The organism is Pseudomonas sp. 910_23 (assembly GCF_052850795.1).
In genome coordinates, this window is sequence record NZ_VXCZ01000010.1 from 1 (window position 1) to 114,270 (window position 114,270).

Sequence of the window (114,270 nt, forward strand, 5' to 3'; positions counted from 1 at the left end):
GCTTCGATGAACTGAAGCAACTTGCTGCCTAAAACTACGCAACTCATTGTTTACCAAGGAGTTTTTCGCTTCGACTGCGCCGGAAGTGGGGCGAATTATAGGCTTCCAGAATCTGCCGTCAACTCTTAATTCTGCTTTTCTATCAATTAGTTAGAATTGATTAAAAAACCACCACCACTTATAGGAACGCCATGAGTGCCCTCTATATAGAAGGAATCATTCAGACGATGCCCGCCTCCTTCAACGCAGCCACATTAGCTGCCCCTAACCCCAAAATCCCCTGCAGCACCTGAAGCGTGTGCTCCCCCAGGAGAGGTGGTGCATTTCGATATTCCACTGGCGTCTTGGACAAGCGTATCGGGCTGGCAACCTGAGGCACCATCCCCGCCAGCGCATGGGGAAGCTCCATCGCCAGGCCGCGCGCCTGGACCTGAGGATCGGAGAAAACTTGCGCCAGATCATTGATCGGTCCACACGGCACGCCCACTCGCTCCAATTGCGACACCCACTCAGCCGTTGTCTTGAAGACAGTCGCCTGGCGGATCAACGGAATCAGCGCAGCACGGTTGGCCACTCGCGCCTGGTTAGTGGCGAAACGCGGGTCATCCCCCCATTGCGGCTGCCCAGCAACTTCAGCGAACTTGCGGAACTGGCCATCATTACCCACCGTCAGGATGAAATCACCATCAGCCGTAGGAAAGTCCTGATACGGCACGATGTTCGGATGCGCATTGCCCAGGCGTTTTGGCGAGACTCCGGTGGTCAGGTAATTCATCGCCTGATTAGCCAGACAAGCCACCTGCACATCCAGCAGCGCCATATCGATATGTTGCCCACCGCCATCATGATCGCGGTGAGCCAACGCTGCCAGGATCGCGACGGTCGAATAGAGTCCCGTGAGAATATCGGTCAATGCCACACCGACTTTCACCGGCCCTTCGCCCTCATCACCTTCAGGCCGGCCGGTCAGGCTCATCAACCCACCCAGCCCTTGAATCATGAAGTCGTAGCCGGCACGCGCGGCATAAGGCCCCGTCTGCCCAAAGCCCGTGATCGAGCAGTAGATCAACTCAGGATTTATCTCCTTGAGCGACTCGTAATCCAGCCCATAAGCCGCCAGACCACCCACTTTGAAGTTCTCGATCAGGATGTCTGACTTGGCCGCCAGATCACGCACCAGTTTCTGCCCTTCAGGCTTAGTGAAGTCGATGGTCACCGATTCTTTATTTCGGTTGGCGGACAGATAGTACGCCGCCTCACTGGTATTTTCGCCGTATGCGTCCTTGAGGAAGGGCGGCCCCCAGGCGCGCGTGTCATCACCGCTGCCTGGCCTTTCGACCTTGATCACCTCGGCCCCAAGGTCCGCAAGAATCTGCCCGGACCAAGGGCCCGCCAGTACACGCGATAAATCCAGTACCCGCAGGTGGGAAAGCGCGCCCATGTCCGTGCTCCTATTAATAGAACGCCTGAAGACCGGTCTGTGCGCGCCCAAGAATCAAGGCATGCACGTCGTGGGTTCCCTCATAGGTATTGACCACTTCGAGGTTGACCAGGTGGCGCGCCACCCCGAACTCGTCGGAGATGCCGTTGCCGCCCAACATATCGCGGGCCATGCGGGCGATGTCCAGGGACTTGCCACACGAGTTACGCTTCATGATCGATGTAATCTCGACCGCTGCGGTCCCCTCGTCTTTCATCCGCCCCAGACGCAGGCAACCTTGCAGAGCCAAGGTGATCTCGGTCTGCATATCGGCCAGCTTCTTCTGGATCAACTGCGTTGCAGCCAATGGCCGACCAAACTGCTGACGATCCAGGGTGTACTGGCGCGCGGTATGCCAGCAGAACTCAGCAGCCCCCAACGCCCCCCAGGAGATACCGTAGCGCGCCGAATTCAGGCAAGTAAAAGGCCCCTTCAAGCCACGCACATCCGGAAAAATGTTCTCGTCCGGCACAAACACGTTATCCATGACAATTTCGCCGGTAATGGACGCTCGCAAGCCGACCTTGCCGTGAATCGCCGGGGCGCTAAGGCCCTTCCAACCTTTTTCCAGGACGAAACCACGGATATCGCCTGCATCATCTTTGCCCCACACCACAAACACGTCGGCTATCGGGCTGTTGGTGATCCACATCTTCGCGCCGGTCAGGCTGTAGCCGCCATCTACCTTTCGCGCACGGGTAATCATCGCGCCCGGATCAGAACCATGGTTGGGTTCGGTGAGCCCGAAACAGCCAATCCATTCGCCGGACGCCAATTTCGGCAGGTATTTTTGTTTTTGCGCCTCGGTGCCGAACTCATTGATCGGCACCATGACCAGTGACGACTGAACACTCATCATCGAACGATAGCCGGAGTCGACACGCTCCACCTCACGCGCAATCAGCCCGTAGCTGACGTAGTTCAAGCCGCTGCCACCGTACTGCTCGGGAATCATCGCCCCCAGCAAACCGGTTTCTCCCATCTCACGGAAGATAGCGGGATCAGTCTTTTCATGACGGAAGGCTTCGAGCACGCGAGGGGCCAGCTTGTCCTGAGCAAACTGCTCGGCACTGTCACGCACCATGCGCTCCTCTTCAGTGAGCTGTTGATCCAGCAGCAGTGGATCGATCCAGTTGAAGCTTGCCTTGCCAGCCATGAATAAGTCCTCGCGGATAAAAACGGAAGTCGTGATTCAGACTAGGCCGGCCACGCGCAGAGGGCAAACGAGGTTTCTGCATAGGGTTGTGCTAATTTCTCACTCCGTAATACTCGAAAAGCCCATAAATGCGCCTTATCTGTGAGGGCAACGTACATGCGCAGGAAAATCCCCAGCACCACCGCGCTTATCAGCTTCGAAGCGGCAGCCCGTCACGAAAGCTTCACCAAGGCGGCACATGAGCTTTCCATCACCCAAGGCGCTATCTGTCGACAGATCGCCAGCCTTGAGGAGTTTTTAAGTGTCGAACTGTTTCGCCGCTCGCGTCGCGGGGTGAAGCTGACAGAGGCAGGGCTCTCTTACAGCCGCAGAGTTGCTACACAGCTGGACGCCGTAGAGCGCGACACCCTCTCGGTCATGGGTCAGCAGGGCACCAACGCCATCGAGTTGGCGGTGGTACCGACCTTCGGCACGCAATGGCTGATTCCACGCCTCAAGGACTTTCAGGACCGGCACCCGGAAGTGACCGTGAATCTGACCAATCGGACACGCCCGTTCCTGTTCGCCGACACCGCGTTCGACGCCGCGATCTACTTCGGCGATGCCGATTGGTCCGGCACAGAGTCACACCGGCTGATGGGAGAAAACCCTGTCCCGGTGTGCAGTCCACACTTACTTGCAGGCCGCGCGCACTTAACTCCTCAAGAGATCGCCGAATTGCCACTGCTACAGCAGACAACACGCCCCTATGCCTGGCGTCAGTGGTTCAACGCGCAACAGCTGAGTCTGCCTCGCGACATGACAGGCCCTCGATACGAGCTATTCTCGATGTTGTCCCAAGCGGCTATGCATGACATGGGCATCGCACTGATACCTCCCTTCCTCATCCAGCGCGAGCTGAAGGAGCAGCGACTGGTGATTGCGAGCACCGAAACGCTAAGCAGCGAAAAGGCGTACTACCTCATGATTCCCGATAAAAAAGTCGAATCGGCCTCGCTACACGCATTCAAGGACTGGCTGATTGAACAATCAAAGCGCTACAACCCCGGCATTTAAAGGATAAAGCTGCCTTGTTGACCCTGTAGTCAGGTTAATTTGAATCCTACAGATATACGTATATGTCGCATTTAGACAGTCTGTACCGGTTGAGCAAAAACAAGGCTCAAAGCCATGATCTACAGGGCTTGTAGCGACTAATACCAGCCTATAAGCGACCATTCACATCGGCGATTGGAAAACATCGAGTAAATGCCCTTGAGCCTTTAAAGACTTGTATTTAAAGAGGTTATTCAAGGCGGTTGCGACAATCAGTCACAGGGTGACTTGTAGTTAATTTTTCGTCACCCGTCATAATCTCTTGAAGGCCGTAAAGTTCGCCTGCAAAATGCCGCGCCCCGCTGTCATTTCAGCGGGATCGTGCTGATCGGTCGCCCCAGTTGCGCCACTCGCGGTGCACTGGCCTTTTTACAAAAAGATCAAAAGCAAAAAGATCATGCAGGAGATTTGACGTGCACATTGGTGTTCCTCTCGAAACCCAGACCGGTGAAACGCGGGTGGCTGCCACCCCGGAAACCATCAAGAAGCTGATCGGCCAGGGCCATAAGGTCACTGTACAAAGCGGTGCAGGCATCAACGCCAGCATCGTCGACAGTGCTTATGAAACGGCAGGCGCAACCATTGGCAGTGCCAGCGATGCGTTCGGCGCCGAGCTGATCCTCAAGGTGGTTGCCCCCAGCGACAGCGAACTGGCGCTGATCAAAAGCGGCACCGTATTGGTGGGCATGCTCAATCCGTTCAGCAACGAAACCATCGCCAAGCTTGCCGAATGCGGCATCACCGCCTTCGCCCTCGAAGCCGCGCCGCGCACTTCACGGGCCCAAAGCCTCGATGTGCTGTCTTCGCAAGCCAATATCGCCGGTTACAAGGCTGTGTTGCTGGCCGCTCATCACTACCCGCGCTTCATGCCGATGCTGATGACCGCCGCCGGCACTGTGAAAGCTGCGCGCGTGTTGATCCTCGGCGCCGGTGTCGCGGGCCTGCAAGCTATCGCCACGGCAAAACGCCTGGGCGCGGTCATCGAAGCGTCCGACGTCCGTCCGGCGGTAAAAGAGCAAATCGAATCCCTGGGCGCCAAGTTCGTCGACGTGCCCTACGAAACCGATGAAGAGCGTGAATGCGCCGTCGGTGTCGGCGGCTACGCGCGCCCGATGCCCACCAGCTGGATGCAGCGCCAGGCCCTGGCCGTGCACGAACGCGCGAAGCAGGCCGACATCGTCATCACCACCGCACTGATCCCAGGCCGCAAGGCGCCTACCCTGCTTAGCGCCGATACCGTCGCGCAGATGAAACCCGGCTCGGTGGTCATCGACCTCGCCGCAGCTCAGGGCGGCAACTGCCCGTTGACCGTCGCTGACCAAGTCGTGGTGGAAAACGGTGTGATCATCTGCGGCCCGACCAACCTGGCAGGCGCTGTCGCCGCAGATGCCTCGGCCTTGTACGCGCGCAACCTGCTGGACTTCCTGAAGCTGGTCTTCACCAAGGAAGGGCAGTTTGAAATCAACCTCGAAGACGACATCGTCGCCGCGTGCCTAATGTGCCGCGACGGCCAAGTCATCCGCAAAAACGCCTAAGCAGGGATTCAGACGATGGAAGAGCTTATCTCCCCCGGTATCTACAACCTGATCATCTTTGTGCTGGCGATTTATGTCGGTTACCACGTGGTCTGGAACGTTACCCCCGCGCTGCATACGCCATTAATGGCAGTGACAAACGCGATTTCCGCGATCGTGATTGTGGGCGCCATGCTGGCCGCCGCCCTCACCGTGACGCCGTTGGGCAAGACGATGGGCACCCTGGCGGTAGCTTTAGCTGCGGTTAACGTGTTCGGCGGTTTCCTGGTTACGCGTAGGATGCTTGAGATGTTCAAGAAGAAAGCGCCCAAAGCTGTGAAAGAAGAGGTGCAGAAGTAATGAGCATGAATCTGGTGACGACGCTCTACCTGATCGCGTCGATCTGCTTCATCCAGGCCCTCAAAGGGCTGTCGCACCCCACCACCTCCCGACGCGGCAACCTGTTCGGCATGCTCGGCATGGCACTGGCGGTGCTGACCACCGTAGGCCTGATCTATAAGCTCGGCGCGGAGCTGGCCACCGCCGGTATCGGCTACGTCATCGTCGGCCTGCTGGTCGGCGGCACGGCCGGCTCGATCATGGCCAAACGCGTAGAGATGACCAAGATGCCGGAGCTGGTGGCGTTCATGCATAGCATGATCGGCCTGGCAGCGGTGTTTATCGCGATTGCAGCGGTCGTCGAGCCGCAATCCCTGGGTATCGTCAAACACTTGGGCGATTCGATCCCGGCCGGTAACCGCCTGGAGCTGTTCCTCGGTGCCGCCATCGGTGCTATCACCTTCTCCGGCTCGGTGATCGCATTCGGCAAGCTGTCGGGTAAGTACAAGTTCCGCCTGTTCCAAGGCGCACCGGTACAGTTTGGTGGGCAACACAAGCTGAACCTTGTGCTCGGCTTGGCAACCCTGGGCCTGGGCCTGGCGTTCATGTTCACCGGCAACCTCACTGCGTTCGCGCTGATGCTGGCCCTGGCCTTCGTGCTGGGCGTGCTGATCATCATCCCGATCGGCGGCGCCGACATGCCGGTAGTGGTATCGATGCTCAACAGTTATTCCGGCTGGGCAGCGGCGGGCATTGGTTTCTCGCTGAACAACTCGATGCTGATCATCGCCGGCTCCCTGGTCGGCTCCAGCGGCGCGATCCTGTCTTACATCATGTGCAAGGCGATGAACCGCTCCTTCTTTAATGTACTGCTGGGCGGTTTCGGCAATACGCCAGACGCCGGTGCAGCAGCTGGCTCGAAAGAAGCTCGGCCGGTGAAGTCCGGCTCGGCCGACGACGCTACCTTCCTGCTGACCAACGCCGACACGGTCATCATCGTGCCGGGCTATGGCTTGGCCGTCGCACGGGCACAACACGCGCTTAAAGAGCTGACCGAGAAGCTCACCCATCGCGGCGTCACCGTGAAGTACGCGATCCACCCGGTGGCGGGCCGTATGCCTGGGCATATGAACGTGCTGCTGGCCGAGGCCGAAGTGCCTTACGACCAGGTGTTCGAGATGGAAGACATCAACTCTGAGTTCGGCCAGGCTGACGTGGTGCTGGTGTTGGGCGCCAACGATGTGGTCAACCCGGCGGCCAAGAACGATCCGAACTCACCGATTGCCGGTATGCCGATCCTCGAGGCGTTCAAGGCCAAGACCATCATCGTCAACAAGCGCTCGATGGCCAGCGGCTATGCAGGCCTGGATAACGAGTTGTTCTACCTGGACAAGACCATGATGGTCTTCGGTGATGCCAAGAAGGTCATCGAAGATATGGTCAAAGCCGTCGAATAACACTGCGCCAGCGCAATACCCGAAACCCTGGCCTCACGTAGGCTGGGGTTTTTTATGAGCGGATGAAACCCGACCAAAGGCTCTAAATCGCCACCTGGCATTCGACCATGGTAGCGGGCCGAAACTTTTTGAAATCACTACACTGCCCACCTTGCTTCCGTAGCCTGAGATAACAATTCATGTACCGTGATCGTATCCGCTTGCCTTCGTTGTTGAACAAGGTCATGAGCGCGGCAGACGCCGCTGCACTGATCGAGGACGGCATGACCGTCGGCATGAGCGGCTTCACCCGCGCCGGTGAAGCCAAGGCCGTCCCCCACGCCCTGGCCGAACGCGCCAAGACTTCGCCCCTCAAAATCACCCTGATGACCGGCGCCAGCCTGGGCAACGACCTGGACAAGCAACTGACTGAAGCTGGCGTACTGTCGCGACGCATGCCGTTTCAAGTCGACAGCACGCTACGCAAAGCGATCAATGCTGGCGAGGTGATGTTTATTGACCAGCACCTATCGGAAACCGTCGAGCAACTGCGCAACAACCAGCTCAAGTTGCCGGACATTGCGGTAATCGAAGCGGTCGCCATCACTGAACAAGGGCACATCGTGCCCACCACGTCCGTAGGCAACTCAGCCAGCTTCGCAATTTTTGCCAAGCACGTGATCGTCGAGATCAACCTCGCGCACAATCCGAACCTGGAAGGGCTGCATGACATCTATATCCCGACCTACCGGCCGACGCGCACGCCTATCCCGCTGGTGAAGGTCGACGACCGCATTGGCAGCACTGCGATTCCGATCCCGCCAGAGAAAATCGTCGCTATCGTGGTCACTAACCAGGCCGACTCTGCCTCAACCGTGACGCCGCCCGACGATGACACTCAAGGCATCGCCAACCACCTGATCAACTTCCTCAAGCAGGAAGTTGACGCCGGACGCATGACCAACAAACTCGGCCCGCTGCAAGCCGGGATCGGCAACATTGCCAACGCGGTGATGTGTGGCTTGATCGATTCGCCCTTCGAAGATCTGACGATGTACTCGGAAGTGCTGCAGGATTCGACCTTCGACCTGATCGACGCCGGTAAGCTGAGCTTCGCCTCCGGCAGCTCGATTACCTTGTCGGAGCGCCGCAATGCCGACGTTTTCGGCAACCTGGAGCACTACAAGGACAAGCTGGTACTGCGCCCACAGGAAATCTCCAACCATCCTGAAGTGGTGCGCCGCCTGGGCATCATCGGTATCAACACCGCGCTGGAGTTCGATATCTACGGCAACGTCAACTCCACCCACGTCTGCGGCACGCGGATGATGAATGGCATTGGCGGCTCCGGGGACTTCGCGCGCAACGCGCACCTGGCAATCTTTGTCACCAAATCGATTGCCAAGGGGGGCGCGATTTCCAGCGTGGTGCCGATGGTCAGCCATGTGGACCACACCGAACATGACGTGGACATCCTCGTCACCGAAGTGGGCTTGGCCGATCTGCGCGGCCTGGCACCGCGGGAGCGTGCGCGGGTGATCATCGACAACTGTGTGCATCCGGCCTACCGCGACGCGCTCAATACTTACTTCGAAGCCGCCTGCGCCATCGGTGGGCACACGCCGCATATCCTGCGCCAGGCACTGAGTTGGCACATCAACCTGGAAGAAACCGGGCATATGCTCAAGGCTTGATGAATACAGATCCGAGCTGATGCAACTACAGTTTCATCAGCTCGGCAGCCTAGCCAGTGTCCATGCAAAAAACTGTACTACTGTACCGCTCATTTCCTACTTAAATATCCCACAACTCATCTTGAAAACACCCATTTCGCACCTTTTAGGTGCGCACAGGTACAGTTGCCCCATTTCCGTACCGTACAGCCGTATTAAACAGTTAACTGGCCCCTCACAATACAGGTGAACTGTATCTAGAGAGTCTTGCGCCGGAGGAGGATCATTGGCATCAGTTAAACCACTACCTAATCCCGCCACAAGCGGAAGGATGTCATCATGGAACGTACACTCAGTTCCGAACTGTTCTTCGAAGAGAAAGCTGTAAACACCAACGCTTCCCTGCCTTTGCGCGTTCTCGCCAACCTGATGTTGTGGCAGCGCCGCATCTCCAGCCGCCACCAATTGGCTCGCCTGGATTCGCGTCTGCTGGCTGACGCCGGTATCAGCGAAGCTCAACGCTACGAAGAGCTGAGCAAGCCGTTCTGGCGCTAAGCAGCGCCCGCTGGCCCTGACCCACCGGGTCCACCGCCAGCACTCTGATTTGTTAAAGCAAAGCCCGCCCCGGGTAACCGGAGGCGGGCTTTGTTGTTTCTGCGAAAGGGCATTGAATCAGTAGGATTTCTATCTACAGGTACAGTTTTAATAAACTCATTATTAACCAGTACAGTTAAATTACAGGCTTCCTGTTGCACCGGTCCAAGCCTAATATCCACTCACCACGTGGCGAACCCTGTAGAGCGAGCGTCTGATGCTCAACAGTCCCAGTCCGTCTCACTGTGGCCGCGTCGCGCCACCTTATTTCGTCTACAGGAGTTACCCCATGTCCCGCCTTCGCCTGCTGTGCACCGCCGCTGTGCTGACCCTGGCCGCCAACGCTAACGCGAGCAGCTTCATCATGACCACCGACTCGATCGTTGGCGCCCTGAAAGCCACTTCCGACGCCACCTCCGATGCGACCTCCTCCCTGCGCGACAATAAGGTCGTACAGGCCGCCCGTGATGACGCAGCCAGCTTCGTCGCCAGCGAAGGCGCTATCCGTGGCGTGAAACTGGAAAGCGCCCTGGCCCACATCCGCCAGCAAGCGCCGCAACTGGCCATCGCTACCGATGCACAGCTGGCACAGGCAATCCTGGCGATCTGATCTGCGGCAACAGACGGGAGCGCCTGCCGCTCCCGAATGCCTCGGCGCTGGCCCTCGCCTGGTCATTGCGCTAGCCTTGGCGCTCGTTTTCAGTTGTCGAGTCCCATGGCTTTTTCATACCGCCTGTTGATTGTTCCCGTACTGTTTTGCGCCTGCTGGTCACCCTTGGCTTTGGCCATGGATGTGTCCACCCAGAGCACCGTTGTCAGCGTGTATGCCACCGGCAAGGTGACCTCTGCGCCGTTCGACAACAAGTTGGTGATGGCCGCTCAGGATGATGCTGCCGCTTTCATTGCCACTGACGGCCAATGGCGGGGCGCACGCCTGGAGTCCGCGCTGGATTATCTGCGCCACAGTCGGCCAAAACTTCATGCGAGCGACCTTGAACTGGCGCAAGCAATTCTCGTCCAATAGTTATCTTTGTATTTCGGAGTCACTCGATGCGTAGCCCGTTGATCGTCGCCGCCCTCGGCCTGCTGTTTTTGGTCGATGTCGCCCAGGCGCAAACCTTGAAGGCCACCAGCAACATCATCGTGCGTGCGTCGGCGCGCACCATTGATTTCACCTCAGACACCACCACGTCCATCCGCGACTCCAAAATCGTGCGCGAAGCCCACGACGACGCCGCCAGCTTCGTAGCCACGAATGGAGAGATCCGTGGTGCCCAGCTTGAAGCTGCGTTCGATACCCTTCGCACCCGCGTGCCAGAAGCCCGTGATGCCAGCGACCAGACCCTCGCCGAAGCTATCCTCGCTCTGTGAGGCGCATCAAAACCTGGCTCCTGGCCGGGGTTGTGCTGTTGTGTGCAAGTACAGCCCAGGCCAGCCTGCAACTGCGGCTCAAAACCGATGGTTTGAGCCCGGCCGAACAGCAGGCCAGCCAGGCATTGCTCGATGAAGCGCTGCGCGCCTTGCCGCCACGTTTTGTCGAGCAATTGGATCGGAGGATTGATGTCGGCTGGACCGACAATATGCCTGAAAATGCCTATGGCCAGGCGTCCCTGGTGTCCGAGCTGGACCTTAATCAAAACCTGCTCGCCAGCCTGACCGACGGCAGCGCCGCCACCCTCAAAACCAATCGCCCCCACGGCACAGTGCGCAAGGAATTGCTCGCCACGGTGCTGCATGAACTGACCCACATCTATGACCGCGCACGCCTGTGGCCCAAAGACGAGCGCGCACTGATCCAGCGTTGCAGTCGCCAGAACAACATTACCGGCTTGATCGGCCTGCCCGATCAATGCCGTGGCCAGAACGACCGGCGCTTCACCCTCAGTGATGATCCCCGCCTGCTGGACCTCGCCGGCTGGCCACAATATGTCGGCCGCCGCGGCGAGCGTGAACAGCATAACAATCAGGTGGTGCGCAGCCCGGACATCTACGAAACCACCAGCCCGTTGGAGTTCGTGGCGGTCAACATGGAGTACTTCCTCCTCGACCCCAGCTACGCCTGCCGACGCCCCGCGCTGTTCCGCTATTACAAGGAACATTTCGGCTGGGCGCCGCCCGAACAGCAACCCTGTGCCAAGACATACCCGTTCCTGAACGCCGGCAATGACTTCGCCAAGACGCCACTGGGGCAAATAGACCCGGAGCGGGTGTATGAAATCGACTACCTGCTCGCCGAAGCCAACCAGAATCTGGTGAGCCGCTGGGGCCATAGCATGCTGCGGCTGGTGATCTGCGCGCCAGGTCGCCCGCGTGGCCCTGACTGTCGGCTGGATCTGGACCGCCACCTGGTGCTGTCCTACCGCGCCTTCGTCGGTGACGTACAGCTGTCGAGCTGGGATGGCCTGGTGGGCAAGTACCCGTCGCGATTGTTCGTATTGCCGCTGGCCCAGGTCATCGATGAATACACCAAGACCGAATTACGAGGCCTGGCGTCGGTACCGCTGAAGCTCAACCGCCAGGAAATCAACGACACCGTCGAGCATGCGGCTGAAATGCACTGGAGCTATGACGGCAACTATTTCTTTATCTCCAACAACTGTGCGGTTGAAAGCCTGAAACTGTTACGCAGTGGCAGTGCCAACCCGCAACTGACCGGCCTGGACAACATCACCCCCAACGGTTTGCTGCAAGTGCTCAGCGCACGTGGCCTGGCCGATACCAGCGTATTGAATGACAAGCGTGAGGCGTTGCGCCTGGGGTACCACTTCGACTCATTCCGCGAACGCTACCAGGCGATGTTCGATGTACTGCGCAAGCGCCTGCCGATCAAGCAGACCCAGGTCGAAGACTGGCTGGCCCTGGATGCGCAAGCGCGCCGCCAGTGGTTCAGCCAGGCCGACCTGCGTACCAGCGCTGCGTTGTTGTTGCTTGAACAAGCCAGCTATCGCAAGCAACTGATGCTCGCTCAGGACGAAGTCAAACAGCGCTATCTCAATGCCCGCGAGCTGAAAAATGGCGGCATGGAGAAAGCCAACAACACGCTGCAACAGATCCTCGCCAACAGTGGCTTTCTCAGTCGCCCGGCCGAGTTGCTCGACAGTGGCGGCTATGGCCTACCGCAACCTTCGGAAGCCAAGCGCCTGGAGTCGGAGAGCGCCGAACGTCAGAAGCAGTTGCAATCATTGACCGGCGAGCTGGATAAAGAGGTGAGGGCGCTGCTCGATCCGGCCCGCGCTGCCGAGATTGCGGCCTGTGAGGCCAACCTCAAGCAGTTGGGTGAGCATCTGCGTGCGCTGCATAAAGCGGCCGGCGGCCTCGAACTGCCCTAAAAACATAGCGGTACACAATCAAATTGTGGGAGGGGGCTTGCTCCCGATAGCGGTGTATCAGTCACTGGAAATATTGACTGAACTCCAGCTATCGGGAGCAAGCCCCCTCCCACATTTTTATCTGCATGAGCCTTAAAACCGTGTGTCACCAGTTTCTCCAGCGAAAGCTGGCTGAAAGCTTACCCGTCTAGGATCGCCCCAACTGCCGGCAACAGACCGGCTGTAAACAACAACAATGGTGATTCCCGATGTCCGCTCGTACCCGCCTGTTCGCACCCACTCCATCCGTACGCCTCGTGCCTTTCGTTCTGCGCTGACCCTCACCCGGTTCGCCATTCCCTAGCCGCGCTACGCCTGGAGTATTCCTATGCTGACTTTCCTTGGCTTTGCCATGGTCATCACGTTCATGTTCCTGATCATGACCAAGCGCCTGTCTGCGCTGATCGCCTTGATCATCGTGCCCATCCTGTTTGCACTGTTCGGCGGTTTCGCGCCGAAGATCGGCCCAATGATGCTCGAAGGCATCACCAAGCTCGCGCCAACTGGCGTGATGCTGATGTTCGCCATCCTCTACTTTGCCTTGATGATCGACTCCGGCCTGTTCGACCCGGCCGTGCGCAAGATCCTCAAGATGGTCAAGGGCGACCCGCTGAAAGTCTCGGTCGGCACTGCCGTGCTGGCTTTGGTGGTATCCCTGGACGGTGATGGCGCCACCACCTACATGATCTGCGTCGCCGCCATGCTGCCGCTGTACCAGCGCATAGGCATGAGCCCGCGGATCATGGCCGGTCTGATCATTCTCGCCGGCGGTGTAATGAACATGACACCCTGGGGTGGCCCGACGGCTCGTGCGGCCAGTGCGTTGCATGTTGATCCGTCCGACATCTTCGTACCGATGATTCCGGCCATGGCCGCTGGCGTCGTGGCGATCCTGGTAATTGCCTACATGTACGGCAAGCGTGAGCGCGCACGCCTGGGTGAACTGCACCTGCAGGGCGACGAGATCGACCACAGCGAAATCAGCGTGTCGCAATTCCCCGACGCCCGCCGCCCGAAACTGATCTGGTTCAACGGCGCCCTCACCCTGGCCCTGATGTGCACCCTGATTGCCGGCCTGTTGCCGCTGCCGGTGCTGTTTATGGTGGCGTTCAGTATCGCGATGATCGTCAACTACCCGTGCCTGCAACAGCAGAAAGACCGCGTCGCGGCCCACGCCGGCAGCGTCTTGGCGGTCGTCGGATTGATCTTCGCCGCCGGGATCTTCACAGGCATCCTGTCGGGCACCGGCATGGTCGACGCCATGTCAAAAAGCCTGCTGGCGGTCATCCCGGAAGCCATGGGCCCGTACCTGGCAGTGATCACTGCGCTGGTGAGCATGCCGTTCACCTTCTTCATGTCCAACGATGCGTTCTATTACGGCGTACTGCCAGTATTGGCCGAAGCGGCCAGTCACTACGGCATCACCGCGGTAGAAATGGCCCGTGCGTCGATCGTCGGGCAACCCGTGCACCTGCTCAGCCCGCTGGTACCTTCGACTTACTTGCTGGTGGCGCTGGCGGGTATTGAGTTCGGCGACCACCAACGCTTCACCTTGAAGTGGGCAGTGCTGGTATGCCTGTGCATAATGTTCGCCGCATTGCTGATGGGGATTTTTCCGCTGTTCAGCACTCTATAATCGTACTGACTCACCGCGCGGCGCTACAGCTTGCGCGGTTTAACACTTGCTCAAAGGAATACACATGGAATGGCTGACCAATCCGGAAATCTGGATTGCCTTCTTCACCCTGACGGCTCTCGAGATCGTCCTGGGCATCGATAACATCATCATGATTTCGATCCTGGTCAGCCGCATGCCCAAGCATATGCAGGCGCGCACCCGGATCTTCGGCCTGGCACTGGCCATGGTCACGCGCATCCTGTTGCTGCTGTCGATCACCTGGGTCATGCAACTGACCGCCGACCTGTTCGTGGTGTTTGGCCAGGGCATTTCCGGCCGTGACCTGATCCTGTTCTTCGGTGGCCTGTTCCTGCTGTGGAAAAGCTCCCAGGAGATGTACCACGCCCTGGAAGGGGAAGACGAAACCAACGACGAGCCCAAAGGCGCCGGTGGCAAGTTCATCTACACCATCATCCAGATCGCCATCATCGACATCGTGTTCTCCCTGGACTCGGTGATCACCGCCGTCGGCATGGTTTCCCATGTGCCGGTGATGGTAGCTGCAATCGTCGTGGCCGTACTGGTGATGATGCTGGCTGCCGGCACCATCAGCGAGTTCATCGACAAGCACCCGTCGCTGAAAATGCTGGCGCTGTCGTTCCTGCTGGTGGTGGGTACCGTGCTGATCGCCGAATCCTTCGACGTGCATGTGCCAAAAGGCTATGTCTACTTCGCCATGGCGTTCTCGCTGGCAGTGGAAGCGGTGAACATCAAGATGCGTACCGCCATCGCGAAAAAGAAGAAGCAGCAGGATCCAGTGAAACTGCGTAAAGACATTCCGGGTCAATAAACCTGACCCGCTGCTGAAATGGGGCGCTTGCGCCCCATTTTTTCGTCTGCCAAAAAGCTGATTTCATGACAGTTTTGTTTCAATCCCCACTTTAGCTATGCGATGCTGGCGCAGAGCCCATTCGCCAACTACAGCTTAAGTACAAGACGTAGAACGGCACGCGGTAACTTTCCTTCGCTCCTCCTGGAGCGCACCCACACGGGGGGCCGAGCATGCTGACCTTGCTCAATCTGCTTTCCGCCGTGACCCTGCTTATCTGGGGCACGCACATCGTCCGTACCGGCATCCTGCGGGTCTACGGCTCCAACTTGCGCCAAGTCATCGGGCAGAACATGTCCAAGCGCTGGCTGGCCTTTATCGCCGGGATCCTGGTGACCGCCATGGTGCAAAGCAGCAACGCCACGGCGATGCTGGTCACTTCCTTTGTCGGCCAGGGGTTGATGAGCCTTACACCGGCCTTGGCCACCATGCTTGGCGCCGACGTCGGTACCGCGCTGATGGCGCGGGTGCTGACCTTCGACTTGTCCTGGCTGTCGCCGCTGCTGATCTTCCTTGGGGTGATTTTCTTCCTGTCGCGCAAACAGACGCGGGCAGGGCAGTTGGGCCGGGTGGGGATCGGCCTTGGGCTGATCATCCTCGCGCTGCAATTGATCGTCGAGGCCGCCGGGCCCATCACCCATGCCCAGGGCGTCAAGGTGATCTTCGCCTCGCTGACCGGCGATATCTTGCTCGACGCCCTGGTCGGCGCGCTGTTCGCAATGATTTCCTACTCCAGCCTCGCCGCCGTGCTGCTTACGGCCACCCTGGCCGGCGCCGGCGTGATCGGTTTGCACGTGGCCATCGGCCTGGTGATCGGCGCGAATATCGGCAGCGGTGTGCTGGCATTTCTAAGCACCAGCATGCAAAACACCGCCGGCCGCCAAGTGGCCCTGGGCAGCCTGTTGTACAAACTGATCGGCCTGTTGCTGATCATTCCTGTGCTTGACCCGCTCGTGGGCTGGATGGACGGCCTGGACTACAGCGCCCAAGGCATGGTCATCACCTTTCACCTGCTCTATAACGTCACGCGCTGCTTGATTCTGCTGCCCACCATTGGCCCTATGGCGCGGCTGTGCGCCTGGCTGTTGCCCGAGCGCGAAGAAACCAATGGCAAGGCCAAACCACGCCACCTCGACCTGGCCGCGCTCACCACGCCGAGCCTGGCCTTAGCCAACGCCGCGCGAGAAACCCTGCGTCTGGGTGACCTGATCGACAATATGCTCACCTCCATGCAGGAGGTGCTGCGCGGTAATCAAACCGCAATCACCCAGCAAATGCGCAGCCTCAGCGATGATGTCGAGGCGCTCTACAGCGCGATCAAACTCTATCTGGCGCAAATGCCCCGTGAAGACCTGAGCGAACAAGACAACCGCCGCTGGGCGGAGATCATCGAGTTGTCGATCAACTTGAAATTGGCAGGTGACTTGATCGAACGCATGTTGCGCAAGGTCCAGCAGCAGAAAACCTCGCAGCGGCGGCAATTTTCCGAAGTGGGCCTGGAAGAACTCAGCGGTCTGCACAGCCAGTTGATCGCCAACCTGCGCCTGGGTCTGTCGGTGTTCCTCAGCGGCGACCCGGAAAGCGCGCGCCAGTTGCTGCGCGAAAAACGCCGCTTCCGCGCCCAGGAACGTCGCCTGGCTCACGCCCACGTCAGCCGCCTGCAGCGCAAGATCGTACAGAGCCTGGAAACCAGCTCCCTGCACCTGGAGCTGATCGCCGACATGAAACGCTTGAACTCGTTGTTTTGCAGCAGCGCTTATGTAGTCTTGGAAACGTCCGACACGGGCGCACTCTCCACCGAAGATATTGCCGACATCACCCATTCGCCCTGAACGTACGACGGCCAGTGAAGTCAGTTAACAATGGACCTCACTCGCCAGGAAGCTTGTTATGCGTCGCCTGTTACTCGCCTGCCTGCTTCTAGGATCGGCACACACCTTTGCCTTCGACCGTCAGCAAGTCGAGGGCTACACCTTGCCCAACGGCCTGCAGCTGCTGCTCAAACCGGGCACCGAACGCGGGCACGTGGCCATCCGCCTGGTGGTCGGCGTGGGCCTGGATGATTTCGGTTGCGAAGACAAAGAGCTTCCCCACCTGTTCGAACACCTGCTGTTCAGCGGCATCGACGGCGGTGGCGAAGGCGACCTCGAAGACCGCATGCAAGCGTTGGGCGGCGAATGGAACGCCTACACCAGCAACGCCGACACCACATTCGTCATCGAGGCCCCCGCGCACAACCAGCGCAAGGTGCTGGACCTGCTGCTGGCAATCCTGACCCGCACGCAGTTGACCGATGCCAATATCAACGCCGTCAAGCAGGTGGTCGAGCGCGAAGACGGCGGCCATTATTCGCACCTGCAACGTTTGCTGGATCGCCAGGACCTGGGCCACAGCGCCAGCAACCAATTAGCCGTCGAGTTGGGGCTCAAATGCGCCGAACGCGCGCAGGTCGGCCACCTGACCCGCAATCAGTTGGAGAAACTGCGCAAAGCCTGGTACGCGCCCAACAACATGACCCTGATCGTCGTCGGCGATCTGGACAAGCTGCTGCCAGCCTACCTGGAACGCACCTACGGCCAGCTCGACCCGGTAGACCCGAGCGAGCATCGCCCGCTGCCGCAGATCCAGCACACCGCCGCCCGCCACCGCGACCTGGTCCACGGCTGGGTCGGCGATGGCGCCAAACTGCACTGGCTGTTCCCCGAGCCGGTGCTGGATGACCAACATGACGAAACCTACGACCTGCTCAAGGACTATCTCGATTGGGCGCTGTATCGACAACTGCGTCTGAAGCACGGTTTGTCCTACGGTCCGTGGAGCGAACGCGAAGTGCTGGGCGGCGTAGGCTTCCTGAGCCTGAACGCCGACCTCGAACGGGAAAATCTCCCTGAAGCCGAGCAAGTCTTGCAAGACCTCAAGGCACAACTGCTCAAGGACGGCCTCGACCCGAAGGTTTTCACTCGCCTGCAGCAGGCTGCCATTGCCCGCCAAGCCTGGGCGGTACAGGGCAACAGTGCGTTGGCCGATTATTACTGGAGTGCCGCCGGCGACTACGCTGACGGCCGCTTCAGCGACCCGGTCAAGCGCATCAAGGCAGTGAGCCTTTCGCAAACCAACCAGGCGATGCGCGAGGTCTTCAAGCAACCGGGCTACTGGCGCATCGAAAAGCCGTTGTTGAGCTATGACGCCCTGACCTGGATAGGTGCGGGCGTTCTTGGGCTCATCGCCATAGTGTTGATTGGCGTTCGGCGTTATCGCCAACGGATCATGGAATGAAGCACCGAGCCCAGCGCTAAGACGTTATTCTGTCTGGGATTTTTTCCTACAAAGACTGCGAACCGCCGAATGCCAAACCTGACCCATCTAATCCAGCGCATCCTCGAACTGATCAAGCGCTACCCAGGGGTAATTGCACTCGGCGGTTTTATCTCGGGTGTGGGCAGCTTCATCCTGGTGGACCGCCAGCAAGGCATGGCCAGCTGGATCGCCGTCATCATGCTGGTCAGTTGGTTGTGGCTGATGCTGGAAAACAGCTTCACCCAACTGTTTGCCAAGCTCTTCAAGCGCGAGATCCCGGAACCGCTGCTGCGCTATGCCACGCAGATGATCCACCAGGAAAGCCTGTTCTTTGTGCTGCCGTTCTTTTTCGTCACCACCGCCTGGAACAGCGGCCAATCGCTGTTCACCGGCCTGCTCGGCGCGGCGGCACTGGTGTCGATCATCGACCCGCTGTACTACAAGTGGCTGGCGCCCAAGCGCTCGCTGTTCCTGGCCCTGCACACCCTGACCTTGTTTGCCGCATTGCTCACCGCGCTGCCGATTATCATGCACCTGACCACTGCCCAGAGTTACAAGCTGGCGCTGGGCGTGGCCATGGCGCTGTCGATCCCGAGCCTGGCGGTCAGCCTGCCGCTGCGCAGCCTCAAAGGCTGGGCGATGCTGCTGGGGGTCACGGCGGCGATCGGATGCGCCGGCTGGTTCCTGCGCAGTTGGGTGCCGCCGGCCACCCTGTGGATGACCGAAGTCGCCATCAGCACCCAACTGCAGGACCGCACCCCGGGCGATGACCTCAAGGAGGTCACCGCCGACCAGTTGCGCAGCGGTGGCCTCTACGCCTACACCGCGATCAACGCCCCACGCGGGCTGGATGAGCGGATCTACCATGTGTGGAAATTCAACGGCAAGGAAGTCGACCGCATTGCTCTGGACATCCACGGAGGGCGCAAAGAGGGCTATCGCGCCTGGACGCACAAGCAGAATTTCCCGGGCGACGCAGCCGGGCGCTGGCAAGTGCAGGTCCTCACCGAGGACGGCCAAGTGATCGGCGTCTTGCGCTTCAAGGTGATCGACACAGCACAAGCGGACAACCCAAAGTAGGTCAGATCGTGCTATTACGTAGCCATTGTGGATAGCCAAACAAGCTCGGAGCTTATGACCACTCGCACGACCGCCGGCGCAGCCCATCTTGATACGTCCAGCACCCCGCCTTCGCTGCGGATTACCGGCGACTGGACGCTTGCCCACTACGCCAACCTGAAAAAGCTGTCGGACACACTCGACGGCCAATACGACACCGGCGCCCGCATCGATCTTAACGGCCTCGGTGCGCTGGATACCGCCGGCGCGTCACTGCTGGTCGAGCTGCTGGGCCCCGACCGCATCCAGCACTGCGCCGAGCAGACCGATTGCAGCCTGTCGGCCGCCGACCGGGCGCTGCTCAAGACGGTCTACCGCTCCCTCAATGATTTTTGCGTCCCGCTCAAAGAGCCGGAAGAAAGCGCTGGCATCCAGGTGCTGGCCCGTATCGGCCGCGCGGTGGACACCGTCTGGCAAGACGCCAAGAAACTCCTGGGTTTTATTGGCCTGATCCTTGAGACCTTCGTCCGCGGGATGTTTCGACCCAAGCGCTGGCGCCTTACGCCGATGGTCGCCCATATCGAACAGACCGGTCTCGATGCCGCACCCATCGTGGCCCTCCTGACCTTTCTGGTGGGCGCGGTGGTGGCGTTTCTTGGCGCCACCGTGCTCAAGAGTTTTGGCGCAACGATTTTTACCGTGGACCTGGTGGCGTTCTCTTTCCTGCGCGAATTCGGCGTGCTGCTCACCGCGATCCTGATCGCTGGCCGTACCGCCAGTGCGTTCACCGCGCAAATCGGCTCAATGAAGGCCAACGAAGAAATCGACGCCATCCGCACCCTGGGCCTGGACCCGATGGAGCTGCTGGTATTGCCGCGGGTTCTGGCGCTGCTGGTGGCGCTGCCGATGCTGACTTTCCTGGCGATGCTCTCGGGGATTGTCGGCGGTGGCGTGGTGTGTGCCGTGGCCCTGGATATTTCACCGGCGATGTTCCTCTCGCTGTTGCAATCGGACATTGGCGTGCAGCACTTTCTGGTAGGCATGGTGAAGGCGCCGATCTTCGCTTTCCTGATTGCGGCCATTGGTTGCCTGGAAGGCTTCAAGGTCAGCGGCAGCGCTGAATCAGTCGGCGCGCACACCACCTCCAGTGTGGTGCAGTCGATTTTTGTGGTGATCGTGCTGGATGCGGTCGCCGCGATGTTCTTCATGGAGATGGGCTGGTGAGTCGTCTACACCGTACGCCCACTGAGGCGGTTATTGAGGTACGCGGCTTGTGCAACCGCTTTGGTAGCCAGAGCGTGCATGAAAACCTCGACCTGGATTTATACAAAGGCGAGATTCTGGCAGTGGTCGGCGGCTCCGGCAGCGGCAAGTCGGTGCTGCTGCGCAGCATCGTCGGCCTGCGTCGGCCCAGCGAAGGTGAGGTGCGGGTGTTCGGCAAGAATCTGCCCAGCCTGCCTGAGCACGAACGCTCGCTGGTGGAGCGGCGCTTTGGCGTGCTGTTCCAGAAGGGCGCGCTGTTTTCCTCGCTGACCGTTACCGAGAACGTTGCCCTGCCATTGATCGAACATGCCGGCCTCAGCCGCGCCGACGCCGAGCACTTGGCGGCAGTCAAGCTGGCCCTGGCCGGGCTACCCCTGTCGGCCGCCGACAAATACCCGGCTTCGTTGTCCGGCGGCATGATCAAGCGCGCGGCCCTGGCCCGTGCGCTGGCACTGGACCCGGACATCCTGTTTCTCGATGAACCCACCGCTGGCCTCGATCCGATTGGCGCAGCGCAGTTCGACCAACTGATCCTGACCCTGCGCGATGCGTTGGGCTTGAGCGTGTTCCTGGTCACCCACGACCTCGACACGCTGTACACCATCACCGACCGCGTGGCGGTGCTGGCGCAGAAGAAAGTGCTGGTGGCCGACGCCATCAATGTCGTCTCGGAAACGGACGACGCCTGGATTCACGAATATTTCCACGGCCCCCGGGGCCGCGCGGCATTGGATGCCGCTCAATCGCTCAACGAGGTATGACATGGAAACCCGAGCCCATCATGTGATGATCGGACTGTTCAGCGTAATTGTGGTGGTCGGCGCTATGCTCTTCGGCCTATGGCTGGCCAAATCCAGCGTCGACAGCGCCTTCCAGGATTACGAAGTGATCTTCAACGAAGCGGTCAGCGGCCTGTCCCAAGGCAGTGCGGTGCAGTACAGCGGGATCAAGGTAGGCGACGTCACCAGCCTGCGCCTGGACCCCAAAGACCCGCGTCGCGTCCTCGCCCGCATCCGCCTGGCCGGGCAGACGCCGATCAAGGAAGACACCCAGGCCAAGCTGGCGCTGACCGGCATCACCGGCACCTCGATCATCCAGCTCAGCGGCGGCACCCCGCAGAGCCCGGAACTCAAGGGCAAGAACGGCAACCTGCCGGAAATCATCGCGTCCCCATCGCCCATCGCGCGCCTGCTCAATAACAGCAACGACCTGATGACCAGCGTCAACCTGCTGCTGCACAACGCCAACCACATGTTCTCCCGGGAAAACGTCGAACGCTTGAGCAACACCCTGGATAACCTGCAACAAACCACCGGTGCCATCGCCGAGCAACGCGGCGACATCAAGGTGGTAATGCAGCAATTGATGCAGGTGAGCAAACAGGCGGGTGCCGCGCTGGAACAAACCACCGTGTTGATGCGCAGCGCCAATGGCCTGCTCAACGAGCAAGGCAAGCAAGCCTTCGGCAGCGCCGAGCAGGCGATGAAATCCCTGGAGCAAAGCACCGCCACCATCAACAGCTTGCTGACCAACAACCAGGACTCGGTGAACAGCGGTATGCAGGGCCTCAACGAACTGGCGCCAGCGGTGCGTGAGCTGCGTGAAACCCTCGGTTCGCTGCGCGCCATCTCCCGTCGCCTGGAAGCCAACCCCAGCGGTTACCTGCTGGGCAGTGAAAAGAACAAGGAGTTCACGCCATGAAGCGTGCTTACCTGATGATCGCCCCTGTGGCCCTGGCACTGCTCAGCGCCTGCTCGATTCTGCCCAAGCCTGACCCGTCAGACGTGTACCGCCTGGTGTCCACCCAACCAACCACCCAAGGCACGCCGGTGAGTTGGTCGCTGCGCGTAGCCAAACCCCAGACCAGCGAGTTTCTCGACAGTCCACGCATTGCCGTGGTGCCTGACGGCAACCTGATCAGCAGCTATGCGAACTCACGCTGGAGCGACCCGGCGCCGGTACTCTTACGCAACCGCCTGCTGGACGGCTTCCAACGCGATGGACGGGTAACGCTGCTGAGTACTGACGAGACCAACCTGCAAGCCGACTATGAGTTGGGCGGGCAGTTGCAAGCGTTTCAAAGTGAATACCGGGGTGACGCGGTGGAGGTGGTGATTCGCCTGGATGCGCGATTGGTGCGCGGCAGCGATCAGCGGATTATTGCCAACCGGCGGTTTGAGGTAAGGCAGCCGGTGGGTGATACCAAGGTGCCAGCGGTGGTGGCTGCTTTTGGCCAGGCCGGGGATCAGTTGAATAAGCAGGTGGTGGATTGGGTAGTGGCGCAGGGCAATACAGCACCTAGACGCTGAGGGCCTCATCGCAGGCAAGCCAGCTCCCACTTTTGATTGTATTCACAAATCAAAATGTGGGCTGGCTTGCCTGCAATGGCAATTTAAGCCTTAACCGAAAAACCAGTAGCACACCGCAATAGCCGCCACGACACCGGCAAACTCCGCCAGCAACGCACAGCCCACCGCATGTCGTGCGCGCTGGATGCCCACCGAACCAAAGTACACCGCCAACACATAGAAGGTGGTCTCAGTACTGCCCTGTATTGTCGCCGCCACCAAGGCCGGGAAGCTGTCCACACCCTGGGTCTGCATGGTCTCGATCAGCATCGCCCGTGCCGCACTGCCGGAGAAAGGCTTGACCATCGCAGTCGGTAGCGCATCGACAAACCGTGTATCCATGCCCGTCCAGGCCACCACATGGCGAATCCCTTCCAGGCCGAAGTCCAACGCGCCCGAGGCCCGCAACACGCCCACCGCACACAGCATCGCCACCAGGTAAGGCAACAGGTTCTTGGCCACGTCGAAGCCTTCCTTGGCCCCTTCGACGAAGGCCTCGTACACCTTGACCTTGCGCAACGCGCCGATCACCAGAAACAGCATGATCAGGCCAAACAACGTGAGGTTGCCCAGGATCGAGGATAAACCGGCCAGCGCCGTGGCCGAGAGTGTCGCCAGCAGCGCCATGAAGCCGCCCAGCACCAACGCGCCAGGAATCAGATAAGCCAGCACCACCGGGTCCCACAACCGCAGGCGTTGCATCACCGCCACCGACAGCAGGCCCACCAAGGTCGATGCGCTGGTGGCCAGCAGGATCGGCAGGAACACCAGCGTCGGATCGGCGGCGCCTTGCTGGGCGCGGTACATGAAGATGGTCACCGGCAACAGGGTCAGCGAGGACGCATTGAGCACCAGGAACAGGATCTGCGCGTTGCTCGCCGTGTTGGGGATGGGGTTGAGTTCCTGCAAGGCCTTCATGGCTTTCAGGCCGATGGGCGTGGCGGCGTTGTCCAGGCCCAAACCGTTGGCGGCGAAGTTGAGGGTGATCAGGCCGATGGCAGGGTGACCGGCAGGCACTTCCGGCATCAGCCTTCGAAACAACGGGCCGAGCGCCTTGGCCAGCCAATCGACGATCCCGGCTTTTTCAGCGATGCGCAAAAAGCCCAGCCACAAGGTCAGGGTGCCGAACAGCAGCACCATGACTTCCACCGACAATTTGGCCATGGCGAAAATGCTTTCGACCATCGCCGCAAAAATCCCGGCGTTACCGCCCACCAGCCATTGCGCCAGTGCTGACACCATTGCCACGACAAAGAAGCCAAGCCACAGGCCATTTAGCATCAGTTGAATCCCCCGAAAGATGGGGCGAATGATAACGGGGCTGACAGAAACGACAAACCCCGGAATTATCCGGGGTTCGTGTCAGCGCAATCGTGCTATCAGCCGCGAGAGGTCTCGCCGGCCGGCAACGCTTCCTTGCTGCGCCAGTGCGGCAGGGAGTTCCAGTAGCGCTCGCCCTTGGCGTCATCGTACATGCCTTCCCAACGGGAGATGACCAATACGGCCAAGGCATTGCCGATCACGTTCAGTGCGGTACGCGCCATGTCCATCACACGGTCGACACCGGCGATAAACGCCAAGCCTTCCAGCGGGATGCCCACGCTGCCCAGGGTAGCCAGCAACACTACAAAGGACACACCCGGCACGCCGGCGATACCTTTGGAGGTAACCATCAGGGTCAGAACCAGCATCAGTTGCTGGCCGATCGACAGGTCAATGCCATACAGCTGGGCAATGAAGATTGCCGCGATGCTCTGGTACAGGGTCGAACCGTCGAGGTTGAACGAATAACCGGTCGGCACCACGAAGCTGCAGATCGCCTTCGGCGCGCCGTAGGCTTCCATCTTCTCGATCACCCGGGGCAGCACAGTTTCGGAACTGGCGGTGGAGTAAGCCAGTACCAGCTCATCCTTGAAGATGCGCATCACTTTCAGGATCGAGAAGCCAAACAGACGGGCGATCAGGCCCAGTACCGCGAAGGCGAAGAACAGAATGGCGACGTAAACCAGGATCACCAGCTTGGCCAGCGGCAGCAGGGAGGCAAAGCCGAAGTTGGCGACGGTCACCGCGATCAGGGCAAACACGCCGATAGGGGCGTACTTCATGATCATGTGAGTGACTTTGAACATGCTCTCGGATACGCCCTGGAACATCGTCACCAGCGGCTCGCGCAGCTCAGGCTTGAGGCTCGACAAGCCCAGGCCGAACAGCACCGAGAAGAAGATGATCGGCAGCATTTCACCACGGGCAACCGCCGCGAAGATGTTCGATGGGATCAGGTTGAGGATGGTTTCGATGAACGCATGTTCATGCTGCACCTCGGCGGCGGTGGCCTGGTACTTGGAGATGTCGACGGTACCCAGGGTACTCATGTCGATGCCGGCGCCCGGGTGGAACAGGTTGGCCAGCAGCAGGCCAACCACGATGGCGATGGTAGTGACCACTTCGAAGTAAAGTATGGTTTTGACGCCGATGCGACCGAGCTTTTTCGCGTCGCCCACACCGGCAATGCCGACGATCAGCGAGGAAATCACAATCGGGATCACGATCATCTTGATCAGGCGGATAAAGATATCGCCTGCCGGCTGCAATACATTGCTGATCCACCAGGCCTTTTCAGCACTGAAATGGTTGAGCACTGCACCGATTGCGATCCCCAGTACCAAACCGATGAGGATCTGCCAGGCGAGGCTTAGCTTTGCCTTCTTCATGTCATTACCCTTACTTCAAGTGGACTTATGGCAAATGCGCCAGCTGCAACGCTCGAAAGCGAAAAAGTGTGTGCATCAGCCTCCATGGAAGGTCACCGCAGCGTGGCCGAAATGGCTTACTGGTAGGCGAAAAAAGGCGCAACTATTCCCATGCAAGGGAGCGACGTCTAATGCCGTAAACGCCTACCCTATGCCGAATCGGCATGGCTTTTTTTGAAAATAATTGTCCAAACGGTCAGTTCGAATACGCCATTCAGGCGGGTGAATATGCCGTGAGGCGGCCAAATCAGGCTCGCTCAGTGATACTGAACGACTTGCAACGTTTGGCAGAAATGCGTGAGAAATCCATCACCTAGCACCGGAAATGTCCTATGGCGCGTCTGAAAATTTCTCGATAGATGGTCGCGTCGACATACCCGGTAATGGTTGGCGAGAGGCAAAAAGCAAAATTGCGACTATGAGAGGCATAAAGCGAGAGCCATGAAGCGAGAGCCAAACACGGGCATGAGAGTCATAAGCCCGCCGCAAGTTCAGCAAGCTTGAGGACTTGTGAACTTGCGTCGCAGCTTTTCGCCTGACCCGGCCCTTTCGCAGGCACTCCCTGTGCCCGTAGGTCACGCCGATCTTGATCGATCAGAGCAACCCGGCCCCCTGGTCATGCACCACCCTTGGCGAGTGATGCAAACAGAAAGAAGCGCAGGGGCTTCTTTCTATGGACGCTGGCTCCGTCTCAGACGGAACCTAGTACCAATTCGGATCTTTCTTCAGTTGTTCCATCAGCAGCTTTTGCATACCTTCGTCCGGTTTACCGATAAAACGGTAATCGGCGTGCCGCGTCGGAGACTTGTCGGCCGGCAAACCGGCTGGGACTTCCACCAACATGGCATAGGCATCTTCTTTTTCGAAGCTGAAGGCCACGATCAAACGCTTGCTCCGGCAGGTATCCGCGGTTTCACACAGCGGCCCGACCAAGTACTTGTCGCCATCTTCCTCGACAGCGTTCATTTGCTCAGCGGTGCCGGACAGGTTCATCACCCATTCCGGCAGACGCTCTTCTTTCTTCACCACGCCTTGCCAGGTTTCACGGTATTGCGGATCCGAATTGAGCAATTCGTTCGCCCGGGATTGCCCGTCATTGGCGGCCATCGCCAGGCTGCTGCCGCCCAGTAGCAGGGCGGCAGCCAAGGCTTTAAACGGCAGAGTGGTCATATTCAACCTCGGCCTTTACGACCAAAGAAGAACGAAGCAATGAACATCACCAGGAAGACGACAAACAGGATCTTGGCGATGCCGGTGGCGGTGCCAGCGATACCACCGAAGCCCAGGACTGCAGCGACAATGGCGATGATCAGAAATGTGATTGCCCAACTCAACATGGTGATTCTCCTTATGCTTCTATAGGGGTAACAGCGGTAGTGCCGTGCAGTCGCTCAACACAAGCGACTTGTTCTTGCCTAGAACACCCAGCGCTCTTGAGCAGGCAGTTCATCCAGGGTGGAATCCTGATCGACCAAGCTCAATTGCGGGGCAGTTACATTAGCGCTGGCGCTGCCAATGGAACGGAAATGGGTCTGGGTCATCACCGGACGCTCAAATTGCGGGGCTGGCTGCTCACTCTGCTGCCAGTGCTGCATCTGCTGGCCGGCAATCAACGTGACCATCAAGGCCAGGCTGGCAAACAGGCCCTGCTGCATACGCAGCGGCGATACACGCAATTGGCTGAGGCTTTGGCGAGTCATGCTGCTGTTCTCCCGCATTCTGATTATTCGTTCATGACACTCTTGGGAGGGATATTGCAGACTGCGTGCCAGCTTTATTGCAAAATAAAACACAATAAAATCAATAGGTTATGTGACATGAAAGGATGTTGCACCCAGCATCCTGCACGATGCCTCTTTATATGCCGTGCGAAATGCACGATGGCCAGTGGTCGGGTCAGGGGATCGAAAGCGCACGCTCAGTTGCCGAAGTCGCGATAACGCACAAAAAGGCTATCAGCCGGCGCTTTGTAGGAAGGCGTGTAGATACCTACACGAAGATGCCTTTTATGAATCAGAATAAACCATGCAACTTGCCCGATTATTCCGGGACTAAACACCATCTTATTTAATAGTTAAGGAGCGCGGGACAGATGGATTCAGCCAAGGAGCTTCAAGGCCGCATTCTTTTAGTGGATGACGAATCCGCAATCCTCCGCACGTTCCGTTATTGCCTGGAAGACGAGGGCTACACCGTTGCCACCGCCAACAGCGCCGCCCAGGCCGATGCCCTGATGCAGCGCCAGGTGTTTGACCTGTGCTTTCTGGACTTGCGCCTGGGCGAGGACAACGGCCTGGATGTACTCGCGCAGATGCGTATCCAGGCTCCGTGGATGCGTGTGGTGATCGTCACGGCCCACTCCGCCGTGGATACCGCCGTGGACGCAATCCAGGCCGGTGCCGCCGACTACCTGGTCAAACCTTGCAGTCCGGACCAATTACGCCTGGCCACCGCCAAGCAACTGGAAGTACGCCAGCTCTCTGCGCGACTGGAGGCCCTGGAAGGCGCAGTGCGCGAGCCCAAGGATGGCCTCGACTCTCACAGCCCCTCGATGATGGTGGTACTGGAAACTGCGCGCCAGGTGGCCGGGACCGATGCAAACATCTTGATCCTTGGCGAGTCCGGCACCGGTAAAGGTGAGCTGGCCCGTGCCATTCACGGCTGGAGCAAACGCTCCAAGAAGTCTTGCGTGACCATCAACTGCCCGTCACTGACCGCCGAGCTGATGGAGAGCGAACTGTTCGGCCATAGTCGCGGCGCGTTCACCGGCGCGAGTGAAAGCACCTTGGGACGCGTTAACCAGGCTGACGGCGGCACGTTGTTTCTCGACGAGATCGGCGATTTTCCCCTCACGTTGCAACCAAAGCTGCTGCGCTTCATTCAGGATAAGGAATATGAGCGTGTGGGCGACCCAGTCACCCGCCGCGCCGACGTGCGCATCCTCGCCGCCACCAACCTGAACCTGGAAGACATGGTGCGCGACGGCCGCTTCCGGGAAGACTTGCTGTACCGCCTCAATGTCATCACCCTGCACCTGCCGCCGCTGCGCGAACGCAGTGAAGACATCCTTACCCTGGCTGACCGCTTCCTGGCACGCTTCGTCAAGGAATACGCCCGCCCCGCGCGCGGATTCAGTGATCAGGCCCGTGAAGCGCTGCTCAACTATCGCTGGCCCGGCAACATTCGCGAGCTGCGTAACGTAGTGGAACGCGCCAGCATCATCTGCCCTCAGGAGAAGGTAGAGATCAGCCATTTGGGGATGGCTGAGCAACCGACCAACAACGCGCCCCGTATCGGCGCAGCGTTGAGCCTGGACGAACTGGAAAAAGCCCACATCGGCGCCGTGCTCGCCACCAGTGACACGCTGGATCAAGCAGCCCGCACCCTCGGCATCGACGCGTCGACCCTGTACCGCAAACGCAAACAGTACAACCTGTGAGCAGGACCTTATGAAGCTCGCGATGAAACTGCGCACTCGGTTATTTCTGAGCATTTCAGCGCTGATCACCGTGGCCTTGCTGGGATTGATCCTGGGCCTGGTCAGCGTCATGCAAATGGCCAAGACCCAGGAATCGCTGATTCGCAGTAACTTCATCACCCTGGATCTGGGACTCAAATTGCGTCAGAGCCTGGGCGACCAGCTGATCATGATGCTGGAGAAACGACCCGACCCTGAGGCCCTGAGGGCCTCCAAGCAGCATTATTTCGACCTGCTGGACGAAGGCGTTGCCCATGAGCAGTCGATCGGTAAAAGCCATGGCTTTGGCCAGGCCCGCTCCGACTACCAGAACCTGCTCGAAGCGTTCGACCAATCCCAGCAGGAAACACCGCCGCCGGGCAGCAAGGAAAAAATCACTGAAACCTTCAACATACTGCGCAACGGACTGATTGCCGATCACAAGCAGGCACTGGAGAACATCAGCGCCAGCGAGCACAAGTCCCGTGAGCGCGCGTTATTGATTGCAGGGCTGCTCGGGTTGGTGGGCCTCGCAGTGTTGATCATTGGCTTTGTCACGGCCCATGGCATCGCGCGGCGTTTTGGCGGACCGATCGAGGCACTGGCCAAAGCCGCCGACAAGATCGGACAGGGCGATTTTGAAGTGACGCTGCCTATCTCCTCAGCAGCGGAAATGAATCAGCTGACCCGCCGTTTCGGCATCATGGCCGAAGCATTGCGCCAGCATCAGGCCACCAATGTCGATGAACTGCTGGCCGGCCAACAGCGCCTGCAAGCCGTGCTCGACAGTATTGATGACGGCCTGCTGATGATTGATCGGCAGGGCTGCCTGGAGCACCTCAACCCGGTTGCACAACGCCAACTGGGCTGGGACGAAGAGCGCCTAGGTCAGGGCCTGGGCGAAGCCTTGGGTCGTGCAGAGATGGATGAACAACTGCAACTGGTGCTGCGCGGCGGCAACCTGGAGCGGGCGCCGGATGATCTGGAAGTAGAGGTCGAGGGCGAACTGCGCCTGCTGACCTACAGCCTGACCCCTGTGAGCCATACACAGGGTCATATTCTGGGGGCTGTGATGGTGCTGCATGACGTTACCGAACAGCGCGCCTTCGAACGAGTGCGTAACGAGTTCGTGTTACGCGCCTCTCATGAGCTGCGCACGCCGGTGACCGGCATGCATATGGCCTTCGGCCTGTTTCGCGAGCGAGCGAAGTTCCCGGCAGACTCCCGTGAAGCGGACCTGCTGGATACGGTCAACGAAGAAATGCAACGCCTGATGCAGTTGATCAACGACTTGCTCAACTTCTCGCGCTACCAGAACGGCCTACAAAAACTCACCCTGGGGGCCTGCGATGTGACCGACCTGCTGGAACACGCACGGGCGCGATTTACCGAACCCGCCAATGCGCAGCACATTGAGTTGCTGGTGGAAGCCCAGCCGGAGTTGCCGCGACTGTATGCCGACCAGGTGCAACTGGAGCGCGTGCTCGACAATTTGCTCGGCAACGCGTTGCGCCACACCGCCGAAGGCGGGCAGATTCGCCTGCAGGCACGGCGTCATGGCGAACGGGTGATTATCAGTGTTGAAGACAACGGCGAAGGTATCGCCTATGGCCAGCAAGGGCGAATCTTCGAACCCTTTGTGCAGGTGGGTCGCAAGAAAGGCGGCGCGGGCCTGGGGCTGGCCCTGTGCAAGGAGATCGTGCAGTTGCACGGCGGCCGCATGGGCGTGTATTCACGACCGGGGCAGGGTACGCAGTTCTATATGGCATTACCGTTGTAGGAGCGAGCTTGCTCGCTCCAACATCTACACAATCAGCGCTGGTTCAAGGCCCGCAGGATCGCAGCACTTTCAGCATCCGGAGTGCCATCAAACAATGAAGGGCGGAAGCGCATCTGGAAGGCGGCGATCACGTGCCGCGTGGCCACATCCAGCTCCCCGGTCTGCGGCGTCTGATAGCCCAGGCGAGCGAGTTCTTCCTGGAACCAGGTGATGCTCGGCAGCTGAGCGCCGTACTGCACCTGGAATCGGGCCACGGCCTGTGCATCCGGCCAGACGGCCAAGCCTTCTGCGGCCAAGCGCTTCCAGGGGAACAGCGGCCCCGGGTCCAGCTTGCGCAGTGGGGCAATGTCGCTATGCCCGATGATGTTCTTGGGGTCGATACCGTTACGTTTGCTGATGTCCTTGAGCAGCACGATCAGCGACTGCACTTGCGCTTCGGAATACGGGTACCACACACGCCCTGTCGGCGTATCACGGAACCCAGGGTTGACGATCTCGATGCCGATGGAGCTGGAATTGAGCCAGGTGCGCCCCATCCACTCGCTTTCCCCCGCGTGCCAGGCACGCTGGCTTTCATCCACCAGCTTGTAGATGGTGCCTGAGGCGTCGTCGCCGATCAGGTAATGGCTGCTCACCTGGCCATGGGTCAGCAATGCCAGCGAGCGCTCAAGGTTGGTAGAGGTGTAATGCACGACAACAAACTGCACGCGGTTGTCGTGGTTCACCGAAGGGTGGCTGGTATTCAGCCGCGGGCCGCTGGCGCAACCGGCGAGCAGGAGAAACACAAAAGCAATAGACAAGGATTTCATGGCAGGAGCAGTACACTGAGAGACGATAATGCAACAGTGTAACGTAACGTAATTAGCCCGGCGGTCAAATTACAAAATAGAACATCTTTTATGCCACCTGCACTTGATTGCGTCCCGCTGCCTTGGCCCTGTAAAGCGCTTCATCGGCTCGCTTGAGGGCCAAGTCGCTGCGCTCGCCAGGTTGAAACTGCGCTACGCCCATGGACACCGTGATCGTCACCGGCTCGCCCTTGAAGTGGAACGGGCATGCCTCGATGGCCGCGCGCAATACTTGAGCGACAGCCAAGGCATCCGCCAAGGCTGAGTCGGGCATCAGCAGCACAAACTCCTCACCGCCGAAACGCGCGATGAAGTCGGTGGGCCGCAGGCGCTTGCTCAGCACGTTGGCGATGATCTTGAGCACCTTGTCGCCCGCCAGATGACCGTAGCCATCATTGATGCGCTTGAAATGATCCAGGTCGAGCATCGCCAGCGACAGGCTGTTGCCGCTTTGATGCCAGGCGTTGACCTCGTGATCAAGGCGTTCGCTCCACGCTGCCCGGTTGGGCAGGCCGGTCAGCGGATCGAGCAAGGCCTTCTGGCGCTGTACTTCCAGGTGCTCACGGTAGCCCTGGGCTTCCTGCTCCATGTTGGCCACCCGCTCAGCCAGCGTTTTGAGGCGCGCCGCCACTTCCTGCTCACGTTGGTCACGCTGCTGCTGATGCTCGTCCATGGTCCCGAGCAAGCCTTCGAGATGGCTTTCGAGTACCTGCTTGAGGCTGCTCAGATCGGCGGCTTCCTGCACGCTGCTTTGCAACCCGTCGACCTGTTCACGAATCTGCGTATCCAGCTCCCGCGCGGCCAGGCTGCTATCGGCGTGGCCCTCGCTGGCAACCTGCAGGTGGCCCTGAAATGCCTCAAGGCGCTCGTTAAGTTGCTTGAGATAAGCCTCGAACTCATGCTGGCCACTATCGGTGATCGCCAGCATCAGCACCGCCAGGTCATCCAGGATCGGGATCAGCTCGTACCAATTCAAGCCGTGGGCAAGCCGCTCGCGCATGGCTTCGGCCTGGGGCCGGTGACGTTCAGGCAGGGACAGGTCTTCCAACAGGCCCAGTAACGTATCTTCAATGTGCTTGGCCACCGAGCTGTAGGACGGCTCAGGCGAGTCGGGCAGGGCGTATATCCCATCGGGCTGCAGTTCGTCGGGCTCGGGAACTTCCAGCACAGGGGGGAGAGACAGGCTACCTATGCTGGTTTGATCCGGCGCGTCGACTTCAACCTGCGGCGCTTCAATAAAGGCGGCGAGCGCGCTTTCAGGGGCTGGCTCTTCTATCGGCGGCTCAGGGGCCTGCACAGGTGAAGCAATCGGGGCTGCAGAAGGCGGTGCCTCGAATGCGAAGGTGTCGCGAGCCGCTTCCACCGGGGCCGGCGCTACCAGTTCCGATGCGGGAGCGAGCGGCGTTTGTGGTTGCGGTGCAAAGGCACGCAAGGCCTGGGTCAACTCTTCGGACTGTACGGGCTCCTGTGGCTCGGGCGAAGGTGGCGGCGCAGCGGGCTTTGACGGCGCCACCTGCGCGGTGGGCAGTGGTGCAGCGTCAACCTGCGGCGCGTCACTCGATGCCTCCTTACTGCCAAACAGGCGCTGCAGCAGCCCAGGACCTGCGCGTGAGGCTTCGCTTTCAGGCTCCAGATTATTCAGCGCCTGCCCTTGCAGGCTGCTTAGCTCACTGAGCAACAGCGGTATCTCCCGCGCCTGGCCGACGCGGCTATCGAGCTGTTTGGCAAAGGCCTTCAGCGGGCGGGCCACCTCGCGGGGCAACGCAAGCTTTTGCAGCTGGGCAACCAGGGCCGTGAGTGCGGTGCTGATCTGGTCAACCCGGGTTTCGCGGCGCTGCTCGGAATCCAGCACAGCCTTTTCCAGGCGCGGCAACAGCGCTGCGAGGGCTGCGTCCATGTCGTCCGTACGCACCACATCACGCATTTCTTTCATGCACTGATCAACGGCGCGGTCAGTCCCTTCAGCCGCCAGCGTGCTGCGCACCAGGCCGCGGCGCAGCAGGTCGAGGCGGGCGGCCCAGCGGCGTTCGAGCTTGTCTTGTTGCTCGATGCTCTTGAGGTATTTCTCTTTCCAGCGCTGGGCGTCGTCGCTCATGCAAGAGGTCCGCGAGGACCTGGGCTCAACGCGGGTAATGCATCAGCGGTAAGCGAACCCGGCAGACGAATCTCTACCGCGACGGGCAGGTGATCGGAAATGGGCTGCGCCAGCACTCGCACACTTTCCAGTGTAAGGCTCGGGCTGAGCAGGATGTGGTCAAGGCAGCGCTGCGGGCGCCAGCTGGGAAATGTGGCTTCGACTTGCGGGGCCAGCAGGCCCAGGTCGCGCAGCGGGGAATTCTGCAACAGGTCGTTGGCATGGGTGTTCATGTCCCCCATCAACACCTGGTGCTTGTAGTTACCAATCAGGTCACGCACATAGGCAAGCTGCAGGTTGCGGGTACGTCCGCCGAGTGCCAGGTGCATCATCACCACCACCAAGGCTTCAGGACCTTCACCGAAACGCACGAGGATCGCACCGCGGCCTTTCGGACCCGGCAGCGGGTGATCCTCGATGGCGGTCGGCTTCAAGCGGCTGAGCACACCATTACTGTGCTGTGCCAGGCGCCCCAGGTTGCGGTTGAGCTGCTGATACCAGTACGGGAACGCGCCGAGCTGGGCAAGATGCTCCACCTGGTTGATGTAGCCCGAGCGCAGGCTACCGCCGTCAGCCTCCTGCAAGGCGACCAGGTCGAAGTCGCTGAGCAGGTCGCCGATCTTTTGCAGGTTACCGGTACGCCCCTTGTGCGGTAGAACGTGCTGCCAGCCACGGGTGAGGTAGTGCCGGTATTTCTCGGTACTGTTGCCCACCTGAATGTTGAAGCTGAGCAGGCGCAAGCGGCTGTCTGCCGGCAGGCCCGTGGCTTGCAGGTGGTGTTCGTTGACCTGCGGCTCGTGCAGGCCAACGACGCGTTCGGTACCCCAACGGCGCATGGCGGGCCCCTTACTTGGCTGCGCGTTCTTTAGCGATCAGTTGGTCGGCAACATTGAGGACCGCTTCAGGACCACCGGCAGTGCCCAGGTCGAAACGGTACTTGCCGTTGACGATCAGGGTTGGAACGCCTTGCACACCGTACTTCTGCGCGAGTTCCTTGGCCTGCTTGATCTGGCCCTGGATGGCGAAGGAGTTGAAAGTGGCCATGAACTTGTCCTTGTCCACGCCCTGGGTGGCGACGAAGTCAGCCATTTCGTCCGGCTTGGTCAGGCGCTTGCCCTGCTTCTGGATCGCTTCGAAAACAGCGTTGTGTACTTTGTGTTCCACACCCATGGCTTCGAGGGTCAGGAACAGTTGGCCGTGGGCATCCCATGGGCCACCAAACATGGCGGGAAGGCGACGGAAGTTAACGTCCTTGGGCAGCTTTTCAACCCATGGGTTGATGGTCGGCTCAAAAGCGTAGCAATGCGGGCAGCCATACCAGAACAGCTCCACCACTTCGATTTTGCCGGGTACCGACACCGGTACAGGGTTAGCCAATTCAACGTAGGTTTTACCGGCTTCAAGCGGCACATCGGCTGCTTGCGCGGTCATGCCGAAGAGGCTGGCAGTGACGAGAGCGGCGCTGAGGATCAGATTACGCATGCTTTACTCCTGGACAAATAAAGTCGCCTCACGCGACCTTTGTTGTGACAGGTCTACGCGGGCATGAGTTCGTTAGTGTAACGGCAGCGGCCACAAAAAAGGGCGGCCTGAGCCACCCTTTTATGCTTGCATCGCGGGATTAATCGAGTGTTAACGTTGCGTGCAACTTAATGCAGGCCCTGGATGTAACTGGAGACGGCTGCAATGTCTTCGTCACTCAGCTTGCGAGCGATGGTGCGCATGATTGCGGCGTCGCCATCATTCGCTCGTCCGGCCTCTTCCTTACGGAAATCGGTCAGCTGTTTGGCGATATAGGTAGCATGCTGGCCACTCAGGTGCGGGAAGCCAGCGGCGGCGATGCCAGCGCCATTTGGCGAGTGGCAACCGGTGCAGGCAGGCAAGCCTTTTTCCAGGTCACCGCCACGGAACAGCTTTTCTCCGCGAGCGACCAATTTAGGATCAGCAGCTCCCACACTGCCTTTCTGGCTGGCAAAATACGCCGCGAGGTCCGCCAGGTCCTGATCGTTGAGATTGGTCAGCATGCCGGTCATTTCCAGCACTGTGCGCTTGCCGTCCTTGATGTCGTGCATCTGCTTGCTCAGGTAACGTTCACCCTGGCCGGCCAGTTTGGGAAAGTTCGGCGCCGGGCTGTTGCCATCCGGCCCGTGGCAGGCACCACATACGGCGGCTTTCGCTTGACCGGCAGTGGCATCACCTTTGACGGGGCCCTCTGCAGCGACGGCAGCGCCTGTGATGCCCAAGGTCAACAGCAGACTCACGATCAGTTTGTTCATCAGCTAATCCAACTACGGCTAAGGGTTTAAGAGTTATCTACCGGGTTTACTCACCACCAACTCAATGACGGCCTGGTAATCCTCAGTACTGCAGTCCATGCACAAACCACGCGGCGGCATTGCCTTGAAACCCTGGGTCACGCGCTGCATCAGCATGACCACGCAAACTCGGTTGTACAGCGCTTGTGGATCCTGTGTAGCCTGAGCGCCGTAAAGCGGGTTCAGGACACCAAAAGCGGCAACCATTGAGGCCATACATCGACCTTTTCAGGGTTTGAGAGCGTTTTGCGTTCTAATGCGCAATAAAGGTCTTTCGCTCCCGTGAACTTCATCCTTCGCTGGGACAAAGCACACACAAAATCTGCGGCATTATATACTGGCGCTACTGAAACGGAAACGACACCGCTTGCCGCACCCTTTTTCGGCACCGCCCACATCGGAAATCTCATGCAACTCAAGAATCCCATCCTCGGCCTGTGCCAACAGTCCACGTTCATGCTCAGCGCCGCCAAAGTGGACCAATGCCCCGATGACGAGGGCTTTGAAGTCGCCTTTGCCGGCCGCTCCAACGCTGGCAAATCCAGCGCACTGAACACCCTGACCCACGCCAGCCTGGCGCGCACCTCGAAAACCCCGGGTCGCACGCAACTGCTCAATTTCTTCAAGCTAGACGATGATCGGCGTCTGGTCGACCTGCCGGGCTACGGTTATGCAAAAGTACCTATCCCGCTGAAGCTGCACTGGCAGCGTCACCTTGAGGCTTACCTGGGTGGCCGGGAGAGTTTGAAGGGTCTGATTCTGATGATGGACATCCGCCATCCGATGACTGACTTCGACCTGCTGATGCTCGACTGGGCCGTCGCCAGCGGCATGCCGATGCACATCCTGCTGACCAAGGCCGACAAGCTCACCTACGGCGCAGCCAAGAACACGCTGCTCAAAGTGCAGTCCGACATCCGTAAAGGCTGGGGCGATACGATCACTATCCAGCTGTTCTCGGCGCCGAAGCGCATGGGCCTGGAAGAGGCTTACACGGTGCTGGCCGGCTGGATGGAATTGGCGGACAAAGGCGCAGAAACTACCGAGTAACTTTTCTGCGGGCAAAAAAAACCCCGGACTTCGTATGGGGAGGGAAGTTCGGGGTCCAAGTTCCGGACCGCTAGGGCGGGGTCCAGATATCTGCCAACACTTAACACAACATAGGAGCATTGAAGGGCTTCACCACCCATTCAGTAACTCTGAGTGGCAGTTCACAGGTTAAGTTCCGGCAGCTCCAAAAAACTATTGGAAATAACTGACGGCGATTTGCGCTCTAAAGCACTGCGCCAGCACCCTCGGTGTTGGCGCAGCTCTGCAATCAGTGCGCTTCGTCCCAGTTATCGCCCACGCCCACATCCACCACCAACGGTACGTCCAGCTGGGCTGCACCACTCATATGTTCGCGAATCTTCTCGCTGACTTGTGGGACCAGGTCCTCACGAACCTCCAGCACCAATTCGTCGTGCACTTGCAGGATTACCTTGGCATCCAGGCCCGACTCGGTCAGCCAGTTATCCACCTGCACCATGGCTTTCTTGATGATGTCCGCCGCCGTGCCCTGCATGGGTGCGTTAATGGCTGTGCGCTCTGCCGCAGCGCGCTCCTGAGGCTTGTTGGAGTTGATATCCGGCAAGTACAGGCGCCGCCCGAAGAAGGTTTCCACATAGCCTTGGTCCGCTGCCTGGGCACGCGTGCGCTCCATGTATTCGCGAACACCTGGATAGCGGGCGAAGTACACATCGATGTAGGCCTTGGCGGTCTTGGTATCGACGCCGATGTCCTTGCCGAGCTTCTGGGCTCCCATGCCGTAGATCAGGCCGAAGTTGATTGCTTTGGCACTGCGGCGCTGGTTGGACGTGACCTCAGCCAGCTCAACCTTGAATACCTCGGCAGCCGTGGCGGTGTGCACGTCCAGATCGTTTCGGAAGGCGTTCATCAGCCCTTCGTCCTTGGACAGGTGCGCCATGATCCGCAGCTCGATCTGGGAATAGTCCGCCGCCAGCAGCTTGTAGCCCTTGGGCGCGACAAACGCCTGGCGAATCCGCCGCCCTTCGGCGGTGCGCACCGGGATGTTCTGCAGGTTCGGGTCGCTAGAGGACAAGCGCCCGGTTGCCGCTACCGCCTGATGGTAAGACGTATGAATGCGCCCGGTGCGAGGGTTGATCTGCTCCGGAAGGCGGTCGGTGTAGGTACTTTTGAGCTTGCTCATGCTGCGGTACTGCATCAGCACCTTGGGCAACGGAAAATCATCTTCGGCCAGTTTGGCCAGCACTTCTTCGGCGGTGGAAGCCTGCCCCTTGCCGGTCTTTTTCAACACCGGCATCCCCAGCTTCTCGTAGAGAATCGCCCCAAGCTGCTTGGGTGAGCCGAGGTTGAATTCTTCACCGGCGATCTCGAAGGCCTGGCGCTCCAGCTCGACCATCTTGTTACCCAGCTCGATGCTCTGGATGCCCAGCAGCTCCTTGTCCACCAATGCGCCCTGGCGCTCGATGCGTGCCAGTACCGGCACCAATGGCATCTCGATATCCGTCAGCACACTGGCCAGGCTCGGGATCGCGGCCAGCTTTGCGTGCAGCTCCTGATGCAGGCGCAAGGTCACATCGGCATCTTCGGCTGCGTAAGGGCCTGCCTGTTCAAGGGCAATCTGGTCGAACGTCAGCTGCTTGGCGCCTTTGCCGGCAATGTCCTGGAAGCTGACCGTGTCGTGGTCCAGGTACTTCTTCGCCAGGCTGTCCATGTCATGGCGGGTCGCCGTGGAGTTCAGCACGTAGGATTCGAGCATGGTGTCGAAGGCGATGCCGCGCACAGTGATGCCCTGTGCAGGGTCGCCACCGATGGCGCAGTTGGCGAGGATGTTCATATCGAACTTGGCGTGCTGGCCAACCTTGAGTTTGGTCGGGTCTTCCAGCAGCGGTTTCAAGGCCAGCAGCACGGTGTCCCGATCCAATTGATCCGGCGCGCCGATATAGGAATGGGTCAGCGGGATGTAGGCGGCTTCATGGGGCTGCACAGCAAACGAGACCCCAACCAATTGCGCCTGTTGAGCGTCAATGCCGGTGGTTTCGGTATCAAAGGCAAACAACGGCGCATCGTTGAGTTTTTTCAGCCACACGTCGAAGGTGGCCTGGTCCAGGACGGTGGTGTAAACCGCCTCTACCGGTACCGGTATAACGGCCTCGACCGGCGTTTCGGCGGCAGGTGCAACCTCGCTCGCCGACTTGAGCTCCACACGCTTGGCATCGCGCTGGATCTCGTCATACCAGCTCTTGAACTCAAGCAGCGTGTACAGCTCCAGCAGCTTTTCGCGATCCGGCTCGATCAGGTGCAGGTCATCCAGGCCCACGTCCAGTGGCACATCGATCTTGATCGTCGCCAACTGATAGGACAGGAATGCCATCTCCTTGTGCTCTTCAAGCTTGGCTGGCAGGGTTTTGGCCCCGCGGATAGGCAGCGTCGGCACAATATCCAGCTGCTCATAAAGCTCTTTGAGGCCGCCATTCACTCCCACCAACAAGCCCGAGGCGGTCTTCGGCCCAATACCCGGGACGCCTGGGATGTTGTCGGACGAATCGCCCATCAACGCCAGATAGTCGATGATCTGCTCGGGAGCGACGCCGAATTTCTCCTTTACGCCCTCAACGTCCATCGAGCTACCGGTCATGGTGTTGACCAAGGTAATGTGCCCGTCCACCAGCTGTGCCATGTCTTTATCACCGGTCGAAATCACCACCGGGCGGCTGGCGGCCGCGCTGCTGCGCGCCAGGGTGCCGATCACGTCGTCAGCCTCGACGCCTTCGACGCACAGCAACGGGAAGCCCAGGGCGATCACGCTTTGATGGAGCGGCTCGATTTGCAGGCGCATGTCATCGGGCATACTCGGGCGGTTGGCCTTGTACTCGGCGTACATCTCATCGCGAAAGGTCCCACCCTTGGCGTCGAACACCACCGCGAACGGGCTGTCCGGGTACTGCTTGCGCAGGCTTTTGAGCATGTTCAACACGCCCTTGACCGCACCGGTCGGCAGGCCTTTGGAGGTGGTCAGCGGTGGCAGCGCGTGGAAGGCGCGGTACAGATAAGAAGAACCGTCCACCAGGACGAGGGGCGCTTGGCTCATGAGCAGGATCAACCTTTTCGGCGGGTCAGGCGCTAGAATAGCCGGACCAATGAAAACAAAGGGACAAGGTTATCATGCGTACATTCAATCGCCTGCTGTTGACCGGTTTGATTGCACTCGCTCCGATGGCTGCCATGGCGGCAGACGATGCGCCTTCGGCAGACCCGGAAGTTACCATTCGCACGGAAGGCGACAAGACTATCCAGGAGTATCGCCAGAACGGCTTCCTGTACGCCATCAAGGTTACCCCGAAGGGCGCTCCACCTTATTTTCTGGTGCGCGCGGACGGAACCGATGCGAACTTCATCCGCTCTGACCAGCCGGATATGCTGATCCCGTCATGGAAGATCTTCGAATGGAAATGATTTCTTAATTTTAACCGGCGCTGCTAAGCCAGCGCCCGTAACGGCAGTTTTAACCATGTCTGTGTTCACCCCCCTGGCTCGGCCCGAGCTGGAAACCTTTCTCGCCCCTTATGGGCTCGGCCGCCTGCTTGATTTCCAGGGGATTGCCGCTGGCAGCGAAAACACCAATTTCTTTATCAGCCTGGAGCAGGGTGAGTTTGTCCTGACCCTGGTTGAGCGCGGCCCCGTGGCAGAAATGCCGTTCTTCATCGAACTGCTCGACGTGCTCCACGACGCCGACCTGCCGGTGCCGTACGCCTTGCGTACCACCGACGGTATCGCTTTGCGCGAACTCAAGGGCAAACCCGCCTTGCTGCAACCGCGCCTGGCCGGCAAGCACATCAAGGACGCCAACGCCCAACATTGCGCCCAGGTCGGCGACCTGCTCGGCCACCTGCACTTGGCGACTCAGGGCGAAAAAGTGCTGGAGCGCAAGACCGACCGCGGGCTGGACTGGATGCTCAGTGAGGGCGCGCAGCTGATTTCACACCTCAACGACGCACAGCAGCGCCTGCTGCAGGACACATTGAGCGAGATCGAAACCCACAAAGCTGACATCCTCGGCCTGCCACGGGCCAACGTTCACGCCGATCTGTTTCGCGACAATGCGATGTTCGAAGGCACACACCTTACGGGCTTGATCGACTTCTACAACGCCTGCTCGGGGCCGATGCTCTACGACGTGGCGATTGCCTTGAATGACTGGTGTTCGGATGCCGATGGCGCGATCGACGGGCAACGCGCCCGGGCGCTGCTGGGGGCTTATGCAGGGCTGCGGCCGTTTACTGCGAAGGAAGCCGAGCTATGGCCGACCATGCTGCGCGTGGCGTGCGTACGGTTCTGGTTGTCACGACTGATCGCCGCGGAGTCGTTTGCCGGCCAGGATGTTCTCATTCACGACCCCGCTGAGTTCGAGCACCGTCTGGCGCAACGCCAGCAGGTCAGTGTCCACCTGCCGTTCGCGCTCTAAAAGGCCTACTCGGTCAAAAAAATGTGGGAGCTGGCTTGCCTGCGATAGCGGTGTCGACTGACACGCCGCCATCGCGGGCAAGCCCGCTCCCACATTGGTTATGCGGCGATGGTTAAAGCGACTCCAGGCAGCCAGCCAAATCATTACCTAGCTTCTCCAGGACCTGCTCATAACCCTGAGCGGTAGCCGGGGTATAGCCACCCAACGCATCCAGCTCCGCCAACTTCACCGGCAACCCGGCAACCAGCGTCTCGGCCAATCGCGGCCGCAACGGCGGCTCGCTGAACACGCAGGTCTTGCCCACCTCCTGCAAGCGCGTGCGCATCGCCGCTACATGCTGGGCACCTGGCTGCACTTCGGCGGCCACGCTGAATACGCCGGTGTGCTTGAGGCCGTAAGCCTCTTCGAAGTAGTCAAACGCCTCATGGAATACGAAGTAAGGCTTGCCATCGACGCTCGCCAGTCGCTTTTTCAAGCGCGCATCCAACGCATCCAGGCGCTCACCAAAAGCTTTGGCGTTGCTCTGATAACGCTCGGCGTTTGCAGGATCAGCCGCACTGAGGTCCGCAGCCATGCGCGTGGCGATTACCCGCGCGTTCACCGTTGACAACCATAAATGCGCATCGACGCTGCCAGGTCGATGATCATGGTCATGCTCGTCGGCATCGTCGGCGTGGGAATGGCTATCTTCGCCGAAAATACGTAATTTCATCCCCGGCAGGTCCTGCACCGCCACGGTATTTGCCGTACGGCCTTTCAACACGCGCGGCAAAAAGGTTTCCATGTCCGGTCCGATCCAATACAACAGGTCCACCGACTGCACGCGCCGTACGTCGGATGGGCGCAATGCGAAGTTATGCGGCGACGCACCCGGCGGCAGCAATACCTCCGGAACCGCCACACCGTCCTGCACCGCCGCGGCAATCAGCTGCAACGGCTTGATGCTGGTCAGCACCTTCACATCGGCCTGAGCGGCACCCGCAACGAACAAACTGGTGACAAATACGACAAAAACGGGAAAAAGTCGGGACACGATGACCACTCAATGGCGTAGGAACGGGTAACATAATAACGTCTCTATCAAATATCTGTCGCCGCTCATGCCTAAAACACCGCTTGCCAGCCGTCCCCACGACCACTCTCACTGCGTGCACACCGCATTGTCAGAGGCCGATACCCTGTGCGCACAAAAAGGCTTGCGCCTGACCGCCTTGCGTCGCCGGGTGCTGGAGTTGGTGTGGCAGAGCCACAAACCGCTGGGCGCGTACGACATTCTTGGCGTACTCAGCGAACAGGACGGCCGCCGCGCTGCACCACCTACCGTGTACCGCGCACTGGATTTCCTGCTGGAAAATGGCCTGGTTCACCGTATCGCCTCGCTCAACGCGTTTGTCGGCTGCAACCACCCGGAGCACGCGCATCAGGGCCAGTTCCTGATCTGTCGCGAGTGCCACGCGGCCATCGAGCTTGAACAAAAAAGCATCAGTGACGCCATTATCCAAAGCTCTGCCGACGTCGGCTTCAAGGTCGAGGGGCAAACGGTTGAAGTGGTCGGCCTGTGCGCGGGCTGCCAGGGGGCTTGATGAGCAACGCGTTGATCCGTCTGGAGCAGGTCGGCGTCACGTTCGCCGGACAGAACGTGCTGGAAAACATCGCGCTGAGCGTGGAGCCGGGGCAAATCGTCACGTTGATCGGCCCCAATGGCGCAGGCAAGACCACCTTGGTGCGCGCCGTGCTTGGCCTGCTCAAGCCCGACAGCGGCAGTGTATGGCGCAAGCCCAAACTGCGCGTGGGCTATATGCCGCAAAAACTGCATGTGGACCCGACCCTGCCGCTGTCCGTATTGCGCTTCCTGCGCCTGGTGCCCGGTGTCGACCGCGCCCGTGCACAGGCCGCGCTCAAGGAAGTCGGCGCCGAGCAGGTGATCGACAGCCCGGTACAAAGCATCTCCGGCGGCGAAATGCAGCGCGTGCTGCTGGCCCGCGCCTTGTTGCGCGAGCCAGAGTTGCTGGTGCTCGATGAGCCCGTACAAGGCGTCGACGTCGCCGGCCAGGCCGAGTTGTACAGCCTGATCACCCGCCTGCGCGACCGCCATGGCTGCGGCGTGCTGATGGTCTCCCATGATCTGCACCTGGTGATGAGCACCACCGACCAGGTGGTCTGCCTCAACCGCCACGTATGCTGCTCCGGCCACCCGGAACAGGTCAGTGGCGACCCGGCGTTCGTGGAACTGTTCGGCAAAAACGCCCAGAGCCTGGCGATCTACCACCATCATCACGACCACGCCCATGACCTGCATGGTGCCGTTGTCGATACTCCCCACGTTCATGGAGATAGCTGCAAGCATGGCTGATTTTCTGCTCTACGCCCTGCTGGCAGGCTTGGCTCTGGCGCTGGTGGCGGGCCCGCTGGGCTCGTTTGTGGTCTGGCGGCGCATGGCCTATTTCGGTGACACCTTGTCCCATGCGGCGTTGCTGGGCGTGGCCATGGGCTTTCTGCTGGACGTGAGCCCGACCATCGCCGTGACCGTGGGCTGCCTGCTGCTGGCGGTACTGCTGGTGACCTTGCAACAACGCCAGCCGCTGGCCTCCGACACCCTGCTGGGCATCCTCGCGCCAAGCACCCTGTCCCTGGGCCTGGTGGTATTGAGCTTCATGCATGAAGTGCGTATCGACCTGATGGCCTACCTGTTCGGCGACCTGCTGGCGATCAGCCCGACTGACCTGGCCTGGATCCTCGGCGGCAGCGCTGGCGTACTGGTGTTGTTGGTGGCCCTGTGGCGCCCGATGCTGGCGATCACCGTGCATGAAGAACTCGCCCGGGTTGAAGGCTTGCCCGTCGCAGGGCTGCGCATGGCCCTGATGTTGCTCATCGCCGTGGTGATCGCTGTCGCGATGAAGATAGTCGGCGTATTGTTGATCACGTCGCTGCTGATCATTCCCGCCGCCGCCGCCCAGCGTCATGCCCGCTCACCGGAGCAGATGGCAATCGGCGCCAGCCTCTTGGGAATGTGCGCAGTGTGCGGGGGCCTGGCGCTGTCCTGGTTCAAGGACACGCCAGCCGGGCCGTCGATTGTGGTTACGGCGGCCGCCCTGTTTCTGCTGAGTTTTGTCCTGCCCCGTCGAGGGGTGTAGACTTGCTCGCTTTTTGCGCAAATAGAGAGTCGCAGGAATGAAGCCGTTCACCTCCCGTTATCTGCTCCTTGCCGCATTTTCCCTGCTGCTGGGTGCCTGTCAAAGCACGCCGCCCGCTGCCCCCGAGGCCCCGGACTCCCGCGCTGTGGCCATCGCGCAGCTGGAGCAAAACCTGGCCAGCAGCGAACTGGCAACCGCCGAAGACCAACTTGCGGCGTTGCAGGCCCAGTCCCCCAACGATCCCGCACTTGAGGCCTATCAGCGTCAACTGGCCGAAGCCTACCTGCAGCGCAGCCAGATCGTGCTGCAAAAAGGCGATGTCAACGCCGCCGCCACCGCCCTGAGCCGGGCCCGCGCGCTGATGCCAAAAGCCCCGGCACTGACCGGTGGCGTCAACAGCGCTATCAGCCATGCGCGCAAGGCCGAACTGGATCAGGCAGAAGCCGCGTTGAAAGCCGCCGAAGCCAAGCCTGCGGCCAAGGTCATCGACCCCGCAGCGCCGAGCACCACCGTGGCGCTGAACCTCGCGGATGTCGAAGACATGCGTCATCAGTTGGATGCCATCGCCACCGACGTGGTGAATTACCAGTGCGATGTCAGCATCCAGGTGCCACGCACCCAGGATTACCCGTGGCTGGCCACATTGCTGACCAAACGGGTGAAACGAATTGATTCGGGGTATGACCTGAAGATTCACCGACAGATCCTGAAACACATTCCGGCGCAGGTTGTGCTGATTCCGCGCAAGGCGGACTAAAAGCATCGCAGGCAAGCCAGCTCCCACATTTGAAGGGTGAACACATTCAAGTGTGGGAGCTGGCTTGCCTGCGATGACGATCTAACAAACAACCGATAATTTAAGCCGGAATCGCCTTGGATTTCGGCTCCCGCTCCCAAACCCGATGCTGTGCAATCGCAGCAAAGAACGCCTTGAACGCCTTGGCATCAGCGCCCACGATCAACCCCGCATCCGCTTCCAGCTTCAGCAAGTCCAGCAACGGTTTCACATCACTGGCCACCGCAATCGCCTTGAGGTGCTTGTACGCTTCCAGTACGTAATGCAACGCCACACCATCGCCGCTCAACGCCTTCACCGACTCCTTACCGCCCGGGATAAACACCGCGTCGAAGGCAATGGACGGCATGCCTTCCATCGAAGCGTCTACGGGTAGCGTCTTGCCATCGGCAGTGGTCACAGGCGCCGAAGTCGGGCCCAGCAACTTGGCATGGGCACCCTCTGCCTCCAGCGCTGCCTTGAGCGCATCAATTGCCGCACCATCAACGCCGTTAGCCGCCAGAATCGCCACCTTGCGCGTCTTGATATCGCCAGACAGCAAATTCACCTGGCTCAATGCCGGTGATTCCTTCAGCGATGTTTCACGTGCGGGCACCGTGCCCTTGGTCGGCGCTGGCAAGCCCAGGTTCTGCGCCACGCGTTTGGCCAGTTCCAGGTCAATGTTGGCCAGGATCTCGTTGACTTGACGCGCCCGGATAAACTCGCGCTCAACCTTGCCCAACTCGAAGCTGTAGGCCGCGATGATGTGCTCTTTCTCGTGGTGGCTCATGCTGTTGTAAAACAACGTGGCCTGGGAGAAATGGTCGCCGAACGACTCGCTGCGCTCGCGCACCTTATTGGCATCGACGCGCTCGTAGTAGGACTCGAAACCTCCATCGGCAGGACCGGCAGGCGTTTCTTTCGGCCAGCCACCATCAATCGAATTCGGCTCGTACGAGGCCCGCCCTTTATCGATCACGGTGCGATGTTGAGCGTCGCGCTGGCCGTTATGGAAAGGCACCACCGGGCGGTTGATCGGAATCTCATGGAAGTTGGGGCCGCCCAACCGACTGATCTGCGTATCAGTGTAGGAAAACAAGCGGCCTTGCAGCAGCGGGTCATTGGTAAAGTCGATGCCCGGCACGATATGGCCAGGGCAAAACGCGACCTGCTCGACTTCAGCGAAGAAGTTATCCGGGTTACGGTTGAGCACCATCTTGCCCAGCGGCGTGATCGGCACCAGCTCTTCAGGAATAATTTTGGTCGGGTCGAGCAAGTCGAAATCGAACTTGTGTTCGTCTTCTTCCGCCACGATCTGCACACCCAGTTCCCACTCGGGGTAATCGCCGCTCTCAATCGATTCCCACAGGTCACGGCGGTGATAGTCCGTGTCCTTACCGGCCAGCTTTTGCGCCTCGTCCCATACCAGGGAGCACGTGCCTACTTTTGGGCGCCAGTGAAATTTCACGAAGCTGGATTTACCTTCGGTATTGATCAAGCGGAAGGTGTGCACACCAAAACCCTGCATGGCGCGCAGGCTTTTTGGAATCGCCCGGTCAGACATGGCCCAGATCACCATGTGCGCCGACTCCGGCTGCAACGACACGAAATCCCAGAAGGTGTCGTGTGCCGAGCCGCCGGTAGGTATCTCGTTGTGCGGCTCAGGTTTTACCGCGTGTACAAAGTCAGGAAACTTGATCGCATCCTGAATGAAAAACACCGGCATGTTGTTGCCCACCAGGTCGAAGTTGCCTTCGTCGGTGAAGAACTTCACGGCAAAACCGCGCACATCGCGCACGGTGTCGCCGGAACCGCGCGGGCCCTGCACCGTGGAAAAACGCGCGAATACCGGCGTTTTATGCTCGGGCGTGCGCAGGAAACCGGCCTTGGTCAGTGCCGAATGGTCACCATAGCTCTGGAAATAACCATGGGCGCCGGTACCACGGGCATGCACGATGCGCTCAGGGATACGCTCATGGTCAAAGTGCGTGATCTTTTCACGCATGATGAAGTCTTCCAGCAGCGAAGGGCCACGGGCGCCGACTTTCAGGCTGTTCTGGTTGTCGGAAATCTTCACGCCCTGGTTGGTGCGCAGGGCCTGGCCGGTCGCATCGGAACGGAATTCTTCCAACGCCTGCAATTTGGCGTTGGTATTGCCTCGGTCCAGGGTATCAGTGCCCGCGACTTCACTCTTGGGCGGGGTGGCTGGCTTCTTGGTACTCATCAGTCAAAACTCCTTAGTCAAAGTGGCCAGAGCGTTCCCCGGCTCGTTTGAGCGAAACCCCAGGCACGGCACCCGGGAGATCGAATTGCTTAAGTAGTGACTGACAGGGTTTTGCGCCGTTCCTTTTTTATGACCTTTGGTCTCGTTATTGCCAAATCGCTGGATGGATACGAAATAAATGCTAAGAAACACTAGATGGACAGGCTAAAATGCGCGCCCGGCTAACCGCTGATCCCTTTTCAATGCGCCCCACAAGGTTCGCTACGTGATCGAGTTTCAAAACGTCCATAAAACCTACCGCGTCGCCGGTAAGGATATCCCCGCACTGCACCCCACCAGTCTGCGCGTCGCCAATGGCCAGGTGTTTGGCCTGATTGGCCACTCGGGTGCGGGTAAAAGCACACTGCTGCGCCTGATCAACCGCCTGGAAGAACCCAGCGGCGGGCAGATCACGGTCGACGATGAAGAAGTCACCGCCCTGGATGCCAACGGCCTACGCCGCTTCCGTCAGCAGGTCGGGATGATCTTCCAGCACTTCAACCTGCTGGCGTCCAAGACCGTGGCCGACAACGTCGCTCTGCCACTGACGCTTGCCGGTGAATTGTCGCGCAAGGAGATCGACCAGCGCGTGGCTGAGCTGCTTGCTCGCGTCGGCCTGTCGGACCACGCCAGGAAGTACCCGGCGCAGCTGTCCGGCGGTCAGAAACAGCGCGTCGGTATTGCCCGCGCCCTGGCGACCAAGCCAAAGATCCTGCTGTGCGACGAAGCCACCAGCGCCCTCGACCCACAGACCACCGCGTCAGTCCTGCAACTGTTGGCCGAGATCAACCGCGAACTGAACCTGACCATCGTGCTGATCACCCATGAAATGGATGTGATCCGCCGCGTGTGTGACCAAGTTGCAGTGATGGACGCTGGCGTGATCGTCGAGCAAGGTTCGGTCGCCGATGTGTTCCTGCACCCAAAGCATCCGACCACCAAGCGTTTCGTTCAGGAAGCCGAACAGGTTGACGAAGGCGAGCAGCACGACGACTTCGCCCACGTGCCGGGCCGCATCGTACGCCTGACGTTCCAGGGCGATGCGACCTACGCGCCATTGCTGGGTACCGTCGCTCGCGAAACAGGCGTGGACTACAGCATCCTGGCCGGTCGTATCGACCGCATCAAAGACATCCCTTACGGGCAACTGACCCTCGCCGTCACCGGCGGTGACATGGACGCCGCGTTTGCGCGCTTCACCGCCGCCGACGTTCACATGGAGGTCCTGCGCTGATGGACGTTTTCCTGAGTTTCTTTGCCAATATCGACTGGTCCGAAATCTGGCTCGCCACCGGCGACACCATGACCATGCTGTTCGGCTCGCTGTTCTTCACCGTGCTGTTGGGCCTGCCTCTGGGTGTGCTGCTGTTCCTGACCAGCCCGCGCCAACTGTTCGAACAAAAAGGCCTGTACGCGCTGCTGTCGCTGATCGTGAATATCCTGCGCTCGCTGCCGTTCATCATTCTGTTGATCGTGATGATTCCGTTCACCGTCCTGATCACCGGTACATCGCTGGGCGTTGCCGGCGCGATCCCGCCGCTGGTCGTAGGTGCTACGCCATTCTTTGCGCGGCTGGTAGAAACGGCCCTGCGCGAAGTCGACCGCGGCATCATCGAAGCCACCCAATCCATGGGTGCGAGCACCCGCCAGATCATCACCAACGCCTTGTTGCCCGAGGCGCGCCCCGGCATTTTTGCGGCGATTACGGTGACGGCGATTACACTGGTTTCCTACACGGCCATGGCCGGTGTAGTCGGAGCTGGTGGCCTGGGTGACCTGGCGATCCGTTTTGGTTACCAGCGCTTCCAGACCGATGTGATGGTAGTCACCGTGGTAATGCTGTTGATCCTGGTGCAAATTCTGCAAACCGTCGGCGATAGGCTGGTGGTGCATTTTTCTCGAAAATAACGGCCATTGCCGGCTCACAGCCGGCAGATGCCCGAACAAGGAGCTTGCTGGATGAAAAAACTACTGGTTGCCTTCGCTGCCGTTGCCGCGTTTTCCGCCCATGCCGAGACGATCAAGGTCGCTGCCTCGCCGGTGCCTCATGCGGAAATCCTCGAATTCGTGAAGCCTGCCCTTGCCAAAGAAGGCGTGGATTTGCAGGTCAAAGTTTTCACCGATTACGTGCAGCCAAACGTGCAAGTGGCTGAAAAACGCCTGGACGCCAACTTCTTCCAGCACCAGCCGTACCTGGATGAGTTCAACAAGGCCAAGGGCACTCACCTGGTGAGCGTTGGCGGCGTGCACCTGGAGCCGCTGGGCGCCTACTCCAGCAAGTACAAGAAACTGGCCGACCTGCCTGACGGCGCCAACGTGGTGATCCCTAACGACGCCACCAACGGCGGTCGTGCGCTGTTGCTGCTGGCCAAGAACGGTCTGATCACCCTGAAGGACCCGACCAACATCCTGTCGACCATCAAGGACATCACCGGCAACGATAAAAACCTGAAGTTCCGCGAACTGGAAGCCGCCACCCTGCCGCGCGTGCTGACCCAGGTCGACCTGGCGCTGATCAACACCAACTACGCCCTGGAAGCCAAGCTGGATCCATCCAAGGACGCCCTGGTCATCGAAGGCAGCGACTCGCCTTATGTGAACATCCTGGTGACCCGCGAAGACAACAAGGATTCGGACGCAGTGAAGAAGCTGGTTGCAGCCTTGCACACGCCTGAAGTGAAAAAATTCATCGAAGAGAAGTACAAAGGCGCGATCAAGCCGGCGTTCTGATGCCCCAATCTCCAACACACCGGAGATCAAAATGTGGGAGGGGGCTTGCCCCCTCCCACATTTGCTTTGTGTTGCCTGCTACTTGCGCTGTAGCAAGCCTGGCAACTGCGCTACCAGCTTCTGGTTGTTCAACGGCGCACGGATAAACCCACGCTGGGTACCATCCGGGCCGATCAGCGCCAGGTTGCCGCTGTGGTCCACGGTGTAGTTCGGCTTGCTGGTATCTGCCGGAATGAAGGGGATGCTCACGGCATTCGAAACCTTCTGCACATCCTCAACACTCGCGCCGGTCAGGCCCTGGAATTGCGGGTCGAAGTAACCCAGGTACTGCTTGAGCTGGGCCGGAGTATCGCGGCTCGGATCGACGCTGACCAAAATCACCTGCAACTTATCCACAGCCTCTTTGGGCAGCTCGCTCTTGATCTGGCGCAGCTGGGCGAGGGTGGTCGGGCAGATATCCGGGCAGAAGGTGTAGCCGAAGAACAACAGGCTCCACTTGCCTTTCAATTCATTGGCCAGCACCGGCTGGCCGTCCTGGTTGGTCATGCTCACTGCGGGCAACTGGCGGCTTTGCGGCAGCAAGATGATGCCCGCGTCGATCAGCGCGGTCGGGTCGCCCTGGCCTTTTCCCGAGAGCACTTTGTTGACGGTCAGGCCCATGATCAACGCCACCAGGGCCACGAGGATGAAGACGGTTTTTTGAGTTCGAGTCATAGGTTCAACAGTAAGTAGTGGTCTACGAGCAGGGCGATAAACAGCAACAGCAAGTACCAGATAGAGTACTTGAACGTGTTGATCGCCGCGTGCGGCTGGGTGCCACGGTACAGCACCCAGGCCCATTGCAGAAAGCGTGCGCCCAAAACCAGGGCGCAGGCCAGGTAGAGCACGCCACTCATATGGATGACATAGGGCATCAGGCTGACCGCCAGCAAGGCGAAGGTATATAGCAGGATATGCACCTTGGTGTAGTGCTCACCATGGGTGACCGGCAACATGGGGATGTCGGCCTTGGCGTATTCTTCTTTGCGGTGAATGGCCAGGGCCCAGAAGTGCGGCGGGGTCCAGGCGAAGATAATCAGCACCAGCAGCAGCGGTTCGGCACTCACATGCCCGGTGACGGCCACCCAACCCAGCAGCGGCGGTGCTGCGCCGGCCAGGCCACCGATGACGATATTTTGCGGGGTCGCTCGCTTGAGAAAGCCGGTGTAGATCACCGCGTACCCGAGCAGCGACGCCAATGTCAGCCAGGCCGCCAGGGGGTTGGTGAACGCCAACAGCAGCGCCAGGCCCGCCACCGCCAGCAACAACGCAAAGGCCAATGCTGCAGCGGGCGATACACGGCCCTCAGCCAGTGGCCGCTTATGGGTGCGCGCCATCAGCGCATCAATCCGCCGATCAACCACATGGTTCACCGCCGCCGCGCCGCCTGCACACAGGGCAATGCCCAGGTTACCGAACACCAGCACCGTCCACGGCACGCCAGCGCGAGTCGCCAGGAACATGCCCACCAGCGAGGTGATCAGCATCAGCACCACCACTTTGGGCTTGGTCAGCTCCAGATAGTCACGCCAGATTGCCCGATCGTGACCTGTGCCGATCAGGGTCGCCATGGCATCTCTCCTTTAAGGGTGATCAGGCCTGAGACCTGTTTGCGCGGGACAAACCGCCAACCGAGGGGCAGTGGGTCGCGAACCCGGACCAGGCTCGTGCGGGCGTGGTAATTGACCAGCACCAGGCTCAGCAACAAGGCCGCCCCACCCGCGTTGTGACCCACCGCCACCGGCAGCGGCAGGCCGAACGCCACATTGCTCACCCCCAGGCAGATTTGCGCAGCCAGGGCGATCAGCAGCAAGCCCGCCAACCGCGTCATGCCCACTGCACGCAGTTGCCAGGCCAACCCCAATAGCACCAGGGTGACCAGTACCGCGCCGATGCGATGGGTCAGGTGGATCGCCGTGCGCGCCTCGCTATCAAGTTGGCCGCCCAGGTAATTGGGGCCGATATGCTGGGTCAGGTGAAAGCCATTGGCAAAATCCGCCGCCGGCCACCATTGGCCGTGGCAGGTCGGCAGGTCGACACAGGCCACGGCCGCGTAGTTGGAACTGACCCAACCGCCCAGCGCGATCTGCCCGATTACCAGTACCAGCCCCGCCGTTGCCCAATATTGCAGGCGCCTGGGCACGATCAGCGCCGGCAGCACGCCGGATAAACGCAGGGTCAGCAAAAACAACAGGCTCAAGGTCGCAAAACCACCCAACAGGTGCCCGGTGACGACTTGTGGCCACAGCTTCAAAGTCACCGTCCACATGCCAAAGGCCGCCTGGGCGAACACCACCACCAATACAAACAATGGCAATTTCACCGGCTGGCCCGGGTCGCGTCGATGGCTCCACGCACGCGCCGCCAGCAGCGCGATCAGCAGACCCAGGGTGCCGGCGAAGTAGCGATGGGTCATTTCTGCCCAGCCCTTATCGGCCTCTACCGGCGTATCCGGAAAATGCAGTTCGGCGTGGGCCAACTGGGCTTCGCTTTGCGGCACGCCGATAAAGCCGTAGCACCCGGGCCAGTCCGGGCAGCCGAGCCCGGCGTGGGTCAGCCGGGTATAGGCACCGAGCAGCACGACGATCAGCGCCAATAAGGTGGCAAACAGCGCGAGGCGAAATCCAGGCTTGGCCATGACGGTGCCCCTATCCGATGTTCGACAGTTTCAGCAGCAGGCGCAGGTCGTTGAGCAAGTCCTTGCCCTTGACCTTGGCGTCGTAGCGCAGCACCAGGTTGCCGTGGGGGTCGACGATCCACAGTTGAGCCTCACCGGGCGCCGCGGCGTTCCTGGCAAAGGTCAACACATCCAGCGGGTAGCGCTGCAGTTGCGGGTACTCAGCCTTGAGCTTGGCCTCGTAGTCGGTGCTCAGCGGTTGCGCAGCCGCCAGGGCATGGTTGGCGCGGGACGCATCACGGCCAAGGCTGATTTGCAGTTGGCGCGCCAGGTACACCAGTTGTTGGCAATCGGCGGCGCAGGCGGTGGGTGCAGTGACCAACAGTTGCCACCGATCTTCGCCGGCCTGCACGCCGATATCGGCACGGGTCTGGCCGTTACCGATCAGTTCACCGTGATAGCTGCGGCTGTCCGGCACCCAGAACTGCAACTTGTACATGAAGGTGGCCAGCGCCATCGGACCGATCACCATCATGAGGATCAAAATCAGCTGCCAGCGCCCTTTGCGCCGGTCCGGCGTTTCAGACGTGCTGGGTGGATTCATGGCCGCTCCCATGGGGCTTCTCCTTTTTGTTGTGCCATCCGAGGTAGAGGTAAAGCACCAGCAGTGCCAGTGCCATGGCGAACCACTGCACTGCGTAGGCCAAGTGTTTTTCCGGGCCCATGGCAACGATAGGCCAGGTGGTTTCGTACGTACCCGGGCCCGCTTCGGCACGCAGTTCGTAGGCAAAGCCGCTGCGCCCCAGCTCGTCCCACAGCGCGGCGGGATGCAGTGCGGTGAGCAAACGTGGCCATTGCGCGCTGGCAGGGTCGGCATGCAGTTGGAAGGTCTCGCCGGGGGCGACGTACACCCAGGCGTCAAGATTCAATGCCTGTTCAGGCGTGGAGAAGGCCGGCGGCGTGCGCCGGTCCGGCCACGGCAACCAGCCGCGATTAAGCAACAGCCACAGGCCGCTAGCCTGGTCCTGAAAGGGTTGCAGCAGCTCGACACCTGCCTTGCCGTCACGCATACGGTTATCCAGCAATATGCTGTGCGCAGCGTCCAATTGCCCGCGAAGATGGACGCGGCGAAAGGCAGGGTCGGCCATATCATTGAGCTGCGCACTGCTGATCGGCTCGGCAGCGCGGCGCTCGGCATAACGCTCCACCAGCAGCTGTTTTTCATGCCCACGGGACAGTTGCCAGAACCCCAGGCTCACCATGAGCGGCAGCAACACCAGCACCACCAGCGTCGGCGCGATACCTGGACGAAAGCGCTGCATGGCACTGGCTATACTGGATCTCATCGCCCCTCCCTCTGTAGCCCTGGAGCCAGACCATGCTCAAAGCAGCCATTGCCCTGATGCTGATCGCGACTGTCGTGAGCCTGTTCAGTGGCCTGTTCTTCCTGGTCAAGGACGAGGGCAACTCCAACCGCCTCGTCACTGCCTTGACCGTGCGTGTGGTACTGGCCGTGATCACCGTGGGCTTGATCGCCTGGGGCTTTTTCAGCGGCCAACTGGTCTCTCATGCGCCTTGGTAATCCGCCTCACAGCACATAAACAAAGAAAAACAACCCGATCCACACCACGTCCACAAAGTGCCAATACCAACTGGCCGCCTCGAAGCCGAACTGGTGCTCGGCGTTGAAATGCCCACGCAGGATGCGCATCAGCATCACGAATAAAATGATGGTGCCGATGGTTACGTGGGCGCCGTGAAAGCCCGTCAGCATGAAGAACGTGGCGCCGTATACCCCTGAACCCAGGGTCAGGCCCAGTTCTTTATAGGCGTGGATGTACTCCTCGGCCTGGAACCCGAGAAACGCCAGGCCCAACAGCACTGTGATCGCCAGCCAGATTTTCAGCGCACCTCGATGGCCTTTACGCAGGGCATGGTGGGCGATGGTGATGGTCACGCTGGAACTCACCAGCAGGATGGTATTCACCAACGGCAGGCCCCACGGGCTGATGGTGCCTTCAGGCGCAGGATAGAGCTTGGGGTCAGGGTTATTGAGCAAGGGCCAGGCGAACTCGAAGTTCGGCCACAGCATATGCGCAACGCCTTTGGAGCCCTCACCTGCCAGCCATGGCGCCGACATGTGCCGCACATAAAACAACGCACCGAAGAACGCGATAAAGAACATCACCTCCGAAAAGATGAACCAGGTCATGCCCCAGCGAAACGAGCGGTCCATTTGCGCGCTGTACAGCCCGTCGCGACTTTCCTTGATCACAGCACCGAACCAGCCAAACAGCATGTAGGCCAATAACAGGCCGCCGACGAAAAAGATCCACGGCCCGTGGGATTCGGGGCGCGCAGCCTTCAAGTCGTTGAACCACACCGCCAGGCCGTACACGGTGACCAGCAGGCCAATCGTGGCAATTATCGGCCATTTGCTTTGCGCTGGTACGTAGTACGTATCATGAGTCGACATGTATTCGCTCTCCTGATTGAGGGGGCAAACAGTAGCTAGCCCCCGGTCCTCGCGGCCACGGGCGGTTGGCGCGCAGTGATATCGAACAGCGTGTACGCCAGGGTCAAATGCTTCACATCCTTGGGCATCGCGCGGTCGACGATAAAACGCACCGGCATCTCGATGCGCTCACCCGGCTGAAGCACTTGCTGGGTGAAGCAAAAGCATTCGGTCTTGTGGAAATACATGGCCGCTTCGGCCGGGGAAATACTCGGGATCGCCTGGGCGGTCATCGGCTTATTGGTGGGGTTGTAGGCCACGAACAGCATCTCGTTGACCGCCCCCGGGTTGACCACAATCTCATCGGCCTTGGAATGAAATTCCCAGACCATGTCGATGGCGTTGGTGGACAGAAACTGCACCCGAACCTGACGTGAGGGGTCGACCATTTGCTCGCCCTCGTACTGCCCGGCGGTCTTGCCGTTGATGCCGAAGGCCTTGCACATCACGTCGTAGATCGGCACCAGCGCGAAGCCGAAGGCGAACATCGCCAGTACCAGGATCAGCAGGCGGGTGACCAGGCGTTTGATCGGCACGGAGTCAGACATGACACCCACCCAAGGCTGGTGCGCCCCTCCCACATGGACCGCGTTCGCAACACACAGAGGTATTCATTTGACCTCCGGCGGGGTGGTGAAGGTGTGATACGGCGCAGGCGAGGGCACGCTCCATTCCAGGCCCTCGGCGCCATCCCAGGGCTTGGCCGGTGCCGGCGTACCCCCACGGATGCACTTGATGACAATGAACAGGAAGAAGATCTGTGTGGCGCCGAACATAAAGGCACCAATGGACGAAACCATGTTGAAGTCGGCGAATTGCAGGTTGTAGTCCGGCACCCGCCGCGGCATACCCGCCAGCCCTACAAAGTGCATGGGGAAGAACGCCATGTTCATGCCCACGAAAGACAGCCAGAAATGCAACTTGCCCAGGGTTTCGTCGTACATGTGGCCAGTCCATTTCGGCAGCCAGTAGTAGGCCGAAGCGAAGATCCCGAAGATCGCGCCGGGCACCAGTACGTAATGGAAGTGCGCCACCACAAAGTAGGTGTCGTGGTACTGGAAGTCCGCCGGGGCAATCGCCAGCATCAGCCCGGAGAAGCCGCCAATGGTGAACAGGATCACGAAGGCCACCGCAAACAGCATCGGCGTCTCGAACGTCAGCGAGCCCTGCCACATGGTGCTGACCCAGTTGAATACCTTCACCCCCGTGGGCACGGCGATCAGCAGGGTGGCATACATGAAGAACAACTCACCCACCAGCGGAATGCCCACCACGAACATGTGGTGCGCCCAGACGATGAACGACAGGAACGCGATGCTCGCCGTGGCGTAGACCATCGAGGTGTAGCCAAACAGCGGCTTGCGCGAGAAGGTCGGGATGATCGAGCTGACGGCGCCAAAGGCCGGCAGAATCATGATGTACACCTCGGGATGGCCAAAGAACCAGAACACATGCTGGAACAGCACCGGATCACCGCCACCGGCCGCGCTGAAGAAGCTGGTACCGAAGTGGATATCCATCAGCATCATGGTCACGCAGCCCGCCAGCACCGGCATCACCGCGATCAGCAGGAACGCAGTAATCAGCCAGGTCCACACGAACAGCGGCATCTTCATCAAGGTCATGCCGGGGGCACGCAGATTGAGGATGGTGGCGACCACGTTGATCGCGCCCATGATCGAACTGATGCCCATCAGGTGGATGGCAAAGATAAAGAACGTCACGCTTTCCGGCGCATAGGTGGTGGAAAGCGGCGCATAGAAAGTCCAACCGAAGTTCGGCCCGCCACCGGGGCTGAACAAGGTGGAGACCAGCAGCAGGAACGCCGCCGGCAGCAGCCAGAAGCTGAAATTGTTCATGCGCGGCAGGGCCATGTCCGGCGCGCCGATCATCAGCGGGATCATCCAGTTGGCCAGCCCGACGAAGGCCGGCATCACCGCGCCGAACACCATGATCAAGCCGTGCATGGTGGTCATCTGGTTGAAGAACGCCGGTTGCACGATCTGCAGACCCGGCTGAAACAGCTCGGCGCGGATCACCATGGCAAACGAGCCACCAAGCAGGAACATGGTGAAGGCAAACCACAGGTACATCGTGCCGATGTCTTTGTGGTTGGTGGTCAGCACCCAGCGCATCAAGCCTTTGGCGGGGCCGTGGGCATGGTCGGCATGACCGTGGTCGATCACAGTGCTCATGGCCGTTCTCCTGCAAGCGAGTGAGCGGGGAGATTCAGGGTATTGGCGTTGAAAGTAGTCATTTGCTTTCGGCCTGTTTCAAAGCCAGCACGTCTTTGGGCGTGACCATGTCGCCTTTGTTATTGCCCCAGGCGTTACGCTCGTAAGTCACCACGGCGGCGATATCCACTTCCGAGAGTTGTTTGCCGAAGGCTGCCATCGCGGTGCCGGGCTTACCGTGGAAGACGATGCCCAGGTGATCGGCGGCGGGGCCGGTGGCGATTTTCGAGCCCTTGAGCGCCGGGAACATCGGCGGCAAACCTTGGCCCTCAGCCTGGTGACAGGCAACGCAGGTGGTGTGATAGACCTTGTCGCCACGGGCCACCAGTTCGTCCAGCGTCCACTCTTTGGAGGTCAGCTCCTTGAGCTTGGCCGCTTCTTCCTTGCGCTCGCCGAGCCAGGTGTCGTAGTCGGCCCTGGACTTGACCTCGACCACGATGGGCATGAAGCCGTGGTCCTTGCCGCAAAGCTCGGCGCACTGGCCGCGGTAGATGCCGGGTTTCTCGACACGGGTCCAGGCCTCGTTGACGAAGCCCGGGATGGCATCGCGCTTGACCGCAAAGGCCGGCACCCACCAGGAGTGGATCACGTCGGCGGCAGTCACCAGAAAGCGCACCTTGGCACCCACCGGCAACACCAGCGGCTGGTCGACTTCCAACAGGTAATGTTCGCCCTTGGTGGCCTGGTTATGAATCTGCTCGGCGGGCGTGGCCAGGTTGCTGAAGAACTCCACATCCTGGCCCAGGTATTTGTAGTGCCACTTCCACTGGTAGCCGGTGACCTGGATATCGATATCCGACTCACTGCTGTCGTAGATGTTGATCAGGGTCTTGGTCGCCGGAATCGCCATGGCCACCAGGATCAGCAGGGGCACGACCGTCCAGAGAATTTCCACCGTGGTGCTCTCGTGAAACTTGGCCGCGACCTGGCCCGTGGATCGCCGGTGCAAAATCATCGACCAGAACATCGCGCCAAACACGACGATGCCGATCACCACACAGATCCAGAAAATGGTCATGTGCAGGTCAAACACGGCGTGACTGACTTCAGTAGCCCCTGGCGCCATATTCGTTGTCCAGGCGGCGTGCGCCTGGCCGAATACCGACCACAACAGGAGGCCCATCCATACGTGTGGATGTCGCGTCATTGCGGGTTCCCCTTTATGTTTCTTGTTATCCCGCCGGTTTGCACCTGCGGCCAAGGGAGCGGCTTCCATACTGCTTACAACCGCCAAGCCTTGCCTGCGCCATGCAGTTGGGCGTCATCAGCTAATTGCGTACAAAACCGAGTATAGACAGCCCTAGCAACCCCGCAATGTGTGGGGGCAAATGAATAGAAACAGACAGACGGACCCCGTAAAATGGGCGGCGGAATCGTTTATCCGACGAACGATGGCATTTCGATATAACGCCTGCCTATAACCATGAAATAATTATGACAAATGCGTCTTAGGCGCTCGTATAAACGAACTACCTTATCCTCTCCCTTTTCCTACGCCTGTTTCACTGGAGCCTTCATGAACACCGCCGCATTGCGCGAGCAGATTTCCCGTGCCCATCAACACGAAGCCAGCACCGGCCAACTTGCCACTCAGTTGGGACAACAATTGCCGCACCTGCACTCGGCCATTTCCCTGGCTGACGGTGATCGCAACATCGTTATGACGCGCTTTGTCACCGCTTACATCGACCTGGTTCCCGATTTGCTGGACGCTGCCAATGACGTGGCCCGCGAGGCCGGAATTGAAAGCCAGATCAAGCCGGTGCTGAAAATCGCCGAACACTTCTTCCTGCAACCCCCCGCGATCCTGGCCGGCCACGAAGGTCTGGACGGCCTGCTGGACGAAGCTTACCTGGCCCATCGCTTGGTGGAGGAGGTCAACGATCTGTATATCAAGCATTTCGGCCAGCCGTTGATTCCGGCGGATACCACCGTGGCCAACGTGATTGCCCATCAATTGATCGGCGAAACATTCGCCAACCAATTGGATGAAGCCGTACACCACGCAGTGGATGAAATGCTCAACGAAGACAGTTTTGCGCTGGAGTCGGTCGAGGCGTACCGCGAGACCCTGAAGAGCCCGAGCACCGAAGCGGCATGGAAGCGCTGGCCGTGCCTGTCGCGCCAGCTTGGGGTTGAGCTGACGCTGGATCAGCCTGCATAAAACTGCCATTTTACGGCGATCAAATGTGGGAGGGGGCTTGCTCCCGATTGGGGTGTATCAGCCAAAGAGATTTTGACTGGTCCACCGCTATCGGGAGCAAGCCCCCTCCCACATTTTTTGATCGGGTTTCGTCAGGTAACGGACGGCGCCGAACCTATTCCCACCGTCGTACGTACCCGACCTTCCAACCGGCGCTTCAAGCCACGCGCCTCGATCACCAGCGTCGAGCCCTTGGCCGCATTGGCCCGCCCCCACTCCTCCAGCAATTCCAGACAAGAGTGGTCGATGTAACTCAAGTTACTCAGCGGCACATGCAACGTGGTCCCCGCAGGCACCGCCGACAGCACCTGAGTCAGCGCCGGCACTTTCAGAAAGGTCGCCGCACCCGTCAAGCGCAGCTCCATCTCCCCCTCTTGAGGCAGGTCGATCAAGCTGACTTTCAGCCGCGAAGCCTTGAACGCCAGTTTGAGCAGCGTAAGTCCGAAGCCCACCAGCACACCGGTCAGCAAGTCGGTGAAGATGATCGCCAGTGCCGTGGCCGCATAGGTGAACATCGGCATCCGCCCGTAACGCCCCAGCGCCTTGAACGCCTTGACGTCCACCAGCTTGATCCCGGTGTACACCAGCACACCCGCCAGACTCGCGACCGGAATGCTTTGCAGCACGCTCGACAGCAAGAGCACGAAGCCGAGCAACCACAGGCCATGGAACATCGCCGACAACCGAGTGGTAGCCCCGGCCTGGACGTTGGCCGAGCTGCGCACGATCACGCCGGTCATCGGTAGGGCACCCACCAGGCCGCAGAGCATGTTGCCGACACCTTGGGCAGACAACTCCTTATCGAAATCGGAACGCTGGCCGCTGTGCATGCGGTCCACCGCAGCGGCAGACAGCAGGGTTTCAGCGCTGGCGATAAACGCTACGGCGAAAGCTGCGATCAACAGCTGTGGGTCGGCCAGGTTGAGCAGATCGCTGGGGCGCAGCCAGTCAATGGCATCCGCGAGATTTTCCGGGACCTCCACGCGCTTGACCTGCAGGGCCAGCACCAGGCTGGTGACGGTCGCCAGCCCCACCCCCAGCAGGGCGCCCGGCACAAAACGCAATTGCCGCGGGCGGAATTTGTCCCACAGGTACATGACCAACATGGTCGACAGACCGAGCAGGCCGGCCTGCCACCCGAGCCCGCCACCCAAGGTCGGAAGCGCTTCAGCCACCGCCGCCGGGAAGCCTGCCAGGTTATCCAGCCCGGATGGCTTGGGCGCCCCATCAAGCATCACATGGATCTGCGAAAGCACAATCAACACGCCGATCCCCGCCAACATGCCGTAGACAACCGCCGGCGCCGTGACACGAAACCAGCAACCCAGGCGCAAACGCCCGGCCACCAGTTGTAGGAAGCCGGCCAGCAGCAGGATCGGCCCCAGCATCATCATGCCGTGTTGGCGCACCAGTTCGAACACCAGTACCGCCAAACCCGCCGCCGGGCCGCTGACTTGCAGCGGCGACCCCGCCAACCAGCCCACCACCAGGCCACCGATGATCCCGGTGATCAGCCCCTTGGCCGGCGGCATACCGGATGCGATCGCAATGCCCATGCACAGCGGCAAGGCAACCAGAAAAACAACCACCGAGGCGAGCAGCTCTCGTGGCAAAACAGCTTTCAATTGAGCAGCACGCATGATGACTCTCCCGAGGCATTCGCCGGGCGCGGTAAAGCCTGGCTGCGTCCATGGCAGCCACCGCGTTACCCGGCAGGGAAGTGTTTTAGAAGCGCGCTTTAGGCGTCGCTGAAGGGATCGGCTCGGTGCCGTTCAGCGGTCGGAACGCCGCTTTGTCCGCATCGTAGGCCCGAATTTCGCTGGTCTCGATGTTGTAGATCCAGCCATGGATAAACAAATGACCATTGGCCATGCGCGAAGCCACGGAAGGGTGGGTGCGCAAATGTTGCAGTTGGGCGATAACGTTTTCTTCGGTCAGCACCGCCATGCTCTCGCCTTCGTTGGCGCAGTCGCAGTTGTCATGGACCATGGTCTTGGCGACCTCGGCGTGACGCAGCCATGCCTTGACCGTCGGCATCTTTTCCAGGCTGTCTGGGTTGAGTACCGCGCGCATCGCGCCGCAGTCGGAGTGCCCGCACACAATGATGTGCTGTACACCAAGGGCAAGCACCGCATACTCGATGGCCGTGGAGACACCACCGTTCATTTGGCCGTAGGGAGGCACCACGTTACCGACGTTACGGGTCACGAACAGGTCGCCCGGGGAGCTTTGGGTAATCAGCTCGGGCACGATGCGCGAGTCGGCGCAGGTAATGAACATTGCCCGCGGGCTCTGGGCCGTGGCAAGTTTCTTGAAGAGTTCTTCCTGCTGAGGGAAGACGTCGTGATGGAAATGCAAAAAACCGTCAACGATGTGTTGCAGCGCTGCATCGGCGGACTCCGCCACAGGGGCTGAAGCCGACGCAGCCAACGGCTGTTTATCCTTGTCACTCATGATTCATCCTCTTGATCAATGCAGGGGAGGGTTCAGGTCAGTTCGACGCCAGGGCAGTGAAATAGTTGTAAAACCACCGCAGAACAGGGCACCGACTCGTCAGTCACTCGCTGAACAAGGTAACCGCTGAAACTTAACTCAAACTGAATGAAACGCTCTAGATCGCGGGTTTCAGTGATGTCAAAAGGCGACTATTCCTACGGTAAATTCACCGCCATCTTCTTCAGTTTACAACAATGTCATCTGTCTGCCCGGTGGGCAGAATGCGGTGCAATCCAGGTTGAATCCTTCGCGTCGGTTCAGCCCCAAACGCTTGATCGCCTTGCTGAAGCGTTGAGCCAGCAAATCGGCAAAGGGCCCTTCACCCCGCATGCGCACACCGAAGCGGCTGTCATACACCTCACCACCGCGTACCTGACGCACCAGGCTCATCACATGAGCCGCACGCTGCGGGTAGTGTGCCGCCAGCCACTCCTCGAACAGCGGCGCCACTTCCAACGGCAGGCGCAGCATCATGTACGCCGCGCTTTGCGCACCGGCCGCATGAGCCTCGGTCAGCAGGTTTTCCAGCTCACTGTCGTTGATCATCGGAATCATCGGCGAGCACAACACACCCACCGTAATACCCGCGTCGCGCATCACCCGAATGGCCCGCAACCGCGCCTTGGGCGCCGCCGTGCGTGGCTCCAGGATGCGCTTGAGCTCGTCATCCAGGCTGGTCAGGCTGATCATCACCGCCACCAGGCGCTGACGGGCCAACTCGGTGAGCAGGTCCAGATCACGCAGGATCAGCGAGCCCTTGGTGATGATCGTCACCGGGTGACGGTAGCGTAGCAGCACTTCAAGGGTTTGCCGCGTGATCCTGTATTCGCGTTCGATAGGCTGGTACGGATCGGTGTTAGAGCCCAGGTTGATCGGCGCGCACACATAGCCAGGCTTGGACAGCTGCTGCTCCAGCACATCGGCCGCATTGCTCTTGGCAATCAGCCGGGTCTCGAAGTCGAGCCCCGGGGACATGTCCCAATAGGCATGGCTGGGCCGTGCATAACAATAGATGCACCCATGCTCACAGCCGCGGTAAGGGTTGATCGAGCGATCGAACGGCAAGTCCGGCGAGTTGTTGCGGGTGATGATGGTCTTGGCCGTTTCGATACGCACTTCGGTGCCTTGAGTGGGCGGCACCTCCTGGTACCAGCCATCGTCCTCGGCCACGCTGACCGTAGGTGCAAACCGGTTGTGCAGGTTGGTGGCCGTGCCCCGACCCCGGGGCGGCAGCGCAGTAGTCATGAAAACGCCTCGATACTGTTTTTATATACAGTATCGAGGCGCGGGGTTGCTGACCAGTGCCGTTGGGCGGCTAGAGTGGGATCAGTGCTTTTGCGTCACCTGCCCCAGATCATCGCCCGACGTGGTGCGCATATCGCTTTTGCGCAGGCCTGCCACATCGCTGGCGTTTACCGGCGCCCCTTGGTTGCCCCAGCTGCCACGGATAAAACTGACCACATCGGCCACTTCCTGGTCCGACAGGCGCCAGGCGAATGCCGGCATGGTGAAGGTGGACGGCGCGGTATGCGTCGCCGGCAAGGTGCCGCCGTTCAACACAATGTTGATCAACGACGTGGCGTCCGCCGTCTGCACGACCGGGTTACCCGCCAGCGCCGGGAACACCCGCGTATAGCCATGACCATCGGTGCGGTGGCAGGCCGCGCAGTTGTCGATATACACCGAGGCGCCCGGCTTGCTGTCATCACCTTTCCAAAGCGCCTCGGCCACCTGCTTGTCGTACTGGTGCGGCTGATCCTTGGGGTCCACCGCCGGCAGGCTCTTGAGGTAACGGGCGATAGCGGTCAAGTCATCTTCTGACATGTACTGCATGCTGTGGACGACAACATCGCTCATACCACCGAACACCGCACTGCGGTCACTGCGACCGGTCTTGAGAAACTGCACCAGTTGCTCTTCGCTCCAGCTGCCGAGGCCGTCCTTGTGGTCGCCACGCAGGCTTTTCGCAATCCAGCCCTCCAACGGCGCGCTGCCGGACAGGAAGTCGTTGCCGTCAGTGGCGCTCAGGGCCTTTTCCTGCATGGTCAGGGCACGCGGCGTATGGCAGGCGCCGCAGTGTCCCAGGCCTTCCACCAAGTACGCGCCACGGCTGATCACCGGATCCGCTGCGGCTGGTGACGGTTGCGTCTCGACCGCCGGCGCAAACATCCAGCGCCACGCGGCCAGCGGCCAACGCATACTCAAAGGCCAGGGGATATCGCTGTCCTTGTTCTCTTGGGCGACCGGCCCGACGCCCTTCATGAAATACGCATACAGCGCTTGCATATCGCTATCGCTGACACGCGCGTAGGACGGATAGGGCATGGCCGGGTAAAGCGTACTGCCGTTCTTGGCGACGCCATGGCGCACGGCCTTGTCGAAGTCTTCGAAGCTGTAGTCGCCCAGGCCGGTCTTGTCTGGGGTGATGTTGGTGGAATAGATCACGCCGATGGGCGTTTCCATCGGCAGGCCACCGGCGAAGGGTTTGCCGCCTTTGGCGGTGTGGCAAGCCACGCAGTCGCCGGCACGTGCCAGGTATTCACCCTGCTTGATCAAGTCAGATTCCGCAGCGCTCACCGAGCAGCTGCTGAAGAGCGCCAGGGAGGCGATAACGAGTGCTTTCATGGTCATCGCTCCTTATGCCTGAACCAGTGGGCCGGGGTTTTTCAGGTACTGCTCGCGGATTGCTCGAGCTGACCAATAGGTCAACGCTGCCACCAAGCCGGTAGGGTTATAGCCCAAGCCCTGTGGGAAAGCAGACGCGCCCGGGACGAACACGTTGTGCACATCCCAACACTGCAGGTAGCGGTTCAACGCACTGGTTTTCGGGTCGGTGCCCATGATGGCGCCGCCGTTGAGGTGGGTGGTCTGGTAAGAGGCGGTATTGAAGTGATCACCGACTTTTTTACCCAACACGGCGATGGCCTTGGGGTTCATCGCCTGTGCGACCTTACCCATTTTCTCGACCATGAAGCGGTTCATCTTGATGTCGTTTTCCTGCCAGTCGAACGTCATGCGCAGCAGCGGCAGGCCGTAGGCATCGCGGTAAACCGGATCCAGATCCAGATAGTTACTACGGTAGGATTGATGGGCACCGTGGGCATCCATCGACACCTGGTGGGTGTAGTAATCGGCGGTGGCACGCTTCCAGGCGCTGCCCCAGGCCGGCGTGCCCGGCGGGTTGGAAGTACCGGCAATCGGCCGGCTGCCCGCCTGGTTGACCCACATCGGCGAGCCCCCCACGAAGCCGTGGGGGCCGTGGTCGAAGTTGTCGGCGTTGAAGTCGTCGATGGCCACGCCATTGCCGCCCGCGCCGATGAAGTTGTTGGTGTGGGTGTCCTTATCAAAGAACGCCTTGATGGTGCCCATGTTCTGGTAGGCGAAGTTGCGGCCCACCACGCCCTCATTGGTAATCGGGTCGTAGGGTTTGCCGATGCCCGACAGCAACATCAGGCGCACGTTATGGAACTGGAACGCGCCCAGAATCACCAGGTCTGCCGGCTGCTCGCATTCGCGGCCCTGGGCATCGATATAGGTCACGCCGGTGGCTTTTTTCTTGGTGCTGTCGAGGTTGACCTTGAGTACGTGGGAATTGGGCCGCAACTCGAAGTTGGGCACCTGGCGCAGGGCCGGCAGGATGTTCACGTTCGGCGACGCTTTGGAATACATGTAGCACACGTAGCCACTGCAAAAGCCGCAGAAATTGCACGGTCCCATCTGCGCGCCGTAGGGGTTGGTGTATGGCCCCGACGTATTGGCCGACGGCAGGTTGTAAGGCTTATAACCCACCTCCGTAGCTGCTTTCTGAAACAGTTGAGCGGAGACCGTATTCTTCTGCGCCTCCAACGGGAACGGGTTGGAACGATCCGGCGCGTAAGGGTTGCCCCCACGGCCTTCACCTACCAACTGACCTTTGACCGTCCAGGCCTGCCCGGAGGTACCGAAGACTTTTTCCGCATAGTCGAAAAACGGCTCCAGCTCTTCATAGCTGACGCCGAAATCCTGGATGGTCATGTCCTTGGGAATGAAGTTCTTCCCGTAGCGTTCCTCGTAATGGCTGCGCATACGCAACTCGATCGGATCGACACGAAAATGCACGCCCGACCAGTGCAGCCCCGCGCCGCCCACGCCATTACCCGGCAGGAACGCACCGAGTTGACGGTTGGGCAAGGCCACATCATTCACACTATGGCGAATGGTTACTGTCTCTTTGGAAATGTCCTGGAACAGCTTCTTACGCACGCTGTAGGTCAATTCGTCGATGACCTGGGGATAGTTGCCGTCCGGATAAGTGTCCTGCATCGGGCCGCGCTCCAGCGCTACCACGTTGAGGCCTGCTTCCGTCAGCTCCTTGGCCATGATCGCGCCGGTCCAGCCAAAGCCTACAATCACCGCATCCACTTTCTTCATGATGGTCGCCACGTTTATGCCCTCTCGCCGCGAATGGAAACAGCCGGGAAGGGGTATTGCTCGTTGCGTTCCACCCAATCCATAAAGTCGGCGCGGGCGCCGGGGAAGCCGATCATGGTCCAGCCGACCATGCCTTTATTGCCGCCATGGATCGGGTCGCAGAAGAAACCTTCCTTGGTGTTTTGCAGCAACAGGTTAAAGAACATCTTTGGCGGCACGGCGTCGAAGTGCGCGGCAACTTCGCTGCCGCCGGCCTCCAGACGGCGTAGCATATCGTCTCGGGTAGCGCTGTCTTGCGCAGCAAAAGCCTTGCCGTTGAACGCTTTCGACCATGCGTCCGTTGCGGCGATACCCAGGCGATAGATTTCCTTGGGTACCAATTTGCTCTGCCAGCCCATTTCCGGCGGCGCATCGGCGTTGAAGGGACCTTGCATGAACCACAGGGCGCCGCTGGCGTAAGGGGTGTTCATCTGGCGGTCGATATATTCCGGCGCGCCAGCTTCCAGTGCGCCAGGGCCTTGGGCATCAGCCGGAATCAAGCGCTCGACGGCGGCGTTGATGAACGCCCATTCCTCGGCCGTGAAATAGCTCGGCTCATAGGCTTTATCGCTCGTCGCAGGTTTGGCCGGCGCCGCTTGGGCAGGCTCCGGCGTGGCCATCAGCATCGAACCACCCAGGCCGGTGCTGGCAACCGTGACCACCGGGATCAAGGTCAAGGATTTGCGTAAAAAGTCACGCCGGGGGTTGTCTTGATCTTGATCAGACATGGGTATACCTCATCATGTGGGCACGGGTTTGGCAGCCGCTTCTGTGAACGGCTTGTCTTTTTTTAGCGGCATATTGGATACAACCGATCCAATGAGATAGATCGCAGCCGCAATCAATAGTTACAAATGATAGCAGGCTAAGGATGCCGAGGAGAGATTCAGCGACCTAAGTCGCATAAAAATGGGAGCAAAACAGTGGGAGGGAGCAGCTTGCTCCCGATGGCGGTGTATCAGTAACCAATCAGTTGGCTGACACACTGCTATCGGGAGCAAGCCCCCTCCCACTTTTGGTACGCGTAAGGGTTGTCAGTCTTTTTTGAGCTTGGGATTGGGGAAGAACTGCACCGCCTGCACTTTTGGATCCGCCGGCGCTTTCAATGCCGATGTATTGACCCGCGTGCCCAACTCCTTGGGCACCGAAAGCCCCTGATCATTCAACGTATCGGTATACCCGCAGGCCACGCATTCGCGGTGCGGCACGCTGTCTTCGGTCCACATTTTCAACTTGTCCGGCTCACTGCACGCCGGGCAGACCGCCCCGGCGATAAATTGCTTTTTGGTAATCACAGGCGCTTCACTCATGCTGCCGCGTCCTCACTCAGGCCGCTGTGGCGCAAGAGTGCGTCAATCGACGGCGCCCGTCCGCGGAAGTCGACGAACAGCACCATCGGCGCCTGGGAACCGCCACGCGCCAGGATCGCTTCGCGAAACGCACGCCCGGTCTGGGCATTGAGCACACCGTCTTCTTCGAACTTGGAGAAGGCATCGGCCGAGAGCACTTCGGCCCATTTGTAGCTGTAGTAACCCGCCGCATAACCACCGGCGAAGATGTGCGCGAAGCTGTTGGGGAAGCGGTTGTAGGCCGGCGGACGCATCACCGAGACTTCATCGCGTACACCTTCAAGCACCTGCGCCACGCTGCGGCCATCGCCATGAGTGGCGTGCAGCTCAAAGTCGAACAACGAGAACTCCAGCTGACGCACCATCATCAGGCCGGACTGGAAATTCTTCGCCGCGAGCATTTTTTCCAGCAGGTCCTGGGGCAGTGGCTCGCCGGTTTCATAGTGGCCGGAGATCAGCGCCAGGCCCTCGGGCTCCCAGCACCAGTTCTCCATGAATTGGCTCGGCAATTCCACCGCATCCCACGCCACGCCGTTGATCCCGGATACACCGGCGTGCTCGACGCGGGTCAGCAGGTGATGCAGGCCGTGGCCGAATTCGTGGAACAGGGTGGTGACTTCATCGTGGGTCAGCAGCGCAGGCTTGCCGCTGTCGGCTGGCGTGAAGTTGCACACCAGGTTGGCGACCGGGCTTTGCAGCACGCCATCGACGGTGCGACGACGATCGCGGGCACCGTCCATCCAGGCACCGCCACGCTTGTTGGCGCGGGCATACAGGTCGAAGAAGAAGCGCCCGACGTGCTCGCCATTTTCTTTGATTTCAAACAGGCGAACGTCCGGGTGCCAGGTGTCGAAGCCCTTCTGTTCGGCAATCTCGATGCCGTACAGGCGTTGCACAATGGCAAACAGGCCGCCCAGCACCTTGTCGATCGGGAAGTAAGCACGCAGGGCTTCCTGGGACACGCTGTAGCGCTGCTCACGCAATTTTTCGCCATAGAAACCGCTGTCCCAGCTTTGCAGGTCGGCGCAGCCTTGTTCGGCGGCGTAAGCCTTGAGCTGTTGCAGATCCTGTGTGGCGAACGGCTTGCTGCGTTTGGCCAGGTCCCGCAGGAAGCTCAGCACCTGGTCGCTGGAGTCGGCCATCTTGGTCGCCAGGCTCAGCTCGGCGAAGGACGCGTAACCCAACAATTGGGCCAGTTCCTGACGCAGGTCGAGAATCTGTTCCATCACCGGGCCGTTATCGTTCTGACCGGCATTCGGGCCCTGGTCCGACGCACGGGTGCAGTAGGCCGCGTAGACCTCTTCACGTAGGGCGCGGTCCTGGGCATAGGTCATCACGGCGTAATAGCTGGGGAATTCCAGGGTGATCAGCCAGCCGTCGAGGCCCTTGGCCTGGGCGGCGGCAGCCATTTGCGCCTTGGCCGAGTCGGTCAGGCCGGCGAGGGTGGCTTCATCGGTGACGTGCTTGGTCCAGGCCTGGGTAGCGTCCAGCAACTGGTTGGAGAATTTGCTGCCCAGCTCGGAAAGCTTGCTTTGCACTTCGGCGTAGCGCTTTTGCTGCTCCGGCGGCAGGTCGATACCCGACAGGCGGAAATCGCGCAGGGAGTGTTCCAGAATGGTTTTTTGCGCCACGTCGAAACCGGCGGCCTCGGGGCTGTTGGCCAAGGCGTCGAAAGCCTGGAACAGTTCACGGTTCTGGCCCATCTCGGTGGAGTAGGCACTCAAGGCGGGCAGGCAAGCCTCGTAGGCTTCACGCAACTCGGCGCTGTTGCACACTGCATTGAGGTGGCTGACCGGGCTCCAGGCAGCGCCAAGGCGGTCGTTCAGTTCATCCATGGCCAGGACCAGACCGGCCCATGTCGGATTTTTGCCCTGGCTTTGCAGGATGTCTGCGATAGCCACACGGTTGTCGGCGAGGATCTGTTCGATGGCCGGCTGGACGTGCTCGGCACGGATCGCCGAGAACGGCGGCAGGTCGTAGGACTGCAAAAGAGGGTTGTTCGCGCTCACGGTTGGCACCTTGGCTGAAGAAACATGTAAGAACAAAGATGGGGCCATCTTAATTACAATCAACACCCACCGCAGCTATCAGCAGAAGAGAGAGAGGCTATCGTGACCCTTCGCACCTATCAGAACCACACGCCAACCCTGGGCGCCGGGGCTTTTGTCGATATTTCGGCGGTGGTGATCGGCGATGTCGAAATCGGCCCCGACAGCTCGGTTTGGCCGCTGACCGTGATTCGCGGCGACATGCACCGCATCCGCATCGGCGCCCGCACCAGTGTGCAGGACGGCTGCGTGTTGCACATTACCCATGCAGGGCCGTTCAATCCTGATGGTTTCCCGCTGCTGATCGGCGACGACGTGACCATCGCCCACAAGGTCATGCTGCATGGTTGCACGGTGGGCAACCGCGTCTTGATTGGCATGAGCAGCATCGTGATGGACGGCGCCGTGGTCGAGGACGACGTGATCATCGGCGCCGGCAGCCTGGTGCCACCCGGCAAGAAACTCGACAGTGGTTTTTTGTATGTGGGCAGCCCGGTTAAACAGGTCCGCGCGCTGACTGACAAGGAGCGCGCCTTTTTCACCTACAGCGCTGCGAACTACGTGAAGCTCAAGGACCTGCACCTGGCAGAAGGATTCGATCAATGACCCTCAACCACCCAACGGTCCTCTTCGACCTGGACGGCACGCTCACCGATCCGCGTGAGGGCATCACCCGTTCGATCCAGTACGCCCTTGGCAAATTGGGCATCGACGAACCTGACCTGACCAAGCTTGAACACTTCATCGGCCCGCCTCTGCTGCAAGCGTTCATGCACTTCTACGGTTTCGACGAGGCCAAGGCCTGGGAAGCGGTGAATTTCTACCGCGAGCGCTTCAAGGTCACCGGGCTGTATGAAAACCGCGTGTTCGACGGCGTGATGCCATTGCTGGAGGAACTCAACAGCCAAGGGCGCCAACTGTACGTGGCCACCTCCAAGCCATGGGAATTTGCCCGCGAGATTGCGCGGCATTTCGACTTTGCCAAGCACTTCAAGGTGATTTACGGCAGCGAACTGGACGGCACGCGTACCAACAAGGTCGAGTTGATCGCCCACTTGATCCGTGAGGAAGGGCTGGACCCGGCCACAACCTTGATGATCGGTGATCGCAAGCATGACCTGATCGGCGCACGCAGCAATGGGTTGGATTCGGCGGCGGTAGGGTATGGGTTCGGCAGTTTTGAAGAGTTGAGTGCCGAAGCGCCGACCTGGCACTTCGAGACGTTGGCACAGATGCACCAGGCATTTTTGCAGCGCTCTTGAAACCGCTTTCGCGAGCAAGCCCGCTCCCACACTTGAATGTGTTCACATATCAAAATGTGGGAGGGGGCTTGCCCCCGATGAGGCCCTAACGGCCAACCCCTTCCAACTGCCTCAACGCCGCCTTGCGCTGCGCCACCGGCAACCCGCCCAACCTCTCCACCGCCGCATAAAACCTCACCCAATCCCCACCCTCCTGCGCAAACAACGCCGCAAACGCCGGCACCCACCGGTCATACAGCCCGAATGGCAACAGTCGCGCATTGTTCATCGGCTGGTTGATCCAAGCGTCATAGGGCTTTTCGCCACCCCATTGGCTATCACGCATCTGCCGGTATTCAGTGCGCAAGCGCTCGAACTGCGCGGCCTTGGCCTGCCGCATCACCTGCGCCGCCAACGGCTGCGCATACAACGCCTCCAGGCGTTTGCGGGTATCGAGAATCAGCCGGATGAATTGATCGCGTTGCTTCAACGCCGCATCGCTGACAGGCGCCAGGCCCCGTGCCGCCCGCCACTGACGGGTGCCTTCCTGCTCGACGAACGTGGCGAATGACTCGTTGAACTCGGTGTCATCCTTCACGTAGAAACGCTGGTGGGCCAGTTCGTGGAAGATCAGAGTCGCGAGGCGCTCATCACCCCAACTCATCATCGAACTCATGATCGGGTCGTTGAACCACCCCAGGGTGGAATAGGCTTCGACGCCACCGATCGACACGTCCATGCCTTGTTGCCGCAACAGCGCCGCCTCGCCATGCGCCGCGCCTTGGTTGTAGTAGCCGCGATAGGCAACGCAACCGGCGATGGGAAAGCAGTGGTTTTCAGGAGCCAGAGAAAATTCCTGCGTGGCGAAGACATTCCAGACCACATAGGGCCGGCCGATATCGGCGTATAACCGGTAGCTTTGATTATCAGGCAGATGCAAGTGCTCACTGGCAAAGGTGCGAGCTTTTTGCGATTGCACGAGATGCTCGCGCAATAGTTGAGGGCGAGTCTGGTCGGCGATAACTTCGGCAATCGGCTCCCGGGCCCGCAATAACTGCCACTGACCGCTCGCCAACTGACTGTAATAACTGACGCTGGAACAACCGCTGAGTAGCACAACCATCAACCCTGGAAGAAAACACCTGATCATGCACCGACTGCTCCTGGGTGATTTATTCGCCAGACTATCGCGCTTGAACGGGATTTTTCCATGGCGCGGCATGTTTATACTCAAGGCTCTTCTCGCGTTGAGTACCTGCCATGCGTCAGTTTCCATTGCCCGTTGCCGCCCTCCTGCTCAGCGCTTGCACTTCGGCCCCCATCCCGCCTGTCGACCCGCAACAGGCCTGGGTGGATTTCACCACGCCGACGCCGGGCTCCAAATTGGTCATGGCTCAGCGCCTGGACGGGAAAAACCTCAACGACGGGCGCTTCTTCCAAATGCCTCCCGGCCCTCACGAGCTGATGGTGCGCTTTGACTTTGAAGTGCCCGCCGGCGGCGGTTTGGGGGGCCTTAGCCAGATGATGTATCGCACCTGTTTCATGACCCTGCAGTACGACCATTTCCAGGCCGGCCAACGCTATGTGCTCGAAGGTCGCTCGCTGGCGTTCACGCCCAACATCCGGCTGTATGACTCAGCGCGCCAGTTGCTGGCCGAAGAACGCAGCGTCAACTGCATCTGAGTCAGTCATTGTTTTTCTGATAGATGATGCGCTTCGTACCGTTTTCGCACGAACCGACGATCATGGCGCTGTCATGGTTCTCGGCTTCTTCGGCAGTGATTATTTCCAGGGTGTAGGACGGAATCGCCTTGGCCTGGATCTTCACTTCGATTTCTTTCCTGAGCTCTTCACAATCTTTTGGCGCGGCCACGGCCGAAGTGGCCAATACACCGCAGATGATTGCCAAGGCAAAACGTTTCATGTGTGTAGCTCCCTGAATGCGCTGCGCACGAGTGTGCGCCTAGGCTGCATGGGCTATTCGACCACATTTTACAAACACGAGTTCTGATTTAACGCACAACTGAAAATGTGGGAGCGGGCTTGCTCGCTCCCACACATGAGTACTGCTGTGTCAGTTGACCAGCGTGGCATCCAAGGTGATGGTTGCATTCAGCACTTTGGACACCGGGCACCCTTCCTTGGCCTTTTTGCTCAGTTCATCGAACTGCGCCTGGCTCGCGCCCGGGATCTTGGCTTTGAGGATCAAGTGCACGGCAGTGATCGCGAATCCGCCCTCGACCTGGTCCAGGGTCACTTCGGCCTGGGTATCAATGCTGTCAGCCTTGAGCCCGGCATCGCCGAGAATCATGGAAAACGCCATGGAGAAACAGCCGGCGTGAGCTGCGCCGATAAGCTCCTCAGGGTTGGTGCCCTTGCCGCCTTCGAAACGGGCCTTGAAGCCGTAGGGCGCTTCGCGCAGCACGCCGGTTTCAGTGGATATGGAACCCAGGCCTGTCTTCAGATCACCTTCCCAATGCGCGGATGCCTTTTTAACGATACTCATAGCTTTCTCCTCGAACGGTGGTTTTGCGTCAGTAAGGGTTCTGAGGATAGACCCGTGGGCAAAGTTCACCTTGTCGGAGAAACCTAGCAATACAGTAGGAAATTTCTGAGCCACCTATTGAATCTCGGGTATATGCCCTCATTGCATAGAGTATGCACATGCAGCGGCAGGTTTTAGCTCGTTTAAAAAAGCCTGTACGCCCTATTGGAGAAGCAGGCTGATGAAATCGCTGTCCGACGTAAAGTTTTCGACCCTCGACCTGGTGCCCGTGCGTGCCAATGGCAGCCCGGCGCAGTCGCTGCGCAATTCCCTGGACTTGGCCCAACACGTGGAAAAGTTCGGCTACAACCGCTTTTGGGTAGCTGAGCACCACAATATGGACGGCATCGCCAGTTCTGCCACTTCAGTATTGCTCGGCTATCTGGCTGGCGGCACCTCGACCATTCGTGTCGGTTCTGGCGGCGTCATGCTGCCTAACCACGCGCCCTTGGTGATTGCCGAACAGTTCGGCACTCTGGAAAGCCTCTACCCCGGCCGTATCGACCTGGGCCTGGGCCGCGCGCCCGGTTCTGACCAGATGACCGCTCGCGCCCTGCGCCGTGAACGTTCCGGCAGTGCCGATGACTTCCCCGAAGACGTAGCCGAACTCATGGCCTACCTGGGCCCGCGTACGCCCGACCAACGGGTGATCGCCGTACCGGGCACGGGCACCAATGTGCCAGTGTGGCTGTTGGGTTCGAGCCTGTTCAGCGCGCAATTGGCCGGTGAGCGTGGCTTGCCCTACGCCTTCGCCTCCCACTTCGCACCGCGCCTGATGCATGAGGCGATTCGTGTGTACCGCAATCACTTCAAGCCTTCGGCGGTACTGGACAAGCCCTACGTGATGCTCGGCATTCCACTGGTGGCAGCCGATACCGACGAACAGGCCGATTACCTGGCCACCTCGGTGTACCAACGCATCCTCGCGCTGATGCGCGGCCAGAGCCTGGTGCAGCGCCCACCGGTAAAAACCATGGACGGCTTGTGGCTGCCCCATGAAAAAGACGCGGTGGGTAGCTTCCTTGGCCTGGCCATGGTGGGTAGCCCGGCGAAGATTCGCGCCAAGCTGGAGGTGTTGATCGAGCAAACCGGCGCCGATGAGCTGATTTTTACCAGTGACCTTTATGAGCACGCCGACCGTATTCATTCCTACGAGCTGCTGGCACAGGTGATGAAGGGCTGAAATCCAAGCGAAAAAAACCGACGCACTTGCGTCGGTTTTTATGTCTGGAGCACGGAATCAACCGCGCTTGTAGACAATTTCCTTGGTGTCGCCGCCGCACGTCCCTACGACGTCACCATCCGCTGCGGCGCCTTTATCTACGATTTCCAAAGAGTAATGCGGTACGCCCTTGGCATCGATTTTCGCTGCGATCTCGCTTTTCAGCTCCTCACAGTTCTTGGCTGCCATCGCCGTACCCGCAATGCTCAACAAACCCACCGCCAACAGAAACTTCTTCATCCGTTACTTTCCTTGCGCTGATCAAAAAGAGCGTGCCAACGCTCATCGCATCGGCACGCATACGTTGTAGCGCAGGTTATGGCAATCGGCCAGCGGGCAAAGTTCAACTGAGCGGATTAACTACTTGCAATTCGGAACCCCACTTTCAGCGTGACCTGGAAGTGCGCGGCCTTGCCATCCTTGATGTGACCACGGGTTTCAGTCACCTCGAACCACTCGAGGTGCTTGATGCTTTTGTTGGCTTCAGCCAGAGCATTGTTGATTGCGTCTTCGATGCTGGTGGTGGAAGAGCCCACCAATTCGACTTTCTTGTAGGTGTGATGATCACTCATGGCGTTTCTCCTATAGGTCGTCAATCAAGACTAGCAGCGAATGTGCTTACTGCTTCTGGCGACCGCTTGGAGGTGAAAGTTCAGAATTACTGCACTTTCTGAAACCGGCGCAGTCGGTATCTACACACGCCACTCAATCACTTCAGGAGATGTCCACATGGCCAACACTTCTTTACGCAAAGCGTCGCTGGAAAGCATGGAAGCCGAGATTTCGAGCCTGCTCAAATCTCTGGAGAGCCTCAAGGACGACGCGTCCGATGAGTCGCGCAAAACGCTGAAGGCCCTGAAAAGCAATGCCGAGAACGCCCTCAAGCACTCTCGCCACCTGATCAGCGACGCCTATGAAGAAAGCAAAGTCAAAATTCGTGAAACCAGTGCTGCCACCCGTGACTATGCACAAGAGCACCCATGGACTACCGCCGGCGTTGCCGTAGGTGCACTGGGCTTGCTGGCAGCCTACCTGCTGTGCAAGCGCGGTGACTGATTGACCGGTTACACCGGTTGACGCAACAGCTCAGCCTTGAGCCATTGCGCCAACTGCCCGGCGCGCCCGTCTGCGGCGCGCTTGGGTAGCCACAACGCCAGGTGCGCCGGGGTTTCGCTGAAGCCCCACGGCGCCACCAGGCGACCCGCTCGCAGGTCCTCTGCCACCAGTGGTTCTGGCGCAATCGCCACTCCCAATCCTGCTACTGCCGCTTCCAGCAAATAATACAAGTGCTCAAACCCCTGGCCGAGTTTCAACGCGCCGGGCTCGATGCCGTGTTGCCGCGCCCAACTGGGCCAGGCCTGGGGTCGTGAGGTGGTGTGCAACAACGCTTCGCTTACCAATGCCGTTGCTGGAGCCTGACGCAACTGTTCAAAACCTGCGAAACGAGGGCTCAACACCGGGCCGATGCGCTCGCTGGCCAGCTCGTACACCTGCATGTCGGCCGGCCACGGCGGCTCGGCGAATAGCAGCAAGGCGTCCAGGCCTGGCCGCCGGGGGTCCAGATCGCCTTCGCCCGCCGACAGGTGCAGGCGCAAATCGGGCAAGTCGGCATTCAAGCGCCCCAGCCGGGGGATAAACCAGCGCGCCAGCAAACTGCCCGAACAGCCGAGCACGAAGGGCGCGTCGACGCCGCTTTGGGAGAGTTCGGCGCACGCGTCCCGCAGCCGCTCGAAAGCCTCCACGCTGGCATCCCGAAGCCGTACGCCTGCATCTGTGAGTTTAAGGCCACGTCCATCCTTGACGAACAGGCTCACACCCAAATGTTCTTCCAGTACTTTCAACTGCCGGCTGACCGCACCGTGGGTCACGTGCAGTTGCTCAGCGGCTTGGCTGACGCTACTGAAGCGGGCGGTGGCTTCAAAAGCACGCAAGGCATTGAGGGGTGGTAGGTCGCGGCTCATCTGTGAGTTTTCCTGACAGGTTACGGCGATCTTATCGGTTTTCAGGCCAAAGCGTCAGGGGTAGAGTGGCCGTCATTGCCTCTCAACACACATTCATTCCTGGAGCGCCCCATGACCCAGTCCCAGACCGATCTACGCAACGGCCCTGACGCCAACGGCCTGTTTGGTGCGTTCGGCGGCCGCTACGTGGCTGAAACGCTGATGCCGTTGATCCTCGACCTGGCCCGTGAATACGAAGCGGCCAAAGTGGATCCAGCGTTCAATGAAGAGTTGGCCTACTTCCAGCGCGATTACGTCGGACGCCCAAGCCCGCTGTACTTCGCCGAACGCCTGACGGAGTTCTGTGGCGGCGCCAAGATCTATCTCAAGCGCGAAGAGCTGAACCACACCGGCGCGCACAAGATCAACAACTGCATCGGCCAGATCCTGCTGGCACGGCGCATGGGCAAGAAACGCATCATCGCCGAGACCGGTGCCGGTATGCACGGCGTAGCCACCGCTACGGTTGCCGCACGCTTCGGCCTGCAATGCGTGATCTACATGGGCACCACCGATATCGAGCGCCAGCAGGCCAACGTGTTTCGCATGAAGCTGCTGGGTGCCGAAGTGATCCCGGTGGTCGCCGGCACCGGCACCCTCAAAGACGCCATGAACGAAGCCCTGCGTGACTGGGTGACCAACGTCGACAGCACCTTCTACCTGATCGGCACCGTGGCCGGCCCGCATCCTTACCCGGCCATGGTGCGCGACTTTCAGGCCGTGATCGGCAAGGAAACCCGCACCCAACTGCAAGCCCAGGAAGGCCGCCTGCCGGACAGCCTGGTGGCGTGCATCGGCGGTGGCTCCAACGCCATGGGCTTGTTCCACCCGTTCCTGGATGACACCAGCGTCGAAATCATCGGCGTCGAAGCAGCGGGCCATGGCATCGAAACCGGCAAGCACGCCGCCAGCCTCAACGGCGGCGTACCCGGCGTGCTGCACGGCAACCGCACCTTCCTGCTGCAGGACGACGACGGCCAGATCATCGACGCCCATTCGATTTCCGCCGGCCTCGACTACCCCGGCATCGGCCCTGAGCACGCCTGGTTGCATGACATCGGCCGCGTCCAGTACACCTCGGTAACTGATGACGAAGCCCTGGATGCATTCCACAAATGCTGCCGCCTGGAAGGGATAATTCCTGCGCTGGAAAGCGCCCACGCCCTGGCTGAAGTGTTCAACCGCGCACCCACCCTGCCCAAGGATCATCTGATGGTGGTCAATCTCTCGGGCCGTGGCGACAAAGATATGCAGACCGTGATGCATCACATGGAACAGTCCAAGCAGGAGAAACACTAAATGAGCCGCCTGCAAACCCGCTTTGCGCAACTCAAGGAACAAAACCGCGCCGCCCTGGTGACCTTCGTCACCGCTGGTGACCCGGGTTATGACGCCTCGCTGGCGATCCTCAAGGGCTTGCCGGCCGCCGGCGCCGACGTGATCGAGCTGGGCATGCCCTTCACCGATCCGATGGCAGACGGCCCGGCGATTCAACTGGCTAATATCCGTGCGCTGGACGCCAAGCAAAACCTGGCGAAAACCCTGCAAATGGTCCGCGAGTTCCGCACCGACGACAGCGACACCCCCCTGGTGTTGATGGGCTACTTCAACCCCATTCACAAATACGGTGTGCCGCAGTTTATCGCCGATGCGAAGGCAGCCGGCGTCGACGGCCTGATCGTGGTCGACATGCCACCTGAGCACAACGGCGAGTTGTGCGACCCGGCTCAGGCCGCGGGCATCGACTTTATCCGCCTGACCACGCCGACCACCGATGACGTGCGCCTGCCGACGGTGCTCAACGGCAGTTCCGGGTTTGTGTATTACGTGTCGGTAGCAGGCGTGACCGGTGCCGGCGCCGCCACGCTGGAACACGTCGAAGAAGCGGTCACGCGTCTGCGTCGCCACACCGACCTGCCGATCAGCATCGGTTTCGGTATTCGTACACCGGAACAAGCTGCGGCCATTGCGCGCCTGGCCGACGGTGTGGTGGTGGGTTCGGCACTGATCGATCACATCGCCAATGCCGGCAGCGACCAGCAAGCGATCGATGGCGTGCTGAGTCATTGCGCGGCGCTGTCGGCAGGTGTGCGCAACGCACGCAAGTAAGCACCTGCGTTTTGATACTTGCGCTACGCTGAGGGGTGACACCACGTCACCCCAACGCACTTCCATGCCTATTGCCGTCTAACCACCCTCGCAAGCCCCCCCGCATTTCTTGCTTCCCGGTCGTTAAGTTAGTTGCATCAGAAGTCATCCCTGGCTCTCAGGAGTACATCATGGCCTTTGATCTCATTACCTCTTCAGACTCCCGTCACTCAACCTTGCAAAAGGGCTTCAACCTGCGCTGGCCACTGGGCAATGTGCAGGGTCAGTCTTCGCAAAATGGCGCCAACCTGATCTACCTCTGCCGCAGCCCACAAGACATCATTGACGCCGCCGCGCAGGCATTGGCCCTTCCCGAGGGGCGCATCACCGTACGCAGTGGTGGTCATTGCTACGAAGGCTTTGTCGCCAACAAGATGCCCGACAGTCCACTTGAGGTACTGTCGATTCTGGATATCAGTGCGTTGAACCAGGTGGTCTATGACGCCAGCGGGCAAATCGGCTCCGAGCTGGACCCCAGCGCTGCTGAACGCTATAGCTTTCGCCTGGAAGCCGGCGGACAAAACTGGGATGCCTATGTCGCGTTATACAAGCTGGCCAACAAAACCCTGCCCGGTGGTTCGTGTTATTCAGTGGGCCTTGGCGGACATATTTGCGGAGGCGGCTATGGGCTGCTGTCGCGCAAATATGGACTGGTATGTGACTGGCTCAGCGGTGTGGATATCCTGGTGCCCGACAGCCTTGGCAAAGGCCTCGAACCGCGCCACGTTTCTCGCGACAGCACCAATCAGGACGAACTGGACCTGTTCGCCGCGTGTTGCGGTGCCGGTGGCGGACAGTTCGGCATCATCACCAGCTATTACTTCAAAGACCTGCCACCGGCACCGAAAGAGGTACTGTGGCTGGTGTTGGAATGGGACTGGTCCGTACTGACCAAGCCTGCACTCGATAACCTGCTGGCGGCCTATCAATCATGGTTCGCCAGCAATCAAAGCAACACGGACACTTGGGGCCTGGCGACCAAGCTGGAGATGCGCCACCAGCACACAGGCAATGTGACCCTGGGTATTCACTATGTGGACAAGGATGGCGAACTGAACGAGCGAGCCCCTTTCGATGATTTTGTCGACAAGATGCTGACAGCCATCGGGCTACCTGCTACAGAGTCACTGGTGCCGTTTCACGTCATCCATCAGCCGCGTGGTAGCTGCGCGGGACGCACCATCAATTCATTGGAATCCGCCGAGGAAGCTACCCAACGCCTGGATTGGCTGGTATGCCAACAGACATTGAATGGCTCGGGGGACAACCAGCGTGGGCGTTATAAGTCGGCTTATCAGAAGGGCGTGTTCAGCCCTCAAGTGCTGGACGCCATCTGGACCACATTGACCTGGCCAGACCCTGATAACCACCTGACACAAAGCCTCATTCAGATTCAGTCTTTCGGTGGCCAGATCAATGCCGCCAGCGGGCCGGTGCGCCGGGAGTCGTCGGCCGCGCAGCGCTCGTCATACCTCAAGTGGCAACCGCAATGTTACTGGCGCGGCGATAGCGCCGCCTCGGATCAAGCCCATGCCGACTGGATCCGAGGGTTGTACTTTAACGCGTTCGCCGATGATCAGGGCGTACCGGTCAACGACGAGTTTGAAGGTTGTTACATCAATTACCCCGACCTCGATATGACCTACATCGGTGGCAATCCGGCCAATGGCAAAAACCCACAGTGGTACAAGATCTTCTTTCCCGACCTGATCATCGAAAGCCGCCTGCGGCGTACCAAGCAGCGCTGGGACCCACACAACATTTTCCATAACGAAATGTCGGTGCCGTAATCGCGAAAGAAGGGCGACTCCAAGGTCGCCCTTTTTTACAGCTCGATCCGCTCGACTTTACCTACAAGCAATATGTAGGAAAGTGCTCCCAGCAACGCCAGCACCGCGATGTAAGTAATCGCCGGCGCAAACGACGAACCACTGGCCAGAAAGCCAATCACGATGGGCGTAGCGATTGCCGACAGGTTACCGATGAAGTTGAACACGCCTCCGGTCAGCCCCAGCAACCGCGCAGGCGCCAGGGTCGAAACCAGCGACCAGGTGATCGACGCCAGGCCATTGCCGAAAAATGCCACCGCCAGAAACGCGATGACCCACGCCGTGGAGTCCACGTAGTTGGCACCGATGATCGCCGTGGAAATCAGCAGCCCACTGATGATCGGCAACTTGCGGGCAAAGCCTACCGAGGCACCACGACGGATCAACCAATCGGAAAACACCCCCGAACACAGCACGCCCACAAAAGCGGCCAGGAACGGCAACGACGCCAACAAACCTGACTGGATAAAGTCCATGCCGCGATATTTCACCAGGTACGTCGGGAACCAGGTCAGGAAGAACCATAGCGTAGAGTTCAGGCAGAACTGCCCCAGGTAGATGCCCCAGAGTTTGCGCTTGCTCAGCACGATACCGAGGTCGACCCAACTGAAGGGTGCCTTGGCCGTTTGCGCCTGCATGTCCACCAGCCCACCACCGTCACGGATCAACTGGATTTCAGCCTCATTGGCGCCTTTGAAATCTTTGGGCTCGCGATACACCGCGTACCAGATCGCGGCCCAAAGGATGCCGACGCCACCGGTAACGACAAACACCATGTGCCAGCCGTACTGGTGTTGCAGCCAAGCCAGTACCGGCGTGAGGAACGCCAGGCCGACAAATTGCCCGGAGGTGTAGACGCCGATAGCCGTGGCGCGCTCGCGCTCGGGAAACCAGGTGGTGACCACACGGCTGTTGATCGGGTACGCCGGCGCTTCCAGCGCGCCCACCGCCATGCGCAGCACAAACAACGTGATAAAGCTGGCGGCGAAACCGAGCATCACGGTGGCAATCGACCACAGCAGCAGGGCGGCCGTATACAGAATGCGCGGCGGCACCCGGTCTACCAGCCAGCCGCCGGGGATTTGCATGGCCGCGTAAGTCCAGCCGAAAGCGGAAAAAATAAGCCCGACCTGCACCGGGTCGATACCCAGTTCGCTGGTCAGCGCAGGCGCGGCAATCGACAGGTTGCTGCGGTCGAGGTAGTTGATCACCACGGTGATGAACAGCAGCACCATGATGAAGAAGCGCTTTCGGCTAGGCGTGACTAAAGAAGCCTGCCCGGTGTGGGATTCAGGGTGCATGGGGTGCCTCTTTTTATGTTTGTTGAGGACAAAACGTGCTGAAGGAACGCGGTCAATGTGGGAGCGCATTCCTTCAGATAAAAATCACCACTCGGCAAAACTGCCATCGGCGTGGCGCCAGATCGGATTGCGCCAGCGATGGCCGATAGCCGCGCGCTCAATCACGTATTCCTCGTTGATCTCGATGCCCAGGCCCGGGCCGTTGGGGATCTTCACAAAGCCCTGGTCATAGTCGAACACGCCCGGGTCGCGCACGTAGTCGAGCAGGTCGTTGCTTTCGTTATAGTGGATACCCAGGCTTTGCTCCTGGATAAATGCGTTGTAGCAAGCCGCATCCAGTTGCAGGCACGCTGCCAGGGCAATCGGGCCCAGCGGACAGTGCAGGGCCAGGGCCACGTCGTAGGCTTCGGCCATGTTGGCGATCTTGCGGGTTTCGGTAATCCCGCCTGCGTGGGAGGCGTCCGGCTGGATGATGTCGACGTAGCCTTCGCTGAGCACACGCTTGAAATCCCAACGCGAAAACAGGCGCTCGCCCAGGGCAATCGGCGTACTGGTCAGCGGCGCCAGTTCTTTCAATGCTTCGTAGTTTTCGCTGAGCACCGGTTCTTCAATGAACATCAGTTTGTAAGGGTCGAGCTCTTTCATCAGCACCTTGGCCATGGGCTTGTGCACGCGGCCATGAAAGTCGACGCCGATACCGACGTTAGGGCCCACCGCATCGCGCACGGCAGCGACATTGGCCAGTGCCAGGTCGACTTTGTCGAAGCTGTCGAGGAACTGCAGTTCTTCGGTGCCGTTCATTTTCACCGCAGTGAAGCCACGAGCCACGGCCTCTTTGGCTGCACGGGCAGTGTCGGCGGGACGGTCGCCACCGATCCACGAGTACACGCGAATCTTGTCACGCACCTGGCCGCCCAGCAGATCGCTGACCGAGACGCCCAGCGCCTTGCCCTTGATGTCCCACAACGCCTGGTCGATACCGGCGAGGGCGCTCATGTGCACGGCACCGCCGCGATAGAACCCGCCGCGATAGAGCACCGTCCAGATATCTTCGATATTGCGTGGGTCTTTGCCGATCAGGTAGTCGGACAGTTCTTCGACGGCGGCGGCCACTGTGTGAGCGCGGCCTTCGACCACGGGCTCACCCCAGCCAGTCACGCCCTGGTCGGTTTCGACCTTGAGGAAGCACCAGCGCGGCGGGACGATAAAGGTCGTCAATTTGGTGATTTTCATCTCTTGTCTCTCTTATGGATGCAGCGCCTGCGGGCGCGGAACTTGCTATCAGCTCAGGGCTTTCCAGGCGGCGACATAAGCCTGGGCACGGCTCGCGACCTGATCCACTGTCATTCCCGGCTTGAACAAGCCGGAGCCCAACCCGAACCCTTTCGCGCCGGCGTCGATAAACACCTGCATGTTGTCCGGCGTAACACCGCCTACCGGCAGCAGCAGCGTGCCCGCCGGCAATACCGCCAGCCACGCCTTGATCACCGAAGGACCGATCTGCTCGGCCGGGAACAGCTTCAATACGTCGGCGCCTTCGGCCAGTGCGGCAAACGCCTCGGTTGGCGTCGCCACGCCAGGCGACAAGTACAGGCCTGCGGCCTTGGCGGCGCGCAGTACTTTGGCATCGCTATGGGGCATGACAATCACTTGGCCACCAGCCGCCTTCACCTGCTCGACCTGTTCAGGCGTCAACACCGTGCCGGCGCCGATCAGGCAATCGGCGGGCAGGCTGTCGCGCAGGGTGCGAATGCTGGTGTACGGCTCCGGCGAATTGAGCGGGACTTCGATCACACGAAAACCCGCGTCGTACAACACCTGGCCGATGACCTGGGTTTCGTCCGGGCGTATGCCACGCAGGATTGCGATCAAACCGTTTTGCGCGAGTGCTTGCTTGAGCATGTCAGGCCTCCGTTACAGGTTGAGTGAGCCCAGCCGCCACGGCCAATTGCCACAGGCCGCGCTCGGTGGCTTCCTGCGCCAGGCTGACGTGGGCGAAGCCGCAAAGGGCGAGAGCGCGTTGATAGCGGGCGCAGAGTGGGGCGGCGCCAACCAGGATGATCGGCTTGGTTTTGGCGCTGTCTGGCAAACCGGCGAGTTCGTGGCCGATCAACAGGCCGGACAGGTAGTCGGGCTGCTGGTTGGGTGCAAGCTCAGCCGTCAGGCCCAGGGTACGGGCACTGAACAAGGTCGACAGCACGCCACGCCTGCCATCCTTTGAAAGCGCCACGTGCACGCCACGATCAAAGGCCTCGGCCTGGAATTGTTCGCTCGGCTGCTGAGTGCGGCCCAGGATGCTGTGCTTGCTCAATACCGCGAACAGTTCGCCGGTCATGAAGGTGTCGAAATGCGTAATGCAGCCTTCACTCACCTCGACCCATTTGGAGTGGCTGCCGGGCAACCCGATCAGCACTTGGGCCCCAAGCCCCTGCAGCACGCCGAGCACCTGGGTTTCTTCGCCGCGCATCACATTGGGCAAACCCGCTTGCTCAATCACCCCCGGCACAATATGCACATCCACCCCACGCAGGCTGCGCACGCGGTGCAACGCCAAGCCCAGGCTGGCGACATCCACAGGCGTGGCGCAATAAGCCGCCTCGCTCCAACCCTGCGCGCTGCCAACCATACCGCAGGCAATCACTGGCAATTCAGGCTGGGCGTCGAGCCAATCGCCGCAGGCGCTATCGAACGCCAACTCGAAGCCGTCAGTGCAATGAATACCGTTGATGTCCCGTGGCTCGCTGGGCAAATGCATGATGCCCCAGGCTTGCGCGCGCTGTTCCAGCACAACGCCCGCCGAGCCGAGTTTGTAAGCACGAAGGGAGCTGGTCCCCCAATCGAGCGCGATCAATTGCGCCTGCATCGCTTCACCTGAAATGAGTGGGTGCTGAAAAAAGCAGATGGGCGAATATAAACCTACGCGCCGGAATATCTCAATATATAAATATCGATCCCACATAATGAGACGAAGCAAGATTAATCCTACACCGTTCCCTGTTTTTACTTAGGGAAAGGCAAGGCGTTATCTGATAAGGAAAGTTAAAAAACCGACAGATTCAGCTCGCGCATCGCACCCATCCAGATCGCGTAGTCGGTGTGGTCCTTCAGGTCATCGCCGGTTTCAGGGTGCAGGAAGACCACCAGGCCATCGCGGTGCAGCGCCAGCCACGGCAACACCACGCCGATGTATTCCGGCTCGAATGCCAGCTGGCAGCTCCAATCCGGATGCGGGCCCACCGGCCGCTCATGCACACGGCCCATGCGCAACGGGAACAGCCTGGCGGCGTCCTCACACAGCGTGCGCGCCTGGTCGATGGTGCTGGCGTCGAAGTAGATATGGGCGTGATAGCCCTTGATACGTTGCATGACGGACTCCGGATCCACGATGTGCCGATCCTAGACCGCAATCGAAGGCAGGGCCAGCCCGGTCAACGACTGCGCACTGCTGGCCTGTTCCGCCATCAGCCATTGGACAAAACGCTCAACCAACTGCCCGCGGCGTTTGCGCTGGGGTTGCACCACGTAATAACCGAAACGCGAGGTCACCGTGGGGCTGATCGGTCGGCACAGCCAGTTCTGTTCCAGCAGGTTATCCACCAAATGGCGCCAGCCGATGGCAACGCCCTGGCCGGCAATCGCAGCCTGAATCAGCAAGGTGTAGTTGTCGAAGCGCAATTGCCCGGGAGTTGGCGCAGCGGATATACCCAATTGGCGGAACACCCCGCTCCAGTCGAACCATTGGCTGTTGTTTTCCTGACGCAGGTGCAGCAACGGGTACTCGGGCAAGGATTGCACCGTCATCGGCGCGGCCTGAGCCTTGAGCCACTGCGGGCTGCATACCGGGAACACTTCCTCATTGAACAACCACAGGCTGTCGCCCTGCTTGAAACGGCCATCGCCGAACAGCACCGCCACATCGATATCGCTGCGCAGGCTGGCGTGGTTGCGCTCACTGGTAACCAGGCTCACATCCACCTGCGGGTTGGCCTGGTGAAAGCGATGCAGGCGCGGCATCAGCCAATAGGCGGCGAAGGCGAAGTCGGTAGCCACTTGCAGTACTTCGTGCTGGTCCTGTTGGGTGATGGTGCTGAGCCCTTGATTGATGCTTTGCAGGGCGCCCTGTACGTGCTCGAACAACAGCACGCCGGCGTCGGTCAGTTCGATACCGCGATAGATGCGGTCAAACAGGCGGATTGCCAGTTGTTCTTCAAGACGCTTGATCTGCTGGCTGACCGCCGGCTGGGTGGTGCCAAGCTCCATCGCCGCGGCGGTAAAACTGCGGTGGCGCGCCGCCGCTTCGAAGGCTCGCAGCAGATCGAGAGAGAGGTTACCCAGCGCTTCATACATAAGCTGTCGTTATCCTAGGCATTGCTTGTCATGGGCTTTACCCTGATTTCCATGGGCCGCATTCTCATTGGCATAAACACTTACTATGGAATGCCGAGAAACCATGAAGCGCAAGAACATTCTTTTCATCATGGCCGATCAAATGGCCGCTCCCATGCTGCCGTTCTACGGGCCTTCCTCGATCAAGCTGCCCAACCTCAGCCGCCTCGCCGCCCAAGGCGTGGTATTCGAGGCCGCCTATTGCAACAGTCCGTTGTGTGCGCCTTCGCGCTTCACTCTGGTCAGCGGCCAGTTGCCGAGCAAGATCGGCGCCTACGACAACGCTGCCGATTTCCCCGCCGATGTGCCGACCTATGCCCACTACCTGCGTCGCCTCGGCTACCGCACCGCGTTGTCGGGCAAGATGCATTTCTGTGGCCCCGACCAGTTGCACGGCTATGAAGAACGCCTGACCAGCGATATCTACCCCGCGGATTATGGCTGGGCGGTGAATTGGGATGAGCCCGACGTACGCCCCACCTGGTACCACAACATGTCTTCGGTGCTGCAAGCGGGCCCGTGCGTGCGCACCAACCAGCTGGACTTCGACGAGGAGGTGGTGTTCAAGGCGCAGCAATACCTGTTCGACCATATCCGCGAGGACGGTGATCGGCCCTTCTGCCTGACCGTATCGATGACCCATCCCCACGACCCTTACACCATTCCCAAGCCGTTCTGGGACCTGTACGACGACGCCGACATCCCTTTGCCTGCAACGCCGGCGCAAGCAGAGCTGGACCCACACTCCCAGCGTCTGCTCAAGGTCTATGACTTGTGGGATAAACCGCTGCCTGTGGACAAGATCCGCGATGCCCGTCGCGCCTACTTCGGTGCGTGCAGTTACATCGACAGCAATGTCGGCAAACTCCTGCAAACCCTGGAAGACACCGGCCTGGCTGACGACACCCTGATCATCTTCTCCGGCGACCACGGTGACATGCTCGGCGAGCGCGGCCTCTGGTACAAAATGCACTGGTTTGAAATGGCCGCCCGCGTGCCGCTGCTGATCAGTGCGCCGGGCCAATTCGCGGCTGGGCGGGTCACTCAGGCCGTGTCCACCGCCGACCTGCTGCCGACCCTGGTGGAGCTGGCCGGCGGCGAGCTGGACCTGCACTTGCCGTTGGACGGTCGCTCTCTGGTCCCGCACTTGCAAGGGCAGGGCGGGCATGACGAAGTGTTTGGCGAATACATGGCCGAAGGCACCATCAGCCCATTGATGATGATTCGCCGGGGCGCCTACAAATTTATCTACAGCGAAGACGACCCTTGCCTACTGTTTGATGTGCGCAACGACCCGCACGAGCGGGAGAACCTCAGCCTGTCAGCAGAACATCGCTCGCTGTTCGAGGCCTTTTTGCATGAGGCGCGGGCCAAATGGGACATCCCGGCGATCCATCAGCAAGTGCTTGCCAGCCAGCGTCGCCGCCGCCTGGTGTTTGAGGCACTGACTCAAGGCACGCTCAAGAGCTGGGACCACCAGCCACAGGTGGATGCCAGTCAGCAGTACATGCGCAACCATATCGACCTCGACGACCTGGAGCGCAAGGCACGTTATCCACAACCCTGCCAAAACCAATAAACAGACAGAGGGAAGGCCATGCAAAAGTTGACCGTGGTACTGAGCATATTGGCGCTGGGCAGCGCCAACGTGTACGCAGACGCTCGCTGTGAAACGGTAAAGATGGCCGATCCAGGCTGGAGCGACATTGCCGCCACCAATGCCATTACCGGCTTTTTGCTGACGGGCATGGGCTACAAAGCCAAGGTCGATACCCTGGCGGTGCCGATCACCTTTGGCGGGCTCAAGGACGGCCAGGTGGATGTGTTTCTCGGCAACTGGATGCCGGCGCAACAAGGTTTTTATGACAAGTTCGTGGCCAACGGCGATGTGGTGCAACTGGCGAAGAACCTCGACGGCACCGAGTTCACCCTCGCGGTGCCGGACTACGTATGGGACGCCGGCGTACGTGACTTTGCCGACCTGAACAAGTTTGCCGACAAGTTCGACAAGAAGATCTACGGCATCGGCTCCGGCGCGCCGGCAAATATCTCGTTGCAGGAGATCATCAAAAAGAATGACTTCGACCTGGGCCAGTGGAAGCTGATCGAATCCAGCGAGCAGGCGATGCTCGCCGAGGTGTCGCGAGCGGTGAAGAAACAGCGCTTCGTCACCTTCCTCGGCTGGACGCCGCACCCGATGAACGTGCAGTTGAAAATGCATTACCTCAAGGGCGGCGAGCAGTATTTTGGCGCCACCGGTAGCGTGTATACCTTGACCCGCAAGGGTTACGCCCAAGCCTGCCCGAATGTCGCCAAACTGCTGACCAACCTGAGTTTCACCCAGGAGATGGAGAACGGCATCATGGCGCAGGTGGCCAACAACAAGGTCAGCAATGCCGAGGCGGCCAAAGCGTGGATCAAGGCCAACCCCGCGGTGCTGGACAAGTGGCTCGACGGCGTGAAAACCCTGGATGGCCAGGATGCGTTGCCCGCGGTCAAAGCCCAACTCTAAGATGCGCCTGGATCCAAATGTGGGAGGGGGCTTGCCCCCGATGACGGCCTATCAGCTATGAATGTATTGGCTGAAACACCGCTATCGGGAGCAAGCCCGCTCCCACAGGGAGCCGGTGTGTACTGATACTCTAAGCCAAACCTTCTACCCGAGCCTGCGATGCCCCGGCCCAACCGCCACACACTCTTCCCCTTCCTCAGCTGGCTCCCGCGCCAAACCCGCGCCAGCGTCGGCCGGGATGCCATCGTCGGCCTCAGTGGCGCCGTACTGGCCCTGCCACAGTCGATTGCCTACGCACTGATCGCCGGCCTGCCACCGGAATACGGGCTCTACGCGGCGATCATCCCGGTCTTGATCGCTTGCCTGTGGGGCTCTTCCTGGCACCTGATCTGTGGGCCCACGGCGGCGATTTCCATCGTGCTTTACGCCAGTATCAGCCCATTGGCCGTGCCAGGTTCCCAGGACTACATCACCCTCATCCTGTTGCTGACCTTCCTCGCCGGGGTGTTCCAGTGGTTGCTCGGCCTTCTGCGCTTTGGCGCGCTGGTGAATTTTGTCTCCCATTCGGTGGTGCTGGGTTTCACCCTGGGCGCCGCGGTGGTGATTGCCCTGGGGCAGTTGCCGAACCTGCTGGGGCTGGACTTGCCGAGCCAGGCCACCGCCCTCAACAGCCTGCTGGCGCTGGTCGACCATGGCGGTGAGTGGGATCGTGCGTCCCTGATCCTCGGGCTCGGCACTTTGCTGGTGGGCGCGCTGCTCAAGTCTCTGGTGCCACGCTGGCCGACGCTGTTGATCGCTTTAGTCTTGGGTAGCCTGACGGCATGGCTGTGGCCGACGATGTTCGGGCATGTGGCGCTGGTCAGTTCGTTTATCGGCCAGTTGCCGCCGTTCAGTCCATTGCCGATGGACCTGGACCTGGTACTGCGCCTGTTGCCCAGCGCGGTGGCGGTGGGGATGCTGGGGTTGGTGACCAGCCTGTCGATTGCACGCTCACTGTCGGCTCGCTCGCAACAATTACTCGACGCCAACCAGGAAGTGCGCGCCCAGGGTTTATCCAACATCGTTGGCGGATTTTTCTCCGGCTACCTGTCAGCCGGTTCGTTCACCCGTTCGGGCCTCAGTTACGAGGCGGGTGCTTGTTCGCCCCTGGCTGGGGTGTTTTCCGCGCTGTGGGTGGCGTTATTTGCGTTGTTCGGCGCGACGTTGATCGCGCATATTCCCATCCCCAGCATGGCCGCCAGCATCCTGCTGATTTGCTGGGGTTTGGTGGATCATCGAGGGATTCGTGCTTTGTTTCGTGTCAGCCGCGCCGAATTCGTGGTGATGGGCCTGACGTGTGTCGCCACCTTGCTGCTGGAGCTACAAACGGCGATTTATGCCGGGGTGTTGGCATCGCTGTTTTTCTACCTCAAGCGCACTTCGCAACCACGGGTTCAGCAATGGCGCGATGGGGACGAGGATGTATTACGCGTGGGTGGCTCGATCTTTTTTGGCGCCAGCCATTACCTGCAAGTACGCCTGCAAAGTCTGCAGGGCACGCGGGTGGTGATCGAAGCGCAGCAGATCAATTTTATCGACTACTCCGGGGTGGAGATGCTGCATCAGGAGGCGCGACGGTTGGCGCGGTTGGGGCGTAGCCTGACCTTGCGTGGGGCCAGGCCGCAAGTAATCGAAGAGTTAAGAAAACTGGAAGGGGCCAAGAGTTGCCCCCTCCATTTCCAAGATTGAACACGATCAGGCCAATTGACGGCGTAGTTCGGCTAACACCGGCGCTGAATCAGGGCGCACACCGCGCCACAGGAAGAAGGCTTCCGCTGCCTGCTCCACCAGCATCCCCAAACCATCCATCGCCACCACAGCGCCGTGTTCCGCAGCCCAGCGGCAGAATGCGGTAGGTTCCTTGGCGTACATCATGTCGTAGCAGAACGTCTTGCCCGGCTCGATCAGGCTGCCGGCAATCGGCGGTACATCGCCTGACAGGCTGGCGGACGTGGCATTGATGATCACGTCCACCGGCTCACGTAGCCAATCGAAACCACTGGCAGACACCGGGCCCAGGTCGTCGAACAGCTCAGCGAGCAGCTCGGCCTTTTCCACGGTGCGGTTGGCGATGATCAACGAAGAGGGTTGCTGTGCCAGCAACGGCTCAAGTGCACCGCGCACCGCGCCACCGGCTCCCAACAACAGGATGCGTTTGCCTTGCAGGTTCAGCCCGGCGTTGACCGTCAGGTCGCGCACCAGGCCGGCGCCGTCGGTGTTGTCTCCCAACAACGTACCGTCCGCCAGTTTGCTCAGGGTGTTCACGGCTCCAGCGCGCTGGGCACGTTCAGTCAAGGTATCGGCCAAACGATAGGCGTCTTCCTTGAACGGCACGGTCACGTTGGCGCCACGGCCCTGGCGAAAAAACTCACGGGCGCAGTGGGTGAAATCCTCCAACGGCGCGAGCAACGTGCTGTAGTCCAGTTGTTCGCCGGTCTGCTCGGCGAACATACGGTGGATCAGCGGCGATTTACTGTGGCCGATGGGGTTGCCGAACACGACATAACGGTCCATCACACCGCCGCCTTGGCTGCAACGACGCCGAGCCAGTCGCGGTCTTGCAGGAAGTAATCGGTGAGGCGCGCCTCTTCGCTACCGGCCTCGGCCTTCCAGTCGTAGCTCCAACGGACCTGGGGCGGCAGCGACATCAGGATCGACTCTGTACGCCCGCCCGACTGCAAACCGAACAGGGTGCCACGGTCATAGACCAGGTTGAATTCGACGTAGCGGCCCCGGCGGAACTCCTGGAACTGACGCTGCTGCTCGGTATACGCCATGGCCTTGCGACGTTGCACAATCGGCAGGTAGGCATCGATATAGGCATCGCCGATGGCACGGATAAAGGCGAAACAGGTGTCGAAGCCCCATTCGTTCAGGTCATCGAAGAACAGGCCACCGATACCGCGAGGTTCATTGCGATGCTTGATGTGGAAATAGGCGTCGCACCAGGCTTTATAGCGTGCGTACACGTCCGGGCCAAAGGGCGCACAAGCTTGCTCGGCCACACGGTGCCAGTGGACGCAGTCTTCTTCGTTGCCGTAATACGGGGTCAAGTCAAAGCCGCCACCGAACCACCACACCGGCTCTTCGCCTTCTTTTTCAGCGATGAAAAAGCGCACATTGGCGTGGGATGTCGGCACATGGGGGTTATGCGGATGAATCACCAGTGACACGCCCAAGGCTTCAAACCCCCGACCAGCCAGCTCAGGCCGATGGGCACTGGCGGACGGTGGCAAACCGCTGCCAAACACGTGGGAAAAGTTAACGCCGCCTTTTTCGATCACCGAACCGTTCTCGATCACACGGGTGCGACCGCCACCACCGGCAGGCCGGGTCCAGGCGTCTTCGATAAAGCGAGTATCCGTCTCGAAGGTTTCCAGGGCGTTGCAAATGCGATCTTGCAGGTCAAGCAGGTAGGCTTTAACGGCCTCGGTGCGGGTAGTCATGGCATCACCTTGAATCGGGCAAAGCTACGCGAGGCCATTGGGCGTCGGCGGCAAATGGGCGCACAGGATACCACTGCGCCCACATGCCACTGCACTTAGGTGCGCGGCAGTTGACGAAGATCAAGCTTAGGAGTCCGATAGGGGGCTACGCAGATTCGAACCTAAGGAGAAGTGCAGATGGCCAAACGTATCCAGTTCAGCGCCCACGGCGGCCCCGAAGTACTTGAGTATGTGGACTACACGCCAGCGGAGCCTGGCCCACAACAGGTGCGGGTGCGTAACGAGGCCATCGGTCTGAACTTCATCGACACCTATTTTCGCAGTGGCCTCTACGCACCGCCCGCGCTGCCATCGGGCCTGGGCGCAGAAGGCGCTGGTGTAGTCGATGCCGTGGGCAATGAAGTCACCCAGTTCAAAGTCGGCGACCGCGTGGCCTACGGCAGCGGCCCGCTGGGTGCCTACAGCGAGTTGCATGTGTTGCCCGCCGCCAACCTGATGCACCTGCCGGATGACATCAGTTTCGAGCAGGCCGCAGGGGCCATGCTCAAGGGCCTGACCGTGCAATACCTGTTGCGCCAGACCTACGAATTGAAAGGCGGCGAAACCATCCTGTTCCACGCCGCTGCCGGTGGCGTGGGCTCCCTGGCCTGCCAATGGGCCAAGGCCCTGGGCGTGAAGCTGATCGGCACCGTGAGTTCGCCGGAAAAGGCCGCCCTGGCCAAATCCCTCGGCGCCTGGGAAACCATCGACTACAGCAAGGAGAATGTCGCACAACGTGTGCTGGAATTGACTGACGGTAAAAAGGTGCCGGTGGTGTACGACGGCGTCGGCAAGGACACCTGGCTGACCTCTCTGGACAGCGTGGCGCCACGGGGTTTGGTCGTAAGCTTTGGCAACGCGTCGGGCGCGGTGGACGGGGTGAACCTGGGCATTCTGTCGGCCAAGGGCTCGCTGTACGTGACCCGCCCGACGCTGGCGACCTACGCCAACAATCCGGCGAACTTGCAGGCGATGGCGGACGATCTGTTTTCGATGATCAAGAGCGGCAAGGTGCGCATTGATATCAACCAGCGCTACCCGCTGGCGGATGCGGCCAAAGCGCAGACCGAGTTGTCGGCGCGACGCACGACTGGCTCAACCATTCTGTTGCCTTGAGTGCGTCATCGCAGGCAAGCCAGCTCCCACATTTGACCGCGATGACTGATCAAATGTGGGAGCCGGGCTTGCCCGCGATGGCCGTGCCTCGATCTCAGGAGGGGCGCACAACCTCACCTGTCACCAGGTCCCGAATCAGGCTTGGGTTCTTGCGCCCACCCAGCGCGCCACCCAACACCAAGTCCACTTGCCCGCGGAAATACTGCTCCACGCGAATACGCGTGCGTGCCGCCGGGCGCCCCTGAGGGTTGGCCGACGTGGAGATCAACGGCCCGACCTGAGCGCACAAATCCCTCACCAACGGGTGATCAGTGACCCGCAACGCCACGGTGTCATGCATACCCGTGACCCATTCGGGCAACAAGTCCTGGTGGGGCACCAGCCAGGTATTCGGCCCGGGCCAGGTGCTGGCCATGCGATCGATCCAGGTGTCCGGGAAGTCTTCGAACAGGAAGTCGAATTGACGAATGTTGTCCGCTACCAGAATCAGGCCCTTGTCCACCGAGCGGTTCTTGATCGCCAATAGCCGATCCACCGCTTCTTCATTCCACGGGTCGCAACCCAGGCCCCAGACCGCCTCGGTCGGATAGGCAATCACCGCGCCTGCGCGAATTTCCCGTGCGGCTTGCAGCACACGCCACCTGTTGACCATTATTTAATCTCCGGACTAAAGCTCTGGGCAGTTTACCGATCTTCGTTACAAAACCCAGCGCCAAAAACCGGCAGCACCTAAACCTGGCAACGCGCCAGCCAGCACCCGCTTTCGCAGATGACCTGGCCTTCCAGCTCCAGCTCCGTAAGAGTCGCCAGCACCTGGGACAACGGCCGACCACTGGCAATCGCCAGGGCTTCACTGGTATGCGGCGCAGCATGCAGCAGTGCCACCAGTGGGTGGGTGATCGGCACCGGCGCAGGGCGCGATAACGCCTGCCAACCGCGCAGCGCCTCAAGGATGTGTTCGATGGTTTCCACCAGCACCGCGCCATCACGGATCAGTTGATGGCAACCCTTGGCACCGGGATGGTGAATGGAGCCCGGGATCGCATACACCTCGCGCCCTTGCTCTGCGGCCAGCCGTGCGGTGATCAGCGAACCGCTGGCCATGCTGGCTTCCACCACCAGAACCCCCAGCGAGAGCCCGCTGATAATCCGATTGCGCCGTGGAAAATTACCGGCCTGGGGCCCCGCGTCCAACGGAAACTCAGAAACCACCGCGCTGCCTTGGGCAATCATCGCGTCAGCGAGCTTGCGGTGGCGCTGTGGATAAAAATTTTCCAGCCCGGTGCCAAGCACCCCGACTGTACGACCGCCCACCTCCAGCGCTGCCTGGTGTGCTGCGCCGTCAATGCCCAGCGCCAAACCACTGGTGATGACAAAACCGGCGCTCGCCAGGCTGCGGGAAAAGGCGGCGGCCGTGTCCATGCCGGGGCGGGAAGCACGCCGGCTACCGACCATGGCCAACTGTGGTTTTTCCAGAATGCCCGGGTCGCCCGCAACGAATAACAGCGGCGGTGCGTCGTCGATCTGAGCGAGCAAGGCCGGGTACTCAGGTTGGTCCCACATCAGCAAATGCTGGGCCGGACGCTCTAACCAGGCCAATGCCGCACTGGCGCCATCACGGATTTGCGGGCTACGCCGGGCATCGGCGCTGATGGCGGGCAACCCGAGGGAACGCCAGGCACTGGCGGGGGCACTGAGGGCCTTGGAGGCGCAGCCGAACGCTTGAATCAATACGTGAAAACGCTTGGGACCCAGTTCTGGCAGCCTGTGCAAGCGTAGTCGGGCTTCCAGCTCTGCCGGAGAAATTTCGCTACTGTTTATCGGATTCATTTGATCATCCTTGACCGGAACAAGCTGTGGATAACTCTGTTGGTAACTTATTTAGCAGGCTATTTATTGCGCTTGTTGACGGGTCTCGAAACGATCCTTTACAGCCAGCGCGCGTGAAGCACTGAGCACCAAGGCGTAGCTGAGTTTTTCATAGGTGCGAAACACCAGAAGAGTGCCGGCCCGTTCTTCCGGGAGTTGTGTTGGCGTGCCGGTAAGGACGTCTCGCACCGTGGCACCCGCCTTGATCACCGTCAGTAACTGGCCTTCGATCAATCCATCGCGGCGGCCCTTGTTCAGGGTCACGGCGTCCAGCACACCAATCTGAGTGACGCCCCTGGGGACGTCGATGATGTGCCCTGCGATGAAAGCCGTTGATTTGGCTGACTCCAGGGTGTTCAGCGCGACCGGACGTTGGGCACCAAGCAAGCGGTCACCTGGACGGATTTCCTGGGTAACCCGCTGCACCGCCAGGGTGGTGAGGTCGTCGGCGAGTACAAAGCGTGCGGTGCCGATATCGTCGGCATTGATGCCCAGTAGCTCCTGGGTGCCTGGGTCGGTGTAGACCTTGCCTCGACGAAAGATTCCGTAGCTTGGCTGGGCCGGGTCCAACTGACCGCGAGCATGCACGCGCTCACCGTTGGCCCCCAGCACGCGACCGCCTTGCGCTGCGACGATATAAGGCGCGTTGTCCAGGTCCTGGGGCGTATCGACAATCCGGTTATGCAGTAAAAAGTGCTGGATGGCCTGTTGCGTCGCGTGATCCAGGCGTTCAGTGGGCTTGGGAATCAACGCCATGGCGACGGGGGCCCACAGCAGCAAGACGAGTAGCGATTTCCTCATGGGGTGAATCTCCTTTATTATGTGCGTTCGCGTGAAATGCCTTGGCCCTCGTGGCTTCTGAGCGTTTCACACCGGCCGTGTGGGTCCATCCCACCGCCGATTGGTCTTTACCTCACATGTGCAGCAATTACGCTTATGGCTATTTTGAACATCCTCGAATTTCCCGACTCGCGCCTGCGCACGATCGCCAAGCCGGTGGCCGTAGTGGACGACAAGGTTCGTCAGTTGGTCGATGACATGTTTGAAACAATGTATGAAGCTCCGGGCATTGGCCTCGCCGCTACCCAGGTCAACGTGCATCTGCGTGTCGTGGTCATGGACCTGTCGGAAGATCGCAGCGAACCCCGGGTGTACATCAACCCCGAGTTCGAACCGCTGACCGATGAGATGGGCGAATACCAGGAAGGCTGCCTGTCGGTGCCGGAGTTCTACGAGAACGTCGAACGCCCGCTGCGCGTGAAGATCAAGGCCCTGGACCGTGACGGCAAGCCTTTTGAGCTGATTGCCGAAGGTCTGTTGGCAGTGTGCATCCAACATGAATGCGACCACCTTAACGGCAAGCTGTTTGTCGATTACCTGTCCACGCTCAAGCGGGACCGGATCAAGAAGAAGCTGGAAAAAAAGCATCGCCAGCAAGCTTGATGCCCTTCTTCCAAAGGCTTGCTGCGGCAAGCCTTTTTCTTTTGTGACTGTTTTTAACCGAGAACTCCCATGACCGAGCCATTGCGCATTGTTTTTGCCGGCACCCCTGAATTCGCCGCCGAACACCTCAAGGCGCTGCTTGCCAGCCCTTATGACATCGTCGCGGTGTACACCCAGCCGGATCGCCCGGCCGGTCGCGGGCAAAAACTGATGCCGAGCCCGGTCAAGCTATTGGCGCTTGAACACAACATAGCGGTGCTGCAACCGCCGACCCTGCGTAACGCCGAAGCCCAGGCCGAACTGGCCGCGCTGAAACCGGACCTGCTGGTGGTGGTGGCCTACGGTTTGATCCTGCCCCAGGCGGTGCTGGATATCCCGCGCCTGGGTTGCATCAACAGCCATGCTTCGCTACTGCCTCGCTGGCGTGGTGCGGCGCCGATCCAGCGCGCCGTGGAAGCGGGCGACGGCGAAAGCGGCGTGACCGTGATGCGCATGGAGGCGGGCCTGGACACCGGACCGATGCTGCTCAAGGTCACCACCCCGATCACCGCGCAAGACACCGGTGGCAGCCTGCACGACCGCCTTGCCGAAATGGGCCCACCTGCCGTGATCCAGGCCATCGCCGGCCTCGCAGCAGGCACCCTGGAAGGCGAGGTACAGGACGACAGCCTGGCCACCTACGCGCACAAATTGAACAAAGACGAAGCGCGCCTCGACTGGAGCCGCCCGGCCGTGGAGCTGGAGCGCCTGGTACGTGCCTTCAACCCATGGCCAATTTGCCATAGCACCCTGAACGGCGAAGCCTTGAAGGTGTTGAACGCGACCCTGGCCGACGGCAAAGGCGCCCCCGGCGAGATTATCGGCGCCAGCAAAGACGGGCTGTTCGTCGCTTGCGGTGATCAGGCGCTGTGCCTGACACGTCTGCAATTGCCCGGCGGCAAAGCGCTGAACTTCAGCGATTTGTTCAATAGCCGCCGTGAGAAATTTGCCTTGGGCACGATCCTCGGGGTGGCCACTCAATGAACCCACGTCTGGCCGCCGCCAAGGCTCTTGCTGCCGTGCTCAACGGCAAGGCTTCGCTGAACAGTTCATTGCCCACGCAATTGGACAAGGTCGAAGACCGGGATCGCGGTTTCACCCAGGACCTGGCCTTTGGCACCGCCCGCTGGCAGCCAAGGTTGTCGGCACTGGCAGCCAAGCTGCTGCAAAAACCGTTCAAGGCGGCAGACGCTGATGTCGAGGCGCTGTTGCTGGTGGGCCTCTATCAACTGCTCTACACCCGCGTACCGGCCCACGCCGCCATCGGTGAAACCGTCGGTTGCGCCGACAAGCTGAAAAAGCCCTGGGCCAAGGCCCTGCTCAATGCCGTACTGCGCCGGGCTCAGCGTGAAAGCGAAGCACTGCTGGCCGAGCTGGAACATGATCCGGTGGTGCGCACCGCCCACCCGCGCTGGCTGCAAAAATCCCTGAAAGCCTTCTGGCCCGAGCAATGGGAGGCTATCTGCGCGGCCAACAATGCGCACCCGCCGATGATCCTGCGGGTCAACCGCCGCCACCACAGCCGTGACGCGTACCTGCAATTACTGGCCGACGCGGCCATCAACGCCACCCCGTGCGTGTACAGCACCGACGGCATCGTGCTGGAAGCCGCCACCGATGTGCGCAGCCTGCCGGGCTTTGCCGAAGGCTGGATCAGCGTGCAGGACGAGGCCGCGCAATTGGCGGCCGACCTGCTCGATTTGGCCCCCGGCCAGCGCGTACTCGACGCCTGCTGCGCGCCAGGTGGTAAGACCTGTCACATCCTTGAAGTTGAAAAAGACCTGGCCGGTGTAGTGGCTGTGGATCTTGAAGCCAAACGCCTGGTGCGCGTGCGGGAAAACCTTGCGCGCCTGGGCCTCAGCGCCGACCTGATCGCCGCCGACGGCCGCGACACAGCGACCTGGTGGGACGGCAAGCCATTCCAGCGCATCCTGCTGGACGCACCTTGCTCTGCCACCGGCGTGATCCGTCGGCACCCGGACATCAAGCTGACCCGCCAGCCCGACGACATCGCCGCCCTCGCGGTGCTGCAAGGCGAATTGCTTGACGCCCTGTGGCCAACCCTGGAAGTCGGCGGCATCCTGCTGTACGCCACCTGCTCCACGCTACCCACCGAAAATACTGAGGTCATCCAAGCCTTCCTCGCCCGCACCAGCGGCGCGCGCGAACTGGACCTCGCTACCAGCGCCGGCATCAAGCAGCCCCACGGCCGCCAACTGCTCGCGCAGGAAGGCGGGCACGATGGCTTCTACTACGCCAAACTGATCAAGATCGCCGCCGCACGCGGCTGAATGGTTTTAAGGGAGTGACCGGATGAAAATCATCATCCTTGGGGCAGGGCAGGTCGGAGGCACGCTGGCCGAACACTTGGCCGGCGAAGCCAACGATATCACCGTGGTCGACACTGATGCCGAGCGCCTGCGCAACCTGGGCGACCGCCTGGACATCCGCACGGTACAAGGCCGGGCGTCGTTTCCAACGGTGCTGCGTCAGGCGGGTGCCGACGATGCCGACATGCTTGTGGCGGTGACCAACAGCGATGAGACCAACATGGTCGCGTGCCAGGTCGCTCATACGTTGTTCCACACCCCAACCAAGATCGCCCGGGTGCGCGAAGCGGCCTACCTGACTCGCGCCGGCCTGTTCGATAATGACGCTATTCCGGTGGACGTATTGATCAGCCCGGAACAGGTGGTCACCCACTACATCAAGCGCCTGATCGAAATCCCTGGCGCCTTGCAGGTGATCGACTTCGCCGAGGGCAAGGCGCAACTGGTGGCGGTAAAGGCGTACTACGGCGGGCCGTTGGTGGGCCAGCAACTGCGCCAGCTGCGTGAGCACATGCCAAACGTGGAAACCCGCGTGGCCGCGATTTTCCGTCGTGACCGGCCGATCCTGCCCCAAGGCGACACGGTGATCGAGGCCGACGACGAAGTATTTTTCATCGCCGCCAAGGCGAATATTCGTGCGGTCATGAGCGAAATGCGCAGGCTCGACGAGAGTTACAAACGCATCGTCATCGCAGGCGGCGGGCAGATCGGCGAGCGGTTGGCCGAGGCCATCGAAAGCCGCTACCAGGTGAAGATCATCGAGATGAGCCCGACGCGTTGCCGGCATTTGTCCGACACCCTCGACAGCACTGTCGTACTGCAAGGCAGCGCCTCGGACCGCGACCTGCTGATGGAAGAAAACATCGCCGACGCCGATATCTTCCTCGCCCTGACCAACGATGACGAAGCCAACATCATGTCGTCGTTGCTGGCCAAGCGGCTGGGGGCGAAGAAGGTGATGACCATCATCAACAACCCGGCCTATGTGGACCTGATCCAGGGCGGCGATATCGACATCGCCATCAGCCCCCAACTGGCGACCATCGGTACCTTGCTCGCCCACGTGCGGCGTGGCGATATTGTCAGCGTGCACTCCCTGCGCCGGGGTGCGGCGGAAGCCATCGAGGCGATTGCCCACGGTGATTCGAAGTCGAGCAAGGTGATTGGCAAGGCCATCCGCGATATCGGCCTGCCGCCGGGTACCACCATTGGTGCAATCATCCGCGATGAAGAAGTGATCATCGCCCACGACGACACGGTGATCGCCACTGGAGACCATGTGATTTTGTTCCTTGTGGATAAAAAACATATCCGCGATGTAGAGAAGCTGTTCCACGTGGGCTTGAGCTTTTTCTGATCAAACGGAGTGACCGACATGCTCGAATCCCTGGAAAAAATGCTCGCCAAGGGTGTGGATAATTCGCTGCTGCGCTTCGGCTTGGGCAAGGGTTATCTGGACTTGAAGGACAACGCCAAAGCCGCCGAGCATCTGGGCAAGTGCGTCGAGTTCGATCCGAAGTATTCGGCGGCGTGGAAGCTGTTGGGCAAGGCGCATCAGGCGCAGGGTGACAGTGCCTCAGCACGACAGGCGTGGAAAAAAGGCATTGAAGCGGCCCAGGCCCACGGCGACAAGCAGGCCGAAAAAGAGATGACCGTGTTCCTGAAGAAACTCGATCGCCAGGCTTGATACAGGACTAAATGTGGGAGGGGGCTTGCGCCCGATGCCAGTGTGTCAGCCAATGCATATTTGACTGAACCACCGCTATCGGGGGCAAGCCCCCTCCCACATTGTTTCTATATCGGTCTTGAGTCAGGTGTGAATCAGTACCACCGCGCCTCACCCGGCGGGCGTTTCTTGAAGCGCTTCATGCTCCACATGTACTGGCTCGGGTAGGCGCCGACATAGCGCTCCACCACTTTGCTCATCGCCGCGCAGGAGGTGGCGGTGTCGGTGCTGTACATATCTTCCGGCGCCGCTTCAAGGATCACTTTGTAGCCTGAGCCGTCCGGCAGGCGCAACGCGTGCAGGAATACGCCAACGGCCTTGTGGCCCGCGAGCATGTTCGGCACGAATTTGCTGGTGAGGGCCTGGGTGGCGAAAAACGGTACGAAGATGCCGGCGGACTCGGCGGGTTCCGGGTCGGCAGGAATGCCTACCTGGCCGCCTTTGCGCACTTCCTTGATCACGCTGAGAATGCCTTCCTTGGTCGACGCCGCCACGCGGTTGCCCAATTGCACGCGTTGTTTGCGCAGCAGTTCGTCCACCGCCTTGAGCTTGGGCGGGCGATAGAAAATGATCGGTTTGCACTGGCTGCAATAGAAGTGGTTCAGCACTTCCCAGTTGCCCAGATGACTGGTGATACCCACCACGCCTTTGCCCGAGGCCAGGGCTTGGTGCAACACTTCCAGACCCTCGACTTCCCGCACCAGGTCGATGGAGCGCTGGGCTGGCCAGATCCACGCGCAAGCACTTTCGGTCAGGGACTTGCCGATGTCCATCAGGCTGCGGCCCACCAGGCGCTCGCGCTCGGCCGGGTCCATATCCGGGAAGCATTTGGAGAGGTTGATCCGCACGGTGTCGCGGGAGCGGTTGGGGGTTTTCCACATGATCCAGCCGATGCCCGTGCCGACGGCTTGTACGGCGCGCCAGGGCAGCAGGGCAAACAACCGGAGAGCGCCTACCAGCAAGGCGCCTTTAAACTTTTCCACAGGTCACTCCTGATCGTGTGTGGTGCGCAAAACCGGCATTCTAACCGGCGTTGACCAAGTCCGCGTAACGGTCACAGTCCTGGGTGTGGTCCATGACCATGCCCGAGGCCTGCATGAAGGCGTAGCAGATGGTCGGTCCGACGAAGGTGAAACCGGCTTTTTTCAAGGCGCGGCTCATGGCTTCAGCCTCGGGTGTAATGGCCGGGACGTCGCTGCGATCCTTGAAGTGATTGACCTTGGGTTTGCCGCCGACAAATGACCACAGCAACCCCACCGGGTCTTCCAGCGCCAGCCAGGCCGCCGCGTTGCGCCGTGTAGCGTTGAGCTTCAAGCGATTGCGCACGATGCCTGGATCCTGCATCAGCGCCTCGATTTCTTCATCGCTTAACCGCGCCAGACGCTGCGCATCAAAGCCGAACAAGACCTTTCGATAATGCTCGCGTTTGCGTAAAACGGTGATCCAGGACAGGCCCGCCTGGAACCCTTCGAGCAAAAGCAACTCGAACAAACCCTGCGCATCGCGCAGCGGCGTTCCCCACTCTTGATCGTGATAAGCCATGTACAGCGGATCTTCAGAACACCAAAAGCAGCGTGGCATAAGGCTCCAGGGAGTGGTGGCGGGGCCGAATCGGGTATACTCCCGCTCTTTAAATCGCAGCCCAAGTAACAGGTGAATTTCGTGAGCCAGCCTACGCCAGCCGTGCGTACCTTCCAAGACTTGATCCTCGCCCTCCAGCAATACTGGGCCGAGCAAGGTTGTGTGGTACTTCAGCCCTACGATATGGAAGTAGGCGCCGGCACTTTCCACACCGCTACATTCCTGCGGGCCATCGGCCCGGAAACCTGGAACGCCGCTTATGTGCAGCCCAGTCGTCGCCCGACTGACGGCCGCTACGGCGAAAACCCGAACCGTCTGCAGCACTACTACCAGTTCCAGGTGGTATTGAAGCCCAACCCGGACAACTTCCAGGAACTGTACCTGGGCTCGCTCAAGCATGTGGGCCTGGACCCACTGGTGCACGACATCCGTTTCGTCGAAGACAACTGGGAATCGCCAACTCTGGGCGCCTGGGGCCTGGGCTGGGAAGTCTGGCTCAATGGCATGGAAGTGACGCAGTTCACTTACTTCCAGCAAGCCGGCGGCATCGAGTGCTACCCGGTGACCGGCGAGATCACCTACGGCCTCGAGCGCCTGGCCATGTACCTGCAGGGCGTGGACTCGGTCTACGACCTGGTATGGGCTGACGGCCCGTTCGGCAAGGTGACTTACGGCGATGTGTTCCACCAGAACGAAGTGGAGCAGTCCACCTACAACTTCGAACACGCCAACGTCGAGAAGCTGTTCGAACTGTTCGACTTCTATGAAAGCGAAGCCAAGCGCCTGATCGAACTCGACCAGCCGCTGCCGCTGCCAAGCTATGAAATGGTGTTGAAGGCGTCCCATACCTTCAACCTGCTGGACGCCCGCCGTGCCATCTCGGTAACTGCGCGCCAGCAATACATCTTGCGTGTGCGCACGCTGGCACGTTCCGTCGCCCAAGCCTATTTGCTGGCTCGCGCCAAGCTGGGCTTCCCGATGGCAACCCCTGACCTGCGTGATGAAGTGTTGGCTAAGCTGGAGGCTGCACAATGAGTGCTCAAGATTTCCTGGTTGAACTGGGCACCGAAGAGCTGCCACCCAAGGCACTCAATACCCTGGCCGATGCATTCCTGGCCGGTATCGAAAAAGGTCTGCAGACTGCCGGCCTGAAGTTTGAAGCCAAAAAAGTCTACGCCGCGCCGCGCCGCCTGGCTGTGCTGCTGACCGCGCTGGAAACCCAGCAGCCGGACCGCAACATCAACCTGGACGGCCCACCGCGCCAGGCAGCTTTCGATGCCGAAGGCAACCCGACACAAGCCGCGCTTGGCTTTGCCAAGAAATGTGGCGTAGAGCTGAGCGAGATCGACCAGAGCGGCCCGAAACTGCGTTTCAGCCAGGTCATCACCGGCAAGCCGACCGCCAGCCTGCTGCCGACCATCGTTGAAGACTCCCTGAACGACCTGCCTATCCCCAAGCGCATGCGCTGGGGTGCGCGCAAGGAAGAGTTCGTACGTCCGACCCAATGGCTGGTAATGCTGCTCGGTGACCAGGTCATTGATTGCACCATCCTCGCCCAGAAGGCTGGTCGTGATTCCCGTGGTCACCGCTTCCATCATCCCGAAAGCGTGCGCATCACTTCGCCGGCCAACTACCTCAACGACCTGCGCGCCGCTTACGTATTGGCCGATGCCAATGAGCGTCGCGAGCTGATCAGCAAGCGCACCGAAGAATTGGCCCGCCTGCAGGAAGGCACCGCCATCGTGCCGCCAAGCCTGCTGGACGAAGTGACCGCCCTGGTGGAATGGCCGGTGCCGCTGGTGTGCTCGTTCGAAGAGCGTTTCCTCGACGTGCCACAAGAAGCGTTGATCACCACCATGCAGGACAACCAGAAGTATTTCTGCCTGCTGGACGCAGACGGTAAGTTGCTCCCGCGCTTTATCACCGTGGCCAACATCGAAAGCAAGGACCCGCAGCAGATCATCGCCGGTAACGAGAAAGTCGTTCGCCCGCGCCTGACCGATGCCGAGTTCTTCTTCAAGCAAGATAAGAAACAGAAGCTCGAAGACTTCAACCTGCGCCTGCAAAACGTGGTGTTCCAGGAAAAACTCGGCAGTGTCTACGACAAGGCCGTGCGGGTTTCCAAGCTGGCGGCCTACATTGCGCCACGCATCGGCGGCGACGCAGCCTGGGCCGCCCGTGCCGGCTTGCTGTCCAAGTGCGACCTGGCCACCGAGATGGTTGGCGAGTTCCCTGAGATGCAAGGTGTCGCCGGTTACTACTACGCCCTCAACGACGGCGAGCCGGACGACGTCGCCCTGGCCCTGAACGAGCAGTACATGCCACGCGGTGCCGGTGCAGAACTGCCGACCACCCTGACGGGTGCGGCCGTGGCCATCGCCGACAAGCTCGATACGCTGGTGGGTATCTTCGGTATCGGTATGTTGCCCACCGGTAGCAAAGACCCGTATGCCCTGCGCCGTGCGGCATTGGGCGTGCTGCGGATCCTGATCGACAAGAAGCTGGATCTCGACCTGACCCAGGCCGTGGTGTTCGCGGTCGGCCAGTTCGGGACCAAGGTCAAGCAAGCCGGCCTGGCCGAGCAAGTGCTGGAGTTCGTGTTCGACCGCCTGCGTGCGCGTTACGAAGACGAAGGCGTGGACGTTTCCGTCTACCTGTCGGTACGTGCCCTGCAACCGGGTTCGGCACTGGACTTCGACCAGCGCGTACAAGCCGTACAAGCGTTCCGCAAGCTGCCGGAAGCCGATGCCCTGGCGGCCGTGAACAAGCGTGTGTCGAACCTGCTGAGCAAGGCCGACAACCTCGGCAATGCCGACGTTGACCCAAGCTTGTTTGCCGATGCCAAGGAGTTCTCGCTGAACTCCGCCATCGCCAAGGCCGAGAACGCTGTGAAACCGCTGATCGCCGAGCGTAACTACGCTGAAGCGTTGGCGCGCCTGGCGTCTCTGCGTGAGCCGGTAGACGCGTTCTTCGAAGCGGTGATGATCAATGCCGACGATGCCGGCGTGCGGAAAAACCGTTACGCCATGCTCGCTCGTCTGCGTGGCCTGTTCATCAATATCGCTGACATTTCCGTACTGGGCTGATCATGTTGAAACTGCTGATTCTCGATCGGGACGGGGTGATCAACTATGACTCCGACGCTTACATCAAGTCGGTACAGGAGTGGATCCCCTTGCCCGGCTCGATCGAGGCCATCGCGCAGTTGAGCAAAGCCGGCTGGACGGTGGCCATTGCCACCAACCAGTCCGGCATCGCCCGCGGTTACTACGACATCGCCACCCTGGACGCCATGCACGCGCGCTTGCGCACGTTGGTGGCCGAACAGGGAGGTGAGGTGGGGCTGGTGGTTTACTGCCCTCACGGGCCGGATGAGGGCTGCGATTGCCGCAAGCCCAAGCCTGGCATGTTGAAAATTATTGCAGAACATTACAAGGTGCCCTTGGCTGGGATATGGTTCGTCGGGGACAGCCTCGGTGACCTGGAGGCGGCCAAAGCCGTCGACTCTCAGCCAGTTTTGGTAAAGACCGGAAAAGGCGAAAAGACCCAGGCGAAAAACCTGCCGGTAGGCACTTTGATTTTTGACGATCTGGCGGCGGTTGCCGCAGAACTTATTAACAACTAGCCGCCCTCGACTTCCTGACCAAGGATTGTTCGGGAGTGCGCTTTTAACAGGCGGGCCGTGTCCCGCAACGGTAAATGCCGCCATGTCGATCTTGCAGGCCATCAGAACCTTTTTCTTTTACCTGCTGCTGGGCACCAGTTCGTTTCTCTGGTGCACCCTGAGCTTTTTTATTGCCCCCTTCCTGCCGTTCAAGGCGCGTTATCGCTTCATCAACGTTTATTGGTGCCGTTGCGCGTTGTGGCTGAGCAAGGTGTTTCTGAACATCCGTTTCGAGGTCAAGGGCGCAGAAAACGTCCCGGACCAACCCTGCGTGATTTTGTCGAACCACCAAAGCACTTGGGAAACCTTCTTTCTTTCCGCGTACTTCTCGCCCCTGAGCCAGGTGCTTAAGCGTGAACTGTTGTACGTGCCGTTCTTTGGCTGGGCCATGGCCATGTTGCGCCCGATCGCCATTGACCGTGACAACCCCAAGGCGGCGCTCAAGCACGTGGCCAAGAAGGGCGACGAGTTGCTCAAGGACGGCGTCTGGGTACTGATCTTCCCCGAAGGTACGCGTGTGCCCTACGGCACCGTAGGCAAGTTCTCACGGGGCGGTACGGCATTGGCGGTCAACGCCAACCTGCCGGTGCTGCCCATTGCCCACAATGCCGGCAAGTTCTGGCCGAAGACCGGCTGGGCCAAACGCGCTGGCACCATCACCGTGGTTATAGGCGAGCCGATGTACGCAGAAGGCGAGGGGCCGCGTGCGATTGCTGCACTGAACGACCGCGCCGCTGCATGGAATGAAGCACAGCAGCTAGCCATGGGTTCCCTGCCTCCTGAGCCCTTGGTAGTCGAGACCCCGGCGATTTGAAGATCTGTGGATAACCTGTGCACGCTTTGTTGGAGAATTGGCTTTTTTGATTCATAACATGCTGATTTAGCTGCATATTTCTGAAGGTCATAAAATCTCGAAAAACGTGCATAAGTTTTTTCTTCATAAAAAAACCGGTCCTTGTGACCGGTTTTTTATGCACAGCAGAAAAGTCGGTTTTTTAGTCTTCCAACTGCGGCAATAACAGGATGAATGTCGAGCCCTTGCCCAGCTCACTTTCACAAACGATGCGTCCACCGTGCCGTTCCACCACGGCCTTAACCATCGTCAGCCCCAGTCCAAGACCGTCACTGCCCTGGGCCGAATCGAAACGCCGGTATTGGCTGAACAGTTCCGGTAAATCCTCGGGGGCAATCCCCGGCCCCTGATCGCTGATGCGGCATTCCAACCACCCCTGTGCACTGCCGTGTCTTAACCTGACGGTAGTGCCGGATGGGGAGTATTTGATCGCATTCTCCAGCACGTTGAACAACGCACGGGTGAGCAGTGATTGATCGGCATGGATCATGGCTTCATCCGCCTCATCCAGGTCGTTGACCAGATGGATGCCCTTGAGTTGCGCAATCACCGCAACCTGATCAAAGGCGTCCATCACCAGCATGGCGAACAAGGTAGGCTGGAACTGGTAACCGTCAGCCTCGGCCTTGGCCAATTGCACAAAGGATTCGGTAAGGCTCAATGCCCGTCGGACCTGTTGTTCGACCTGAGCAAAGACTGGCGATTCGCCGTTATGCACATCCAGCAGGGCGAGGATCGCCGAATGGGGTGCACGTAGGTCGTGGGAGAGGAAACGCAGCATGGTCTCGCGATGCTGCTGGGCTTCTCGCTCCTTGCTCAGGTCCGTCAGGCTCAACAGCCATCCGAGGGCGAAGTCACCTTCGGCCGGAAGCAAGGGCGCAAGCTCCATCCGCAGACTGCGCTGGTGGATATCGCGGAACTCAACCAATTCCAGTGCTGACAGGGCAGGGCGTACGCCGTTATGCAGCGGGGGATAACCCAGATCGGCGAGTTGTTCGATGAGGTTTGAACTGACCAGGTCGTTACCGAACACATCACGGGCTACACGGTTGGCCAACAGAATATTGCCCTGTGGGTCGGTTATCAGCGTAGCCACCGGCAGGCACTCCAACCCGTCAGCCATAAAGCGCCGCGTATCACGCGTACGACTGACTGCCTGCTCAAGGGCAAAGATCCGCCCCTGCAACACATCACCCTTGCTGGCGGGCGCTCGACGACGCTCCGGCAGCACCTTGGGCTCGTTATCCAGCCGCGCCAGTTCCCAACCAAAGTAGGCCAGGATGACGCTCAGGCGCCGCCAGTTCCAGATGAGATAGCTGAGTAACAGCCCGATCAAACATGCGGCGGGAGACCACCAATGCCCAAGGCGCAGCAATGCCCATGAGCCCACCAGCGCCGCGGTCATGCCACCCAGGGTCATCCACAGGGCGTAGCGAGGGCGATACAGCAGAAGGCCCAGCAGCAAGGTCACCAGGGATGTCGCCAACAGGGCGGCAAGCCATCCGGGCAGGTCGACAATGCTGCGTCCCTGCAACAGACCATTGAGGATATCGGCCTGGATCTCCACTCCTGCGGTCGTGCCGACGGTGGAGGAGAGCGGTGTCACAAAACGATCGGCCATTCCATACGCCGTGGCACCTATCAGAATCAGCCGGCCGCGCAGTGTCTCGGGAGGTACCTCGCCGCGTAATACACTGAGGTAGGACACGCTGGGAAAGTGGTCATCTTCCGAGGTGAAAGGCACGCGGATTTCATGCTCCTGATGCCACTGCTGGCTGCTGGGCTCCTGGGCCAGGCCCGGCATTACCGGTGCTTGCTCACTCAGCGCAAACGCCAACCATGCCAATTGAGGGAGCGTGCTTCCCGGCGGGCCTTCACGCAGATACACGCTGCGTACGATGCCGTCGCTATCCGCTTCGACGTTGATATGCCCCACGCCCTTGGCGCACTTGAGCAACGGTGACAGCGGCTCTCCTGGCAGGCTGGGACTTACGCTGCTATCACCGACGATGGGCAGCAGTACATTGCCAGCATTGCAGACCGCATCAGCCAACCGTCGTCCATCGGCCTCCTTGCTAGGTTCGCTGAAGACTACGTCAAACAGAATGCCTGCCGGCTGGGCGGCGCTAAGGCGTTCAATCAGATCTGCATGCACACTGCGCGGCCACGGCCATGGGCCGAGTACTTCCAGGCTGGGCGCATCAATGGTGACCAGCAGAATCCGTGGATCCACCGGTAAAGGTGTCAGGCGGCGCAGGCTGTCGTAGAGAGGGTTATTCAGTGCCAGGCCCGGGCTCAAGGACAGGTAAACGGTAAAGGGCAGTAACACCAGACCGATCAGCAGCCATTCACGGACCAACCCGTGGAACAACAGCTGTGCCTGGGTGGGTTGGCGTTTCTCGGCTTTGCGCCATAGTTTCACAGGGCTACCACCGAAAGTATGCGAAGGCATTGATGGTCATCGGGTAAAGGTGCCATAGGCCCGCTCCCTCTCCATGTGGTGACGTTCAACAGTGTTCTGAAACCAGTGAAGCTTATTTCGGTCTCAGTTGAGGACTTTACCCAGAACCGTGCAACAAACCATACCTCACCTTGTTGCAGGGCAGGGGTATGAGCGAGTCCTTTTCCTCACAGACAGGAGCCGGTATCTTTGCTTTGAGCATCACGGGATCTTATCAGCGTATCGAGAGATACAAGGATCGTAGAATCCGCCCATAATTGTTCAGATTCAGAGGCTGGCTTTGCACAGTCGCCTCTCATTAAAGCAGTCGTATTTTTTGTAGGAAGGACCCCAATGCGAGTCGCAATACTGGATGACGAGCCCGCCGAGTTGCGACGGGTGGAACAGACACTGCGACAGATTCCCAGCACTGCGGAACAGCCATGGTCGCTGCATTTCTTTGAGCGCGGCGAAGACCTGCTGCGCCAACTGCGGCGGGAAACCTTTGACCTGCTGATCCTGGACTGGCAACTGCCGGATATCTCGGGCATTGCCTTGTTGCGCTGGACCCGCGAACACATGGAATCGCCCCCCGCGGTCATCATGCTCACCAGTCGCGATGCCGAAAGCGATATCGTCACCGCATTGAACAGCGGCGCAGATGATTACGTCAGCAAACCCTTTCGCCCCAACGAGCTCAAAGCACGCGTCAGCGCCGTCCTGCGACGTCACGGCTTGCAGAAGTCGGCTACCCAGGAAGTACAGAGCTTTAATGATCTAACCTTCGACGATGCCGAACTGACCGTCACCCGCGCAGGCAAACCCATTAACCTGACAGAACGGGAATACCGCCTGGCCAGTTGCCTGTTTGCCAACCTGGCCCGGCCGCTGTCTCGCGAGTACCTGTATGAGCGGTTTTGGAGCCATGAGGAAATGGTCTCGTCACGGCCTTTGGATACCCATATCTACCGTCTGCGTAACAAGCTCGGGCTGACGGCGGATCGCGGCTGGCAGCTGTTGACGATCTATGGATATGGGTATCGTTTGGAGAGTGTGGCGACAACGGCGCAAAGTTAAAATCTTGATGTTCCACGTGGAGCATTTTAAAACGCTTAACCATCACCCAATAAAAAAGGCCAACGCTAAGCGTTGGCCTTTTTGTTCAAGCAGGTTTACCTGATCAGAAATCCAGGTTAGACACCGCCAAGGCGTTGCTCTCGATGAAGTCACGACGAGGCTCGACCGCATCACCCATCAGGGTGTTGAAGATCTGGTCTGCGCCAATGGCGTCTTCGATGGTCACACGCAACATACGACGCTGAGCCGGGTCCATGGTGGTTTCCCACAGCTGGTCCGGGTTCATCTCGCCAAGACCTTTGTATCGCTGGATGGTATGGCGCTTGGTGCTTTCAGCCATCAGCCAGTCCAGGGCTTCCTTGAACTCTTTGACCGCTTTCTTGCGCTCGCCACGCTGAATGTAAGCACCATCGTCCAGCAGGGTGCTCAGTTGCGCGCCGAGGGTAACGACCGTTTTGTAATCGTTGCTGCCGAAGAAGTCGCGGTTGAAGGTGACGTAGTTGGACAAACCGTGGGAGATCAGTTCGACCTCCGGCAGCCACACGTTACGTTCGCGGTCTTCGCGCAGGCTGGCTTTGTACACCAGGCCAGACTTCTCAACGGTACGCAGACGCACTTCGTACTGGGCCAGCCAATCCTGCATGGCGGCGCGATCGCCCAACTGCTCCAGGCTCACGGCCGGCAGGTAGATGAAGTGCTCGGTCAGCTCCTGAGGATACAAGCGCGACAAACGCTTGAGCGTCTTCATGACCATACGGAAGTCGTTGACCAGACGCTCCAGCGCCTCGCCGGAGATGCCCGGTGCTTCGTCGTTCAGGTGCAGGCTCGCATCTTCCAGGGCCGACTGCGTCATGTACTCTTCCATGGCGTCGTCGTCTTTGATGTATTGCTCTTGCTTGCCTTTTTTCACCTTGTACAACGGCGGCTGGGCAATGTAGATGTAGCCACGCTCGATCAGCTCTGGCAGCTGACGGAAGAAGAACGTCAGGAGCAGGGTACGGATGTGCGAACCGTCGACGTCAGCATCGGTCATGATGATGATGTTGTGGTAACGCAGCTTGTCGATGTTGTACTCATCACGGCCAATACCGCAGCCGAGTGCAGTGATCAAGGTGCCGACTTCCTGAGAGGAAATCATCTTGTCGAAGCGCGCCTTCTCAACGTTCAGGATCTTGCCCTTCAACGGCAGGATGGCCTGGGTGCGACGGTTACGACCCTGCTTGGCGGAACCGCCAGCAGAGTCACCTTCCACCAGGTACAGTTCGGAGAGGGCAGGGTCCTTCTCCTGGCAGTCAGCCAGTTTGCCAGGCAAGCCGGCGATATCCAGCGCGCCTTTACGACGGGTCATCTCACGGGCTTTACGCGCGGCTTCACGGGCGCGGGCAGCATCGATCATCTTGCCGACAACCAGCTTGGCCTCGTTGGGGTTTTCCAACAGGAAGTCGGAGAAGTACTTGCCCATTTCCTGTTCAACCGCGGTCTTCACTTCGGAAGACACCAGCTTGTCTTTGGTCTGGGAGCTGAACTTCGGATCCGGAACCTTGACCGAGATAATCGCCGTCAGACCTTCACGAGCATCGTCACCAGTGGTGGCGACTTTATGCTTCTTCGCCAAACCTTCCGCTTCGATGTAGGTGTTCAGGTTACGCGTCAACGCAGAACGGAAACCCACCAGGTGAGTACCGCCATCGCGCTGGGGAATGTTGTTGGTGAAGCACAACAGGTTCTCGTTGAAGCTGTCGTTCCACTGCAGGGCGATTTCCACGCCGATGCCGTCTTCACGCTGGATGTTGAAGTGGAACACCTGGTTGACCGCAGTCTTATTGGTGTTCAGGTATTCAACAAAAGCACGCAGGCCGCCTTCGTACTTGAACAACTCTTCCTTGCCGCTGCGCTCATCCTTGAGGACGATGCCAACACCGGAGTTGAGGAAGGACAGTTCACGAATCCGCTTGGCCAGGATGTCCCAGCTGAAGTGGATGTTCTTGAAGGTCTCAGCCGATGGCTTGAAGTGGATCTGGGTGCCGGTGGTTTCACTGTCACCAACGATTTTCATCGGTTCCTGTGGCACACCGTGGACGTAAGTCTGTTCCCAGATCTTGCCGCTACGGCGAACGGTGAGAATCAACTCTTCGGACAGAGCGTTCACTACCGACACACCTACACCGTGCAAACCGCCGGATACTTTATAGGAGTTGTCGTCGAATTTACCGCCGGCGTGGAGCACGGTCATGATGACCTCTGCCGCCGAAACGCCTTCTTCTTTGTGCACGTCTACCGGGATGCCACGACCGTTGTCACGCACGGTAATGGACTCATCCGGGTGGATGATAATGCTGATGTCGTCGCAGTGACCGGCCAGAGCTTCGTCGATGGAGTTATCGACCACCTCGAACACCATGTGGTGCAGACCGCTACCATCATCGGTGTCGCCAATGTACATACCGGGACGTTTGCGTACGGCATCCAAACCTTTCAGCACTTTAATACTGGTCGAGTCGTACGTGTTTTCTTCGCTCATGCCTTCACTCCCGATGGTCGTGGGTCTGGGTGATACGGCCTTGTTCCACGTGGAACAAAGCGACTGGCGTTTCCGTCTGCCAGCCTTCCCTCAATAATTCGTGGTCTACACAGGTAATGAATACCTGGCAGCGTAAGTCTTCCAACAAGC

110 protein-coding genes (1 of these 110 only partly in view) are annotated in these 114,270 nt (G+C 59.9%); 55 read left to right on the forward strand and 55 right to left on the reverse strand.

The window, feature by feature from the left end:
• Positions 1–220 precede the first annotated feature (220 nt).
• Positions 221–1,441: a CaiB/BaiF CoA transferase family protein gene (locus FW800_RS13875; RefSeq protein ID WP_446437820.1), complete on the reverse strand. Its 1,221-nt coding sequence runs from the start codon at positions 1,439–1,441 to the stop codon at positions 221–223.
• Positions 1,442–1,454: 13 nt separating this feature from the next.
• Positions 1,455–2,636, reverse strand: coding sequence for an acyl-CoA dehydrogenase (locus FW800_RS13880; RefSeq protein WP_005783512.1), 1,182 nt, complete (start codon positions 2,634–2,636; stop codon positions 1,455–1,457).
• A 156-nt stretch (positions 2,637–2,792) separates the two neighbouring features.
• On the opposite strand from FW800_RS13880, the gene FW800_RS13885 reads away from it, so the two are divergent.
• The 19 genes from FW800_RS13885 (at position 2,793) to FW800_RS13975 (ending at position 23,090) form a co-directional block, all read left to right on the forward strand.
• Positions 2,793–3,692, forward strand: coding sequence for a LysR family transcriptional regulator (locus FW800_RS13885; protein WP_446437821.1), 900 nt, complete (start codon positions 2,793–2,795; stop codon positions 3,690–3,692).
• Between the two features lie 452 nt (positions 3,693–4,144).
• Positions 4,145–5,266 (forward strand): Re/Si-specific NAD(P)(+) transhydrogenase subunit alpha, encoded by a 1,122-nt coding sequence (locus FW800_RS13890; RefSeq protein ID WP_005783509.1) that lies wholly within the window; start codon positions 4,145–4,147, stop codon positions 5,264–5,266.
• A 15-nt stretch (positions 5,267–5,281) separates the two neighbouring features.
• Positions 5,282–5,605, forward strand: coding sequence for an NAD(P) transhydrogenase subunit alpha (locus tag FW800_RS13895; RefSeq protein ID WP_005783507.1), 324 nt, complete (start codon positions 5,282–5,284; stop codon positions 5,603–5,605).
• The gene (locus tag FW800_RS13900) at positions 5,605–7,041 is read left to right on the forward strand and encodes an NAD(P)(+) transhydrogenase (Re/Si-specific) subunit beta (RefSeq protein WP_005783504.1); all 1,437 of its coding nucleotides are present in this window, start codon (positions 5,605–5,607) and stop codon (positions 7,039–7,041) included. The genes FW800_RS13895 and FW800_RS13900 overlap by 1 nt, the downstream gene beginning before the upstream one ends.
• 179 nt (positions 7,042–7,220) lie before the next feature.
• On the forward strand, positions 7,221–8,714 hold the full coding sequence (locus FW800_RS13905; protein ID WP_122732785.1) for an acetyl-CoA hydrolase/transferase family protein: 1,494 nt from the start codon (positions 7,221–7,223) through the stop codon (positions 8,712–8,714).
• Positions 8,715–9,032: 318 nt separating this feature from the next.
• Positions 9,033–9,248, forward strand: coding sequence for a DUF1127 domain-containing protein (locus FW800_RS13910; RefSeq protein WP_005783500.1), 216 nt, complete (start codon positions 9,033–9,035; stop codon positions 9,246–9,248).
• Positions 9,249–9,576: 328 nt separating this feature from the next.
• Complete coding sequence (locus FW800_RS13915) at positions 9,577–9,897, forward strand: DUF2388 domain-containing protein (RefSeq protein ID WP_032878532.1); 321 nt, start codon at positions 9,577–9,579, stop codon at positions 9,895–9,897.
• Positions 9,898–10,002: 105 nt separating this feature from the next.
• Positions 10,003–10,311 carry a DUF2388 domain-containing protein gene (locus FW800_RS13920; RefSeq protein ID WP_032878533.1) on the forward strand — a complete coding sequence of 103 codons (309 nt, stop codon included), beginning with the start codon at positions 10,003–10,005 and terminating at the stop codon, positions 10,309–10,311.
• Positions 10,312–10,337: 26 nt separating this feature from the next.
• On the forward strand, positions 10,338–10,658 hold the full coding sequence (locus FW800_RS13925) for a DUF2388 domain-containing protein (RefSeq protein ID WP_005783494.1): 321 nt from the start codon (positions 10,338–10,340) through the stop codon (positions 10,656–10,658).
• Entirely contained in the window at positions 10,655–12,616 is a 1,962-nt protein-coding gene (locus tag FW800_RS13930; RefSeq protein WP_446437822.1) for a DUF7844 domain-containing protein, read from the forward strand. The genes FW800_RS13925 and FW800_RS13930 overlap by 4 nt, the downstream gene beginning before the upstream one ends.
• A 367-nt stretch (positions 12,617–12,983) precedes the next feature.
• Positions 12,984–14,291 (forward strand): CitMHS family transporter, encoded by a 1,308-nt coding sequence (locus tag FW800_RS13935; protein ID WP_003187405.1) that lies wholly within the window; start codon positions 12,984–12,986, stop codon positions 14,289–14,291.
• A gap of 64 nt (positions 14,292–14,355) precedes the next feature.
• The gene (locus FW800_RS13940; RefSeq protein ID WP_005783489.1) at positions 14,356–15,123 is read left to right on the forward strand and encodes a TerC family protein; all 768 of its coding nucleotides are present in this window, start codon (positions 14,356–14,358) and stop codon (positions 15,121–15,123) included.
• Positions 15,124–15,335: 212 nt separating this feature from the next.
• Entirely contained in the window at positions 15,336–16,994 is a 1,659-nt protein-coding gene (locus FW800_RS13945) for a Na/Pi cotransporter family protein (RefSeq protein ID WP_005783487.1), read from the forward strand.
• A gap of 58 nt (positions 16,995–17,052) precedes the next feature.
• Positions 17,053–18,438: a M16 family metallopeptidase gene (locus FW800_RS13950; protein ID WP_446437823.1), complete on the forward strand. Its 1,386-nt coding sequence runs from the start codon at positions 17,053–17,055 to the stop codon at positions 18,436–18,438.
• A 69-nt stretch (positions 18,439–18,507) separates the two neighbouring features.
• On the forward strand, positions 18,508–19,539 hold the full coding sequence (locus FW800_RS13955; protein ID WP_005783485.1) for a DUF5924 family protein: 1,032 nt from the start codon (positions 18,508–18,510) through the stop codon (positions 19,537–19,539).
• A gap of 54 nt (positions 19,540–19,593) precedes the next feature.
• Entirely contained in the window at positions 19,594–20,742 is a 1,149-nt protein-coding gene (locus tag FW800_RS13960) for an MlaE family lipid ABC transporter permease subunit (protein ID WP_446437824.1), read from the forward strand.
• The gene (locus tag FW800_RS13965; RefSeq protein WP_446437825.1) at positions 20,739–21,542 is read left to right on the forward strand and encodes an ABC transporter ATP-binding protein; all 804 of its coding nucleotides are present in this window, start codon (positions 20,739–20,741) and stop codon (positions 21,540–21,542) included. The genes FW800_RS13960 and FW800_RS13965 overlap by 4 nt, the downstream gene beginning before the upstream one ends.
• 1 nt (position 21,543) lies before the next feature.
• On the forward strand, positions 21,544–22,482 hold the full coding sequence (locus FW800_RS13970; RefSeq protein WP_446437826.1) for an MlaD family protein: 939 nt from the start codon (positions 21,544–21,546) through the stop codon (positions 22,480–22,482).
• Positions 22,479–23,090 (forward strand): ABC-type transport auxiliary lipoprotein family protein, encoded by a 612-nt coding sequence (locus FW800_RS13975; protein WP_446437827.1) that lies wholly within the window; start codon positions 22,479–22,481, stop codon positions 23,088–23,090. The genes FW800_RS13970 and FW800_RS13975 overlap by 4 nt, the downstream gene beginning before the upstream one ends.
• 90 nt (positions 23,091–23,180) lie before the next feature.
• Here the strand turns inward: FW800_RS13975 and FW800_RS13980 are convergent, their stop codons facing one another.
• The 5 genes from FW800_RS13980 to FW800_RS14000 all read right to left on the reverse strand — a co-directional run bounded on the left by FW800_RS13980 (position 23,181) and on the right by FW800_RS14000 (position 27,579).
• The gene (locus FW800_RS13980; protein WP_005783476.1) at positions 23,181–24,410 is read right to left on the reverse strand and encodes a nucleoside recognition domain-containing protein; all 1,230 of its coding nucleotides are present in this window, start codon (positions 24,408–24,410) and stop codon (positions 23,181–23,183) included.
• A gap of 98 nt (positions 24,411–24,508) precedes the next feature.
• Entirely contained in the window at positions 24,509–25,840 is a 1,332-nt protein-coding gene (gene gltP / locus FW800_RS13985) for a glutamate/aspartate:proton symporter GltP (RefSeq protein ID WP_446437828.1), read from the reverse strand.
• A gap of 741 nt (positions 25,841–26,581) precedes the next feature.
• Positions 26,582–27,049, reverse strand: coding sequence for an inhibitor of vertebrate lysozyme family protein (locus tag FW800_RS13990; protein ID WP_446437829.1), 468 nt, complete (start codon positions 27,047–27,049; stop codon positions 26,582–26,584).
• Between the two features lie 2 nt (positions 27,050–27,051).
• Positions 27,052–27,216: a DUF1328 domain-containing protein gene (locus FW800_RS13995; protein ID WP_003187386.1), complete on the reverse strand. Its 165-nt coding sequence runs from the start codon at positions 27,214–27,216 to the stop codon at positions 27,052–27,054.
• Between the two features lie 78 nt (positions 27,217–27,294).
• A complete protein-coding gene (locus tag FW800_RS14000; RefSeq protein WP_005783470.1) occupies positions 27,295–27,579 on the reverse strand; it encodes a hypothetical protein in 285 nt (94 codons plus the stop codon).
• A gap of 392 nt (positions 27,580–27,971) precedes the next feature.
• Between FW800_RS14000 and algB the strand changes: the two genes are divergently transcribed.
• On the forward strand, positions 27,972–29,318 hold the full coding sequence (gene algB / locus FW800_RS14005; RefSeq protein ID WP_446437830.1) for a sigma-54-dependent response regulator transcription factor AlgB: 1,347 nt from the start codon (positions 27,972–27,974) through the stop codon (positions 29,316–29,318).
• 10 nt (positions 29,319–29,328) lie between these two features.
• The gene (locus tag FW800_RS14010; RefSeq protein WP_446437831.1) at positions 29,329–31,116 is read left to right on the forward strand and encodes an ATP-binding protein; all 1,788 of its coding nucleotides are present in this window, start codon (positions 29,329–29,331) and stop codon (positions 31,114–31,116) included.
• A gap of 32 nt (positions 31,117–31,148) precedes the next feature.
• Here FW800_RS14010 and FW800_RS14015 read toward each other — a convergent pair whose 3' ends face one another.
• The 6 genes from FW800_RS14015 to FW800_RS14040 form a co-directional block, all read right to left on the reverse strand.
• The gene (locus FW800_RS14015; protein ID WP_078822724.1) at positions 31,149–31,925 is read right to left on the reverse strand and encodes an N-acetylmuramoyl-L-alanine amidase; all 777 of its coding nucleotides are present in this window, start codon (positions 31,923–31,925) and stop codon (positions 31,149–31,151) included.
• An 88-nt stretch (positions 31,926–32,013) separates the two neighbouring features.
• Complete coding sequence (locus FW800_RS14020) at positions 32,014–34,059, reverse strand: GGDEF domain-containing protein (RefSeq protein ID WP_446437832.1); 2,046 nt, start codon at positions 34,057–34,059, stop codon at positions 32,014–32,016.
• Complete coding sequence (locus FW800_RS14025; protein WP_005783460.1) at positions 34,056–34,934, reverse strand: endonuclease/exonuclease/phosphatase family protein; 879 nt, start codon at positions 34,932–34,934, stop codon at positions 34,056–34,058. The genes FW800_RS14020 and FW800_RS14025 overlap by 4 nt, the downstream gene beginning before the upstream one ends.
• Before the next feature lie 10 nt (positions 34,935–34,944).
• Positions 34,945–35,580 (reverse strand): thiol:disulfide interchange protein DsbA, encoded by a 636-nt coding sequence (gene dsbA / locus FW800_RS14030; RefSeq protein ID WP_032878548.1) that lies wholly within the window; start codon positions 35,578–35,580, stop codon positions 34,945–34,947.
• A 167-nt stretch (positions 35,581–35,747) separates the two neighbouring features.
• Positions 35,748–36,374, reverse strand: coding sequence for a c-type cytochrome (locus FW800_RS14035; protein ID WP_032878549.1), 627 nt, complete (start codon positions 36,372–36,374; stop codon positions 35,748–35,750).
• A gap of 33 nt (positions 36,375–36,407) precedes the next feature.
• Complete coding sequence (locus FW800_RS14040) at positions 36,408–36,629, reverse strand: cytochrome (protein WP_148854269.1); 222 nt, start codon at positions 36,627–36,629, stop codon at positions 36,408–36,410.
• 192 nt (positions 36,630–36,821) lie between these two features.
• Between FW800_RS14040 and yihA the strand changes: the two genes are divergently transcribed.
• On the forward strand, positions 36,822–37,463 hold the full coding sequence (gene yihA / locus FW800_RS14045; RefSeq protein WP_446437833.1) for a ribosome biogenesis GTP-binding protein YihA/YsxC: 642 nt from the start codon (positions 36,822–36,824) through the stop codon (positions 37,461–37,463).
• Between the two features lie 268 nt (positions 37,464–37,731).
• On the opposite strand, the gene polA is transcribed toward yihA, so the two are convergent.
• Positions 37,732–40,527 (reverse strand): DNA polymerase I, encoded by a 2,796-nt coding sequence (gene polA / locus FW800_RS14050; RefSeq protein WP_446437834.1) that lies wholly within the window; start codon positions 40,525–40,527, stop codon positions 37,732–37,734.
• A 74-nt stretch (positions 40,528–40,601) separates the two neighbouring features.
• Here polA and FW800_RS14055 point away from each other — a divergent pair, with 74 nt between their 5' ends.
• Both FW800_RS14055 and FW800_RS14060 read left to right on the forward strand, forming a co-directional pair.
• Positions 40,602–40,892, forward strand: coding sequence for a DUF2782 domain-containing protein (locus FW800_RS14055; RefSeq protein ID WP_003187366.1), 291 nt, complete (start codon positions 40,602–40,604; stop codon positions 40,890–40,892).
• 55 nt (positions 40,893–40,947) lie between these two features.
• Positions 40,948–41,901 carry a homoserine kinase gene (locus FW800_RS14060; RefSeq protein ID WP_216090524.1) on the forward strand — a complete coding sequence of 318 codons (954 nt, stop codon included), beginning with the start codon at positions 40,948–40,950 and terminating at the stop codon, positions 41,899–41,901.
• 112 nt (positions 41,902–42,013) lie between these two features.
• On the opposite strand, the gene FW800_RS14065 is transcribed toward FW800_RS14060, so the two are convergent.
• Positions 42,014–42,943 carry a zinc ABC transporter substrate-binding protein gene (locus FW800_RS14065; protein ID WP_148854270.1) on the reverse strand — a complete coding sequence of 310 codons (930 nt, stop codon included), beginning with the start codon at positions 42,941–42,943 and terminating at the stop codon, positions 42,014–42,016.
• A gap of 58 nt (positions 42,944–43,001) precedes the next feature.
• Between FW800_RS14065 and zur the strand changes: the two genes are divergently transcribed.
• The 4 genes from zur to FW800_RS14085 are packed head-to-tail and all read left to right on the forward strand — an operon-like array spanning position 43,002 to position 45,792.
• Positions 43,002–43,484, forward strand: a complete 483-nt coding sequence (zur, locus tag FW800_RS14070) for a zinc uptake transcriptional repressor Zur (protein WP_005783442.1) — start codon at positions 43,002–43,004, stop codon at positions 43,482–43,484.
• A complete protein-coding gene (gene znuC, locus FW800_RS14075) occupies positions 43,484–44,254 on the forward strand; it encodes a zinc ABC transporter ATP-binding protein ZnuC (protein WP_005783440.1) in 771 nt (256 codons plus the stop codon). The genes zur and znuC overlap by 1 nt, the downstream gene beginning before the upstream one ends.
• Positions 44,247–45,035 (forward strand): zinc ABC transporter permease subunit ZnuB, encoded by a 789-nt coding sequence (gene znuB, locus FW800_RS14080; RefSeq protein ID WP_032878556.1) that lies wholly within the window; start codon positions 44,247–44,249, stop codon positions 45,033–45,035. Before znuC ends, znuB begins: the two co-directional genes overlap by 8 nt.
• 37 nt (positions 45,036–45,072) lie before the next feature.
• Positions 45,073–45,792, forward strand: a complete 720-nt coding sequence (locus FW800_RS14085; RefSeq protein ID WP_032878557.1) for a PA5502 family lipoprotein — start codon at positions 45,073–45,075, stop codon at positions 45,790–45,792.
• Between the two features lie 100 nt (positions 45,793–45,892).
• On the opposite strand, the gene katE is transcribed toward FW800_RS14085, so the two are convergent.
• Positions 45,893–48,034 (reverse strand): catalase HPII, encoded by a 2,142-nt coding sequence (katE, locus tag FW800_RS14090; protein ID WP_148854271.1) that lies wholly within the window; start codon positions 48,032–48,034, stop codon positions 45,893–45,895.
• Positions 48,035–48,299: 265 nt separating this feature from the next.
• Here katE and FW800_RS14095 point away from each other — a divergent pair, with 265 nt between their 5' ends.
• From FW800_RS14095 to FW800_RS14105, 3 genes are read left to right on the forward strand one after another with little or no spacing between them, the layout of a single operon-like run.
• Positions 48,300–49,307, forward strand: coding sequence for a methionine ABC transporter ATP-binding protein (locus FW800_RS14095; RefSeq protein WP_446437835.1), 1,008 nt, complete (start codon positions 48,300–48,302; stop codon positions 49,305–49,307).
• Positions 49,307–49,981: a methionine ABC transporter permease gene (locus tag FW800_RS14100; protein WP_005783435.1), complete on the forward strand. Its 675-nt coding sequence runs from the start codon at positions 49,307–49,309 to the stop codon at positions 49,979–49,981. Before FW800_RS14095 ends, FW800_RS14100 begins: the two co-directional genes overlap by 1 nt.
• A 51-nt stretch (positions 49,982–50,032) precedes the next feature.
• Positions 50,033–50,803: a MetQ/NlpA family ABC transporter substrate-binding protein gene (locus FW800_RS14105; protein WP_032878561.1), complete on the forward strand. Its 771-nt coding sequence runs from the start codon at positions 50,033–50,035 to the stop codon at positions 50,801–50,803.
• 78 nt (positions 50,804–50,881) lie between these two features.
• On the opposite strand, the gene FW800_RS14110 is transcribed toward FW800_RS14105, so the two are convergent.
• The 5 genes from FW800_RS14110 to FW800_RS14130 are packed head-to-tail and all read right to left on the reverse strand — an operon-like array spanning position 50,882 to position 54,805.
• The gene (locus FW800_RS14110) at positions 50,882–51,517 is read right to left on the reverse strand and encodes an SCO family protein (RefSeq protein WP_446437836.1); all 636 of its coding nucleotides are present in this window, start codon (positions 51,515–51,517) and stop codon (positions 50,882–50,884) included.
• Positions 51,514–52,413, reverse strand: coding sequence for a heme o synthase (cyoE, locus tag FW800_RS14115; protein WP_446437837.1), 900 nt, complete (start codon positions 52,411–52,413; stop codon positions 51,514–51,516). The genes FW800_RS14110 and cyoE overlap by 4 nt, the downstream gene beginning before the upstream one ends.
• Positions 52,401–53,480: a COX15/CtaA family protein gene (locus tag FW800_RS14120; protein WP_446437838.1), complete on the reverse strand. Its 1,080-nt coding sequence runs from the start codon at positions 53,478–53,480 to the stop codon at positions 52,401–52,403. The genes cyoE and FW800_RS14120 overlap by 13 nt, the downstream gene beginning before the upstream one ends.
• Before the next feature lie 10 nt (positions 53,481–53,490).
• Positions 53,491–54,075, reverse strand: coding sequence for a hypothetical protein (locus tag FW800_RS14125; protein ID WP_446437839.1), 585 nt, complete (start codon positions 54,073–54,075; stop codon positions 53,491–53,493).
• Positions 54,041–54,805: an SURF1 family protein gene (locus FW800_RS14130; protein WP_078822714.1), complete on the reverse strand. Its 765-nt coding sequence runs from the start codon at positions 54,803–54,805 to the stop codon at positions 54,041–54,043. Before FW800_RS14130 ends, FW800_RS14125 begins: the two co-directional genes overlap by 35 nt.
• Before the next feature lie 32 nt (positions 54,806–54,837).
• On the opposite strand from FW800_RS14130, the gene FW800_RS14135 reads away from it, so the two are divergent.
• Positions 54,838–55,041, forward strand: a complete 204-nt coding sequence (locus FW800_RS14135) for a twin transmembrane helix small protein (protein WP_032878566.1) — start codon at positions 54,838–54,840, stop codon at positions 55,039–55,041.
• A 6-nt stretch (positions 55,042–55,047) separates the two neighbouring features.
• Here the strand turns inward: FW800_RS14135 and FW800_RS14140 are convergent, their stop codons facing one another.
• From FW800_RS14140 to coxB, 4 genes are all read right to left on the reverse strand, one after another.
• A complete protein-coding gene (locus tag FW800_RS14140) occupies positions 55,048–55,935 on the reverse strand; it encodes a cytochrome c oxidase subunit 3 (protein ID WP_005783427.1) in 888 nt (295 codons plus the stop codon).
• Between the two features lie 35 nt (positions 55,936–55,970).
• Positions 55,971–56,522, reverse strand: a complete 552-nt coding sequence (locus FW800_RS14145) for a cytochrome c oxidase assembly protein (RefSeq protein ID WP_078822713.1) — start codon at positions 56,520–56,522, stop codon at positions 55,971–55,973.
• A 63-nt stretch (positions 56,523–56,585) separates the two neighbouring features.
• Positions 56,586–58,169, reverse strand: coding sequence for a cytochrome c oxidase subunit I (gene ctaD / locus FW800_RS14150; protein WP_005783425.1), 1,584 nt, complete (start codon positions 58,167–58,169; stop codon positions 56,586–56,588).
• Between the two features lie 58 nt (positions 58,170–58,227).
• Positions 58,228–59,355, reverse strand: coding sequence for a cytochrome c oxidase subunit II (gene coxB, locus FW800_RS14155; RefSeq protein WP_005783424.1), 1,128 nt, complete (start codon positions 59,353–59,355; stop codon positions 58,228–58,230).
• A gap of 369 nt (positions 59,356–59,724) precedes the next feature.
• On the opposite strand from coxB, the gene FW800_RS14160 reads away from it, so the two are divergent.
• Positions 59,725–60,372: a hypothetical protein gene (locus FW800_RS14160; protein ID WP_032878569.1), complete on the forward strand. Its 648-nt coding sequence runs from the start codon at positions 59,725–59,727 to the stop codon at positions 60,370–60,372.
• Between the two features lie 131 nt (positions 60,373–60,503).
• On the opposite strand, the gene FW800_RS14165 is transcribed toward FW800_RS14160, so the two are convergent.
• The 8 genes from FW800_RS14165 to prlC form a co-directional block, all read right to left on the reverse strand.
• Positions 60,504–62,051, reverse strand: a complete 1,548-nt coding sequence (locus tag FW800_RS14165) for a SulP family inorganic anion transporter (protein WP_032878570.1) — start codon at positions 62,049–62,051, stop codon at positions 60,504–60,506.
• 85 nt (positions 62,052–62,136) lie between these two features.
• The gene (locus FW800_RS14170; protein ID WP_005783421.1) at positions 62,137–62,865 is read right to left on the reverse strand and encodes a carbonic anhydrase; all 729 of its coding nucleotides are present in this window, start codon (positions 62,863–62,865) and stop codon (positions 62,137–62,139) included.
• Between the two features lie 228 nt (positions 62,866–63,093).
• Positions 63,094–64,152, reverse strand: coding sequence for a PA0069 family radical SAM protein (locus tag FW800_RS14175; RefSeq protein ID WP_446437840.1), 1,059 nt, complete (start codon positions 64,150–64,152; stop codon positions 63,094–63,096).
• Between the two features lie 81 nt (positions 64,153–64,233).
• On the reverse strand, positions 64,234–65,532 hold the full coding sequence (locus tag FW800_RS14180) for a c-type cytochrome (RefSeq protein WP_446437841.1): 1,299 nt from the start codon (positions 65,530–65,532) through the stop codon (positions 64,234–64,236).
• A gap of 12 nt (positions 65,533–65,544) precedes the next feature.
• Positions 65,545–67,329, reverse strand: coding sequence for a GMC family oxidoreductase (locus tag FW800_RS14185; RefSeq protein WP_005783418.1), 1,785 nt, complete (start codon positions 67,327–67,329; stop codon positions 65,545–65,547).
• 2 nt (positions 67,330–67,331) lie between these two features.
• Complete coding sequence (locus tag FW800_RS14190; RefSeq protein WP_032878573.1) at positions 67,332–68,084, reverse strand: gluconate 2-dehydrogenase subunit 3 family protein; 753 nt, start codon at positions 68,082–68,084, stop codon at positions 67,332–67,334.
• Positions 68,085–68,390: 306 nt separating this feature from the next.
• Positions 68,391–68,666 (reverse strand): YheV family putative zinc ribbon protein, encoded by a 276-nt coding sequence (locus FW800_RS14195; RefSeq protein WP_032878575.1) that lies wholly within the window; start codon positions 68,664–68,666, stop codon positions 68,391–68,393.
• Positions 68,663–70,714, reverse strand: a complete 2,052-nt coding sequence (gene prlC, locus FW800_RS14200) for an oligopeptidase A (RefSeq protein ID WP_032878576.1) — start codon at positions 70,712–70,714, stop codon at positions 68,663–68,665. Before prlC ends, FW800_RS14195 begins: the two co-directional genes overlap by 4 nt.
• 102 nt (positions 70,715–70,816) lie before the next feature.
• Between prlC and FW800_RS14205 the strand changes: the two genes are divergently transcribed.
• Both FW800_RS14205 and FW800_RS14210 read left to right on the forward strand, forming a co-directional pair.
• Positions 70,817–71,359: a gamma carbonic anhydrase family protein gene (locus FW800_RS14205; RefSeq protein WP_005783413.1), complete on the forward strand. Its 543-nt coding sequence runs from the start codon at positions 70,817–70,819 to the stop codon at positions 71,357–71,359.
• On the forward strand, positions 71,356–72,015 hold the full coding sequence (locus FW800_RS14210; RefSeq protein WP_103734086.1) for an HAD family hydrolase: 660 nt from the start codon (positions 71,356–71,358) through the stop codon (positions 72,013–72,015). Before FW800_RS14205 ends, FW800_RS14210 begins: the two co-directional genes overlap by 4 nt.
• Positions 72,016–72,100: 85 nt before the next feature.
• Here the strand turns inward: FW800_RS14210 and FW800_RS14215 are convergent, their stop codons facing one another.
• Positions 72,101–73,144, reverse strand: coding sequence for an aminopeptidase (locus tag FW800_RS14215; RefSeq protein WP_446437842.1), 1,044 nt, complete (start codon positions 73,142–73,144; stop codon positions 72,101–72,103).
• Between the two features lie 110 nt (positions 73,145–73,254).
• On the opposite strand from FW800_RS14215, the gene FW800_RS14220 reads away from it, so the two are divergent.
• Positions 73,255–73,677: a PA0061/PA0062 family lipoprotein gene (locus FW800_RS14220; protein ID WP_005783410.1), complete on the forward strand. Its 423-nt coding sequence runs from the start codon at positions 73,255–73,257 to the stop codon at positions 73,675–73,677.
• 1 nt (position 73,678) lies between these two features.
• Here the strand turns inward: FW800_RS14220 and FW800_RS14225 are convergent, their stop codons facing one another.
• Positions 73,679–73,918, reverse strand: coding sequence for a DUF1161 domain-containing protein (locus FW800_RS14225; protein ID WP_005783409.1), 240 nt, complete (start codon positions 73,916–73,918; stop codon positions 73,679–73,681).
• A 150-nt stretch (positions 73,919–74,068) separates the two neighbouring features.
• The gene (locus FW800_RS14230) at positions 74,069–74,500 is read right to left on the reverse strand and encodes an OsmC family protein (RefSeq protein WP_003187311.1); all 432 of its coding nucleotides are present in this window, start codon (positions 74,498–74,500) and stop codon (positions 74,069–74,071) included.
• Positions 74,501–74,720: 220 nt separating this feature from the next.
• Between FW800_RS14230 and FW800_RS14235 the strand changes: the two genes are divergently transcribed.
• A complete protein-coding gene (locus tag FW800_RS14235) occupies positions 74,721–75,722 on the forward strand; it encodes an LLM class flavin-dependent oxidoreductase (RefSeq protein ID WP_078822708.1) in 1,002 nt (333 codons plus the stop codon).
• Between the two features lie 57 nt (positions 75,723–75,779).
• Here the strand turns inward: FW800_RS14235 and FW800_RS14240 are convergent, their stop codons facing one another.
• Both FW800_RS14240 and FW800_RS14245 read right to left on the reverse strand, forming a co-directional pair.
• Positions 75,780–76,001: a DUF1161 domain-containing protein gene (locus FW800_RS14240; RefSeq protein ID WP_078822707.1), complete on the reverse strand. Its 222-nt coding sequence runs from the start codon at positions 75,999–76,001 to the stop codon at positions 75,780–75,782.
• 116 nt (positions 76,002–76,117) lie between these two features.
• Positions 76,118–76,333 carry a dodecin gene (locus tag FW800_RS14245; protein WP_005783406.1) on the reverse strand — a complete coding sequence of 72 codons (216 nt, stop codon included), beginning with the start codon at positions 76,331–76,333 and terminating at the stop codon, positions 76,118–76,120.
• A 157-nt stretch (positions 76,334–76,490) separates the two neighbouring features.
• Between FW800_RS14245 and FW800_RS14250 the strand changes: the two genes are divergently transcribed.
• Positions 76,491–76,817 carry a DUF883 family protein gene (locus tag FW800_RS14250; RefSeq protein WP_003187304.1) on the forward strand — a complete coding sequence of 109 codons (327 nt, stop codon included), beginning with the start codon at positions 76,491–76,493 and terminating at the stop codon, positions 76,815–76,817.
• 8 nt (positions 76,818–76,825) lie between these two features.
• Here the strand turns inward: FW800_RS14250 and FW800_RS14255 are convergent, their stop codons facing one another.
• A complete protein-coding gene (locus tag FW800_RS14255; protein ID WP_446437843.1) occupies positions 76,826–77,722 on the reverse strand; it encodes a LysR family transcriptional regulator in 897 nt (298 codons plus the stop codon).
• A 111-nt stretch (positions 77,723–77,833) separates the two neighbouring features.
• Here FW800_RS14255 and trpB point away from each other — a divergent pair, with 111 nt between their 5' ends.
• From trpB to FW800_RS14270, 3 genes are all read left to right on the forward strand, one after another.
• The gene (gene trpB / locus FW800_RS14260) at positions 77,834–79,060 is read left to right on the forward strand and encodes a tryptophan synthase subunit beta (RefSeq protein WP_446437844.1); all 1,227 of its coding nucleotides are present in this window, start codon (positions 77,834–77,836) and stop codon (positions 79,058–79,060) included.
• Positions 79,061–79,870 (forward strand): tryptophan synthase subunit alpha, encoded by an 810-nt coding sequence (gene trpA / locus FW800_RS14265; RefSeq protein WP_005783403.1) that lies wholly within the window; start codon positions 79,061–79,063, stop codon positions 79,868–79,870. It begins immediately after the preceding gene.
• 170 nt (positions 79,871–80,040) lie between these two features.
• Entirely contained in the window at positions 80,041–81,699 is a 1,659-nt protein-coding gene (locus FW800_RS14270; protein WP_446437845.1) for a BBE domain-containing protein, read from the forward strand.
• Between the two features lie 35 nt (positions 81,700–81,734).
• Here the strand turns inward: FW800_RS14270 and FW800_RS14275 are convergent, their stop codons facing one another.
• From FW800_RS14275 to FW800_RS14300, 6 genes are all read right to left on the reverse strand, one after another.
• Positions 81,735–83,039 carry an MFS transporter gene (locus tag FW800_RS14275; RefSeq protein ID WP_446437846.1) on the reverse strand — a complete coding sequence of 435 codons (1,305 nt, stop codon included), beginning with the start codon at positions 83,037–83,039 and terminating at the stop codon, positions 81,735–81,737.
• Between the two features lie 84 nt (positions 83,040–83,123).
• The gene (gene dgoD / locus FW800_RS14280; protein WP_005783400.1) at positions 83,124–84,272 is read right to left on the reverse strand and encodes a galactonate dehydratase; all 1,149 of its coding nucleotides are present in this window, start codon (positions 84,270–84,272) and stop codon (positions 83,124–83,126) included.
• 48 nt (positions 84,273–84,320) lie between these two features.
• A complete protein-coding gene (locus FW800_RS14285) occupies positions 84,321–84,941 on the reverse strand; it encodes a 2-dehydro-3-deoxy-6-phosphogalactonate aldolase (RefSeq protein ID WP_446437847.1) in 621 nt (206 codons plus the stop codon).
• A gap of 1 nt (position 84,942) precedes the next feature.
• Positions 84,943–85,902 (reverse strand): 2-dehydro-3-deoxygalactonokinase, encoded by a 960-nt coding sequence (locus FW800_RS14290; RefSeq protein WP_032878585.1) that lies wholly within the window; start codon positions 85,900–85,902, stop codon positions 84,943–84,945.
• A 176-nt stretch (positions 85,903–86,078) separates the two neighbouring features.
• On the reverse strand, positions 86,079–86,405 hold the full coding sequence (locus FW800_RS14295) for a DOPA 4,5-dioxygenase family protein (protein ID WP_078822701.1): 327 nt from the start codon (positions 86,403–86,405) through the stop codon (positions 86,079–86,081).
• A 30-nt stretch (positions 86,406–86,435) separates the two neighbouring features.
• The gene (locus FW800_RS14300) at positions 86,436–87,386 is read right to left on the reverse strand and encodes a choline sulfate utilization transcriptional regulator (protein WP_032878587.1); all 951 of its coding nucleotides are present in this window, start codon (positions 87,384–87,386) and stop codon (positions 86,436–86,438) included.
• A gap of 103 nt (positions 87,387–87,489) precedes the next feature.
• Here FW800_RS14300 and betC point away from each other — a divergent pair, with 103 nt between their 5' ends.
• The 3 genes from betC (at position 87,490) to FW800_RS14315 (ending at position 91,665) form a co-directional block, all read left to right on the forward strand.
• Positions 87,490–89,004, forward strand: coding sequence for a choline-sulfatase (gene betC / locus FW800_RS14305; RefSeq protein ID WP_446437848.1), 1,515 nt, complete (start codon positions 87,490–87,492; stop codon positions 89,002–89,004).
• Between the two features lie 18 nt (positions 89,005–89,022).
• On the forward strand, positions 89,023–89,937 hold the full coding sequence (gene choX / locus FW800_RS14310; RefSeq protein ID WP_032878589.1) for a choline ABC transporter substrate-binding protein: 915 nt from the start codon (positions 89,023–89,025) through the stop codon (positions 89,935–89,937).
• Between the two features lie 159 nt (positions 89,938–90,096).
• The gene (locus FW800_RS14315; protein WP_032878591.1) at positions 90,097–91,665 is read left to right on the forward strand and encodes a SulP family inorganic anion transporter; all 1,569 of its coding nucleotides are present in this window, start codon (positions 90,097–90,099) and stop codon (positions 91,663–91,665) included.
• A 6-nt stretch (positions 91,666–91,671) separates the two neighbouring features.
• On the opposite strand, the gene aroE is transcribed toward FW800_RS14315, so the two are convergent.
• Both aroE and hemF read right to left on the reverse strand, forming a co-directional pair.
• Positions 91,672–92,490 carry a shikimate dehydrogenase gene (aroE, locus tag FW800_RS14320; protein WP_032878592.1) on the reverse strand — a complete coding sequence of 273 codons (819 nt, stop codon included), beginning with the start codon at positions 92,488–92,490 and terminating at the stop codon, positions 91,672–91,674.
• Positions 92,490–93,422 (reverse strand): oxygen-dependent coproporphyrinogen oxidase, encoded by a 933-nt coding sequence (hemF, locus tag FW800_RS14325; RefSeq protein ID WP_103734096.1) that lies wholly within the window; start codon positions 93,420–93,422, stop codon positions 92,490–92,492. The genes aroE and hemF overlap by 1 nt, the downstream gene beginning before the upstream one ends.
• Positions 93,423–93,599: 177 nt before the next feature.
• On the opposite strand from hemF, the gene FW800_RS14330 reads away from it, so the two are divergent.
• Positions 93,600–94,577 carry a quinone oxidoreductase family protein gene (locus FW800_RS14330; protein ID WP_446437849.1) on the forward strand — a complete coding sequence of 326 codons (978 nt, stop codon included), beginning with the start codon at positions 93,600–93,602 and terminating at the stop codon, positions 94,575–94,577.
• A gap of 94 nt (positions 94,578–94,671) precedes the next feature.
• On the opposite strand, the gene FW800_RS14335 is transcribed toward FW800_RS14330, so the two are convergent.
• The 3 genes from FW800_RS14335 to FW800_RS14345 all read right to left on the reverse strand — a co-directional run bounded on the left by FW800_RS14335 (position 94,672) and on the right by FW800_RS14345 (position 97,247).
• Positions 94,672–95,229: an L-threonylcarbamoyladenylate synthase gene (locus tag FW800_RS14335; RefSeq protein WP_032878595.1), complete on the reverse strand. Its 558-nt coding sequence runs from the start codon at positions 95,227–95,229 to the stop codon at positions 94,672–94,674.
• Between the two features lie 77 nt (positions 95,230–95,306).
• A complete protein-coding gene (gene dprA, locus FW800_RS14340) occupies positions 95,307–96,407 on the reverse strand; it encodes a DNA-processing protein DprA (protein ID WP_446437850.1) in 1,101 nt (366 codons plus the stop codon).
• Between the two features lie 63 nt (positions 96,408–96,470).
• Positions 96,471–97,247 (reverse strand): peptidoglycan-binding protein, encoded by a 777-nt coding sequence (locus FW800_RS14345; RefSeq protein WP_446437851.1) that lies wholly within the window; start codon positions 97,245–97,247, stop codon positions 96,471–96,473.
• Between the two features lie 135 nt (positions 97,248–97,382).
• Here FW800_RS14345 and def point away from each other — a divergent pair, with 135 nt between their 5' ends.
• From def to FW800_RS14370, 5 genes are all read left to right on the forward strand, one after another.
• Entirely contained in the window at positions 97,383–97,889 is a 507-nt protein-coding gene (gene def / locus FW800_RS14350; RefSeq protein WP_005783383.1) for a peptide deformylase, read from the forward strand.
• A gap of 69 nt (positions 97,890–97,958) precedes the next feature.
• Entirely contained in the window at positions 97,959–98,912 is a 954-nt protein-coding gene (fmt, locus tag FW800_RS14355; RefSeq protein ID WP_446437852.1) for a methionyl-tRNA formyltransferase, read from the forward strand.
• Positions 98,909–100,219 carry a 16S rRNA (cytosine(967)-C(5))-methyltransferase RsmB gene (gene rsmB / locus FW800_RS14360; RefSeq protein WP_032878600.1) on the forward strand — a complete coding sequence of 437 codons (1,311 nt, stop codon included), beginning with the start codon at positions 98,909–98,911 and terminating at the stop codon, positions 100,217–100,219. Before fmt ends, rsmB begins: the two co-directional genes overlap by 4 nt.
• 22 nt (positions 100,220–100,241) lie before the next feature.
• Positions 100,242–101,615: a Trk system potassium transporter TrkA gene (gene trkA / locus FW800_RS14365; RefSeq protein ID WP_014716287.1), complete on the forward strand. Its 1,374-nt coding sequence runs from the start codon at positions 100,242–100,244 to the stop codon at positions 101,613–101,615.
• Positions 101,616–101,633: 18 nt separating this feature from the next.
• Positions 101,634–101,945, forward strand: a complete 312-nt coding sequence (locus FW800_RS14370; RefSeq protein ID WP_446437853.1) for a tetratricopeptide repeat protein — start codon at positions 101,634–101,636, stop codon at positions 101,943–101,945.
• A 134-nt stretch (positions 101,946–102,079) separates the two neighbouring features.
• Here FW800_RS14370 and FW800_RS14375 read toward each other — a convergent pair whose 3' ends face one another.
• Positions 102,080–102,967 carry a lysophospholipid acyltransferase gene (locus tag FW800_RS14375; protein ID WP_005783378.1) on the reverse strand — a complete coding sequence of 296 codons (888 nt, stop codon included), beginning with the start codon at positions 102,965–102,967 and terminating at the stop codon, positions 102,080–102,082.
• Between the two features lie 40 nt (positions 102,968–103,007).
• Positions 103,008–103,565, reverse strand: coding sequence for a DNA-3-methyladenine glycosylase I (locus tag FW800_RS14380; RefSeq protein ID WP_005783377.1), 558 nt, complete (start codon positions 103,563–103,565; stop codon positions 103,008–103,010).
• Positions 103,566–103,646: 81 nt separating this feature from the next.
• Between FW800_RS14380 and glyQ the strand changes: the two genes are divergently transcribed.
• From glyQ to FW800_RS14400, 4 genes are all read left to right on the forward strand, one after another.
• Positions 103,647–104,600 (forward strand): glycine--tRNA ligase subunit alpha, encoded by a 954-nt coding sequence (glyQ, locus tag FW800_RS14385; RefSeq protein WP_003213601.1) that lies wholly within the window; start codon positions 103,647–103,649, stop codon positions 104,598–104,600.
• Positions 104,597–106,651, forward strand: coding sequence for a glycine--tRNA ligase subunit beta (gene glyS / locus FW800_RS14390; RefSeq protein WP_032878605.1), 2,055 nt, complete (start codon positions 104,597–104,599; stop codon positions 106,649–106,651). Before glyQ ends, glyS begins: the two co-directional genes overlap by 4 nt.
• The gene (gmhB, locus tag FW800_RS14395) at positions 106,651–107,190 is read left to right on the forward strand and encodes a D-glycero-beta-D-manno-heptose 1,7-bisphosphate 7-phosphatase (protein ID WP_186559191.1); all 540 of its coding nucleotides are present in this window, start codon (positions 106,651–106,653) and stop codon (positions 107,188–107,190) included. The genes glyS and gmhB overlap by 1 nt, the downstream gene beginning before the upstream one ends.
• 82 nt (positions 107,191–107,272) lie before the next feature.
• Entirely contained in the window at positions 107,273–108,043 is a 771-nt protein-coding gene (locus FW800_RS14400) for a lysophospholipid acyltransferase family protein (protein ID WP_446437854.1), read from the forward strand.
• Between the two features lie 181 nt (positions 108,044–108,224).
• Here the strand turns inward: FW800_RS14400 and FW800_RS14405 are convergent, their stop codons facing one another.
• Complete coding sequence (locus FW800_RS14405; RefSeq protein ID WP_446437886.1) at positions 108,225–110,504, reverse strand: CHASE2 domain-containing protein; 2,280 nt, start codon at positions 110,502–110,504, stop codon at positions 108,225–108,227.
• A 372-nt stretch (positions 110,505–110,876) separates the two neighbouring features.
• Here FW800_RS14405 and FW800_RS14410 point away from each other — a divergent pair, with 372 nt between their 5' ends.
• Positions 110,877–111,599 (forward strand): response regulator transcription factor, encoded by a 723-nt coding sequence (locus FW800_RS14410; RefSeq protein ID WP_005783372.1) that lies wholly within the window; start codon positions 110,877–110,879, stop codon positions 111,597–111,599.
• 103 nt (positions 111,600–111,702) lie between these two features.
• Here the strand turns inward: FW800_RS14410 and gyrB are convergent, their stop codons facing one another.
• Together gyrB and recF are read right to left on the reverse strand one after the other, a co-directional pair.
• Positions 111,703–114,120: a DNA topoisomerase (ATP-hydrolyzing) subunit B gene (gyrB, locus tag FW800_RS14415; protein ID WP_446437855.1), complete on the reverse strand. Its 2,418-nt coding sequence runs from the start codon at positions 114,118–114,120 to the stop codon at positions 111,703–111,705.
• Between the two features lie 4 nt (positions 114,121–114,124).
• Positions 114,125–114,270 carry the final stretch of a DNA replication/repair protein RecF gene (recF, locus tag FW800_RS14420; RefSeq protein WP_032878606.1) on the reverse strand. The gene runs 958 nt beyond the window's last position, so only the last 146 of its 1,104 coding nucleotides appear in the window; its start codon lies off the right edge, out of view; the stop codon is at positions 114,125–114,127.

Bases quoted from the DNA above. Each gene is read 5' to 3' on its own strand.
- FW800_RS13875 (WP_446437820.1), bottom strand. From the start codon at position 1,441: ATGGGCGCGCTTTCCCACCTGCGGGTACTGGATTTATCGCGTGTACTG.
- FW800_RS13880 (WP_005783512.1), bottom strand. From the start codon at position 2,636: ATGGCTGGCAAGGCAAGCTTCAACTGGATCGATCCACTGCTGCTGGAT.
- FW800_RS13885 (WP_446437821.1), top strand. From the start codon at position 2,793: ATGCGCAGGAAAATCCCCAGCACCACCGCGCTTATCAGCTTCGAAGCG.
- FW800_RS13895 (WP_005783507.1), top strand. From the start codon at position 5,282: ATGGAAGAGCTTATCTCCCCCGGTATCTACAACCTGATCATCTTTGTG.
- FW800_RS13900 (WP_005783504.1), top strand. From the start codon at position 5,605: ATGAGCATGAATCTGGTGACGACGCTCTACCTGATCGCGTCGATCTGC.
- FW800_RS13905 (WP_122732785.1), top strand. From the start codon at position 7,221: ATGTACCGTGATCGTATCCGCTTGCCTTCGTTGTTGAACAAGGTCATG.
- FW800_RS13910 (WP_005783500.1), top strand. From the start codon at position 9,033: ATGGAACGTACACTCAGTTCCGAACTGTTCTTCGAAGAGAAAGCTGTA.
- FW800_RS13915 (WP_032878532.1), top strand. From the start codon at position 9,577: ATGTCCCGCCTTCGCCTGCTGTGCACCGCCGCTGTGCTGACCCTGGCC.
- FW800_RS13920 (WP_032878533.1), top strand. From the start codon at position 10,003: ATGGCTTTTTCATACCGCCTGTTGATTGTTCCCGTACTGTTTTGCGCC.
- FW800_RS13925 (WP_005783494.1), top strand. From the start codon at position 10,338: ATGCGTAGCCCGTTGATCGTCGCCGCCCTCGGCCTGCTGTTTTTGGTC.
- FW800_RS13935 (WP_003187405.1), top strand. From the start codon at position 12,984: ATGCTGACTTTCCTTGGCTTTGCCATGGTCATCACGTTCATGTTCCTG.
- FW800_RS13940 (WP_005783489.1), top strand. From the start codon at position 14,356: ATGGAATGGCTGACCAATCCGGAAATCTGGATTGCCTTCTTCACCCTG.
- FW800_RS13945 (WP_005783487.1), top strand. From the start codon at position 15,336: ATGCTGACCTTGCTCAATCTGCTTTCCGCCGTGACCCTGCTTATCTGG.
- FW800_RS13950 (WP_446437823.1), top strand. From the start codon at position 17,053: ATGCGTCGCCTGTTACTCGCCTGCCTGCTTCTAGGATCGGCACACACC.
- FW800_RS13955 (WP_005783485.1), top strand. From the start codon at position 18,508: ATGCCAAACCTGACCCATCTAATCCAGCGCATCCTCGAACTGATCAAG.
- FW800_RS13960 (WP_446437824.1), top strand. From the start codon at position 19,594: ATGACCACTCGCACGACCGCCGGCGCAGCCCATCTTGATACGTCCAGC.
- FW800_RS13970 (WP_446437826.1), top strand. From the start codon at position 21,544: ATGGAAACCCGAGCCCATCATGTGATGATCGGACTGTTCAGCGTAATT.
- FW800_RS13975 (WP_446437827.1), top strand. From the start codon at position 22,479: ATGAAGCGTGCTTACCTGATGATCGCCCCTGTGGCCCTGGCACTGCTC.
- FW800_RS13980 (WP_005783476.1), bottom strand. From the start codon at position 24,410: ATGCTAAATGGCCTGTGGCTTGGCTTCTTTGTCGTGGCAATGGTGTCA.
- gltP (WP_446437828.1), bottom strand. From the start codon at position 25,840: ATGAAGAAGGCAAAGCTAAGCCTCGCCTGGCAGATCCTCATCGGTTTG.
- FW800_RS13990 (WP_446437829.1), bottom strand. From the start codon at position 27,049: ATGACCACTCTGCCGTTTAAAGCCTTGGCTGCCGCCCTGCTACTGGGC.
- FW800_RS13995 (WP_003187386.1), bottom strand. From the start codon at position 27,216: ATGTTGAGTTGGGCAATCACATTTCTGATCATCGCCATTGTCGCTGCA.
- FW800_RS14000 (WP_005783470.1), bottom strand. From the start codon at position 27,579: ATGACTCGCCAAAGCCTCAGCCAATTGCGTGTATCGCCGCTGCGTATG.
- algB (WP_446437830.1), top strand. From the start codon at position 27,972: ATGGATTCAGCCAAGGAGCTTCAAGGCCGCATTCTTTTAGTGGATGAC.
- FW800_RS14010 (WP_446437831.1), top strand. From the start codon at position 29,329: ATGAAGCTCGCGATGAAACTGCGCACTCGGTTATTTCTGAGCATTTCA.
- FW800_RS14015 (WP_078822724.1), bottom strand. From the start codon at position 31,925: ATGAAATCCTTGTCTATTGCTTTTGTGTTTCTCCTGCTCGCCGGTTGC.
- FW800_RS14020 (WP_446437832.1), bottom strand. From the start codon at position 34,059: ATGAGCGACGACGCCCAGCGCTGGAAAGAGAAATACCTCAAGAGCATC.
- FW800_RS14025 (WP_005783460.1), bottom strand. From the start codon at position 34,934: ATGCGCCGTTGGGGTACCGAACGCGTCGTTGGCCTGCACGAGCCGCAG.
- dsbA (WP_032878548.1), bottom strand. From the start codon at position 35,580: ATGCGTAATCTGATCCTCAGCGCCGCTCTCGTCACTGCCAGCCTCTTC.
- FW800_RS14035 (WP_032878549.1), bottom strand. From the start codon at position 36,374: ATGAACAAACTGATCGTGAGTCTGCTGTTGACCTTGGGCATCACAGGC.
- FW800_RS14040 (WP_148854269.1), bottom strand. From the start codon at position 36,629: ATGGCCTCAATGGTTGCCGCTTTTGGTGTCCTGAACCCGCTTTACGGC.
- yihA (WP_446437833.1), top strand. From the start codon at position 36,822: ATGCAACTCAAGAATCCCATCCTCGGCCTGTGCCAACAGTCCACGTTC.
- polA (WP_446437834.1), bottom strand. From the start codon at position 40,527: ATGAGCCAAGCGCCCCTCGTCCTGGTGGACGGTTCTTCTTATCTGTAC.
- FW800_RS14055 (WP_003187366.1), top strand. From the start codon at position 40,602: ATGCGTACATTCAATCGCCTGCTGTTGACCGGTTTGATTGCACTCGCT.
- FW800_RS14060 (WP_216090524.1), top strand. From the start codon at position 40,948: ATGTCTGTGTTCACCCCCCTGGCTCGGCCCGAGCTGGAAACCTTTCTC.
- zur (WP_005783442.1), top strand. From the start codon at position 43,002: ATGCCTAAAACACCGCTTGCCAGCCGTCCCCACGACCACTCTCACTGC.
- znuC (WP_005783440.1), top strand. From the start codon at position 43,484: ATGAGCAACGCGTTGATCCGTCTGGAGCAGGTCGGCGTCACGTTCGCC.
- znuB (WP_032878556.1), top strand. From the start codon at position 44,247: ATGGCTGATTTTCTGCTCTACGCCCTGCTGGCAGGCTTGGCTCTGGCG.
- FW800_RS14085 (WP_032878557.1), top strand. From the start codon at position 45,073: ATGAAGCCGTTCACCTCCCGTTATCTGCTCCTTGCCGCATTTTCCCTG.
- katE (WP_148854271.1), bottom strand. From the start codon at position 48,034: ATGAGTACCAAGAAGCCAGCCACCCCGCCCAAGAGTGAAGTCGCGGGC.
- FW800_RS14100 (WP_005783435.1), top strand. From the start codon at position 49,307: ATGGACGTTTTCCTGAGTTTCTTTGCCAATATCGACTGGTCCGAAATC.
- FW800_RS14105 (WP_032878561.1), top strand. From the start codon at position 50,033: ATGAAAAAACTACTGGTTGCCTTCGCTGCCGTTGCCGCGTTTTCCGCC.
- FW800_RS14110 (WP_446437836.1), bottom strand. From the start codon at position 51,517: ATGACTCGAACTCAAAAAACCGTCTTCATCCTCGTGGCCCTGGTGGCG.
- cyoE (WP_446437837.1), bottom strand. From the start codon at position 52,413: ATGGCGACCCTGATCGGCACAGGTCACGATCGGGCAATCTGGCGTGAC.
- FW800_RS14120 (WP_446437838.1), bottom strand. From the start codon at position 53,480: ATGGCCAAGCCTGGATTTCGCCTCGCGCTGTTTGCCACCTTATTGGCG.
- FW800_RS14125 (WP_446437839.1), bottom strand. From the start codon at position 54,075: ATGGGAGCGGCCATGAATCCACCCAGCACGTCTGAAACGCCGGACCGG.
- FW800_RS14130 (WP_078822714.1), bottom strand. From the start codon at position 54,805: ATGAGATCCAGTATAGCCAGTGCCATGCAGCGCTTTCGTCCAGGTATC.
- FW800_RS14135 (WP_032878566.1), top strand. From the start codon at position 54,838: ATGCTCAAAGCAGCCATTGCCCTGATGCTGATCGCGACTGTCGTGAGC.
- FW800_RS14140 (WP_005783427.1), bottom strand. From the start codon at position 55,935: ATGTCGACTCATGATACGTACTACGTACCAGCGCAAAGCAAATGGCCG.
- FW800_RS14145 (WP_078822713.1), bottom strand. From the start codon at position 56,522: ATGTCTGACTCCGTGCCGATCAAACGCCTGGTCACCCGCCTGCTGATC.
- ctaD (WP_005783425.1), bottom strand. From the start codon at position 58,169: ATGAGCACTGTGATCGACCACGGTCATGCCGACCATGCCCACGGCCCC.
- coxB (WP_005783424.1), bottom strand. From the start codon at position 59,355: ATGACGCGACATCCACACGTATGGATGGGCCTCCTGTTGTGGTCGGTA.
- FW800_RS14160 (WP_032878569.1), top strand. From the start codon at position 59,725: ATGAACACCGCCGCATTGCGCGAGCAGATTTCCCGTGCCCATCAACAC.
- FW800_RS14165 (WP_032878570.1), bottom strand. From the start codon at position 62,051: ATGCGTGCTGCTCAATTGAAAGCTGTTTTGCCACGAGAGCTGCTCGCC.
- FW800_RS14170 (WP_005783421.1), bottom strand. From the start codon at position 62,865: ATGAGTGACAAGGATAAACAGCCGTTGGCTGCGTCGGCTTCAGCCCCT.
- FW800_RS14175 (WP_446437840.1), bottom strand. From the start codon at position 64,152: ATGACTACTGCGCTGCCGCCCCGGGGTCGGGGCACGGCCACCAACCTG.
- FW800_RS14180 (WP_446437841.1), bottom strand. From the start codon at position 65,532: ATGAAAGCACTCGTTATCGCCTCCCTGGCGCTCTTCAGCAGCTGCTCG.
- FW800_RS14190 (WP_032878573.1), bottom strand. From the start codon at position 68,084: ATGTCTGATCAAGATCAAGACAACCCCCGGCGTGACTTTTTACGCAAA.
- FW800_RS14195 (WP_032878575.1), bottom strand. From the start codon at position 68,666: ATGAGTGAAGCGCCTGTGATTACCAAAAAGCAATTTATCGCCGGGGCG.
- FW800_RS14210 (WP_103734086.1), top strand. From the start codon at position 71,356: ATGACCCTCAACCACCCAACGGTCCTCTTCGACCTGGACGGCACGCTC.
- FW800_RS14215 (WP_446437842.1), bottom strand. From the start codon at position 73,144: ATGATCAGGTGTTTTCTTCCAGGGTTGATGGTTGTGCTACTCAGCGGT.
- FW800_RS14220 (WP_005783410.1), top strand. From the start codon at position 73,255: ATGCGTCAGTTTCCATTGCCCGTTGCCGCCCTCCTGCTCAGCGCTTGC.
- FW800_RS14225 (WP_005783409.1), bottom strand. From the start codon at position 73,918: ATGAAACGTTTTGCCTTGGCAATCATCTGCGGTGTATTGGCCACTTCG.
- FW800_RS14230 (WP_003187311.1), bottom strand. From the start codon at position 74,500: ATGAGTATCGTTAAAAAGGCATCCGCGCATTGGGAAGGTGATCTGAAG.
- FW800_RS14235 (WP_078822708.1), top strand. From the start codon at position 74,721: ATGAAATCGCTGTCCGACGTAAAGTTTTCGACCCTCGACCTGGTGCCC.
- FW800_RS14240 (WP_078822707.1), bottom strand. From the start codon at position 76,001: ATGAAGAAGTTTCTGTTGGCGGTGGGTTTGTTGAGCATTGCGGGTACG.
- FW800_RS14245 (WP_005783406.1), bottom strand. From the start codon at position 76,333: ATGAGTGATCATCACACCTACAAGAAAGTCGAATTGGTGGGCTCTTCC.
- FW800_RS14250 (WP_003187304.1), top strand. From the start codon at position 76,491: ATGGCCAACACTTCTTTACGCAAAGCGTCGCTGGAAAGCATGGAAGCC.
- FW800_RS14255 (WP_446437843.1), bottom strand. From the start codon at position 77,722: ATGAGCCGCGACCTACCACCCCTCAATGCCTTGCGTGCTTTTGAAGCC.
- trpB (WP_446437844.1), top strand. From the start codon at position 77,834: ATGACCCAGTCCCAGACCGATCTACGCAACGGCCCTGACGCCAACGGC.
- trpA (WP_005783403.1), top strand. From the start codon at position 79,061: ATGAGCCGCCTGCAAACCCGCTTTGCGCAACTCAAGGAACAAAACCGC.
- FW800_RS14270 (WP_446437845.1), top strand. From the start codon at position 80,041: ATGGCCTTTGATCTCATTACCTCTTCAGACTCCCGTCACTCAACCTTG.
- FW800_RS14275 (WP_446437846.1), bottom strand. From the start codon at position 83,039: ATGCACCCTGAATCCCACACCGGGCAGGCTTCTTTAGTCACGCCTAGC.
- dgoD (WP_005783400.1), bottom strand. From the start codon at position 84,272: ATGAAAATCACCAAATTGACGACCTTTATCGTCCCGCCGCGCTGGTGC.
- FW800_RS14285 (WP_446437847.1), bottom strand. From the start codon at position 84,941: ATGCTCAAGCAAGCACTCGCGCAAAACGGTTTGATCGCAATCCTGCGT.
- FW800_RS14290 (WP_032878585.1), bottom strand. From the start codon at position 85,902: ATGCAGGCGCAATTGATCGCGCTCGATTGGGGGACCAGCTCCCTTCGT.
- FW800_RS14295 (WP_078822701.1), bottom strand. From the start codon at position 86,405: ATGCAACGTATCAAGGGCTATCACGCCCATATCTACTTCGACGCCAGC.
- FW800_RS14300 (WP_032878587.1), bottom strand. From the start codon at position 87,386: ATGTATGAAGCGCTGGGTAACCTCTCTCTCGATCTGCTGCGAGCCTTC.
- betC (WP_446437848.1), top strand. From the start codon at position 87,490: ATGAAGCGCAAGAACATTCTTTTCATCATGGCCGATCAAATGGCCGCT.
- choX (WP_032878589.1), top strand. From the start codon at position 89,023: ATGCAAAAGTTGACCGTGGTACTGAGCATATTGGCGCTGGGCAGCGCC.
- FW800_RS14315 (WP_032878591.1), top strand. From the start codon at position 90,097: ATGCCCCGGCCCAACCGCCACACACTCTTCCCCTTCCTCAGCTGGCTC.
- aroE (WP_032878592.1), bottom strand. From the start codon at position 92,490: ATGGACCGTTATGTCGTGTTCGGCAACCCCATCGGCCACAGTAAATCG.
- hemF (WP_103734096.1), bottom strand. From the start codon at position 93,422: ATGACTACCCGCACCGAGGCCGTTAAAGCCTACCTGCTTGACCTGCAA.
- FW800_RS14330 (WP_446437849.1), top strand. From the start codon at position 93,600: ATGGCCAAACGTATCCAGTTCAGCGCCCACGGCGGCCCCGAAGTACTT.
- FW800_RS14335 (WP_032878595.1), bottom strand. From the start codon at position 95,229: ATGGTCAACAGGTGGCGTGTGCTGCAAGCCGCACGGGAAATTCGCGCA.
- dprA (WP_446437850.1), bottom strand. From the start codon at position 96,407: ATGAATCCGATAAACAGTAGCGAAATTTCTCCGGCAGAGCTGGAAGCC.
- FW800_RS14345 (WP_446437851.1), bottom strand. From the start codon at position 97,247: ATGAGGAAATCGCTACTCGTCTTGCTGCTGTGGGCCCCCGTCGCCATG.
- def (WP_005783383.1), top strand. From the start codon at position 97,383: ATGGCTATTTTGAACATCCTCGAATTTCCCGACTCGCGCCTGCGCACG.
- fmt (WP_446437852.1), top strand. From the start codon at position 97,959: ATGACCGAGCCATTGCGCATTGTTTTTGCCGGCACCCCTGAATTCGCC.
- rsmB (WP_032878600.1), top strand. From the start codon at position 98,909: ATGAACCCACGTCTGGCCGCCGCCAAGGCTCTTGCTGCCGTGCTCAAC.
- trkA (WP_014716287.1), top strand. From the start codon at position 100,242: ATGAAAATCATCATCCTTGGGGCAGGGCAGGTCGGAGGCACGCTGGCC.
- FW800_RS14370 (WP_446437853.1), top strand. From the start codon at position 101,634: ATGCTCGAATCCCTGGAAAAAATGCTCGCCAAGGGTGTGGATAATTCG.
- FW800_RS14380 (WP_005783377.1), bottom strand. From the start codon at position 103,565: ATGCCACGCTGCTTTTGGTGTTCTGAAGATCCGCTGTACATGGCTTAT.
- glyS (WP_032878605.1), top strand. From the start codon at position 104,597: ATGAGTGCTCAAGATTTCCTGGTTGAACTGGGCACCGAAGAGCTGCCA.
- FW800_RS14400 (WP_446437854.1), top strand. From the start codon at position 107,273: ATGTCGATCTTGCAGGCCATCAGAACCTTTTTCTTTTACCTGCTGCTG.
- FW800_RS14410 (WP_005783372.1), top strand. From the start codon at position 110,877: ATGCGAGTCGCAATACTGGATGACGAGCCCGCCGAGTTGCGACGGGTG.
- gyrB (WP_446437855.1), bottom strand. From the start codon at position 114,120: ATGAGCGAAGAAAACACGTACGACTCGACCAGTATTAAAGTGCTGAAA.